The organism is Flavobacterium sp., from assembly GCF_043760115.1.
Lineage (GTDB): Bacteria > Bacteroidota > Bacteroidia > Flavobacteriales > Flavobacteriaceae > Flavobacterium.
The window spans coordinates 1-92,215 of the sequence record NZ_JAYUPK010000141.1 but is presented as its reverse complement, the minus strand read 5'-3'; the positions used below and the strand labels follow the sequence as shown (position 1 = coordinate 92,215).

The window sequence follows — 92,215 nt, the reverse complement described above, 5'->3', positions numbered from 1 at the left end:
TTTTTTCTAAAAATTAAAAAAATAAACCATTAAGTTGTTTAAGAAAATTAAGCTTTTATATCTTAATGAACCTTAATTTTTTAATGGTTTGAAATTGTAAAGAATACTTAATTCGAACCACCACTTTAATTAATTTTTTCTAAAAATTAAAAAAAATACCATTAAGTTATTAAAGATAATTAAGTTTTTTAAATCTTAATAAACCTTGCTGTCTTAATACTTTAAAAGTGGAGAAGATGAGATTCGAACCACCACTTTAATTAATTTTTTCTAAAAATTAAAAAAATACCATTAAGTTATTAAAGATAATTAAGTTTTTTAAATCTTAATTATCTTTAATAACTTAATGACTTTAAAAGTGGAGAAGATGGGATTCGAACCACCACTTTAATTAATTTTTTCTAAAAATTAAAAAAAATACCATTAAGTTATTAAAGATAATTAAGTTTTTTAAATCTTAATGAACCTTAAATAACTTAATGGCTTTAAAAGTGGAGAAGATGGGATTCGAACCCACGACTTCTTGCCTGCCAGGCAAACACTCTAACCAACTGAGCTACATCCCCAAAATTATTCATCAAATATAGTATTTTTTAATTTCAGAATTCATTTTGAAAAACTAAATCTCTAAGTTTTCTAAATTATATTAAATTTACATAAAATTTCAAATTTATGTCTTTAAACGATTTACAAGGTTTTGTTCACACAACTATAGATAATAATGTTGCAAAAATTACATTTTCACATCCTGCAAGTAATTCTTTTCCAAGTCATTTACTAGATAAATTGGTTTTAGAATTAAACAATGCAAGTGAAAATAATTCAATAAATGTAGTTTTACTTCAAAGCGAAGGAAACGGAGCTTTTTGCGCTGGAGCATCATTTGACGAACTACTTTTAATAGCCAATTTTGAAGAAGGAAAAAAATTCTTTTCTGGCTTTGCCAATGTTATAAATGCCATGCGAAAATGTTCTAAAATAATAGTTGGAAGAATTCACGGAAAAGCAGTTGGTGGTGGCGTTGGACTTGCTTCTGCTTGCGATTATGCAATGGCAACAACAGAAAGTGCTGTAAAATTATCAGAAATTGCTATCGGAATTGGTCCATTTGTAATAGAACCAGCAGTTGCCAGAAAAATAGGAAAAACTGCTTTTGCAGAAATGACATTAACACCTAACGATTGGCAAACTGCAAGTTGGGCAAAAGAAAAAGGATTGTACGCAAATGTTTATCAATCTCGTGAAGAATTAGACAAAGAAGTTAATGCATTTGCCAACAAACTTGCAACTTATAATCAAGAAGCATTATTGCAAATGAAAAAAGTATTTTGGAATGAAACTTCCAACTGGGACGAATTACTGATAGAAAGAGCCGCAATTTCTGGAAAATTAGTCCTTTCCGATTTTACCAAAAATGCTTTAAATCAATTTAAAAAGTAACTAACTTTGCAACCAAATAAAGCAAAATGAGCAATATCAGAATTACAAAACAATTTAGTTTCGAAACCGGACACGCACTTTATGGCTACGACGGAAAATGCAAAAATGTTCACGGACACAGTTACAAATTATCGGTAACCGTAATAGGAACGCCAATTTTGGACAATTCCAACGTAAAATTCGGAATGGTAATTGACTTTACCGATTTAAAAAAAATTGTAAAAGAAGAAATTGTAGATAACTTTGATCACGCTACAGTTTTTAATAAAAATACACCACATGTAGAGTTGGCAAACGAACTTTCAACTCGTGGACACCATGTAATTCTAGTTGATTATCAACCAACTAGCGAAAATATGGTGATTGATTTTGCGCAAAAAATAAAAAATAGATTGCCCAATAATGTACAACTTCATTCCTTAAAATTACAAGAAACCGAAAGTTCATTTGCCGAATGGTTTGCCTCTGATAATTAAAGTTTATTTAAAAGTAGTAGCGAATGGTTTGGGCATTTTCAATCCACCATTTTCCTGCTGTGCATTCCAATCTTTTTTCAATTGCCTTGGGTTTAAACCCAAGGCAATTGAAAAAAGGATTTCCATTACCATCAGGGCTAAAATATTTATGTCTTTTGTAAAATCTTTATTATAATTCAAAAAAACTCACAACTCAAAACGCATTACTAACAACAATTTTTTTTCATACATTTGAAAATCTAAAGTAAAAAATGTTACCCAACAATAAAAAAATTTATTTCGCTTCCGATCAACATTTTGGCGCACCAACTCCAGAAGCAAGTTTTCCGCGTGAGCAAAAATTTGTAGCTTGGTTAGATGAAGTAAAAAAAGATGCCGAAGCCATTTTTTTATTGGGTGATTTATTCGATTTTTGGTTTGAATATAAAACCGTTGTTCCAAAAGGATTTGTTAGAGTTTTAGGCAAACTTGCCGAAATTCGTGATAGTGGAATTCCGATATATTTTTTTGTTGGTAACCATGATTTATGGATGAATGATTATTTCCAAAAAGAATTAAACATTCCAGTTTATCTTGACAATGAAGAATTTACATTTGGAGGAAAAACATTTTTAATTGGTCATGGCGACGGAAAAGGTCCAGGAGACAAAGGTTACAAACGAATGAAAAAAGTATTTGTACATCCAATTTCTAAATGGATTTATAGATGGTTGCATCCAGATATTGGAATGAAATTAGCACAATATCTATCAGTAAAAAACAAGCTAATTTCTGGAAGCGAAGATGTAAAATTTCTTGGCGAAGAAAACGAATGGTTGGTGCAATATTCTAAACGAAAACTAGAAACTAAACATTATAATTACTTAATTTTTGGTCACCGTCATTTGCCAATGATAATTTCGGTTGGCGAAAATTCAGAATATGTAAATCTTGGCGATTGGATTGGATACTTTACTTATGGTGTTTTTGATGGTGAGAAGTTGGAGTTAAAGACTTTTGGAAATTAATTACCGAACATTAATTCATATTTACTTTGCGTGAGTGATTACTTCACATTAAGTTTATTTTCATATGAGTTCAGTGAATTTCATTTGCAGTGAAAATCCTTTTTTTAAATTGCGCTGGGTTTAACCCAGCGCAATTTAAAAAAAGACCTGCCTGCCGGCAGTCAGGTTGCAACGGATAGCACGAACTTTTTAGGTCACGCCCAAAAAATTCTAATTTTAGTCACCATTTTCTAATGCATCAACATCTTTTTGCAAATCAAGTTTTTTGAAATTGGGTAAAACAATTGCCGTTGTTGTTACTGTTATCAATGTCATAATTCCGCCAAAAACTACTGCATTTACAACTCCCATAAGTTTGGCGGTAACACCACTTTCAAATGCTCCAAGCTCATTAGATGAACCAACAAATATTGAATTTACTGACGAAACTCTACCACGCATAGTATCTGGCGTGTGAATTTGCAAAATGGTATTACGAATTACAACTGAAACGCCATCGACAATGCCACTTAAAAAAAGTGCAAAAACAGAAAGCCAAAAACTTGTTGATAAGCCAAAAACAATCATACAAATTCCAAACATAAAAATTGCTGACAATAATTTTATTCCAGCATTTTTATTTAAAGAAATATAAGCTGATAATACCATTGTAATTACTGCGCCAACTGCTGGTGCTGCTCGTAAAATTCCGAATCCTTCGCTTCCTACTTTTAAAATATCTTGTGCGTAAATAGGTAACAAAGCCATTGCGCCACCAAATAAAACGGCAAACATATCTAACGAAAGTGAACCCAAAATGGTTTTGTTTTTAAAGACAAATTTTACACCTTCTTTTAAACTTTGAAATATTGGTTCGCCAATTTTATCATTTAAAATAGGTTTTTTAGAAATTTGAGTTAGCAGCAATAATGCAAAAACAGAAAATGTAAAAACCAAACACATTGACCAATGAACACCAATAAAACCAATAGAAAAACCTGCTACTGCTGGACCAAACATTGAGCCCATTTGCCAAAAAGAACTGCTCCAAGTAGAAGCATTTGGATAAATCTTTTTAGGAACTATTAATGCCAAAAGCGAAAAAACGGTTGGTCCAATAAACGAACGAACCAAGCCACCAAAAAATACTAATGCATAAACTAAATATAAAATTGTATTGGTCGAAATTCCTGCTTGAACTGATGGTAATGTTACTACGAACAAACCAAAACTAACCAAAGAAAATCCCAAAATACATTTTATTAAAAGTGTTTTCTTTTCGTTTTGATCTACAATATGACCTGCAAAAAGTGCCATTGCTATAGCAGGAATTATTTCCATAAGTCCAATAATTCCTAACGAAAGCGGATTTTTAGTTAAACTATAAACTTCCCATTCAATAATTACAAATTGCATTGACCAAGCAAAAACCATTGCGAATCGCATTAGTAAAAAGAAATTAAATTCTTTAAATCGTAATGCTGCGTAAGGATCTTTTTCTTTCATTTTTTAATTTCTAATGTCTTTTAATCGCAATTGCAAGGTTACATTTCCGTTAAATTCGTTTTCGTCTATGCAATAAACGACGTCAAATGGTTTTTGGTTGGTAATTTGTTCTAATTTTTTTCCTAATCCAAAACCTATTGCTCCAATTCCTTGCGAACCATTTTGCTTTACAAAAAGTTTTAAATGTTCATCGTTTTGTCCAAGCGGTTTTGCATATCCAGTATCTTTTATATTTTTGGATATAAAAACTGGCGTCATATTTTGTGGTCCAAAAGGTTCAAACTGATTTAATAATCGAACAAATTTTTCGTTAATATCGGATAGCTCAATTTGAGCATCGACCGATATTTCGGGAATCAATAAGTCTGGATGAATGGTTTCTTGAACTACTTTTTCAAAAGCGTCTTTAAAATTTTTATAATTTTCTTCTTTCAATGTCATTCCGGCTGCGTACATGTGTCCGCCAAATTGTTCGAGATGTTCAGCGCAAACTTCTAAAGCATTATACACATCAAAATCTTTTACCGAACGTGCAGAAGCTGCTAGTTTGTCACCACTTTTTGTAAATACTAATGTTGGACGATAGTAAGTTTCTATCAACCGCGAAGCTACAATTCCGATTACGCCTTTGTGCCAATTTTCTTGATACACAACAGTTGTAAAACGGTCTTTTTCATTATTATTTTCTATTTGCGAAAGCGCTTCTACAGTTATTTGTTTATCTAAATCTCTTCTATCAGTATTGTATTGTTCAATTTCTGAGGCAAATTGTTCTGCTTGCTCTAGATTAAATTCTGTTAAAAGTGCAACTGCTTCGTTGCCGTGTTTTACTCTTCCTGCAGCATTAATTCTTGGAGTAATTATAAAAACTACATCGGTAATTGTGAGTACTTTTTTCTTTACATTCTGAATCAGTGCTTTTATTCCAGGTCGAGGATTAGTGTTGATTACCTCTAATCCAAACTTGGCTAAAACTCGATTTTCACCAGTCATAGGAACAATATCTGCGGCAATTGCTGTGGCAACTAAATCTAAATAAAGTACTAAATCTTCTATGGTTTGATTACGATTTTTGGCAAGTGCTTGTATGAGTTTGAAGCCAATTCCGCAACCGCAAAGTTCATCGTAAGGATAAAAACAATCCTCACGTTTTGGATCTAAAATAGCAACTGCACTTGGTAATTCTTTTCCTGGTCTGTGGTGATCACAAATTATAAAATCAATATTTTTTTCATTTGCATAAGCGATATGATCTATCGATTTTATGCCGCAATCGAGTGCAATTATTAAGGTAATTCCGTTGTCATCGGCAAAGTCAATTCCTTTAAAAGAAATTCCGTAACCTTCATCATAACGATCTGGAATATAAGTGGCAACATTTGGATAATAGCTTTTTAAATAGCTGGAAACTAGTGAAACTGCTGTTGTTCCGTCAACATCGTAATCGCCAAAAACTAAAATATTTTCTTGATTTGTAATTGCTTTTTCAATTCGTGAAACTGCTTTATCCATATCTTTCATCAGATACGGATTGTGCAAATCGTTTAAAGTTGGTCGAAAGAAAGTTTTGGCTTGTTCGTAGGTTTCAACACCACGCTGAATTAATAATGTGGCAATTATTTCATCTATATTAAGTTCATTTTGTAGTTTTTGAACTTTTTCTTTTTCTGGCTTTGATTGTAATGTCCAACGCATAAGGATATTAGATATTAGATTTTTGAAATTTGATTTTGGCGTATATTTTGCAAATGTAATAAACTTATTCGAAAGTTTATTACTTCAATTCCAAAGCGTTACCTTCAAACGAAATTCCATCCCAACCAAAATTAATAAAATTTCTAATATTTTGATGATCGTTTCCATCTGGCTTTTTTAAAACATCATTAAAATAATAACTTCCAAAAAGAGTTAAAGTTTCGTCTTTTTCTAAGGTATTTATTTTTGCAAAAGCGAAAATTTTACAAGAACCATTATTTTCATTTGAATTATTAAAATGATTTCCGTTTTTAAAAGCTGTTGGCGTAAAATTATAATTGGAATCTATAATTGTAATTGTTTCTTGAAACGCAATTGACTCTGGATTTTGTTTTACTTTATTTATAAAATCTGTAATAGTATTCATATTTATCTTTTCTTATATTATTTTTTCTCAAAAAACTCATCTAAAATCAATACATAAATCCAAACAACCAAACCGGAATGTAGTTTCCAAAACCAATTTCTATATTATCTTTGGCAATGTAGGCATTATCTAATTTTGCAATTTGTTTCTTTGTTTTGCTTTTACCTCCAATTTCAAAGGTGTATTTTTTATCAATTATAAAATCGGATTCAACCGATAAATTTATTTCTTTAAGTCCTTTAAACTGGTTTAAGAAAAATGTTTCTCTAACATTTCCTATATTGATATTTTCCTTTGCTAAGGCATACATTAAATTGGTATTGTTTAAAAATAATTTTTCTGGCTTAGTTAATACACCAATTCCTGATGCATCTTTATACAATTCATTTACCAATCCTGCTCGGTCTAAAATTTTTATTGCTTGTATTAATGTGTTTCTAGAAACTCCAACTTTTTCACTTAATTTAGTTATATTAGGCGTAAATGGTGCGCTTGAAGCTATTGCAATTAATAATTTTTTTAGCTTTACTAATGTTTCATAATTTAAATCTTCAACCGCATTTACATCTATTTCTATTATTAAATTTATTGTATTCAACAACTTTTGATTATATTCTACTTCATTTTCTTTAAAATACGGATAAGCACCAATTTTTAAATATTTACCAAATAATTGAAGCGGTTTAATTTGAGAAAGTAAATTAGTTGCAATTTGATTGTGATTTTTAAGAATGTCTTCAAATGAAAATTTAGGAAGTTCCAATCCTAAATCTAAAGATATGAATTCTCTAAATGATAATTCTTTTAGATTATAAGTTACTGCTCTTCTACTTAAATCAGATTCGCCTCTATAAATTTCGAGCATTGATGATGAAGTAAAAATAACATTTAATGAAGGAAAATTATCATAAATTAGTTTAATTTCTCTAGACCAATTTGGATATTTATGCACTTCATCAAGTAATAAATGAATTCCTCCAGTATCTGAAAACTCTTTTGCTAAATAATATAATTTTTTGTCTAAAAAGTAAATATGATCTAAACTAACATATAATGTTTTTTCTAAATCAAAATTTTTCTTTGCGATTTGTAATAATAAAGTAGTTTTTCCTGCACCTCTTGCTCCTTTTACTGCTATCAATTTATTATTTAAATCAATATCATTCACTAAATAACGTTGAAAATCTAAAGATAAAGTTGCTGTTTTTTGCTGTGATTCAAATTTTAATTCTTCCATAATTAACTATTTAGAAGCACAAATATAATAAATTGTTGTTTGTAAACAACATTTTTTATATTATATTGTTATTACAAAACAACAATAAATATATTTTATTGTTAAGTCAACACAACAATTACTTAGTTTTTCCACCAACAATAACCACAATTTCACCTTTTGCAGGTTTAACTTCATAGTGTTTTAAAACTTCTTCGGCAGTTCCACGAATAGTTTCTTCGTGCAGTTTAGACAATTCTCTAGAAACCGAAATTTGTCTTTCTGCTCCAAAATATTGAGCAAATTCTGCCAAAGTTTTATTTAATTTGTGTGGAGAAACATAAAAAATCATCGTTCTGGTTTCTTCAGCAAGTGCTAAAAATCTGGTTTGTCTTCCTTTTTTATCAGGTAAGAATCCTTCAAAAACAAATTTGTCGTTGGGCAAACCACTATTTACCAAAGCTGGCACAAAAGCGGTTGCGCCAGGCAAACATTCGACAGGAATTTTATTTTCTACACAAGCACGAGTTAATAAAAATCCAGGATCAGAAATTGCTGGCGTTCCTGCATCAGAAATTAATGCAATGGTTTCGCCAGATTTTAATCGTGCAATTATATTTTCAATAGTTTTGTGTTCATTATGCATGTGATGACTGTGCATGTGCGTGCCAATTTCGAAATGTTTAAGCAATTTCGAAGATGTGCGTGTGTCTTCGGCAAGAATTAAATCGGCTTCTTTTAAAACTTTTATAGCTCTAAAAGTCATGTCTTCAAGATTGCCAATTGGCGTTGGAACTATATAAAGTTTAGACATTTAGGCAAATTTTTTCTCTATTATTTCCATAAAACGCTCTTGATATTCTTCTTTTCCACTCCAATCATTATAATCTGGTTTTACCATATCATCTATAAATTCTTGAGCTTCTTGCATTGTATCAAATGTATTTAATTGAGAAATTACTCGATTATAATCTTCATTACTGTCTGCAAAAAGATTTTTTACAAAAGCAATTCTATCATTTAAACCCACATTTATTCCAGCAGATAATTTCTCGTTTAAAGTTTTAATCTGAACTTGATTCAGATTCTCATCAACTTGAACTTGATTCAGATTCCCAACAACCTGAACTTGATTCAGATTCTCATCAACTTGAACTTTTGCAATTTCAACTTTATTTACAACATCTTCTTTTACTTCTTCTACTATTTTAGAAATTGAAGTTGCAACATTACCTGGTTTATCAAATATTGGTTCGGTATAATTTTGACCTAATAAATCTTCAAACGAAATTTGTTTTGGTTCTTGTTTTACAGGTTCAAATGTAATTTCTTTCTCAATCTGAACTTGATTCAGATTCTCATCTTTATGAACTTGTTTCAGATTCTCCTCTACAGGAGTTTCTGCTGCTAGTTCAAAAATAGCTTCAAAATCTAAATCGTCTTTAATCTGAACTTGATTCAGATTCTCTTCTTCTACCTTTTCATCTTCTATTGTTTCAACAACTTCTTCTTCAATCTGAACTTGATTCAGATTCTCGTCTTCTAACTTTTCATCTTCTATTGTTTCAACAACTTCTTCAATCTGAACTTGTTTCAGATTCTCTTCTACAGGAATTTCTGCAACAATTTTAGGTTTAGAAACAATTTTTAGTGGTTTTTCATTTAATGAATTTTCAATTTTTTCTTGTAAATCTTCTTTAGAAACATCTGCTTTAAGTTGCTCATAATTGTCTCCATAAAATTTTAAAACTGTTAAAGTTTCATATAATTTTTGAGTTTCGCGATACAATTGATCTACTTCCGATTTGTTTTTTAATTTTAAAATTCGGTGCGCAATGCTTATCAATTCAGATTCTAATCTTTTCTTCATAACTTTTAAAATTATAGTGGGTTGCTTATGTAATTTTTATACTAAATTTGTTTCTTTACAAAGTAATAAAAACAATTCCTTTTACAAGGTCTAAAAATACAAAATGTTTCTCGAAAATACAGTAAATCATAAAGAACAATTTGGTTGGATAGAAGTAATATGCGGTTCAATGTTTTCTGGCAAGACAGAAGAATTAATTCGTAGATTAAAAAGAGCACAATTCGCCAAGCAAAAAGTAGAAATTTTTAAACCATCTATCGATACCAGATATGATGAAGAAATGGTGGTTTCTCATAATAAGAACGAAATTCGCTCAACACCAGTTCCTGCTGCTGCAAATATTGCAATTCTGGCTCAAGGTTGCGATGTTGTTGGTATTGACGAAGCACAATTTTTTGACGATGAAATTGTAAAAATTTGTAATGATCTTGCCAACTCTGGAATTAGAGTAATTGTAGCCGGATTGGATATGGATTTTAAAGGAAATCCGTTTGGACCAATGCCAGCATTAATGGCAACTGCCGAATATGTTACCAAAGTTCATGCCGTTTGCACAAGAACAGGAAATCTTGCCAATTACAGTTTTAGAAAAACAGATAACGATAAACTAGTAATGTTGGGTGAAACTGAAGAATATGAGCCATTAAGTCGCGCAGCTTATTTTAATGCAATGCGAAAAAATATTGTGGTTAAAGATGCCGAAAATGTTTCTGAAGAGAAATAATAATTAGATAAAAAAATGGAGATTAACACTTTGTGGAAAACAATAATTAAATTGTTTGGAATTTGGATTTTAATAGATTCATTTTCAATAATTCCACAATTTTCTCAAACATTTATTTATATGAATGCTGATAAAGATATTGAATACTTATTTTATGTAATTCTATTCTTTGGTTTATCAATATTATTTTATTTTTTAGTTATACGTCTTTTTCTATTTAAAACAGACTTAATAATTGATAAATTAAAATTAGATAAAAATTATATTGACAAGAAAATTGACTTAAATATAAAAAGTTCAACCGTAATTTCTATTGCTATAATAATTATTGGAGGTATAACTTTAGTAGATTCAATTCCTAGACTTTTATCAGAAATAGTTGAGTTTTTACAGCAAAAAATGTTAATAAAAGAGTATCCAAAATTTAGCTGGATAATTCTTCAAGCATTAAAATCAATTATTGGATATTTAATGATAACAAACAGTAAAAGAATAACAAATTTAATTGAAAAAGAAGTCGCATAAGTTTGAATTATCGATGTAAAAATCACTCCAAAATAAATAATGCTATGGATGCAAGAATTGTTATTACAGCCAACAAACAAACCATTATTGATGCTAAAAAAATAGCTAAAAATAATAAAGTTAGTTTATCTAAAATGTTTGAATCTTATTTGAGAGATTTATTAGATGGAAAAGTTGAACTAATTATTTCTAAAAAATAAACTGTGACACTTTCAATACGCAACATAATTCCAATAATAAAAGCCGAATTCATTGGTAAAAACGACGTTGCCATAATTGACACAATTTCAATTGACAGTAGATCATTGCAAAATACGGATGGAACTTTGTTTTTTGCGCTTGTTGGACCTAATCATGATGGACACAAATACATTTTAGAACTAATAAAAAAAGGTATTTCTCATTTTGTTGTTAATCATATTCCTAAAAATCTTGAAAATAAAGCCAATTTTCTATTAGTAGAAAATACATTATTCGCACTTCAAAAAATCGCATCTTATCATAGAAGTAATTTTGATTTTCCAATTATTGGAATTACTGGAAGTAATGGAAAAACTATTGTAAAAGAATGGTTAAATTTTTTATTAAGTCCAGATTATAATATTATTAGAAGTCCTAAAAGTTATAACTCTCAAGTTGGCGTTCCGCTTTCTGTGTTGGGAATTAATGAAAAGCACAATCTTGGAATTTTTGAAGCTGGAATTTCTACAATTGACGAAATGGAACATCTTCAAAAGATTATTCAACCTACAATTGGAATTTTATCTAATATTGGAACTGCTCACGACGAAGGATTTAACGATGTTGGTGAAAAAATAAAAGAAAAGCTCAAACTTTTTTCAAATGTTGAAGTCTTAATTCTGAATAAAAATAAAACGATTGAAGTTTTTTTAAACTCAAAAATTAAAACATTTACTTGGAGCTCAAACGATAAAAAAGCAGATGTTTTTATTATTGCAAACGAAAAAGCAGAGAAAACACAACTCAAAATTACATATAAAGAACTTTGTTTTTCAATTACAATTCCGTTTCAAGATCAAGCATCAGTAGAAAATGCTATTCAATGTTTAATGGTTTTACTTTATTTTAAATACAATCAAACTAGTATTCAAGAACGAATGCAATTGCTTTTTCCTGTAGAAATGCGTTTAAAAGTTAAAAACGGAAGCAACAACACAACACTTATTGACGATAGTTATAGTTCTGATTTTCAGTCGTTAAAAATTGCTTTAGACTTTCTTGAACATCAAAAACAATATAAAAAGAAAACAATAATACTGTCGGATATTTTTCAAAGCGGATTACTAAATGAAGAATTGTATTCTAAAGTTTCTCAATTAATAGTTTCAAATAAAATAAATAGAGTAATTGCTATTGGCGAAACAATTTCTAGTTTTAAAAATAAATTTCCAAATTGTATAGCATTTCTTTCTACCGAAAAATTTCTTGAAAATATAGAAAGTATTTCTTTTGAAAATGAAACCATACTTATAAAAGGAGCACGTCATTTTCATTTTGAAGAAATTGTTGCTTCACTAGAGGAGAAAACTCACGAAACCGTTTTAGAAATTAACCTCAACGCAATAAGTCATAATTTAAATTTTTATAAATCTAAATTAAATTCATCAACCAAAATGATGGTTATGGTAAAAGCATTTGGTTATGGAAATGGTGGATTTGAAATTGCAAAATTACTAGAACATCACAATGTAGATTATCTTGGTGTAGCTTTTGCAGATGAAGGAATTTCTCTAAAAAATGCTGGAATTTCATTGCCAATTATGGTTTTAAATCCAGAAACTACTAGTTTTTCTGCTATTATTCAGTATCAATTAGAACCAGAAATATATTCTATAAAAGGACTAAATGCTTTTTTAAAAATTGCCGAATCTAAAAATTTAAAACATTTTCCAATTCATATAAAATTAGATACAGGAATGCACCGATTGGGATTTCAAGAAAATGATTTACCAGAATTGATAACTAAATTAAAAGAAAATAAATCAGTTGAAGTAAAAAGTATTTTATCTCATTTAGCAACTAGCGACGATTTGAATCATCAAGAATTTACTCTTTCTCAAATTAATTTGTTTGAAAAATTATCTTTAAATTTAATTTCTGAATTAAAAATAAATCCAATTTGTCATATTTTAAATACTTCCGGAATTTCTAATTTTCCTCAAGCTGAATATGATATGGTTCGTTTGGGAATAGGACTTTACGGAATATCTAACGATGAGGAAGAACAAAAGTTTCTAGAAAATGTAGGCACTTTAAAATCTATAATTTCTCAAATTAGAACCATTAATAAAGGTGAAAGCGTAGGTTATGGCAGACGATTTATTGCTATTAAACAAACTAAAATTGCAACAATACCAATAGGTTACGCTGACGGAATTTCTAGACAATTAGGAAATGAAGTTGGATATATTTTTATAAAAAATAAAAAAGCACCAATTATTGGCAGTATTTGTATGGATATGTTGATGGTTGATGTTTCTGAAATTGATTGCAAAGAAGGAAATGAAGTAATTATTTTTGGGAAAAATCCTACCGTTAACGAAATTTCAAAATTGATAAATACTATTCCGTATGAAGTTTTAACTAGCATTTCTCAACGAGTGAAACGTGTTTTTTATAGAGAGTGATTTTTTTTAAAATTTTTATTTATCTTTGATTTTTAAACACTTACATATTATGAAAAAATTATTACTTTTTTTATTGTTTACTACTATTGTTAAGGCACAAATTATTAATTTTCCAGATGCGAATTTCAAGGCTGCTTTGTTACAACAAGGCCTAATTGACCAAAATTTTAATGGTGAAATAGAATATAATGAAGCAGCAGCTACTAGTTCTATTTACTTAAATAGTTTTTCTATTAATAATGTTGAAGGTATTCAATATTTTTATAACCTTCAATACTTGACTATAATAGGTTCAAATTTACAATTTTTAGATCTATCAAATTTACAAAATTTAACATCAATTTACCTAAATGGAAATTTTTATCTTGGAAGTATCAATGTAACTGGATTAAACAATCTTCAAACATTAACATTCTCAAGTTGTGGTATACAGTCTTTTCTTCACAGTAATCTAAACAATTTAACTTATTTAAATTGTAATAGTTGTAATTTAGTTTCATTAGATACATCTGGAATGAATAATTTAACATATTTAAACTGTGGCAATAATTATTTGAATTCCGTAGATGTGAGTAATTTGTTAAATCTTCAATTTTTAGATTGTAGTAATGAGCATAATACAAATTTTAATGTTCTAAATTTAACAGGATTAAATTATTTAACACACTTAAATTTATCGAATAACCCAATTACTGTTTTAGATTTATCTAATTTGTCTAATCTTACATTTTTAGATTATTCAAATACTTTAATTCCTCCTATAAATCTTTCAAGTTTAACTCAGTTAACATATTTTGGATGTGAGGGTAATCATCTTACAAATATGGATTTTTCTCCACTAGTAAATTTAACAACACTAAATTGTTCTCATAATCAGTTAGCTAGTTTAAATATAAATGCACTTACATTACTGGATCGTTTAGAATGTAATAATAATTATTTAATCTCATTAAATATTTCTAATCAATCACTTTTAAACTATTTAGATTGTACTGGAAATCAATTAACCACATTAGATTTATCAAATAACGTTACTCTAAGCATTGCTAGATTTAGCTATAATTTATTTACAAATCTTGATTTTTCTCATAATCCATTAATGCAGGTTTGTAATTTACAGTATAACCCAAATTTAACTTTTTTAAATATTAAAAATGGGAATAATTCAACTGTTTTTTTTAATATAGCTATTGATAATTGCCCCAATTTAATTTCTATTTGTACCGATGATGATCATATAGATTATGTACAACAAAAAATAGATCAAAGCGGTTATACCAACACTTGCCACGTAAATAGCTATTGTAACTTTACTCATGGAGGAACGTATTATACTATTAATGGCAATATTAAATTAGATAGTAATAACAACGGATGTGATATAAATGATTTAGTTTATCCTAATTTGAAATTTAATATTACTGATGGAACCATTTCTGGCAATATGATTTCAAATACTTCTGGAAATTATTCCATTCCAGTTTCTGCAGGAGCGCATACTATTACACCTCAATTTGAAAACCCAACTTATTTTAATTCTTCTCCAACAAATACAACGGTAACATTTCCTGCAAACGCAAGTCCAGCTATTCGAAATTTTTGTATAACTCCTAATGGTGTTCATCACGATATAGAAGTAGTTGTAATTCCTACAACATTTGCTCGTCCAGGTTTTGATGCTACTTATAAAATAAAATACAAAAACAAAGGCAATCAAACCGAAAATGCAACTATTAATTTCAATTATAACGATGCCATTTTAGATTATGTTTCTTCAAATGTAGTACCAACAACCCAAGCAACAGGAACTCTTTCTTGGAATGTTGGTACAAATGCGCCTTTTCAAAGTGGAGAAATTTTGGTTACATTAAATGTAAATTCTCCTATAGAAACTCCTGCAGTAAATGGCGGCGATATTTTAAGTTATACAGCAACAGCCAATGGTTTAAATACCGATGAAACTACAGAGGATAATACTTTTACATTACCTCAAGTAGTGGTAAACTCTTTCGATCCAAATGATAAAACGTGTTTAGAAGGCGCAACAATTAACCCAAGTAATATTGGCAAATATGTGCATTATAAAATTCGTTTTGAAAATACAGGAACATTTGCGGCGCAAAATATTGTGGTAAAAGATATGATTGATACCGCAAAATTTGATTTGACATCACTACAAATGACTGATGCATCGCATAGTTGTGTAACCAGAATTACCAATCCAAACAAAGTAGAATTTATTTTTGAAAACATTAATCTTCCTTTTGACGATAACAACAATGATGGTTATGTGGTTTTCAAAATTAAAACAAAACCCACTTTAGTTGTTGGAAATACAATTAGTAATTCAGCAAATATTTATTTTGATTACAATTTTCCTATCATCACAAATACTGCGACATCTACGTTTCAAACGTTGCAAAATGAAACTTTTGTATTTGATAACTATTTAACAATGTATCCTAATCCTGTTAAAGAGGAAATTAATCTAAAAACAAAACAAGATACAGAAATTTACAGTATAACGATTTTCAATATTTTAGGACAACAAGTCCAAACTTTTATTAAACCTTCAATAATAATTGATGTTTCTACATTAAAAACTGGAAATTACATTGTAAAAGTTGTTACGGATAAAGGTGTTTCAAGCAGTAAATTTGTAAAAGAATAATTATTGTATTAATGAAATGGATTGAAATAAATCTATTATTTTTAGGAAAAATCTTACTGTAATTGAAATTTCAAAATTGATAAATACTATTCCTTATGAAGTCTTAACTAGTATATCTCAAAGAGTTAAGCGAATTTTTTACAGAGAGTAGTAGTAATTCTACATATTATTTGCTAATTTGTTAAAATTTTAACTAATTTTGTTATCCTAACCAATTTTAAAAATAGATATTATGGGATTTTTTGCAGATTTTAAAGCGTCTTTAATGAAAGGCGATGTTTTAAGTTTAGCTACAGCGGTTGTTATCGGTGGAGCTTTTGGTAAAATAGTTGGATCAGCTGTTGATGATGTTATCATGCCAATAGTAGGTTTATTAACTGGTGGAATAGATTTCACTAAAAAATTCATCACTTTAGATGGAAATACTTATGCTGATTTAGCTGCGGCTAAAACTGCTGGTGCTGCTGTAATAACTTATGGTAATTTAGTTCAAGCAATTATCAATTTTGTTATTATTTCATTGTTTATTTTTGTAATTTTAAGAGCTGCTGAAAAAGCTAAGAAAAAAGAAGAAGTTGTTGCTGCTCCAGCTGGACCTTCTCAAGAAGAATTGCTTACTCAAATTAGAGATTTATTGAAAAAATAATACCGCTACATTTTATATTCTAATTTAAACCGCTTCTTAATTGAGGCGGTTTTTCTTTTTTGTCATTCTGACGAAGGAAGAGTGGCATCAAATTTATTGTCTTTTAATTTTAAAAAATAGTGCCCTTTAAAAATATATTTTATTTAAATAATTATCTAAAACCAATTTTCTAATTACTTTTGTACATCTTAAAATTAATCTAATAAAAATAAATATATGAAAGTTGCTGTTGTTGGTGCAACCGGAATGGTTGGCGAAGTAATGCTTCAAATTTTAGCAGAAAGAAATTTTCCTGTAACAGAATTAATTCCAGTAGCATCAGAGAAATCTGTTGGTAAAGAAATTGAATTTAAAGGAGCAAAATATAAAGTAGTTTCTATGCAAACTGCCGTAGATATGAAAGCTGACATTGCTTTGTTTTCTGCTGGTGGAGAAACGTCTTTAGAATGGGCACCAAAATTTGCAGCAGCAGGAACAACAGTTATAGATAATTCTTCTGCTTGGCGAATGGATCATTCAAAGAAATTAGTAGTTCCAGAAATTAATGGTTCTATTTTAACCAAAGAAGATAAAATTATTCCTAATGCTAATTGTTCAACAATTCAATTGGTTATGGTTTTAGCACCATTACATAAAAAATATAAAATAAAAAGAGTTATTGTTTCTACTTATCAATCTATAACTGGAACTGGCGTAAAAGGCGTACAACAACTTGAAAATGAGTATGCTGGAATTCAAGGAGAAATGGCTTACAACTATCCTATACATAGAAATGCTATTCCGCAATGCGATAGCTTTGAAGAAAATGGTTATACCAAAGAAGAAATGAAACTGGTTCGCGAAACGCAAAAAATTCTAGACGATAAAACCATTGCTGTAACTGCAACTGCTGTTCGAGTTCCAATTGTTGGTGGACACAGTGAAGCCGTAAATGTAGAATTTGAAAACGATTATAATATTAGTGAACTAAGAGAAATTTTAAGTAAAACTCCTGGCGTAGTTGTTCAAGATAATATTGATACTTTTACTTATCCTATGCCTTTGTATGCACAAGGAAAAGACGCAGTTTTTGTAGGCAGAATTCGAAGAGATGAAAGTCGTCCAAACGCATTAAATATGTGGATTGTTGCTGATAATTTAAGAAAAGGCGCAGCTACTAATACTATTCAAATTGCTGAATATTTAGTGGAGCATAATTTGGTTTAAATCTTAAAGTTTGTTAAAATTAAATGGAATTTTTTTTTGTTAGTTACTTTTGTATACGATGAATAAAAAATCTGTTAAAATAAGTCTGTCATTTGCTATACTTTTTTTGATTGCAATTTTAGTGCAATCAATACATTCGTATGCCCATTTTTCAGATTTAAAAACAGAAAAAAAATGTCATCATAATCATTATAAAAATGTAGCAGAAGTTAATGATTCTCATATAAAATCGCATCATTGTTTTACTTGTGAATTTACTTTTTCAAACGCTCTAAAATCTGAAGTTTTTACAATTCTTTCAGTTAAAAAAATAATTTCAGTTTTCTATAGTTTTACTCATTCTAAAGAAATTATTAGTCATTTTAAAGGCAGTCTTTTTGCCCTTAGAGCACCACCAAATTATCTAAAATAAAGCTGTATTCTTTCAATTTTTCACCTAAACAGAAAAGTTGTACTCATTTATTTTAAATAAAAAATGCAAAAAAATCTTTTTGGTATTTGTTTTTTACTTTGTATTGAAATTTGCTTTGCACAAAATTCAATTTCTGGCAAAATTTATAATACAAATAATAGTACCATTGTTGGTAGTCATGTTCATATTGGTTCTAAGTCAGTATCTAGCGATAGTGATGGAAATTATAGTATCAAAAATCTACCAATCGGATTATTGAAGGTAAATATTTCTTGTGTTGGTTATCAAACAATTGATTCTACAATTACTGTTTTAGGTAACTCAGAAATTAATTTTGTCTTAAAAGCTAAACAATATTTATTGAATGAGGTTATTGTAAAAACAAAGAAAAACACCTACAATCAATCGGTTTTAGAGCAAAAAATAAAAACTGAAACTATTGAAAAATACAGCAATCAATCACTTGGCGAAGCTTTGAAAGAGGTTACAGGAGTTTCTATTTTAAAAACAGGAAGCAATATTATGAAGCCTATAATTAATGGCTTACACAGTAGTAGAGTTCCAGTCATTACTAATAATGTAAGGTTAGAAGACCAACAATGGGGTTCTGAACATGCTCCAAATTTTGACGTAAATGCTGCTGCAAAAATTACTGTAATTAAAGGCGCATCTGGTTTACAATACAGTGGCGATGCCGTTGGTGGATTAATAATTATTGAACCAACAATGGTGAAAAAAGATACTTTGTTTGGCAAAACATTACTATCATTAGCATCAAATGGTCGTGGTGGAACAATTAGTTCAAGCTTGCATAAAGGAAATGATAAAAACTGGAGTTGGAATACTTTAGCAACATACAAATATCTTGGTGATAGAACAGCTCCAAATTATGTTTTATCTAACACTGGAAATCGTGAAATCAATTTTACAGGCGATGTAACATTTTCAGGAAAAAAATATGACGTAAGTGCTTTTTATAGTTTGTACAATGCTAATAACGGAATTTTAAGTGCTTCACATACCGGAAACGTGAACGATTTGTACAATTCAATAAACAATCAAATTCCTGCTATTGTTGAAGATTTTACATACACTATAAAAAATCCAAAACAACAAGTGCAACATCACATTGCTAAGTTCAATTACAATTATTTTTTTAACGAAACTGCCTCACTTGCTACACAATATTCTTTTCAGTTTAATAAAAGATTAGAATTTGATGTAAGAAGAGGCGATTTTAATAACAAAGCAGCTTTGGACTTGCAATTAAAAACGCATACTGTAAATGTTGATTACAAAAAAGTATACCACGATTGGAATTTAAAATCTGGAATTAGTGGATCGTATCAAAACAATTTTGCAAATCCATCCACTGGAATTCGGCCGTTGATTCCAAATTATGATAAAGTAGATGCCGGAATTTATGTAATTGCCAATCATAATTTTACAGAAAGTTTGACATTTGACACCGGAATTAGATATGATTTTTCAACTATTAATGCAACCAAATTCTATTTAAAATCAAGATGGGACGAAAGAAATTACAGTCCTGAATTTGATAATTTTATTGTTGGTGAAAACGGCAATCAATGGCTTACAAAACCCAATTTTACCTTTCATAATCTTTCTACAAGTGCTGGAATACATTATGAGTTTCAAAAAAAATGGGACTTGTATTTTAATGTAAGTTTGGCTTCTAGAAATCCAAATCCATCTGAATTTTTTAGCGATGGTTTGCATCATTCAACAGGAGTTATTGAACTTGGCGATTTAAAACTTGAAAAAGAAAAATCGTTTAAAGTTGCCACAACTCTTTTAAAGAAATGGACTGGTTTTTCTATAAGTTTTAATCCGTACATCAATAGTATCTATAATTATATGTTTTTGAAACCAGTTGGATTTGAAACCACAATAAGAGGTGCATTTCCTGTTTGGGAATACCAACAAACCAATGCTTTATTGACAGGATTTGATTTAGAGACTCAATTAAGCTTAAACAATAATTGGAATCATCAATTTTCATTGGCTTTAGTACATGGAAGAGATGTTTCTAATAAAGAATCACTAATTGATATGCCACCATTAAATAGTATCAATAAAATTCAATTTTCTAAAAAAGAATGGCATCAGTTGGTATTAGAATTAAAAAGTGAAATAGTGACAAGACAAACTCAATTTCCAAACAATAATTTTGAAACAAATATTATAGTAAATGAAACACTAACTCCAATTATTGTTGATGTAAGTTCACCACCAAAAGGATATCATTTATTGCATTTTTATTCTGAAATAAAATTTAAAACAATTAATAAAATAAATACAACAATTGCATTTTCAATTCAGAATTTATTAAACACAAATTATAGAGATTACCTAAACAGACAAAGGTTTTTTGCTGACGAGATGGGAAGAAACCTTCAATTACAATTAAAAATTAATTATTAATTATTAATAATTAATATAATCTGAAAATCAGATAACAAAAATTAAATAAAATGAAAAATTTAAAAATTTTAGCAATCGCAATTATTAGCTTAACAACATTTGTATCGTGTAACGATGATGATAATCCTGTACCAGTAAATGAGGAAGAAGTTATTACAACGGTTACAACTACATTGGTAACAGCAACAAATGCAACGATTCAAACCGTAATTTTAAAATCAAGAGATTTAGATGGCGATGGTCCAAACGCGCCAGTTGTTACCGTTTCTGGAACTTTGAAGCCAAATACTGTGTACACTGGAACAGTTTCTTTTTTAAATGAAATTGCTAATCCAGTTGAAAATATTACAGAAGAAGTTTTAGAAGAAGGTGTAAATCACCAAGTATTTTTTGAAGCGCCAAGTGCTTTAGGAACATTTGCTTACAGCGATACAGATGCTAACGGAAAACCAATTGGATTGCAATTTACATTCACAACAACTGTTGCTGCAACTGGAAATTTATTAGTAACTTTAAGACATGAATTGAATAAATCTGCTGCTGGAGTTTCTGGAGGAAGTATTACTAACGCTGGAGGAAATACTGATGCTGCGGTAACTTATGCTGTAGTAGTTCAATAAATTTGCAAGTAAATATAAAAGAGACTTTTCATTAATTTGGAAAGTCTCTTTTTATATATTTATTCCTATTTTTTAAAATCGATTATCGCCATCAAGTAATCTTCCTATTCCACCAAGAACACTACCTTCATCTTTACTTCCTCCATTTCTTGGAGCAGAGGCAATAATTCTATCTGCAAGTCTACTGAATGGCAACGACTGAATATAAACAATTCCTGGTCCACGAAGTGTAGCATAAAACATTCCTTCGCCACCAAAAATGGTATTTTTTATTCCGCCAATAAATTCAATATCGTAATCTACATCTTTTGTAAAACCAACTATACAACCAGTATCTACTTTTAATATTTCTCCTGTTTTTAATTCTCTTTTTGCTAAAGTTCCACCAGAATGTACAAATGCCATTCCGTCTCCTTCTAGTTTTTGCATTATAAAACCTTCTCCACCAAAAAGTCCGCGACCTAGTTTTTTAGAAAATTCAATTCCAACAGAAACACCTTTTGCAGCACATAAAAAAGCATCTTTTTGACAAATAAATTTTCCTCCAAATTGATTCAAATCTATTGGTAAAATTTTTCCTGGATATGGTGATGCAAAAGACACTTTACTTTTAGTAGTATTTTGATTCAAATAAGCAGTCATAAATAAACTTTCACCAGTTAAAACTCGTTTTCCTGCAGAAAGTAGTTTATCAAAAATTCCTGTTTGTTGTGTAGATGAACCGTCTCCAAATATAGTTTCCATTTTAATTCCGTTGTCCATCATCATAAAACTTCCTGCTTCTGCAACGACAATTTCTTGCGGATCAAGTTCTATTTCTACATATTGCATTTCTTCTCCAAAAATCTGATAATCTATTTCGTGAGCTTTCATAATTTTAATTTTTTAAGTTTAATAATTAGTAGAAAAATAGATTAAAATGTTACGATTTAATATTCCAATTTCCCAACATAACGCATCAATCTTGATATTTTAGATTTTCTCCTTTCAATATATGATGTAGAATTTATTGCTTTAAATTTTCTAGGATTTGGAAGTATTGCAGCAATTCCTGCTGCTTGAACTGGTGTTAAAGATTGTGCCGATTTCTTGTACCAATGTTGTGCCGCAGCTTCTGCACCATAAACTCCATTTCCCATTTCTATAGAATTTAGATACACTTCCATAATGCGTTCTTTTCCCCAAACTAATTCTATTAAAAATGTAAAATAAGCTTCCAAACCTTTTCTAAGATAACTTCTTCCTTGCCAAAGAAAAACATTTTTGGCAGTTTGTTGCGATATTGTGCTTCCACCTTTTAATTTTTTTCCGCGATTGTTGTTTTTAAATGCTTTTTGCATTGCTTTAAAATCGAAACCATTGTGAGTCAAAAACGTTCCATCCTCGCTTGCAATTACAGCTTTTTGAAGATTTATTGAAATGTTTTCTATTGGTTCCCAATCGTGAGAAAGCACCATTTCTTTTCCTTCTAATTTATTTTCAATTGCTCTTGTAACCATCAAAGGTGTAATTGGAACTGGAACCCATTTAAAAATAAAAACTAATACAATTGAAAATCCCAAAAACCATAAAAATGATTTCCATAAAAATCTAAAAACTCTTTTTAAAAAACTATCTGATTGTTTTTTGGTTGGTTGATTTGTTTTTCTTATTGCCATTTACACTAATTCTGCTAATTCTTTTCCTATTAAACTTCCTATTGCAACTCCATTCCACCAAGACGAACGCCACAATAAACATTGTCTGATAATTGAGAAACTATTGGGTTTTTACTATTTCCCATTCCCATAATTCCACTCCAACGATGCGCAATTTTAAAATCTTGATTTGGCAAAATTACTTCTTTTAAAAGTTCTTCCAATTTATTTTGAATAATTTCTGTTTCTCCAAATTGCGTTGTGTTTTCTGTTTCAAAATCTAAGTTTCTTCCTCCACCAAGTAGAATTCTGTTTTCAAAATTTCTAAAATAATAATATCCTTTGTCTAGATGAAACGTTCCTTTAATATCTAAATTTTCAATAGGTTTTGTAATTAAAACTTGAGCTCTTGCTGGTTTTACTTCGTTATTGGTAATTCCAGAAGCAAATCCATTGGTGGCAAAAAGTAGTCTATTTGTTTTAAACGAAAAATCATTAATTGCAACCTCAACTTGATTTGATTTATCTAGAAAGGATGTTACTTCTATTTGATTTAAAATTAAAATATCTTGGGAAATTGCTTTTTTTAATAAATTTTGCATCATCATTCCTGTATCTATTTGAGCTTCAAAAGGATTAAAAATGGTATATTCTTTTATGTTTTTAAATGCAAATCTGTCTATTTCTTTTGCAAATACATCGACTTTAAAAATTGGTTTTAAAATTTCATTTATTAAAGGTAATTTCTGCAAACATTCATTATAAGTTACATCATCCTGTTTTAAAAACAATTCATATCCACCATAAGGTTTAAAATCTATTGCTTCATCACCAAGATTTTTTCTTAACAATTGCAAACCATTCCAACGTTTTTGAATTAATTGAATTACTTCTTCTTCGCTGTGTGAATTTAAATCATCTATAATTTCTGATAAACTTCCAAAACAAGCAAAGCCAGCATTTTTTGTACTTGCACCTTGCGGTAGCATTCCTTTTTCTAAAATTAATATTTTACTTTTTGGAAAACGTTCACGAAGTTCTAATGCACAATGTAAGCCAACAATTCCGCTACCTACGATTGTGTAATCTACATTTGAAAACCAATTTTTAATTTCCCAATAACTCAGATTCATAGTATAATAAATTTTTATAAAATTAAGGTTTTTTCTAAATTAATTTATCAAATAAATCTAAGAATAATAATACTGTAAGAAATTTAATTAATATCTAAACTTCTTTCATTAGATAACAATGCATTTCATCGATTTGTTAATATCTTTTTGAATTTTATGAAATATTGCCAATAAACTTAATAATTTTGGAATTCTATTTTAACTATTTAAACCAAAATTATGAAGTACAAATTACTTTCTGTTGCGTTATTAGTAATAACGAGTTTTTCTTTTGCGCAACAAAAAGATTCTTTTTGGAAATCATCTACTAAAAGTAACGTAACTGTTCTTGAAAGCAGAATGCAACTTCCAACAAAAAATCTTTTAGAACTAGATTTAGAAGCTTTAAAATCTTCCTTGTCAAATTCTCCTAAACGAAATTCTTTAGAAAAAAATTCTTCTGTAAGAGTTTCATTACCAAATGAAAACGGACAAATAGAACGTTTTAGTGTTTATGAAAATTCTATTATGGATCCAGCTTTGGCGGCTCAATATCCAGAAATTAAATCGTATATTGGAATTGGAATTGACAATCCAACGGCAACTGTTTATTTCAGTATTTCTCCACTTGGATTTAAATCTATGACAATTAGTGCAGATAAATCGGCGGTTTTTATTGAGCCATTTTCTCAAAATTTAACTACTTATTCTGTATATAAAAAATCAGACAAAATTCAATCACTTTCACATTTTGAGTGTTCAGTTGTTGAAGATGCAACCGAAGCATTAAATCCAGTTTTATTAAGACCAAATGCCGACGATAGTACTTTAAGAACTTTTCGTTTAGCAATGTCGGTTACTGGAGAATACACTGCTTACTTTGGAGGAACAAAAGCATTAGCATTAGCTGCAATTAACAATTCAATGACACGTGTAAATGGAGTTTTTGAAAAAGATTTTGGAGTTAGAATGGTATTAATTGCTAATACTGATTTGGTAATTTATACTTCTGCTTCAACTGATCCATATTCTGCTGCAGCTGCTGGTTCTGGCGGAGCTTGGAATGCCGAATTACAAAATACTTTAACCGCTGTAATTGGAGAAGCTAATTATGATGTTGGACATTTATTTGGCGCTTCTGGTGGCGGTGGAAATGCTGGTTGTATTGGTTGTGTTTGTGTTAATGGACAAAAAGGTAGTGGTTATACTTCACCTGGAGATGGAATTCCATCTGGGGATAATTTTGATATTGATTATGTAGCACATGAATTAGGTCATCAATTTGGTGCAAACCACACTTTTACAACTGGAAATGAAGGAACTGGAGCACATATGGAACCAGGTTCTGGATCTACAATTATGGGTTATGCAGGAATTACAACTTTAGATGTTCAACCACATTCTGATGCTTATTTTCATTCTTTTAGTATTCAGCAAGTGACTAATAATATTAAAACAAAAACTTGTCAAACCAATACCGCAACAGGAAATTCTATTCCTGTTGTTAATGCTGGTTTAGATTATACAGTTCCAAAAAGCACACCTTATTTATTAACAGGTGTTGCAACTGATGCAAATGGTGATGCATTGACTTATAATTGGGAACAATTTAATTCTCAAACAACAACTGCTGCGCCAAGTGCTACAAAAACAACAGGTGTAAATTTTAGATCATACAATTCATCTAGTTCACCTTCTAGAAGTTTTCCTAGATTACAATCTGTTTTAACTGGAGCAACTACAACTGCAGGAACAGAAATTACTGTAGAAGCATTGTCATCTGTTGCAAGAATATTAAATTTTAGATTAACAGTTCGTGATAATAGAGCTGGCGGTTCTGCCAACAATTCAGATGATATGATTGTTACAGTAAATGCAACTGCTGGACCATTTTCTGTAAGTGTACCAAATACTGCTATTTCTTATGTTGGTGGAAGTTCACAAACCATAACTTGGGCTGTTGCAGGTACAACTGCAAATGGGGTAAATTGTGCTAATGTTGATATTTTAATTTCTACTAATGCAGGAACTTCTTGGACAACATTATTAGCTGCAACTCCGAATGATGGAACACAAGCAGTAACAATTCCAAATACACCTGGAACTACAAACAGAATAATGGTTAGAGGAACAAATCATATTTTTTATGATATTTCTAATACTAATTTTACAATTACTGCTGGATCAACTACTGACACAATTGCTCCAATTGCTCCAACTTTAGTTGCTTCTGGAACTACGCAAACAGCTACAAGTTTATCTTGGTCTGGAGCTACAGATAATGTTGCAGTAACAGGTTACGATGTTTTTAAAGATGGTGTTTTACTTGGTTCAACAGCTTCAACGATTTATTCAGTTTCTGGATTAACAGCTTCAACAACCTATTCATTTACGGTAAAAGCTAAAGATGCTGCAGGAAATGTTTCTGTTGTAAGTAACGCAGTAAGTGTTTCAACTCTTGCTCCAGTTGCAGATACAACTGCTCCAACTGCTGCTGCATTATCAGCTTCTGGAACAACTTCTACAACAACAAATTTATCTTGGACTGGCGCTACAGATAATGTTGCTGTAACAGGATATGATGTTTATAGAGGATCAACATTATTAGGTTCAACTACAACTGCTACCACTTATGCAGTAACTGGGTTAACAGCTTCAACAGCTTACACATTTTATGTTCAAGCTAAAGATGCTGCGGGAAACATTTCAGTAGCAAGTAATATAGTAAGTGTAACAACTGCTGCGGTTGTAACACTAACGTATTGTGCTTCTCAAGGAAATAGTGTTGTCGATGAAAAAATAGGAAGAGTACAATTTGGAACTATTAATAATCCTTCAACTGGCGGAACTGGTTATACAAATTTTACAACAATTTCTACTAATGTGGCTAGAGCAACAGCTTATACTATTACAATAACTCCAGCTTGGACAAGTACAGTATATAGCGAAGGTTATGCAGTATTTATAGATTACAACCAAAACGGTGTGTTTACAGATGCTGGAGAAACAGTTTTTACAAAAGCAACATCAACTGCAACAACTGCAACAGGAACAATTACTATTCCGAGCACAGCTTTACTAGGTTCAACAAGAATGAGAGTTTCTATGAAATATAACGGAACTCCAACATCTTGCGAAGCTTTTTCTTATGGACAAGTAGAAGATTACACAGTAAATATTACTTCTGTTGCTAAAATGAACGAAAGTTCTAATAATGCAATTTCTTTCAATTTATATCCAAATCCAGTAAATGGAGACGTATTAAATATTTCTAACCTTGAAGTAGATTCAAACTATAGAATATACAATTTAATGGGACAAGAATTAGGAAAAGGTAAAATTGAAAATAAATCTGTAAACGTTGGAAGTTTATCATCTGGAACTTATTTAATTGAAGTTTCTAACCAAAATGGTGCTACTTCTAAACGATTTGTAAAACAATAAATTTTAAGCATTTTTTTAAAAGCCATACTGAAAAGTGTGGCTTTTTTTGTTAGAATTTGTCCTTATTATTTGTAGCAATTGGCTTGGGCATTTTCTATCTACCTTTTTCCTGCTGTCCATTCCAATCTGCTGTTGCGATTTTCGCTTCGCGAAAACCGCAACAGCAGGATTTCCATTCCCATCTGGGCTAAGCGATTTTTCGTTTTTTCTAAAATCTTTTTTCAAAATAAATTCTATAATTAAAATTTCAAAAATCAGTTCAAATAATTTCGCTACTTTTATCCAATCAAAAAAATATTCAGAATGTAAAGATTCTGAACTAAATTCAAGATAAATGAAAAAATTACTTTTTATAATCGTTACTACAATGAGCATAACAACACAGGCACAAAATGTTTTAACACCAGAAACACTTTGGAAATTAGGAAGAATAACTGTTTTAGGAATTTCTAAAGACAAGAAAAATATAGTTTACAAAGTTGCAACTCCAGTAATGGAAGAAAATAAATCTACATCTAAATATTATACCATTCCAATACTTGGTGGTAACGCAACCGAAGTAAAAGAAACCAGCGAATTACTTTTAGACAAAAACATTTCGCCAGATGGACAATACGTTTTATCTACACAAGAAGTAAAAGTTAATAAAGTTTTAGGTAAAGATTTTTATCCAGAATTAACAAAATCTGATGTTCAAATCTACACAGCTTTAGATTATCGTCATTGGGACACTTGGAACGATGGAACTGTAAACCACGTTTTTTATGGAGGAATTCCTGCGCCAAACGTTCGTCTTGCTGCGCCAATTGACATTATGAAAGAAGAACCTTATGATGCACCACAAAAACCATTTGGAGGAGACGAAGATTACATTTGGTCGCCCAACAGTAAAAGTATTATTTATGTTTGCAAAAAGAAATTTGGAACTGAATATGCTATTTCAACCAATACCGATTTATACGAATACAATCTAGAAACCAAAACCACCAAAAATTTAACCGAAAACAATTTGGGTTACGATATGAATCCTGTTTTTTCTCCAACAGGAAATTTATCTTGGTTACAAATGAAACGTGATGGTTATGAAGCAGATAAAAATGATATAATTGTTCGTTTTAAAGGAATGGATATTAATTTAACTGCAAGTTGGGATGGTTCTGTAAATAGTTTTCAATGGAGTAAAGATGGTAAAAAAGTATATTTTATTGCGCCAGTTGATGGTACAACACAATTATTTGAAGTAAATTTTCCTGGTTTAACTAAAATAGCAATAAGTGTAAAACAACTTACTAGTGGAGATTTTGATATGCACGACATTATAGATATTTCTGGCGATATTGCGATTTTAAACAGAACCGATATGAACCATGCATTAGAAGTATATTCTTATAGCTTAAAGAAAAAAACTTGCTTGCAACTTACAAAAGTAAATAACGAAGCTTACAGTAAATTAGCATTACCAAAATACGAAAGAAGATATGTAACCACAACCGATGGAAAAAAAATGTTGGTTTGGGTAATTCTTCCACCAAATTTTGATAAAACTAAAAAATATCCAACACTTTTATATTGTCAAGGTGGACCACAATCGCCATTAACTCAAAGTTATTCTTTTCGTTGGAATTTTTCATTAATGGCATCACAAGGTTATGTTGTTGTAGCACCAAATCGTCGTGGAATGTATGGTCATGGACAAGAATGGAACGAACAAATTTCTAAAGATTGGGGTGGACAAGTTATGGATGATTACCTTTCTGCAATTGATGATGTTGCCAAAGAAAGTTATGTAGACAAAACTCGTCTTGGTGCTGTTGGAGCAAGTTATGGTGGTTATTCTGTGTTTTATTTAGCAGGAATTCACAACAATCGTTTCAAGAGTTTTATTGCACACGATGGTGTTTTTAATACACAAAGTATGTTTGGCACAACCGAAGAAGTTTTCTTTAACAACTGGGATTTTGGTGGAGCATATTGGGAAAAAGAAAATAAAATTGCTCAAAAATCGTACACCACTTTCAACCCAATAAATTTTGTAGATAAATGGAATACACCAATATTAATTATACAAGGTGGAAAAGATTTTAGAGTTCCAATTGGACAAGGACAAGAAGCATTTCAAGCTGCACAATTACGCGGAATAAAAAGTAAATTTCTATACTTTCCAGAAGAAAACCATTGGGTTTTAAAACCACAAAATGCTATGGTTTGGCAAACAGAGTTTTATAAATGGTTGAAAGAAACGTTGTAATTTATCGTATCACTATTTGATAGTATCATATCGTATCATTTTTTTTAAATTATATAGTTTTCAAATTTTTAAAAAATTAATACTCGTTTAAAATGAAAATTCTAAAATATAAAGACTTTACTTTTAACAAATATTAAACCCTAAACCAATACACAATTTTTACCTTTGAAATATGAAAGGTAAACAAAGTTATATTCCATTTAAAGTAATTATTGGCTATTTATTGCTAATTGCTTTGGTGGTTGCAGCTGGTTTTATAATTTATTCAGAAAACGATGTCTTTACTTCTACCGAAGACAAAATTGAACTAGAAAAGAACAAAGTCTTAAAAATAAGCACTTTTTTTTCTAAAATGTACGAAACAGAAAGTCAGGCAAGACTGACTATTTTATCTAATTCTGAACAAGAATATCAAGAATATTTACAAAAAACCAACGCTTTAAAACTAGAAATTGATACATTAAAAAATTTATTAACTACTGATTATCAAAAGGTTTTATTGGATAGTATAAATTATTTATTCAATAAAAAAAATGAAAACATTAAGCAATTAAAAAGCATAAAAAATAAAGTTTTAGACCAAGTTAGCGTTAAAACAGCCATTAAAGACATTACTAAAATGGAAGTTTCTTTGCAAAAATTGGTTTTAAAAGATTTTGTAAAAGATCCATCATTGTTAACTTCTTATCAACGTGGTGTTTTGGTAAAATATGTAGATTATTTAAATCAAAATATTCCCAATGACAAAACAAATTCATTAGACGAAAAAGCACTAGATTCAATACTTTCCAAGTCTAAAGAAGTTTTAAAAGAGGTTAAAAATGAAACGACAAAACGAAACGAAATTTTAAATAGTGAAGAGAAAAAATTGCTCGAAAACGAAATATTAATATCCGAACAACTTCGAAAAATTATTCGTATTGTAGAAAATGAAATCAGTATTAAAACATCACAAAACAATTCTGAAAAAGAAAATTCGCTTAAAAAAACTAACAAAGTTGTAACAATTACAGCAATTATTGGATTGCTTGTCACTGTTTTTTTCTCCATATTAATTCTAAGTGATTTTTCTAAATCGCAATCGTATAGAAAACAACTTGAAATTGCAAATTTAAAAACTAAAAATTTACTTCAAAATCGTGAGCAACTAATTGCCACAGTAAGCCACGACATTAAAACTCCACTAAGCACAATTCTTGGTTACAGCGAATTATTATCCAATTCTGAACTCAATACCAAACAAATTTACTTCAACAAAAACATAAAAAACTCCTCTGATTATATCTCGCAATTAGTTCAAGATTTATTAGACTTAACTCAAATAGAAGCAGGCAAAATTACTTTAGAAAAAACAGCATTTAATTTGCCAAATTTAATTGATGAAATTGCTAAAAATGGACAATCAGTATATCAAAAAAAAGAAATTAATTTACTAATAGAAATTGACGAAACTTTAAATAAAAACATAATTTCTGATGCTTTTCGCTTAAAGCAAATTCTAACCAATATCATTGGAAATGCATATAAATTTACAGAAAATGGAACTATAAAAATTAGTGCAAATACCAACTTACAATCTAAAATTATTGCAATAAAAATTGAAGATACAGGAATAGGAATTGAAGAATCTAAACGAGAATTAATATTTGAAGAATTCACCCAAGCCAATGAAAATATTGAAAAAAGCTATGGCGGAAGTGGTTTAGGTCTTACAATTTCAAAGAAATTAACCGAAATTCTTAGCGGAAAAATAAGTGTAAAAAGCGAAGTTAATAAAGGAAGTGTTTTTGAAATTTCTATTCCGTTAGAATTTGATAATTCCAATAAAAATGAAGCAAAAACCTCAACTAAAAATCATAAAAATTACATAGCAATTGTTGTAGATGACGATTCTAATTTATTACAATTAACATCCGAAATTTTAAAGCAAAACAACTTTACAACTCATAGTTTTACATCTGGAAAAGATGCGTTTGAATTTGCAAAAAATAATACTTTTGATATACTAATTACTGATATTCAAATGCCATTATTAGATGGATTTGAACTTTTAAAATCACTTCAAGAAAACAAACTTCTATCACAAAATCAGCCAATAATTGCACTTACAGGAAGAACTGATTTGTCTGAAAAAGAATATTTGAATTATGGATTTACGGCAATTTTAAAAAAACCTTATTCGCCCAATTACTTGATACAAATTGTAAATTCAAATTTAAATAATGAAACTTTTAAAGCTGATTTTGAAGAGAATAATTTAGAAGGAAATAATTCAAATACATCTTATTCTTTAAGTTTACTAAACTCTTTTTTTCCAAAAGACAGCTTTGCAATAAATGAAGTTTTGCTTTCTTTTATAAAAACCACTAATCAAAATTTAGAAAATTTAGAAACTGCAATTCTTGAAAATAATACACTAGAGATAAAAGAAATTGCACATAAAATGTATCCAATGTTTAAGCAAATACAAAGTAACGAAATAGCAAATTTACTAGAAGATCTAGAAAGAAATGTTAGTGTTGATAATGATTTAAAATCTAAATTTGAAACTATAAAGAAGAAAATAAAAATAGTTTTTAATAATCTGAAAAGAGAAATTCTATAAAAATGATAATTTTAATCAATATTTACATTCAATTCTATCTTTACTGTCTCACTGAGCTTGTCGAAGTGTTTGTTTCAGACTTCGACAAACTCAATACATTTTAATTTTTTTAAATTATAAATAAGAAAATAAAAGCAGCTTTTAATGAATTGAGTAAAGAGATTTCTTAATCAATATTATACAATTTCAGTTTGTTATAAAGTGTTTTTCTATTGATATTTAGTAACTTTGCCGTTTCCGATTTGTTGTTTCCAGTTTTAGACAAAGCATTAATAATCAAATTCTTTTCGTTATCAGAAACAGAAAAATTATCTTCATTTTTTGCACTTTTAATTTCAAATAAATCGTTTGGCAAAACTGCTTTTTCTATAAAATCTCCTTTGGTTAAAAGTGTTGCTCGTTTAATGCAATTTTGCATTTCACGTAAATTTCCAGGCCAAGAATAACTTTGAAATAATTGAATAACTTCAGACGAAAATCCAATTACATTTCGGTTTAATTGCTTGTTGGCTTTCTCTAAAAAGAAATCGGCAAACAATAAAATGTCTTCGCCTCTATTTCTTAAAGCTGGCGATTCTATAGAAAATTCGTTAATTCTGTGGTATAGATCTTCTCTAAAATTACCATTTTTTACTGCATCTTTTAAGTCTTCATTGGTTGCAGATAAAACTCTAACATCAACATTTATTTCTTTGGTACTTCCAACAGGTTTAATTTTTCGTTCTTGCAAAGCGCGCAACAACTGAATTTGATTGTCATAGGATAAATTCCCAATTTCATCTAGAAAAATAGTTCCTCCATTTGCCGCTTCAAAATAACCAATTTTATCTGAAATTGCTCCAGTAAACGAACCTTTTACGTGTCCAAAAAATTCACTTGCAGCCAAATCTTTCGGAATTGTACCACAATCTACAGCTATAAAAACTTCGTTTTTTCTATCGCTATTACTATGAATATTTTTAGCAATAACTTCTTTTCCTGTGCCACTTTCTCCAATTATTAAAACCGAAATGTCTGTTGGACTTACAAGTTGAATGTACTCCGATAATTTTTTAGAAACAGAAGAAATTCCAATTAAAAATTCTGATTTTTCCACTTTTTCATTATTAGATTTTTGTGAAACAACAGAATTAATATTTTTAGAATTATGCAAAGCGTTTTCTATAACAAGAAGTACTTCTTCTGGATTAAATGGTTTAGAAATATAATCTGAAGCACCATTTTTCATGGCTTTTACAGCAGTATTTACATCCGAATATCCAGTCATTAAAATAACTGGAACTGCTGGAAATTTCTTTTTAAATTGTTGCATTAATTCAATTCCGTCATACTTTGGAAGTCGTAAATCGGTAATAATTAAATCAAAAGTAGCTGTTTCAATTTTAGACAAACTTTCTTCAGCAGAATAGGCAGTTGTTATTTCGTATGATTTTCTAGCAAGAAACTTTGCAAGCATATCACAAAAAGAAACATCATCTTCAACTATAAGAATTCTTGTCATTAAATTTTAACTTTATCAGCTAAAATAAAACTTATAAATTTAGATTGTCTTAATATTATGCAAAAAAAAGAGATTGCAATTGCAAACTCTTTTTGAAGACTAAAAAATTTTAACCCTAATTATTTTTTAATCCAATTTCCTTTTTCATCTGCAAACAGGTTACCTTTTTTCTCATTTAAAGTAACATCAAGTTTGTATTCTTTTGCTTCATTAACATAAGCTTTGTCCAACGTTGCTGTAGGATAAACTTTTGTTAAAGCAGCTTTTACTGCTTCTGGAACTTCGTCTAAAGTAACTTCAGTATAACTTTGTTTTTTAGTTTCTGTTACTGGTTTAGCAGTTTCTGTTACTGCTTTTGTAGCTTCTGTTGTTGGTTTAGCAGTTTTAGATGGCGTTTCTTGTGCAAATGCTGTTAAACTTCCTAAAACTAATGCTGCTGATAAAATTAACTTTTTCATAATATTGTAATTAATGTGTTTATAAATTTGTTTTACACATTAACCTTTGTAATAATTGTACCAAAAAAAATAAATGTTACAATTTTAAACAATCGCTTGATAATTAGCGTTTTAAATATTAATAAATTTTATTTTATTTTTTAAATATGTATAAAATAATTCTCATTGTGTATATATTTTACTCAAACCTATTTTTTTTAAATAAAAAAAGCTTGCAAATAAATACAAGCTTTAAAAATGATTTGAAATTTTTTAATTAAAATGATTTGAAATAAAAGTTATCAAATTCTCATCACTCATTTTATTAGAAGTGTCATCTGTTGAAATTGCATTTTTGTATTGTGCAGTTTCTGCCAAAAAGTTTCTAAATTGTTCTTGTATTTGACCTGTACCTGTTATATGAATTTCATCAACGTTTGGCATTATGCTCGCAATTTCTTTAAAAAATTTATGAGTTAAAGAAATCTCTTGATTATTCTGAGCATTCTCACTTGAGTTTTTTTCGGCACCATTATTTTTAACATGACCTAAAACTATAAATGTTTCTCCTTCCTCATCTCTTCCAACTATAGTTGCATTTTGAGAATCCATCCAAACACCGAATTGTTTTTTGTTTTTATTTGACATTTTATTAATTTTTAAATTTGAAATAAATAGAACAGTAAATATCAACCATTTCTATCAATTTAAATTACACAATTCACACAAATAATTATATAATAATTGGTTTAAAATCATAAATTAATTTTTATCAATCTAAAAGAAATTTAAAAATAAAAAACCTCAATTTCCAAAAAGAAATTGAGGTTTAAATCTAAAATCATAAATCGCTAATCAGCAATCTACAATCATTTAGTATCTGTAATATTCTGGTTTAAATGGACCTTCAACTTTCACACCAATATAATCAGCTTGATCTGTTCTTAAAGTTTCTAGCTCAACACCTAATTTTTCTAAGTGTAACATTGCTACTTTTTCATCTAAATGTTTTGGTAACATATAAACGTCGTTTCCGTAAGCAGCACTATTTTTCCATAACTCAATTTGAGCTAAAGTTTGGTTTGTAAATGAATTACTCATTACAAAACTTGGATGTCCAGTTGCACAACCTAAGTTTACCAATCTTCCTTCTGCTAAAACAAGAATATCAACACCATCAATTGTATATTTATCAACCTGTGGTTTAATTTCAACTTTAGTATTACCATAGTTTTTATTTAACCAACCCATGTCAATTTCATTGTCAAAATGTCCAATATTACAAACAATAGTTTTGTCTTTCATAGCACGAAAATCTCTTTCCAATACAATATCTTTATTTCCTGTAGTAGTAATTACAATGTCTGCTGTAGCAATTACAGTCGATAATTTTTTAACTTCAAATCCGTCCATTGCAGCTTGCAAAGCACAAATTGGATCAATTTCTGTAACAGTTACAATAGATCCAGCACCTTTAAACGAAGCAGCAGTACCTTTTCCAACATCACCATAACCACATACAACTACTCTTTTTCCAGCTAACATAATATCTGTTGCTCTTCTTACTGCGTCAACAGCACTTTCTTTACAACCATATTTATTATCAAATTTCGATTTTGTAACACTGTCATTAACATTTATTGCAGGCATTGGTAACGTTCCAGCTTTCACTCTTTCATATAATCTGTGAACTCCAGTTGTAGTTTCTTCACTCAAACCTTTAATTCCAGCAACAAGTTCTGGAAATCTGTCAATAACCATATTAGTTAAATCTCCACCATCATCAAGAATCATATTCAATGGTTTTTTATCTTCGCCAAAAAATAAAGTCTGCTCAATACACCAATCAAAATCTTCTTCGTTCAATCCTTTCCAAGCATAAACCTGAATTCCAGCAGCAGCAATTGCAGCAGCAGCTTGATCTTGAGTAGAAAAAATGTTACAAGAACTCCAAGTAACTTCTGCACCAAGAGCAATTAACGTTTCAATTAAAACCGCTGTTTGAATTGTCATGTGTAAACATCCAGCAATTCTTGCTCCAGCAAGAGGTTGTTCGTTTTTATACTCAGCTCTAAGCGCCATTAATCCTGGCATTTCAGCTTCTGCCAATTCAATTTCTTTTCTTCCCCAAGCTGCAAGCGAAATATCTTTCACTTTAAAACCTATAAACGGTAAAGTTTGTGTACTCATGTATGTAAAAATTTGTGTTTATTAAATAATTTTTGCAAATTTACAACATAGGATTTGTTTTTAATAATTTATTTTCAAAATTATGAAATGTTTACATCCTTAAGCACTTGAAAAACAATAAAATGAAGATGTCATTGCGAGTTTGCGTGGCAATCTGAAGCTATTTCCAGCCATACGTTCCAAGTTTTTTTGTAAATTACTTTTTTTCTAAGCCCAAAAAAGAGCTTCTTTGGTCGCTTTTTTTCGCCAAGAAAAAATAGTAATTTCCTTCAAAAAGCTTTCCACTACTGTCTGGGCTAGTTAAAACCGCACTACCAAATGCCATTATATAAAACAATACAACATTCTAAAAATACCAAAATATTAATCTGGAAAATCACCGAAAGTTTTCAAGAGTTAAACTCGCAAGTAGTTTTAGAACCAAGTAATATAATAAGGTTAAACGAAATGAAATCCGAAATGCATCAACGTGCTTTTCTTTCAGTTCGTAAATTATTGCAAGAAATAAACCACACCGATGCCGATTTATTTTACGATGAATTCGGAAAACCACATTTAAAATCCATTAAAAAACCAACAGAGTTTTCAGAAATTTCTATAACTCACTCACACCAATTCTCAGCAATAATAATAAGTAATAAAAAAGTAGGAATAGATATAGAATTACAAAGAGAAAAAATCATCAAAATTGCCAATAAATTTTCCATTGAACATATTGATAAAAAAGTAAAACAAAATTACATTAAAAAATTAACCGTAATTTGGGGTGCAAAAGAAGCTATTTTCAAAATCAAAAATGAAAAAGGAATAAGTTTTAAAGACCACATTCAAGTACAACCATTTGAAATTGAAGACAATAAAACAACTGCAATCTTAAACTTAAATTCCAAACTAGAAAATTTTAAAATACATTTTCAAGAATTCGAAAATTATACGTTAGTTTACGCTTATTAAAATTTTAGAGAAATTAAATTCTAACAATCTAAATGCTTACAAAATAATACAATCAGTGAAAATCTGTTTAATCCGTAAAATCAGTGGCAAAAAAAATAAAAAACTTTAAAATTATGATTTCTTTATTTTCTTAAATCTGAGTTCTATAATCAATAAAAACTTTCCGCCATAGCATCTTCGTGGCAAAAAAAATGAAAAACATCTACCAAGAAATACTAAACTCAAAAAAAGCAAACAAAAAACTGTTAGCCATACTTTTAGATCCAGATAAATTACATCTAGAAAGCATTTCGATATTAACTGAAAAAATTAATCAATCGCCAGCAACACATATTTTTATTGGCGGAAGTTCCTTCAACGGAAATCATTTAGACGAATTAATTACCAATTTAAAATCTAAAATAAATTTACCTTTTGTATTATTTCCAGGAAATCCATCACAAATTTCCAACAAAGCCGACGGAATTTTATTCTTAACCTTACTTTCAGGCAGAAATCCAGATTATTTAATAGAACATCAGGTAAATGCTGTTCCAATACTTAATAAAACCAATCTTGAAATAATTTCTACAGGATATATTTTAATAGAAAGTGGTAACGAAACTGCGGTAGAAAGAGTTAGCAAAACCAAACCATTAGACAGAAATAATCACGAATATGCGTTACAAACCGCACAAGCAGGAGAATTTATAGGCAACAAATTAATTTATCTAGAAGCTGGAAGCGGAGCTAAATTATCAGTTCCAAATGAAATGATTACATTAGTTTCGCAAAATATTAATGTTCCATTACTAGTTGGCGGTGGAATTACTTCGCAACAACAAATTCAAGATTGCTATAATTCTGGAGCAGATTTAGTAGTAATTGGAACCGCATTTGAAAATGATATTAATTTTTTCAAATCTTAAATAAATATCATAACAGGTTTTTTTAATCTGTTAGGTATAAAAATAATGAATCAAAATTTTAAAATCTTAATTCAATTTCCTAACAGATATTTTTTAACCTGTTAGGTATAAAATAATAATACTATTTTTTTTTTAAAATGTAATTTTGTCACACTGAGCGCAGTCGAAGTGCTTAGTTTAATCTTAAATAAATATCCTAACAGGTTTTTTTTAACCTGTTAGGTATAAAAATAAAAAGAATCAATGTTAGAATTTTTAATTTCACAATATAAAAACGCCTCAACAACACAAATTCTTCTAGAATTTACAGCTTTCGTATTCGGAATAGTAAGCGTTTTTTGTGCCAAAAAAGAAAATATTTGGGTTTATCCAACAGGATTAATTTCTACAGTAATCACGGTTTATTTATTATATCAAGCTCAGTATTTTGGAGATATGACCATGAATTTTTATTATTCAGTAATGAGTATTTATGGTTGGTTCAAATGGACAAATTACAAAAATGAACCCAATTTAAAAATTTCAAAAACAACCTCTAAAGAAAAATTAATTGGAGTTGGTTTGTTTTTTTTAACAATGGTAGTAACTTATTTAGTTTATGTTTTTTTTAATTATAAACTTGAAATTCCCAATTATATTGATATTTTTACCTCAGGCATATTTTTTACAGCAATGTGGTATATGGCATTGAAAAAAATAGAAAATTGGACTTTGTGGATAATTGGAGACATAATTGCTGTTCCATTATTTGCATATAGAGGTTTAGGAATGTTATCTTTGCAGTATCTAATATTTACAATTTTAGCTGTTTTAGCTTATTTAGAATGGAAGAAAATCTTAAACAGTTACAATCAGAAGTAATCAAGATTGCCTTGTATGGTCCAGAATCTACTGGAAAAACTACATTGGCACATCAACTCGCAGACGAATTCAATACAATTTGGATTCCAGAATTTGCACGCGAATATTTACAAGATTTGTGGGATAACGAAAAGCAAATTTGTCGTTATGAAGATTTACTTCCAATAGCAATTGGTCAAACAAAATTAGAAAACGAAGCACTTGATTCTGCCAACAACTATCTTTTTTGTGATACCAATTTAATGGTAACTAAAGTATTTTCTGAAATTTATTACAATAAATGTGATCCAACTTTAGACAAAGCAGCTCGCAAACATAAATACGATTTATTTTTCTTAACAGACATTGATGTTCCTTGGGAAAAAGACGATTTACGTGACAAGCCAGAAGATAGGGAAAAGACAATTGCAACATTTGAAAATGCTTTAATTGAAAATAAAAAACCTTACATAAAACTTACTGGAAGTATAAAAGAACGTTTTGAAACCGCAAAAAAAATTGTTCACGATTTAACTAAAGCCAAAGAATTAGGATTAAATTCTATAGATTTTGTTGAAATTTATAATCGAAATATAAATCTTGAAACACTAGAAAATCAATTTCTAATTTTAAAAAACGGAATTCCAAAGATAAATCTAGAAAGACCAGCTATAATTAACGATGGAATAGTTGCTATATCTGAAGATGAAGCAAAATATTATTCTAATTATTTTGAACAGAAAAGCAAAAACTTAAAACTCAAAAAATTTGTTCCTGCATCTGGTGCCGCAAGTAGAATGTTTAAATTTTTATCAGAATTTTTAAATGATTATAAACTTGGTGAAGAATCTATAAACGCTTATATCAACAGAAAAAAAGATAAAAATTTACCAGTTTTTTTAGTTGCTAAAGAAAAGTTTCCTTTTTATAAAGAAGTTTTAAAAATCACTAAAAATTCGCTTCCAGATTATGATAATTGGAATATTGACACCAAAGATTACGGATTTATAAAAACACTTTTGTCAAGCAAATATTTCGATTTTGCAAATAAACCAAAAGGAGTTTTGCCATTTCATAAATATAAAAATCACATTGCAACTGCCATTGAGGAGCATTTAAACGAATGTGTTTTTTACGCTACTTCCAATAATAAATCGCATTTACATTTTACGGTTTCTCAAGAACATCAACACAATTTTGAAGCAATTATTGAAACCATAAAACCTAAATTTGAACAAGAAAACAATAGTTCAATTCACGTAAAATATTCCTATCAAGATAAAGCTTCAGATGTTGTTGCGGTAGATTTAGTAAACAATCCGTTTCGCGATCAAAATAATAATTTAGTATTTCGTCCTGGTGGTCATGGCGCATTAATTGAAAATTTAAATCAGTTAAATGCCGATATTATTTTTATTAAAAATATTGATAATGTAATTCAAAATCATATCGAAACCATTGCATTGTATAAAAAAGCATTGGGCGGAATTTTAGTAAAAACACAAGAAATAATTTTTAATTATTTAAGAATTCTAGAAAGCAAGTCTGTTTCCAATGAATTAATTTCAGAAATAGTAGCTTTTTTATCATCTAATTTATGCGTTTCTGTAATTGAAGATTTTTCTAAATATACCAAAGATAGTAAGATTGATTATTTATTTACCATTTTAAACAGACCAATTCGCGTTTGTGGAATGGTAAAAAACGAAGGCGAACCTGGTGGTGGACCATTTTGGGTTTTAACTAAAAAAGGAACTATTTTTCTTCAAATAGTTGAAACTTCTCAAATTGATACTTCAGATTCTAATCAAATAAAAATTCTAGAATCGGCGACACATTTTAATCCTGTAGATTTAGTTTGCGGAATTAAAAATTATCAAGGTCAAAAATTTGATTTAACTAAATTTGTAAATAAAAATACAGGATTTATAGTTGACAAAAATAAAAACGGAAAACCATTAAAAGCTTATGAATTACCAGGTTTGTGGAATGGTGCAATGGCAAAATGGCTAACAATTTTTGTAGAAGTTCCACTAATAACATTCAATCCTGTAAAAACAGTAAACGATTTATTAAAACCAGCACATCAATCGCCAGATTAAAAATGCAATGACAGTTACAATATCAAAAAAAAAGTGTAAAAGTTATTTTTTTTAAAAAAGTTTTTTCTAATAAAATCATAAAAGTTAAATTAGCGGATACTGAAATAAATTCAGCATAAATGGATAAAGAAAAAATCATAACAGAGTTAAACTATAAAGCAGTAAGAAGTTCTGGTGCTGGTGGACAAAACGTAAATAAAGTTTCGTCTAAAGTAGTTTTGACTTTTGATTTATTAAATTCATTTTCACTTTCTGATGAAGAAAAAGAACGCTCACAAAAAAAGCTAAAATCAAAATTAACATTAGAAGGAATTTTAATTTTAAATTGTGATGAAGACAGAAGCCAACTTAAAAATAAATCTATTGTAACCAAACGTTTTCTAGAAATTATAGAAAAATCTTTACTAATTCCAAAACCTAGAAAAGCCACAAAAATTCCAAAATCTGTAATCGAAAAACGATTAAAAGAAAAAGCTACAACAGCAGAAATTAAACAAAATAGAAAAAAACCTGAGTTGTAGTTTGCATATTCAGATAAGTTTAATTTTAATTTGTCATCCCGAGCGCAGTCGAGGGAATTTTACAAATAATTTTATTGATTTTTGAAATTGCCATTGAAATTGAAATTGATTTACCTATCTTTGCCTCGTCTCAAAAAGGGGTGCAATTATCTAAAAAAGATAAAAGCTGAGATTATACCCAATGAACCTGAGCAGGTAATGCTGCTAAGGGAAAAATGACACAATTATTTATAGATTTTATGCTATAATAATGTCATAGGAAACAACTAATTAATTTTTTAATCCAAAAGAATAATTACCTCTTTTTATTCGTAACTTTTATTTACGAATGGAATTTTTATTTAAAAACAGTTGCCACAAAGGCGCAAAGGCGCAAAGTCATTTTTTTATTCTATTTTTTCTTTTTTCTTTTTTATCTTTTTCTCAAGAAACTACCAACGACACTTTAAAACAGAATCAACTCGATGAAGTTTTAATTTCGGCAATTCGAGTTACTTCTAAAACACCTGTAAGTTTTAGTAACTTGTCTAAAGAAAATATTAAACCTAGAAATCTTGGACAAGATATTCCAATTTTAATGAATTTTTTACCATCGGTTGTTACAACTTCCGATGCTGGAAATGGCGTTGGATATACTGGAATTCGTGTTCGTGGAAGCGATGCAACTCGTGTAAACGTTACTATCAACGGAATTCCATACAATGATTCTGAAAGTCATGGTACGTTTTGGGTAAACATGCCAGATTTTGCATCTTCATTGGAAAGTATTCAATTACAACGTGGTGTTGGAACATCTACAAATGGTTCTGGAGCTTTTGGCGCAAGCTTAAATATGCTAACCGATTCGTATTCTAAACAAAGTTCTGGAGAAATTTCAAATTCTGGTGGAAGTTTTAATACTAGAAAAAGCACCGTAAAATTTGGTACAGGATTAATGAATTCTGAAAAAAATTCAGAACAAGGTTTTGAAATTGCCGGAAGATTATCTCAAATAAAATCTGATGGATATATTGAAAGAGGATTTTCTGATTTAAAATCTTATTTTTTACAAGGAACTTATGTTGCAAAAACCACTTTAATCAAAGCTTTAGCATTTGGTGGAACCGAAAAAACGTATCAATCTTGGAACGGAATTGATGGCGAAACGTTACAAAATGATAGAACTTTTAATTCGGCAGGAATTTTTACAGACGAATTTGGGAATACCAGATTTTACGATAATGAAACCGATAATTACCAACAAAATCATTATCAATTGCATTGGAATGAAAAAATTAATTCTAACTGGAATTCCAATTTAGCTTTTCATTACACTAAAGGAAAAGGAAATTATGAAAATTATAAAGAAGATGCAAATGCAGCAGATTATGGTTTAAAAACCGATTTGACTCAAGTTGTTTTAACAACAGATTTAATTCGTCAAAAGTGGTTGGATAATAATTTTTATGGACTTACTTACTCTGGAAATTATAAATCAAAAAAAGTAGATTTTATTTTTGGTGGAAGTTATAATGAGTACAAAGGAAAGCATTTTGGTAAAGTAATTTGGGCACGAAATTTTGGAAATGGTGAACTTGGCGACAACTATTATGATGATTATGGAAATAAATCTGATGGAACAATTTATGCAAAAGCAATTTATAATTTAACAGAAAAATTGAGTTTTTATGCCGATTTACAATACCGAACTGTAAATTACAAAGCCAATGGAGTTCAAGCGAATTTGGTGAATAATACCTTTAATTTTTTCAACCCAAAAGCTGGTTTGAATTATGATTTTAATAAAAAAAACACCTTTTATTTTTCTTATGCCAAAGCCAATCGTGAACCAAACAGAACCGATTATGAAAGTGGAAATACAAAATCAGAAAAATTAAACGATTATGAATTGGGTTGGAGATTTGCATCTGAAAAAGTAAAATTAAATTCTAACATTTACTATATGAAGTACAAAAATCAATTAATTCTTACCGGAAATCTTGATGATGTTGGAAATCCTATTAGATCAAATAGTGAAAAAAGTTATCGATTAGGACTTGAAGTTGATGCAACAATTGCAATTTCTAAAAAATTTATAATTCGACCAAACATCACAATTAGCGAAAATAAAAATGAAGATTTAAATGTTGCTGGAACTAATTTTGGCAACAAACAAATTGCTTATTCGCCAAGTGTTGTTGCAGGAAATAGTTTAGTTTTTAAACCTTTAGAAAATTTTCAAGTTTCTTTATTATCAAAATTTGTTAGCAAACAGTATCTTAATAACATTGAACTTAAAGAAGCAAAATTGAATGATTATTTTGTAAATGACTTGAATATTTCTTACGAAATCAAACCTAAATCTGTTTTTAAATCTATAGTAATAACTGGATTAGTAAATAATATTTTAGATAAAAAATATGTTTCTAATGGATATATGTATGCTATTTATCCGTATTATTATCCGCAAGCTGGAACAAATTTTTTGGTTGGAATTTCATTAAATTTTTAAAGAAATATAAAATATAAATAGCCAAATTATTGATTTAATTTGGCTTTAATAATTAATTATAAACTCGTATAACAGTTCCAATAACTTCTGTTCGATACTGTTTTAAAGGATATTGTTTTCCTGCAGCAAGTCCGGTAAATAAATTATAACTAGCACTATCACAAGTACATACTGCGTTAATTCCGCTAACTTCTAAAGTAGAACAACTTGTTAAATCTTGATTTGGGCAACCACCATCAAATGCCAAAAAACTACTTCCTGTATTAAAAACAATTACACCTCTTGATGGACCATTTGGCGGATAAATTTTAATTGAATTACTGGCAAATGTAACTTGATTGTAGGTTGGCAAATTGGTATTTACTTCCATAGAAAAATTATAATTTGGCAAAAACGGATTTTCGTTAGAAACTCTATCTTTATTACAATTGATAAATAAAGCTGAAATTATAAAAAGCAAAAGATATTTTTTCATTTTAAAAATAGTTGATAAAGTTTAGATATTAAAAATTTAATTTGTTAACTTTGTGTATAATTAATAAGCAAAAATAAGTATTTAAAAAACAATATTATATCTTTGAAAAAAGAAATCCCATGCTGTTGGGATTTTTTCTATTTTATGATAACGACTAATTGATTAAAAAAATATAAAAAAACAAAACAATAACTTCAATTTAACATTGAAGTCGTTTAAACTTTTTTGATTGAAGTGAAAAATTAAGGTTTTTGTTTCAGATTTTGTACTTTTTTTATTGCAAAGCATCGCTACGGAATTAAAAAAAATATGAAATATTAGGCAAAAAGATAATTTTGCAACCAATTGAAAAAAGTTTAAACCACTTCATTATTTAAAATGTAAATTGTAGCAAATAAACGAAATGAAATTATGAGTAATGTATCTTATTACACGGCAGAAGGACTAAAAAAATTAAAAGAAGAACTTGATCATTTAAAAAGTGTGATGCGACCAAAAGCATCGGCAGATATTGCAGAAGCAAGAGATAAAGGAGATTTATCTGAAAATGCAGAATATGACGCAGCCAAAGAAGCACAAGGAATGCTAGAAATGCGAATTGCAAAGCTAGAAGAAGTGCATTCTAACGCTAGATTAATTGACGAAAGTCATTTAGACGTTACTAAAGTACTGGTTTTATCTAATGTAAAAATAAAAAATCAAGCCAACGGAATGGAACTAAAATATACTTTGGTTGCAGAAAGTGAAGCCGATTTAAAAACAGGAAAAATATCAGTAACTTCTCCTATAGGAAAAGGATTGTTAGGGAAATCTGTTGGAGAATTTGCAGAAATTACAGTTCCAAATGGTGCGTTGAAATTTGAAATTCTAGAAATTTCACGCGATTAAATAAAAAAATATGTCAACACTATTCACAAAAATTATTAACGGCGAAATTCCATGTTATAAAATTGCCGAAACTGATAAATTTTTAGCATTTTTAGATGTAAATCCGAATGCAAAAGGACATACTTTGTGTATACCAAAAGTAGCAGTTGATAAAATTTTTGATTTGGATGATGCTACTTTTTCAGAACTGATGTTGTTTTCTAAAAAAGTAGCTTCAATTCTAGAAAAAGCGGTTTCTTGCAAGCGAATTGGAATGGCAGTTATTGGTCTTGAAGTTCCGCATGCGCATGTTCATTTAATTCCTTTAAATACTATGGACGAAATGCGTTTTGTAAATAAAGTAAGCATGTCGCCAAATGATCTTGAAGATTTAGCATTGGCAATTCGATTGAATTTTTAAATTACTTTACGGAATAATTATTGCTTATGTTTCTATGCAACTTTAAAAAACGCAAATGAAATCGGTTTTTGTATTCTTTTTATTTTCAAATTTATTTTTTGGTCAAATTTCCAATCCATATACTACAATTGATAGCGTAATGGATAAAATTCCAGTAGAATCTTCTAAATCTACTACTCAAATTGCAAAATATATAAGCGATAATTTTAAAACCGATAACGACAAAGTACGAGCCGCTTTTTATTGGACAGCAGCAACAATTACTTACGATATAGAAAATATGTTTGCCATAAATTTTAATGAAACCAAAGAAGAAAAAATCAATAAAACCTTAAAATCTAAAAAAGGAATTTGTATTAATTATGCCGAGATTTTTAATGAAATTACCAATAAAGTTGGAGTAAAATCAGTGGTGATTGAAGGTTACACTAAGCAAAATGGCAAAGCAGATTATGTTGCTCATGCTTGGTGTGGCGTTAAACTTGACGATGATTGGTTTGTATTTGATCCTACTTGGGCTTCTGGATATGTTAATCAGAATAAGCAATTTATAAAAAAAATTAATACTATTTATTACAAAGCTGATCCGGTTAAAATAATTGTTTCGCACATGCCTTTTGACTATTTATGGCAGTTTTTGGGTTTTCCTATAAATAATGAGCAATTTTTATCTGGCAAAATTAAAACAGATAAATCCAAACCAGCATTTGATTATTACAATGAAATTGAACGCTATGAAAATCTTTCTTATGCAGAAAAATTAAAAACAAGTGCAGAAAGAATAGAATTAGGTGGAGTTAAAAACGCATTAGTTTTTGATAGATTGGCAAATAAAAAAGCTGAAATTGAAAATTTAAACAACAATAAAAATGCAGAAAATTTTAATAAAATTGCTGCCGATTTTAATGAAGCCATCAACTTGTACAATAATTTTATAAATTATAGAAATGTACAATTTAAACCTACATTTCAAGACGCTACAATTAAAGAAATGATTGAAACGCCAAGAGATAAACTAGTTAAATGTAAAGAGGCAATTTATGCTTTAAAAAATATTGATAATGCTAATTTACAATTGGTTAACGGATTAAAAAAATCTATAAATCAATCGTTGCAAGATGCAGAAGAACAATTAAAATTTGTAAATCTATACATTTCTAAAAATAAAAGCGACAGAAAAATACTATTTAGAAAATAAATTATTTCAATTTTAGGTCTTTTTTAAAACTCATTTGAATTGTAGTTCCTTTACCAATTTCAGAGTTTAAAACTTTCACTTTTCCTTTATGGTATTCTTCTACAATACGCTTTGTTAAGGACAAACCTAAACCCCAACCACGTTTTTTAGTTGTAAAACCAGGTTCAAAAACTTGGCGAAATTGATTTTTTGGAATTCCTTTTCCAGAATCAATAACATTTATTTTTACAAAATTTCCTTCGGCATCAATTACAATTTTCAAATTTCCTTTTCCTTTCATAGCATCAATAGAATTTTTCATTAAATTTTCTATTGTCCAACTGTGAAGTGCTGGATTTATGTCAATAAAAACCGATTTTTTTGGTGCTTTAAAAGTAAAAATAACTTGTTTAGAAAATCTCGATTTTAAATAATCAAACGATGCTCTTGTTTCTTCAATAATATCTTTAGATTCTAGAACTGGTTCCGATCCTATTTTAGAAAATCTATCGGTAATGGTTTGTAATCTATTAATGTCTTTTTCTATTTCTGTAATGGTGGTTTCGTCTACATTATCGGCTTTCATAATTTCTAACCAACCAATTAATGACGAAAGTGGCGTACCTATTTGATGCGCAGTTTCCTTGGCCATTCCTGCCCAAAGCTTGTTTTGGGTTGCCATTTTTGTACTTCTGTAAAAGTTGTAAACAACAATTGCAAAAAGCACAATTATAAGTAAAAGCGCAATTGGATAGTATTTTAATTTGTTTATTAAAGACGAATTTCCGTAATAGATGTATTGAAATTTACCTTTGTCGTATTCTATTTTTATGGGTTCATTTTCTTTTTTTAATTGTTGCCAAAAAGCATTAAGTTTTACAGAATCTTTTGCAATGTTATCATCAATATTTCTATCGTTAATTATAGCATTATTCTCAGTTATAATTAACGGAATTGTAGTATTGCTTTGTAAAATTTCTAGGTTTAAATCAACATTATCATTTTCTAAATCGGCTTTTAAAAATGATTTTTGTGCCGATGCTAATACTTGCATTTTTAGGCGTTCTTCGCTTTTAAAAATTTGAAAAAAAGTATAAGTATTCCACAATATAAGTGAAACTATAAAGAATGATGCTATAATTATTATCCAACGTGTTTGGGTTCTTTTATCGGAAAATTGCATTTACAAATTTTTTTTAAAAGTAATGAAAAAATTAGAGAGCTAATTATTTATTATATTTTTCTATTTCAACTTTTATCTTTTGTACTTTTTCTGCGTTTATTGTTTTAGAAATTAACGAAGTGTAATGATTTCCATTAATTGTATCGTTAATAATAATGTCTTGTAAATAAAAATCATCTGATTTTTGCTTATTGAACATCATCAAAAATAAGTAAAACCTATATTCTTGATTAGTATATTTTTTGGTTCGAGTTGTTCTTATTTTTATTGGTGCAGTGTCACAATAATAGTAAATTATTACATTGTTTTGTTCTAAATAAAGTAAAACAATTTTAATAAAATTATTTAAAGTTTTTAATGAATTAATTTCAGGAGCAGATGACATTAATGTAATTGACACATCAACTAGTGGAATACCATAATTTAATTGATTGATTGGAAATTCTCTAAAACTCACAAGGTATTGATATCCTTCTTCAGTTTCAAAAGGAATTTCTAATTCTAAACTCAAAATAATTATTTAGTTTTAGGAAAATAAAAGTCTTTATTAGTAATTAGCTTTGCTTTATGTTCTTCTTTTTCTGCACGAAGTTTCATAAAGAATTGAAGTAATTCTTTAGTAGCGTTTTCTATATGTAGTGTTTGTGCTTTCATATTCTAGTTTTGCAAAGATAATAATTAATTTAACAAGTGTTGCAAATTCTATTCAATATCGTAATTTCGCTTATTTTGTTATTGTATTATAATCTTTGAATTTGCGTTTACAGATTTTTACCTGAAATTATATTTCCGTTTTTAAAATCATCAAAAGATTTGTCGATGTCATTTTTAAACTCTTCAATGCTAATTGGTTTTAACTCTTTACTAATTAATTCAGCTTTTTGTTTGTGAAGTAATTTTTCAAGATCAATAACAATATCTTCATTTTGCAGTCTAACAAATTCTTGTATAAAAGTTAATTTGCGAGTTTCTAGATTCATCTTTTTTATTTTAAACAAATATAATAATTTTTATTTTGCTGTTGAATTAATTTTGAAATTGTAAACTTCTTTATTATTTTAATTGCTGTGAGGTCAGAAATTATCGCAGCGCAATACCGAGTTCGACAAACCTCTCAGAGCCAGTTTTTTTTTATAAAGCAGTTTTAAACTAAATAAAACTGCTTTAGTAAAATAATTTACATCTTATTGATTAAGGTAAAATGAACGCATTATTATAATCATCATGAGTTATTTTAAATTCAAAACTATTGTTACCTATGCCAATATAACCAATTTGTCCTAAAAAGTTTCTACCATTACTTAGACATAAAGTAGTATCACTATTTTCTATATTGTTACATCGATATCCTTTGTTATTTGGAAATCGTAACTCTGCAATAGCCAAACCACAAGAATAACTATTTACAGGACTATCAAATGCTTTTGAGCAAATTATTGTAGCGTTATTTGGTAAAATATTTTGATTAAATATTTCATTTGAACCACTAGTTATTTTTAAAATAAAAGATTGATTAGTTTCATTTTTTACTATCATCTTATATTCTATTAAATCTCTTTCATTTCTATCGGTACAAGAGAACATACCGAATAATAAAAATATGGTTACTAACTTTTTCATTGCTTTAAATTGTTTTTTTACAGTTGCATAATCGAAAATATTATACTAAAAAATGTCCAGTTATTTATATAAAAAACTGGACAAAAAATAATTTATTTGGAATGTATAGCAATAAATATTTTACTTTTCATTTTATGTTTAGGTAAACTTTCGCAGAAAAATACCGAGATCGACAAACCTCGCAGAGTTGATAAAATATTTATTCTTCTGTTCCGTCACCATCGACATCGCCTTGATAATATTGGTCAATATATTCCAATTGATTATTTACTAATTGTTCAAGTCCATTTTCATAACTTTCATATTCTGTAAATTCTGTTTCATTATCTTCTTCTCCATCATTATTATGGTCTTCACTTCCAGATGAAAACTCATAATTGCCATCTTGATCTGTATCTTGACCGTTTATTGTAATTACTTCTACATCATCTCTTTCTCCTTCGCTTTCGTCAAGAACTTTTATATCCTTTTCTGTGAATAAATCTTTAACAAAGTTTATTGCTCTTTCCTTAATTTCACCAATTATTATCGGCGCAATCCATTTTAGTACAATTCCAACTAGTGGAAATAAAACCCCATTTTTTTGTTTATAAAGTTTGCCATTAATTATTATTATTGAACTTTCCTTTGGATGTTCAACTTTTACTGGGTTTGAGTAAACATTTGAAATTGTAAAACTGCAAATTAAAAGTAATGTGATAATTTTTTTCATTTTTATTTAGATTTAGTATTGGTTTTTATTTGTAAAAGTAAGGATCAGCTTCATTTCCACTATTGCTTGGATAATAGAAATGCAGCTTTTTTGAATATACTTCAGAAAATTGGTAGTCAACATTTAAACCTCTTTCACTATCTGGAGCTCGGAGAGTTTCTTGAGTATTTGGTTGAATATTTGCAAATTGTAATTCTTCAGTTTTAAAATATTCACCATTTTCTTGTATGTAACCAACTTGCACATTTGCATTATTAATAACATAATCCGTATTATTTGTAAATGTTATTTCAAGATTGTAAATACCACCAAGCTCACTATATTCAAACTGATTTCTTGAAAGTGTTAAGTATTTTTGAAAATTATTTCTGTAATTCATATTTTTTTGAGTTAATGCAGAATTTGCATTTTCTTTTTCATATGCTGCTGAAATAACTTCATAATTTGCATCTGCTGATTCAGCGGCAGAAGCTTCAGGATTTTCAGATGTTGAATAATCATCATTAGAGTTACTACTAGCCATAAATAATAGTAATGCTCCAAATAAAAGAACTCCAATTATAATCAAATTCCTTTTGATATTACTTTTCGGAACCGATTTAATTTCATTTGTATTTGATTGTTGACTATCTACAATTTTTTTAATTGGTTCTTCTTGGTTTTTAAAAATTGGTGGCTGGTTAGAAATATTTGTTTGACTTGGGATTTCATATTTAGGCGGAACAGTATTACTTGGAAGTATAGATTTTAAATCTTCTACTTTTTCAGCAGTTGTCCAATTTTCTATTCCTTCATACCAAATTGGAGTATCTTTTTTTATATTAATTTGTTTTAATTGTTCAATGTCTAATGGACCTTGTTGATTTTGTCCATTCATAATGTAGAATTTTTTCATTTATTATTATTTTTAAATTATGTTTCTTTTTACTCGGATATTTCTCGCGACGATTGCTTGCCACTAATCTCTCGTGACTTGGCGTCAGTTGGGGATTAGGTTAGTCAAATGTATCGATTAAATACCGAAATCAAAAATACAAAACTAACTTTAAATTAAGCCCTAAAACCCCAATTTCTTAAAATCGAGTTATGTGACACTTTTTTTATTTATTCCCATTTAAAACCCGCAACATCGAATTCGATTTGACGATTTCCTTCATTAAAAAATTCAGTTTCTATGATTATTTTTTTAGTGTTTTTAAGCTTTGAAATTATTGCTTTTTCAGAATTAATAAATATCATATCTGCACTTCCGTCAGAAGGTGCAACGAATGAGAATTTTTTTGGTTGTTCATCATCAAATTTTATTCTTATTTGTCCGCCATCAAAAGTTCCGTTGAATTGACCTTTACTAACTTGCAAATAAATATCATTTCCACCATCTTTTTTTCTAATATTTAAAGTTGCTACTGAACCGCCATTATATGGAAAATTAAATTCTAATTCTTCATTTGCATCAATTGACGCGTATTTAACAGTTTTAGAAGTCATTTTATCAACATCTTCTTGAAATTGCCATTTTGTAACTTCTTCTTTTGGTAATTCTGTTTCTACCAAATTTTGCTTTTCATCTTGAGCAACTTTTGTTGTTGAAGTTGTATCGTTTGTAGTTTTATCTTTATCGCCTAAGTTAGCAATTACAATTAATGCAATAATTGCTGTAACTCCAATTTTCCAACCTTTTGAAATTGATGAATTTTTCCAAAGTGCGTAAAGTCCAACTGGGAAAAAGATTATACATAAAATTACGACCAACCAAGTTTTTTCGTACCAAGCATTTGAATTTGAGTTATTGTTTTCCATATAATTTGAATTTTGAGTTGTTTGAAAATTATTTGTCGGTTGAAAATTATTTGTTTGTTTTATTTCGGAAGAATTCGTTTCACTTTCAGACGTTAAAATTCTTGAAGTGCTTGAAAGAATATTTTCAATATTTTTTCTGTTTTTTCCCATATCAAATGCTCCGCCAAACATAATACCTGTTTTGGGTGAAGAAGTAATTTGAACTTTAGTTCTGAATTCTGAAATTTCAGTTAATTGTATTGGAATGGTTTCGCCCCAACTATACAAACTAACTCCTGCTTTTACTACAAATCTTCCTTGTAATTTGTCTGCGTTTTCAATACTCAATCCCTTAATTGATGGAATTGTTTTTTTCATTGCCTCGAAAACTTTGTCTTTCGTCATTGGAAATTCACTTTCTCCGTTGTGGTCTAATAATGCCATAATTTAATTTTAATGTTAATATTTAATTTTGTTTCAAAAATACTTGGTCTTAATTAATCTATTTTACGGTTTTCCGTAATTGTGGCAGTTATTTTAAAATTATTTATTTAAACTCAAATTATTTATTTTAAAATACTAAATATGAGATAGATATGTTTTGATGAAATTATTAGAAATTATAAATATTTATAATTTTCAAAATGATTTTAAATTTACAAAACCTAGTTTGTGTGTTTTCGACAAGCTCAAACTGACATTTTAGTTGTAATTGTGAATAAATTTAGGTTGTAAATTTTTTTTAAATTGATATGATTTAACCTAATTTGTGTGTTTTCGATAAGCTCAAATTGATATTTTAGTTTTAATTGTGAATAAATTTAGGTTGTAAAATGTTTTTTAAATTGATATGATTTTAACCTAGTTTGTGTGTTTTCGACAAGCTCAAACTGACATTTTAGTTTTAATTGAACTTATACTTAACTGAAAAAGTTAGTTCTAACTCATTTTGATTACTTACACACAACTATTGCGTTTATATATTTTTAAAGACATTCTTTGTGTTTTATAATTTGTAAAAATTGGTTAGTGTTTTTTAATTAAAATTTTAATTTTACCTAAAATATTTTAATAAACAATTAGTAAAATGTTTTACTAATTGTTTTATATTTGTTGTAATTCAAGTTTTAAAATATGGAAAATCAAAGTCAAAAAATTATTTTTAGAGGTGATAAAGAAACTTTGAGTTTAATTGCTGCAGGTAAAAAAGCCGCACAAAAAGCAATTCGTGAAAATAGAGTTTTGGGTTTGACTTTTACTTACACCAAAGGCAATAAAGTTTTTAAAGAACAAAGTAATGGAGAAGTAGTTTTTGTAAAATCTATTTTAAGTAGAAAACAACTGCATATTAAAAAAGGAACAATTCTTTATGTCAAGTCAAAATAGAGTTAGAATTTACGCAGGTCCAAATGGTTCTGGTAAAAGTTCTTTGTATGATGTAATTGGTAAAGAATATGTTTCTAGTCTTTTTGTAAATGCTGATGTAATAGAAAAAAAATTAAAAAATGTTGGATTTGTAGATTTAACAGAGTTTAATTTAAAATTAGAGCAGACACATTTAGATGTTTTTAAAAAATTAACGTCTAGTATTTCTTTACTAACTAAATCTAAAAGCGAAGGTTTTAAAATAGATTTAATTATTAAAGATAATTTTATTCTTAATCCTTCCAAATCAACAAATAGTTATGAAGCTGCATTTGTTGCTTCTTTTATTAGACATTCGTTACTTATAGAAAAAAGAAATTTTACCTATGAAACTGTTATGAGTGACAGATTTAAGTTAAGTGAAATTGATAATGCAAATAAGCTTGGGTACAAAACCTATTTGTATTTTATTTGTACAGATGATTTTGAAAAAAATATTGAGCGAGTTAAAAATAGAGTTTTAAAAGATGGTCACGATGTTGATGAAGATAAAATTAAAAAAAGATATTTTAAAACTTTAGAAAATTTGTCTGACGCAATTAAAATTGTTCATAGAGCATATATTTTTGATAATTCTGGTGATAAATATGAATTGATAGCTGAAATTTATAAAGGAAAAGCTTTTAAATTTTACTCAGATTCTATTCCGTTATGGTTTGAAAATTATGTTTACAATAAATTTGAATTCTAAATCTAATTTCACAAAAGACATAAATAATTTAGCCCTGACAGCAATGGAAATCCTTTTTTTAATTGCCTTGGGTTAAACCCAAGGTAATTAAAAAAAGATTGGAATGTATGGCAGGAATAGGATAAATAGCAACTCGCAAACCATTCGCTTCAAAGCAAATTAAAAAAGTTCACAGAGATTCTTCCTTCGTCAGAATGACAAAAAGTGCGATGGCTTTTGTTTTAGACTATTACGATTGTAGTATTTGAAAAATAATTATGATTAATTAGTACAATTTTATCGCTAACGCTTTCCATTCTGACGAAGGAAGAATCTCCGCGAACAATTCACGCAAAGCAAATAAAATAAAGTTCACAGTGATTCTTCCTTTGTCAGAAAGACAAAAAGTGCGATAGATTTTGTTTTAAACTAGTACAATTATAGTATTTGAAAAAAATTATGATTAATTATTATAATTTTGTCTTAAACTATTATAATTAGAGTGTTTGAAATTTACATTACAATTGATTTGCTACCTTTGTAGAAATGTATTTTTATGATTACAATTGATCCAAAAGAGTTAACTCCAGCCAAATTACAAGCATATTTACAAAGTGCCATTGCGCCAAGACCAATTGCTTTTGCTAGTACTATGGACAAGAATGGCAAACCCAATTTGTCGCCGTTTAGTTTTTTTAATATTTTTAGTTCTAATCCTCCAATTTTGGTTTTTTCGCCTGCGCGTCGTGTGCGAGATAATTCTATAAAACATACTTTAATTAACTGCGAAGCTACTCGTGAAGTGGTTATTAATGTGGTAAATTATGATATTGTACAACAAATGTCGTTATCGAGTACAGAATATGGCGATGGTGTTAGCGAATTTTTAAAAGCTGGATTAACACCAATTCCGTCACATTTTGTAAAACCATTTCGTGTGGCAGAAAGTCCGGTGCAACTGGAATGCAAGGTAAATGACATAATTGCGCTTGGAACTGAAGGTGGCGCTGGAAATATGATAATTTGTGAAGTTGTAAAAATACATATTCACGAAGCTGTTCTTGACGAAAACGGAACAATTGATCCTGTAAAAATAGATTTGGTTTCTAGACTTGGTGGCAATTGGTATTCTCGTTCTAATGCAGGATTGTTTGAGGTTGAAAAACCGCTTTCTACTCTTGGAATTGGCGTTGATGCGATTCCAGAATTTGTAAAAAAGAGCATCGTTTTTAACGGAAATGATTTAGGAAAATTAGGTAACGTTGAAGCATTGCCTACAGAAGAAGAAATTACTATATTTGTAAAACAAAATTTTGAAGTAAAAGGTGTTCTTAGTGCTGACGATGAAGTAAAAAAACACCAACTTGCCAAAGAATATATAGACAAAAATGAAGTACTAACTGCTTGGAAAGTACTTTTAGCAAAACAATAAAACAGAATAATTATGGAAGTTTCAGGAAAAATTAAAGTTATAAATGCAGAGCAACAAGTGAGTGCTTCATTTAAAAAAAGAGAATTGGTTGTGGCTACAGAAGAGCAATATCCACAATTTATAAGTATTAATTTTGTACAAGATAAATGCGATATTTTAAATAATTTTAAGGTTGGTGAAGCTGTTAAAGTGGCTATCAATTTAAGAGGAAGAGAATGGGTTAGTCCACAAAATGAGACTAAATATTTTAACGATATTCAAGGTTGGAAAGTTGAAAGAATGGCAACAGAAGCTCCGGCAGGACAAGCAGTTCCGCCAATGCCTGCAGCAGAAGCATTTGCTCCAGCAACTGATTTTAAAGAAGAAGAACACGACGATTTGCCTTTTTAAAAAAAAGTATGAAGTGTGAAGCTGGAAGTTAGAAGTTTGAGTTTTACTTGAGTTTCTAACTTTTTTATTGAATTTTATATTATTATTATACTTCTATATTTCCTACTTTAGCACAGAAAATGAAAAGTAAGACATTTAAGTTTTATATTAATTTTTAGTAAAAATTGAAATTGAGATTGACTTTTGAAATTGAAATTGATTTTTGAAATTGAAATTGATTGTGTTCCTTCTTCCGATAGCTATCGGAAGCGCTCAGGATGACAAAGTGTTTAGATTTTTGAGATTTTAATTTTTATTGAAATTGATTTTTGAAATTGAAATTGACTTTTGAAATTGAGATTGAAATTGAGATTGATTTTTGAAATTGAAATTGAAATTGAAATTGATTTTTGAAATTGAAATTGTAATTAACATGTATATATTATCCAAAGATTTATTTTTTCCGCCAGTAGAATTGGCATCACCAGAAGGAATTTTGGCTGTTGGTGGCGATTTATCGTCTGCAAGATTATTGTTGGCTTACAGAAACGGAATTTTTCCATGGTTTGATAGTGAAGAACCAATACTTTGGTGGTCACCGCCAAAACGAATGGTGGTTTTTCCTAAAAGTTATAAAGTTTCTAAAAGTATGCGTAACATTTTAAACAGAAATACTTTTTCTGTAACTATGAATACTAATTTTAAAGCTGTGATTTTGCATTGTCAAAATATAAAACGTAAAGGTCAAGATGGCACTTGGATTACAGACGATATTGTAAATTCTTATACCAAACTTCACGAATCTGGAATAGCAAAATCAATAGAAGTTTGGCAAAATAACGAACTTGTTGGCGGATTGTACGGAATAGATTTGGGAACTGTTTTCTGCGGAGAAAGTATGTTTTCTATAGTTCCAAACGCTAGTAAAGTGGCATTTGTAAGTTTGATAAATCATTTAAAAGAGAATGATTACAAACTATTAGATTGTCAAATTCATAACGACCATTTAGAAAAATTGGGTGCATTTGAAATTTCTAGAAATGAATTTATGGAGATTTTGAAATAAATTATTTTTGCGTCCAACAATCTTGAACGTGATCATTAACCATTCCTGTAGCTTGCATGTGAGCATATACAACTGTTGAACCTACAAATTTAAAACCACGTTTTTTTAAATCTTTACTAATTTCGTCTGAAAGTGGCGATGTTGCTGGCACATCTTTTAATGATTTTCTATTGTTTTCAATTGGCTTTCCGTTGGTGAATTTCCAAATGTAAGTAGAGAAACTTCCAAATTCTTCTTGCACTTTTATAAAAGCAATTGCATTAGAAATTGTAGCTCTTATTTTTAATTGATTTCTAATAATTCCGGCATCTAACAGTAATTCTTGAACTTTATCTTCTTTATAATTTGCAATATTATTGTAATCAAAATTGTGGAATGCTTTTCTAAAATTTTCTCTTTTGCTTAAAATTGTATACCAACTTAATCCAGCTTGAAAGGTTTCTAGTATTAAAAATTCGAATAAACTCGCATCATCATAAATTGGTTTTCCCCATTCTTCATCATGATATTTTCTATATAAATCATCTTTTTCGCACCAGGCACAACGAGTTTTATTTTCCATAAATTATTCGAAATCTTTTTTAATAAAATAAATATCTTTTTTAAAATTTGGAATGGTTTCAAAGCTAGTTTCCCAAACAAAATTTAAATCAACAGAAAAATATTCATGCACAATAAAATTTCTCATTGATTTAGCTCCTCTCCAATTGATATTTAAATATTTCTGCTTTATTTCTTCATCAATATTTGAAACTGCTTCTCCAATTACAATAAAATTTTTTAATATTGCGTCTTGTATAATCCAGCTACCAAGAAATTGATCTTTAGATGTAGTTAAAGTTATTTCTTCTAACTTTTCTATAGATTCTAAGATATGTAAAAGATATATTTTAGTATTATCTGGATTCATAAATATATTTTACTTCTTTTAAAATTTTTTCTTTTAAAAATTTATTCAAGCCATTTTCAGAAATTAAATCTACTTTTTTTTCTAATTTTTCTTCTAATTCAAATTGAATATCCGACAAAGTAAATAAACCTATTGGTTTTTTAATTAAAAATAGAATATCTATATCACTAGAAATTGTTTCTTCATTTCTAACCACAGAGCCGAACAAACCAATACGTGAAGGATTGTAAGGTTTTAAAATGTTGATAATTATTTCTTTTTGTGCATTTGATATCATAATGTAAATTTACTTAACTTTTTTTAATTATTCGTTTTTTATATACCTGTCAATAATACTGTGAGCCAAATAAATAATTGGCGTCATTAAAATTGCAATTATAAGTTTTACAAAATATCCAGTAAATGCTGAGGCAATATAAACTTCTGTAGACATTTTTCCTGTTAACCAAAAGGCAATTCCAAGTACTATAAAACTATCAAATAATTGAGATATTACTGTAGAACCTGTGCTTCGCAACCATAACATTTTATTTCCAGTTTTACTTTTTAAGAAATGAAATAGGGTTACATCAATAAGTTGCGAAACTAAAAATGCAGTTATGCTTCCAACAATTATCCACATACTTTGACCAAAAACACCATTAAATTGCTCATCAGAAACCAAACCTGTACCAACAACTGCTGGAATTTTTAAAGCAATGTATAACAGAATAAAACAATAAGCAATGAGGCAAGCTGTGATTAAGGAAAGTTTTTTTACTCCTTTTTCTCCAAAATATTCGTTTATTAAATCGGTAGTTATAAAAACAATTGGCCAAGGTAAAATTCCAATACTCATAACATATGGTCCAACAAAAATTAGTTTTCCACCTATTAGTTCTGCTACAATTGCATTGGTGATAAAAATTCCTGCCAGAATTATATAAATTGTATTTTTTTTAGAATCTAACATGGGTTAAATCATATTAATAATCGTCATAAAGATAATTTTCTTCTAGTTCTTTTACTTTCTCAAAAGTTGCTCTAAAATGTTTTTCGTTTAACGATTCGGTAATTATGCTTTGATAAATTTTAGTCAAATTAACATCGTCATCATTAATGTCTTTGGTAGTTAAAGCTTTATATGCTATAGGATTTATTTTTCCGTTTTCTACAACAAACGCAATAGGATAAAGCTCTTTTTTCTCTACTTCGTCTTTGTCAACTTTTCTAATAATTTCAAAGAAATAATAAATAGTTTCTTTATCATTAATTTTCACATTTTGCTTATACAACAATGAAATTTTGTCTTTCTCTTTTAACGATTCAAAATTAAAAACGGCAGATTCTGCAATTTGTTCGTCGGAAATTGAACTGTAAAGTGCCGTTTTATTTTTGTTTAAAAGTAATTGAATTGTAATGTATCTTGTTTTTGGATTGTTTAAAGCCGTTTCAATTTCTGATGAAGAAAGTCTGTTGTTTAATAAATCCAATCGAAGTAATTCGATATCCAATTGTGAAATTTTAAGTTTTTTTATTTTTTCTGTTAACGTTAAAAATGCGTCATCTTTTTGAAAAGAATACATCAAATTAATGTAATTTATTAAATCTTTAACTGGTGCTTCTGAACTTTCAAAATCATCTGTACTTGATTTTATTACATCTGCAACTTCTTCTACAGCTACTTCATCACTCATTTCTTCTGAATCTTCTTCTGCTGCAGCTTCAACTGCTTTTGTAGCTTCTTCTACAGCATTTTCTATAGCATCTACAGCTTTTTTTACTAAATCGTCATTATTTAGATCTTCCTCATTAGGATTTTTTTCTTTCCAACTCAATATCCTTTTATATTCAAGTTTAGCATTAGTAGTAATAATTTTTTTGAAAGAATTTAATTTTTTTGGACTAACCAAATTACTCTCTAACAATTTGTTGCAAAATTTTATAATAGGATCATTATATTCTTTTATACTGTAATATTGGTAAATTTTAGGAAATAATTCTTTGCTGTTTTCTAAATCTTTTTCAAACAATTGAAACATACTAGAAATATCGAATTCATTAGTAGAAATGGGTAAATCATATTCTAACAATTCCATTATTTTCTTGTAAGCCAATTTAGATTTTTGATTGGTTAAAGCATTTAAAACTCCAAATTGAATTCCGGTTTTTACGCCTTCTTTTTTAAACGTTTTTTCTAAATATGGAATTACTCTACTGTCTTCAATCTTGCCAATTTTTATTAGTAACGATTCTGCTGAATCAATTTCAGAATCTTTAAATTTAAAAGTATCAATAAAATTAGTAATTGTTTCAAAATCTTTTTTGCCAATTTTTAATTGATATATAGAACTCATTGCTGAGTATCTAATTGTATCTTTCTCACTATTAGCATCTTCAATAAATAATTTTATTTTATCGTCAAATACCGATGTTGTACTTTTTTGTAATGTATTATAAGAATTAAAAGTTTTTTCTATAAACTCATCATCATTTTTATACTCTCTTTCAACTAGAGTAGATAACTGAGCATAAGAATCTTCGGTAAATATAATTTTACTTTTTATGGCTTGAGTTGCATTTGGTTTAGAAACTAAAGCATTGAAAAAGTGCGTATTAGTATCTTTGTCAAATGTTGTAGATTCGCTTATTATTTCATATTTTTCTTCTTTATCTTTGACTAAATCATTCCATATAGATTTAGAAAATCCTTTTTTAGAATTAAAATTAAAATTTAATAATGAAGTATAAATGGTTTTGTCATAATCATCATCATAATCATCATACTCATTAGAATAATCAATTTCGTCTTCATTATTTTCATATACATTTTCATTTAAAAACAACTTTTTAAAATAAACTTTTACCGAATCTAAGTTGTCAATATGATCGTATTTGTGGTATTTATAAAATTCTAAATCTACGCTTTTACCAGATGCAGAATTGAAAGATTTAGATTCTGCTTTAGATATAAATGCATTTTTAGATTTGTAGTTAAAATCTGGAATGTCTAAAAATAACGCTTCATTTTGTTTTTTAGGAACGTCAATTTTAAATTTAGAAACCGTGTCTGTGTATGTAGTATATGAAGTTTTATAATTAAATTTTTCTTCTTTAAACGATTCAAAAAACTTAGTTGAATTTTCCTCAGTAGCATTAATTGTTCCTAATAAATAATATTTTGTTCCTTTAATTACCGATTTTAATTTTACATTTTTATTCCCAATTTTAGATTGCGATGTATATATTTGCTTAATTTTATCAAACTTTGTGTTGGTAGAATCAGCATCGTGTTGAAGATAAAATTCATAATGAATTTGTTTTTGTTCAAACTCGCTATCTTCTAAAAAATTTGTAGAATTTAAAGTGTTTTCTGTAACAAAATAATATCCTTTTTCTGATGAATTATACGCTTGAATTTCTACATTTTTTACCGTTTCATCTGTGTTTCCATAAACCATATTAAACTCAGGAACATCTACAGAAAATCCACCTTTTAACGGTGTAATTCGTTCCCAATTGGTAGAAAACGATTTAATTTTTATATTGTCAAATACTTCTTTTTCAAATTGTCTTGTGTAATTTCCAGATCCAATCATAGAAACCGTGATTAGTTCTAAAGGAGTAATGTAAAATCGCCAATGCTGATTATTTCCGTTTTTAGTTGCATTTTTAATATCGTAACCAACATAATTATCTTGTTCGAAATAATTTTTTTCTAAAATTGTTCCAGGTATATTTTCAAAAAATAAACTGTCAATAGTTTTAGGATTAAAAAGTTCGTCTTTTTTATTCATAAATGAATTTAACGGAATCCTTTTAATTGAAATTGCGCCACCATTTGTAAAATCTGGAGAACCAATATCTTCGCCATTTTTTATAATTTTATTAGTTAATGGCATTTTAATCATATTGTCTTTAGATGATGTAGCTATAAATCCAGGATTAGGATAAAAATCTTCAATTGCCTTTTTTTGCGCCTCACCATTTTTAGACATTACATCAATAATTGGAGAAACCGTGTAACCTTTGTCTCTTAAAAGCTGAATAATTCCTTGTTTTCCAGCAAGATGCGCTGCGCCAACAGCCGAAAATAAACTTCCAGTTTTAGCAAGAGAATCGATACTTTTAGTCATAATAATGTTTCTATTTACAATTAAAGCATCGTGCGCTTTTTTAGAAAACATTAATTTATAAATAGAATCTAGCATTAACACATCTTTCTCTCTATAATACTCTTTAGTTGCTTCATTAAAGTTACCCGATTTTACAATTTTTAATAATAACTCTCTGTTTTTATCATCTGGTCTTGCATCATCTTGTTTAATTTTCATTACAGAAAGCATTGATTCTGTAGCGCTTTCTAAACCAATAATTCGTTTTTTATATTTTCTACCTGTTTGATAAATAAACATATCTAAAACTGTATTTTCTTGATAATCAGATTTTTCTCCTTCTACGCCAGAAAGCATATTTGCAAAATAATTACTGTTTATAAACACTGTTTTTATAGCATTTTTTTTTATTGGATTTAAATAAAAAGTTGAGTAAAAATTATAAGGAGAATACAAACTGCTTTGTTGCATTAAAGCTATAACTTCATCCCAAGTTTCAGGATCGCTTTCGTTACTAACAATATCTGAAGCTAATAAATTTTTAAAAAAGGCATCACTTAAATGATAGGAAATTTTATCATTTACGTGCATTGTTCCGTACAAATAGGATTTTTTAGTTAATCCGTTACCGGATATTTCCCAAAATAAAGTTTTTTCTTTTTGAGCAAATGATAATGATGATACAAGTAATAACGCGAGTAATAATGTCTTTTTCAATGGAATAATTTTATAAAACAAATATAATTGAAAACTGCATTATAAAAACAAAAAAATACTACTATTATGGAAGTTTTTAATCACAAAAAAACCGCCAATCTATTGAAAGGCGGTTTGAAATTTTCTAAATTTTTAGAAATTATTCTTTGATTTCGTTTCCTTGAGAGTCAAAAAAGCGATAATCTAGATACGTGTAAGCGTCACGAGGTATAATTTTCACCCATTTTTTATGTTCAAAAAACCATTTTGAACGTATTGATGGAATACCAGTTTTTAAATATGCTGCCACAAAAGGATGCACATTTAACACAACTTTTTTATGGTCTTTTAATAACTTTTCTAGAGAAAAAGTAATTTTATCTATAATTTGAATTGGTGCATCTATATCACCAGGCAAATTATTAGGATTTTCTTCTCTTGTTTCAATATTTACTTCTGGTCTTACTCGCTGACGTGTTATTTGAACTAGTCCAAATTTACTTGGCGGTAAAATTTTATGCTTGGCTTTATCATCACTCATTTCTTCTCGAAGATGATTAAACAACACTTGGCGATTATCTGGATTTTGCATATCGATAAAATCGACTACAATAATTCCACCCATATCTCGAAGTCTTAATTGGCGCGCAATTTCTGTTGCAGCAATCATATTAACTTCTAGAGCAGTATCTTCCTGATTATTAGCTTTGTTAGAACGGTTTCCACTATTTACGTCTATAACGTGAAGAGCTTCAGTGTGTTCTATTATCAAATAAGCACCTTTGCTCATTGATACCGTTTTTCCAAACGATGTTTTTATTTGTCTTTCGATGTTGTATTTTTCAAAAATTGGTGTGTCTTTTGACTGATAAAACTTAACTATTTTTTGTTTTTCAGGAGCTATTTCGGCTAAATAGTCCTTGGTTTCATTGTATAACTCTTCTTCATCTACTTGAATACCAGTAAAGGTATCATTAAATACATCTCTTAATATTGACGAAACTTTACTAAGTTCGCCCAATACTTTAGACGGATGATGAGCAGTTACTAATTTTTTGCACATTGCTAGCCATCTATCATTGAGGTTTTGCAAGTCTTTTTCTAGTTCGGCTGTGTTTTTGCCTTCGGCTACTGTTCTCACAATAACACCAAAACCTTTTGGTTTGATTGCTTGTACCAATTTTTTTAATCGGTCTTTTTCTGATTTTTCTTCTATTTTTTGAGAAACAGAAACCCTATCAGAAAACGGTACAAGAACTAAAAATCTACCAGCAAAAGATAGCTCACCGCTTATTCTTGGTCCTTTGGTAGAAATTGGTTCCTTAACCACTTGCACTAAAACAGATTGGTTGGCACTTAGCACATCGGCAATGGCACCATCTTTATCTATTTCTTTTTCAAACTGAAAGTTTTTTAGGGAGAAATCTTTTATTTTACCTGCGCTTACAAGTTTAATGAATTTTAAATAGGAAGATAAATTGGGACCTAAATCGTGATAATGTAAAAAGGCGTCTTTATCTGAGCCAACATTTACAAAAGCAGCATTTAAGCCAGAAACAGGTTTTCTTATTTTGGCAATAAAAATATCACCAACAAGAAAACTGCTAATTTTTTCTTCTTCTTTATGTAATTCAATTAGTTTTCCATCTTTTAATAAGGCAAAATCTACAGCATTGTCGCTAGATCTGATAATCAGTTCTTTATTCACGTTGTAAATTTTTATCCCAACTTTAAGGTTTGTAGTTTTTAGTTTGTTGTTTATAGATTTTAACCATAAATAATAAACCATAAACCATAAACTTTTTTAAGCAAGGATGGATTAAACAATAATTTTTTACAGGTTTTACCCAAAGAAAAATAGTGTTCAGTTTACAGTTTTTAGTATACAGATACCTAATACTTTACTGACAACAGATTACTAATTTTCAATTTCAATGAACGTTTAAAAAAGAAAAAAGTAGTTTAAAACTACTTTTTCTTTTTATGACGGTTAGCTCTTGCACGTTTTTTACGTTTGTGCGTAGCTACCTTATGTCTTTTTCTTTTTTTACCACTTGGCATAACTTGGTGTGTTTAGTGTGATTAATAAATAAATTTTTAAACTGCTATTTCAGTTTTAGTTTTTACTCCTTCAACAAATACTTTTGCAGGTTTAAATGCTGGAATGTTGTGTGCTGGAATTTTTATTGTAGTATTTTTAGAAATATTTCTACCTGTTTTTTCAGCTCTAGTTTTAACTATAAAACTTCCAAAACCTCTTAAGTAAACGTTATCTCCAGTTTCTAGAGAGTTTTTTACTTCTTCCATAAATGTTTCAACTGTAGATTGAACATCTCCTTTTTCTAGTCCTAATCTTTCTGAAATTTTAGCTACGATATCTGCTTTCGTCATTTTCTTTCGTATTTATTAAATTATGTGTATTTTTTTGAGAGTGCAAATATAGGAATTAAAAAAACAATATTTCAAGGATAATTGATTAAAATTTAATCAGATAAACAATTACTTTTGTCATCCAATATTTTTTATGGAATTTTCTAACTCATTATTGCATTGGTATTTACAAAATAAACGCGATTTGCCTTGGCGAAATACCACCAATCCGTATCCTATTTGGTTGTCTGAAATTATGCTTCAACAAACAAGAGTTGCGCAAGGAATGCCTTATTTTTTATCATTTATGGAAAACTTTCCTACTGTTTTTGATTTGGCGAAAGCCGATGAAGAACAGGTTTTAAAACTTTGGCAAGGTTTAGGATATTATTCTAGAGCAAGAAATATGCACAAAACGGCTCAATTTATTGCATTAGAATTAAACGGAAATTTCCCAAATAATTACAAAGATTTACTAAAATTAAAAGGAATTGGTCAATATACTGCAGCTGCAATTGCTTCATTTGCATTTAATGAAGTTGTACCTGTTGTTGATGGAAATGTTTTTAGAGTTTTATCAAGATATTTTAATGTTGAAACAGATATTGCATCATCTACAGCCAAAAAAGAATTTACTGCTTTGGCAAATGAGTTAATCCCGAAAGACAATCCTGCATTGTTTAACCAAGCAATTATGGAATTTGGAGCATTGCAATGTGTACCAAAAAACCCAAATTGTAGTAATTGTATTTTTAATTCGAGTTGCGCTGCTTTGCAATTAAAAAAGGTTAGCGAACTTCCTGTTAAATTAAAAAAGACAAAGGTTACTAATCGTTATTTTAATTATTTAATTTTTATAGATGTTGATAATCATACTGTTATAAATAAAAGAGTAGAAAAAGGTATATGGCAAAATTTATATGAATTTCCAGTAATTGAAACTGAAGACAAAGTAGATTTTGAAACCATTACTGATGAAATAAATGAAAAATTTTCGGATAAAAAAATAATGGAAATTACTCAATATAATGACAATCAAATAATTCATAAATTATCACATCAAAAATTGCATATTAATTTTTATAAGGTTGAAATTAAAAATAAATTAGAAAAAGGAATTGATTTAGAAACCTTAAAAACGTTCCCATTTCCTATAGTAATTCATAATTTTATAGAAAAGTATTCGATATAATTACCTTTAAATAAAAGTATTAAAAAAAATAATTACCTTTGAAATAGTTAACAATTTATAATTATGGATTTACAACTTACAAAACTAGAATTAATAGAAATGCTTTTGAGTACAAAAAAAGAATCTATTTTAAAAAAAATCAAGAGTATTCTTGAAGAAGATTGTAGTGATTTAACCGAAGATGATTATAAGATTATTGATGAAAGAAGAGAAAAACATTTTAATGGCGAAAGCAAATCTTATTCTTGGGAAGAAACTAAAAAAGGTATTTTAAATTAATTATTTGAATTTATTTGTAATTTTGAATTAAACAAACCGCTACAATTATGGCAGGAACATTAAATAAAGTTATGCTTATAGGTCATCTTGGTGACGATGTAAAAATGCACTATTTTGAAGGTGGCAACTGCATTGGGCGTTTTCCGTTGGCTACAAATGAAGTTTATATTAACAAGCAAACCAACGAAAAAATTACTTCTACAGAATGGCATAATCTAGTTGTAAGAAATAAAGCTGCCGAAATTTGCGAAAAATATTTATCTAAAGGCGATAAAATTTATGTTGAAGGAAGAATAAAATCGCGTCAATGGCAAGCTGAAGACGGTTCTACAAAATATACAACAGAAATTCAAGTTACCGAATTTACTTTTTTAACAGTGAAAAAAGATACCGAAGGAAACAAATCTATGCCAATTTCTGAGCCAAAAAACAACAATTTTGATGCTCCAAACGAGCAGAATGCAGTAAATGATTTGCCTTTTTAATATTGTTTAACCAAATTTAGCAGCTTGGATCCAGAACCCAGTTTAACATTATTTTCTTCACTAGACACCAATTTACTTTTTGGGATAATTGGTATTGTTTTATTACTTTTTTGTTGTGCAATGGTTGCAGCATCAGAAGTGGCGCTTTTTTCTTTATCGCCTCAAAATCTTAATGAATTAGCAAGTTCATCATCTGCGAAAGCCAAAATTATAAATAAGTTATTGTCAAAACCAAAGAAATTATTGGCTACAATTTTAGTTGCAAATAATTTTTTACACATTGCAATTGTAATTTTATTTTCGTTTTCTCTTGACGAAGTTTTTTCTACCATTACGTCTTCAGTTTTAAAATTTGCTGTAGAAGTAATTTTAGTAACTTTTTTAATTTTGTTGTTTGGCGAAGTTTTACCCAAAATTTACGCTAGTAGAAATAATACAAAATTTGCAAGTTTTATTGCTTATCCTTTATCAATACTAGACAAATTACTTTCGCCAATAAGTTTACCAATGCGAAGTTTGACACTTTTTTTACAAAATAAATTGGGCAAACAAAAAACTAATTTTTCTGTAGATCAACTTTCGCAAGCACTAGAATTAACTTCTACAGATGATACTTCTAGCGAAGAACAAAAAATTCTAGAAGGAATTGTAAGCTTTGGAAATACTGATACAAAGCAAGTTATGAGTCCAAGAATAGATATTTTTGGATTGGATATTGACGAAACATTTGCCGAAATTTATCCAAAAATAGTTGAAAAAGGATATTCTAGAATTCCAGTTTATCAAGACAATATAGACAACATAAAAGGCGTTTTGTTTATTAAAGATTTAATTCCACACATTAACAAAAAAGAATTTGATTGGAAAGAATTGCTTAGAGAACCGTTTTTTGTTCCAGAAAATAAAAAACTTGATAATTTATTGAAAGATTTTCAAGGAATGAAAAGTCACTTAGCAATTGTTGTTGATGAATATGGTGGTACATCTGGATTGGTATCATTAGAAGATATTATTGAAGAAATTGTTGGTGATATTAGTGACGAATTTGACGATGAAAATATTAATTATTCTAAAATTGATGAAAATAATTTCTTGTTTGAAGGAAAAATAAATCTAAAAGATTTTTATAGAATTATTGATGTAGATGAATACTCATTTGAAATAAGAAAAGGCGAAGCAGAAACATTAGCCGGATTTATATTAGAAATACTTGGAAATTTTCCTAAAAAAGGACAAAAAATTCAGTTTGAAAATTGTCTTTTTAAAATAGAATTGGTAGATAAAAAACGAATTAAACAAATAAAAGTAACTATTGATGCAACGTAAAATTAAACACATTTTAGGAATAACAACTTTTGCAATTGCACTACTTTTTATAAGTTGTAAAGACGATGTTTTGCCAAAACCATCAAGTCAATTGCGATTGGATTATCCTGTGGCAGAATATGCGGCATTCGAAAACCATTGTCCAATAACATTTGAAATAAACTCTGATGGAATAATTAAAGAAGATAACAATTGTGGATTTTCTATAACCTATCCTAAAATGAAAGCAACTATTTATTTAACTTATAAAAATGTAAATGGTGATGTTGATAAACTGCTTCGTGATGCTCAAAAACTTACTTATGAACATGTTATAAAAGCAGACGATATCTTGGAGCAACCTTATTTAAATCCAGATAAAAAAGTGTACGGAATGTTTTATAATGTTAACGGAAACGCAGCAACCAATGCACAATTTTATGTTACTGATAGCATAAAACATTTTGTAACTGGTTCTGTTTATTTTTATGCAAAACCCAATTACGATTCAATAATGCCTGCTGCAGATTATATTAAAAATGATATGCAACACATTATGGAGACTTTAAAGTGGAAATAAAATATACTATAAATCTTATTGATTTAAATATTCTTACATTCATATACTTATACTATTGTTAAATTTTGTTTAATTAATTAACCATATCGTTAAACAAAATAATCTTTTTACTAATTTTACATTATACGTATAACTTAAAAAAACAGTATTATGAATTTAGTGAAAAAAATTAGTGCCTTTGCATTAGTAGTAATTACAATGGCTTCTTGCGGAGAGAAGAAAACAGACACACCAACAGATGTAACAGCAACAGATTCTACAGAAGTTGCAATGGACACAACAACAGTTGAAGTAAAAACAACTACAATTGTAGATGTTGCAGCAGGAAATCCAGATTTTTCAACATTAGTTGCGGCAGTTAAAGCAGCAGGTTTAGTTGAAACATTGAGTGGCGATGGACCATTTACAGTATTTGCACCAACAAATGCAGCTTTTGAAAAATTACCAGCAGGAACAGTTGATGGATTGTTGAAACCAGAAAATGTTGAAAAACTAAAAGGTTTATTAACGTATCACGTTGTTGCAGGAAAATTTGATGCTGCTACAGTTACAGATGCAATTACTAAAGGTAAAGGTAAATATACAGTTACTACAGTTCAAGGAGGAAAAATTGACTTGAGTTTAAATGAAGGAAAAGTTATTTTAACTGATGCAAACGGAAAAACTTCTACAGTTGCAATAGCTGATGTTGCTGCTTCAAATGGAATAATTCATGCAATTGATTCAGTTGTAATGCCAAAATAATTATTAATTCAAATTGAAAAACCGTTCTAATATATTATTGGAACGGTTTTTTTTATGTTTAAAAATTAGAAGTTTAAGCTTTATTTAAAGTTTTAATTTCAGAAACTTTATAAGTTTTTCCGTCTCCGGTTGTTTCAACAGCTTTTACAATATCTGTAGAAGTAAGTTTATCTAAATCGAAATTTACAGTTGCTTGCTTGGTTTCAAAGTTTACTTTAACTTCTTGAATGCCTTCCATTTTAACTAATTTTTCTTCTATGGTTTTGGCACAACCAATTTCGCAAACCATTCCGTCAATTTTAAAACTTGCCGTTTCTGGTTTTAAAGCCGCAACAATTTCTTTTTTAGAAGTTGTTTTTTCTACATCATTTGAAGCAACAGTTGTTTTATCTTTGCATCCAACTAAAAGTACAGACGCAAATGCAAAGGAAAGTATAGCTTTAGGAAAAATCATAATTATATTATTTTAATAAAATAGTCACCACTATCTTTGACAAAATTACTTTATTTTTTAGAAGACAATTATAAAATTATCACAAATTTACATTACACTATATGTTAACAAAACAACTAAAATGGATACTGTTAATCGTTCTAGCAACAATTTGGGGAAGTTCGTTTATATTGATTAAAAAAGGATTGTTAGGATTAAATCCGTTTCAATTGGGATCGTTAAGAATACTATTTGCAGCATTATTTTTATTACTGATTGGTTTTAAAACGTTACCAAAAATTCCGCAAGGTCAATGGAAGTTTGTTGCTTTAACCTCTTTATTTGGCACATTTATTCCAGTTTATTTGTTTTCTATTGCACAAACCCAAATTTCTAGTTCGGTAAGCGCTATTTTAAATTCGTTAACACCTTTAAACACGTTAATTTTAGGCACGTTAGCATTTGGATTAACGTTTAAAAGGCAACAAATTTTAGGCGTACTAATTGGGTTAATTGGAAGCGCGATGTTGATTTTAAATGGCGCAGCAAACCATCCAGAACAGAATTATTATTATGCTATTTTAGTTGTAATAGCTTCTATTTGTTATGCAACAAATGTAAATTTGATAAAAAAATATTTATCAAATTTATCACCTTTAACCATTTCTACAGGAAATTTTGCAGTGTTATTACTTCCTTCTTTGGCGGTTTTATATTTTTCAGATTTTTTTGAGATTGTTAAATTTCAGCAAACTCAAAATGCAGTTTTCTACATTGTAATTCTAGGAGTTGTTGGAACTGGAATAGCAAATATTATTTTCTTTAGATTAATTCAATTATCATCTCCAGTTTTTGCTACATCTGTAACTTATTTAATTCCAGTAGTTGCCTTTTTTTGGGGATTACTTGATAATGAAAACCTTACTACAATTCAATTTGTTGGTGCTTTTATTATTTTAGTTGGGGTTTATTTGGCGAATAGGAAGTAGTTTTCAGTGTTCAGTGTTTATTGTTCAGTTTTCAATTTCGAAACTTCGGAATTAGTGTTCTGTTTATATCTTCTAAAAATTAAAAAAGCCGTTTCAATTATTATGAAACGGCTTATTATTTGAAAATAAAAAACCATTAAGACATTAAGTTTCATTAAGTTTTTCTATTCTTAATTACCTCAACATTTTAATGGTTTAACTTTTTTATTGAAACTTAATTATTGAAAATCAGCATCAGTAACACCTTCGTTAGTTTTTACTTCAGAAAATTTTACATCTAATTCTATACCTACATTCATTACTAAATTAAAAGGAAATTTTACACCTTTTACATCTCTGTAATCATTATAGTAAGTCATCATTGTTGCTTTTTTTCCATCTTGATCTTGTACTTGAGCTTCGGCAGTTTTTAAACCCGATTTTACATCATAGTACGATGTTTTATCGCCATCTACAACAGCATAAGCATCGTTTCCGTTTATTGGTTCAATTGCTGCAACTGTTACTCCAGGTTTAGATGCCAAAGTTAATTCTACAAAAGGAACCGATTCTTGTTTCATTCTTGCTAATTCTTCTCCTTCAAGTGCTTTTTTCTGACCTTGACTTGTTTGGTAACCACCATTTTCGTTAACGACTTGTTTCATTAAGCTCATTCCTGGCATAGAAACTTCAACCATCATTTTACCTTTTACATCAACTTTAGACACAAAACTTAATGGAGAAGGAATTTGAGGAATTTTTGTAGATCCAATAGAGGCCACAGTTTTTACAGCTTTTGCAGCTTTTTCTCCACCAATTGCAGTTATGTAATTATCTAAAACAGATTTTACGGTAACTCCAGCTGGAACTGGTTTTTTCATTGCTGGTTTGTCTGTAGCATTTCCAAATTTATCAAAATAAAACATTGGAATTTTTAATTTTTCTAATCCTGCAATTACATCTGAACCTTTACCCACAACTACAATTCTTAAATTATCTTCTAAGAAATATTTATTTGAAACACGTAAAACATCTTCTGCAGAAACTGCATTTATATTTTTAATGTAGTTTTCATAAAAATCTGATGGCAATCCTTGAACTTCTGTGTTTAAAGCATAACGTGCAATTGTTGCTGGTTTTTCTACTTGCATTACAAATCGTCCAACATATCCTGCCTTTACATTATTCAACACATCATCGGCAACTTTTTCTGTACGAATTTTTTTAACTTCTTTCAAAAATTCTACTACAGCGCTATCGGTAACCATATTTCTAACTTGAGAATTGGCTTTAAAAGTACTTGCCATATTTTTATCATAACCTACGTTAGATCTTGCACCGTATGTCCAACCGTGAGCTTCTCTTAAATTCATATTTAAGTAACTATTAAAATCGCCACCAAGAACTTGATTGGCAATAATTACTGGAAAGAAATCGGCATCGGCCATTTTTAGTTGTACTGTATTTATCAACGAAATTTCAGATTGAACTGCATTAGGCATATCAACAAAATTTATTTGACTGTACTGAACATTAGATGGATTAGAATAGGTTAATCTTGGCGCAGTAGCTTTAGCCCAAGAGCCAAAAAGTTTTTCAACTGCTTTTTTAGTTTCCTTAAATTTTATATCTCCAATAATAACTAGATAAGCATGTTCTGGAACAAAATACGAAGTATAATTAGCTTTTACATCAGATAATGAAACATTACTAATTGTAGTTTCAGTTAAATATTCGCCAGATGGATGATTTTTTCCATAAGCCAATACGTTCTCAACTCTTCCTGCAACTGCTGTTACACTTTTTTCTTGAGTTTTTAAATTCTCAATTAGTTTTTCTTTTTCTTTATCTAATTCTGCTTGAGTAAAATTAGGATTTAAAGCTCCATCTGCCATTAATTCTAAAATTCTTTTTGAATATTTAGACAATCCAGATGCAGATGCACCAGAAGAATAAAAATTAATATTGGCTCCAAGAAAATCTATCTCTTCGTTAAAAGCATCTTTAGAAACTTTCATAGAACCGTTTCCAATTAATGAACTTGTTAAATCATCAACACCTTTTTTATCGCCTTCTGCATAAGGAGCATTATCTAATGTAAGATTAAATGAAACTCTTGGTAATTTATGATTTTCTACAATCATAACCTTTAATCCGTTGGGAAGTGTAAAAGTTTGTGGCTTGTTAATGTTAACTTTTGGTGCTGCGCCAGGTTTTGGCTGTGGTCTGTCTTGTGCTTGCATAATTACTGTAAGGAACAAACTTGTTACTAATAGTGCTATTTTTTTACTCATTTTATAAGTTTTATTTTTTTGAATAGTTGGAATCGCTGTTTTCATAGTTGTAAATTATTTAGTATCAGCTTTATCTTTAGCAGGAACATAATCTAAAATTAAACGTTGATTTGGGTTTAGATATTTTTTAGCAATATCTCTAATTTCCTCACGAGTAATAGATCGGTACATTTCAACTTCGGTATTAATTAAATTTACATCTTTATACAACATATAATAAGTAGCTAAATTATCTGCAATTCCTTCAACGCTAGAATTACTGTCTACAAAAGTATTATCGTATTTATTTTTTAATTTTTGAAGTTCATTTTCAGATATTAAATTCGTTTGAAGATTTACAATTTCTGCATCTACTTCTGCTAAAATATTTTCTGATGTAAATTCACCTTGAGGCAATCCGTAAAGAATATAAGTTCCATAATCTTCTTGATTGTAACTAAAAGCACCAATTTGTAATGCCATCTTTTTATCGTCAACTATTTTTTTATACAAACGAGAACTTTTTCCGTCAGATAAAATGGAAGAAATCATATCAAGAACTCTAGCATCACGAGTTTTCATTGAAGGAGTTCTGTAAGCAGCAACAACCATTTCTTTTTGAATGTTTGAATCCTCATAACGCGCTTTAATAGTCTGCGTAATTGGTTCTTCTACAAATGTTTGTCTTGTAACTGCTGCGCCTTTAGGTATTGAACCAAAATATTTTTGAATCCATTCTTTAGTTTGTGTAACATTACTAATATCTCCTGCAACTACTAAAACTGCATTATTAGGCACATAAAACTTTTTATTAAATGCTTGAAATTCTTCCAATGTTGCTGCATCTAAATGATCCATAGAACCAATAGTTGTCCAACGATAAGGATGATTTTTAAACATATTTTTCTTAACCTCAGGAATTAATTGACCATAAGGAGAATTATCATAACGTAATCTTTTTTCTTCTTTAACGACTTCGTTTTGTGTATCAACACCTATTTGATTAATTACTGGATGTAATAATCTTTCAGATTCCATCCACAAACCTAATTCTAAATTATTAGAAGGGAAAACTTCGTAATAATACGTTCTATCTTCTGTAGTATTGGCATTATTCGTACCACCATTAGAAGTTACAATTTTAAACCATTCGCCACGTTTAATATTTTGAGTTCCTTCAAATAAAAGGTGTTCAAAAAAGTGAGCGAATCCAGTTCTGGTAGGATTTTCGTCTTTAGCACCAACATGATACATTACAGATGTAATTACAACTGGAGCCGAATTGTCATTGTGCAAAATAACATGCATTCCGTTGTCTAAATCATATTCTTCAAAAGCTACCTTTTGGGCAGAAGCAGTTCCTCCTAGCATAAGCAATGTACTTAAAGCAATTAGTGAATTTTTCATAAAAAACTATAAATTTTAGTTGATAGTATAATTAGTAAACTAAATACTAATATTGTTACACAAAAATAAGTTTTTTTATTTAATAAATGTAAGAATAATTGATGTCAATCTATTATTATAATTACTTGATATTTAAGTAAAAAGTTTTTTTGAGTAAGCGTTGTGCGTGTAGAAAAAAGTTATATATTTGCAAACTTAAATTTAATAAACAATTTGTTATGTACGCAATCGTAGAGATAGCAGGGCAACAATTTAAAGTAAGCAAAGACTTAAAGGTTTATGTTCACCGTTTGACAAATGAAGAAGGTTCAAAAGTTTCTTTTGACAAAGTTCTTCTTTTAGATGACAATGGATCAATCACTTTAGGCGCCCCAGCTATAGAAGGTGCTTCAGTAGAAGCAAAAGTGTTACAACACTTAAAAGGTGATAAAGTAATTATTTTCAAAAAGAAAAGAAGAAAAGGTTACAAAAAGAGAAACGGTCACCGTCAGTATTTAACACAAATCCTTATTGAAGGAATTAGTGCTACAGGTGGAAAAAAATCAACTCCTAAAAAAGAAGAAGCTCCAAAAGCAGAAGCAACTGTAAAAGTTGAAAAAGCACCAAAAGCAGAAAAACTAGTAGAAGTAGTTGAAGAAAAAGCACCAAAAGCGGCTAAAGCTTCTAAAACAGGTGATGATTTAGTGATTATTGAAGGAATTGGTCCAAAAGCTGCTGAGGCATTAGTTGCTGGAGGAATTGATACTTTTGCAAAATTAGCTGCTACAAGCGCTGAAGCTGTTAAAGAAATTCTTGATGCATCTACTAATAAAGTACAACACTTAGATCCTACAACATGGGCACAACAAGCACAGCTTGCTGCCGATGGTAAAATGGACGAATTAAAAAAATTACAAGATGAATTAAACGGTGGTAAAGCTGTTTAATTAATTAATAACCTATAAAACCTATAACATCATGGCTCACAAGAAAGGTGTCGGTAGTTCGAAGAATGGTAGAGAATCACATTCTAAACGTTTAGGCGTTAAGATATATGGTGGTCAAGCTGCAATTGCTGGTAACATAATCATAAGACAAAGAGGTTCAAAACACAATCCAGGCGAAAACGTTTACATGGGTAAAGATCATACTTTACATGCAAGAGTTGATGGCGTTGTGAAATTTCAGAAAAAAGCGGAAAATAAATCGTACGTTTCTATTATTCCTTTTGAAGCATAATTTAAAATTTATTTTAGATTTAAAAAAAACCGTTCAGTGATGAACGGTTTTTTTGTGGAATAAAAATATGTAAATTATTTAGAATTTTAATGGAAATTATGAACTTATATTGAAATCATAGCACAGCTATACGTTTCAAATAAAATCCTTCGACAAGCTTAGGAAGAACAATATTTTAAAATTGGTATTAGTACTAAGTTGAGAATCTGAAACAAGTTGAGAATCTGAAACAAGTTCAGATTAAAAAAAAACCATCCGTATTAACGAATGGTTTACTGATATTTAATCTATTTCTTTCATTTTAAAAGTATCCATAAATGCAGTGGTATAATTTCCTGCAACATATTCTGGTTCGTCCATTAATTGTCTGTGAAACGGTATTGTAGTTTTTATTCCTTCAATGTAAAACTCATCTAAGGCACGTTTCATTTTGTTAATTGCTTCTCCTCTAGTTTGAGCCGTTGTTATTAACTTGGCAATCATAGAATCATAATTTGGCGGAATTGTATAACCGGCGTAAACGTGTGTGTCTAGACGAACTCCGTGTCCTCCAGGAGAATGCAATACAGTTATTTTTCCAGGTGATGGACGAAAATCGTTGTATGGATCTTCGGCATTTATTCTACATTCTATAGCATGAAGATTTGGAAAATAATTTTTTCCAGAAATTGGAATTCCTGCAGCAACCATAATTTGTTCACGGATTAAGTCGTAATCTATTACTTGTTCTGTAATTGGATGTTCTACTTGAATTCTAGTATTCATTTCCATAAAATAGAAATTTCTATGTTTGTCAACTAGAAATTCTACTGTTCCTGCACCTTCATATTTAATAAATTCGGCAGCTTTTACAGCAGCTTCACCCATTTTATTTCTTAATTCATCAGTCATAAAAGGTGATGGAGTTTCCTCTGTCAATTTTTGATGACGACGTTGTACTGAGCAATCTCTTTCTGATAAATGACATGCTTTTCCATAAGAATCTCCAACAACTTGAATTTCTATATGACGTGGTTCTTCAATTAATTTTTCTAGATACATTCCGTCATTTCCAAATGCAGCAGCCGATTCTTGACGCGCACTTTCCCAAGCTTTTAGCAACTCATCTTCTTTCCAAACGGCACGCATTCCTTTTCCACCGCCACCAGCTGTTGCTTTTAGCATTACTGGAAAACCCATTTCTTTAGACAATTCTAAAGCTTGTTCATAAGATTCTAATAATCCTTCTGAACCTGGAACGCATGGAACGCCTGCTGCTTTCATAGTGGCTTTGGCTGATGCTTTATCGCCCATTTTATCAATCATTTCTGGTGAAGCACCAATAAATTTTATTCCGTGTTCTTGACAAATTTTAGAAAACTTAGCATTTTCTGAAAGAAATCCGTAACCTGGATGAATTGCATCTGCATTTGTAATTTCTGCAGCAGCAATAATACTTGACATTTTTAAATAGGATAAATTACTTGGTGGTGGACCAATACAAACTGCTTCGTCTGCAAACTTTACATGCAAACTTTCAGCATCAGCTGTAGAGTAAACTGCAACTGTTTTTATTCCCATTTCTTTACAGGTTCTTATTACTCTTAAAGCAATTTCACCTCTGTTGGCAATTAATATTTTTTTAAACATCTTTTTAAAATTTTAAAATTACAAATCCCAAATCCCAAAATCCAATATTGGAATTTGTATTTTGATTATTGGAATTTCAAAAAAATTATGATGGATCTACTAAAAACAATGGTTGGTCAAATTCTACAGGCGACATGTCGTCTACAAGAATTTTTACAATTTTTCCAGTAATTTCGGCTTCTATTTCATTAAATAATTTCATTGCTTCAATTACGCATAGAACATCTCCTTTTTGTATTGTACTTCCAACCTCAGCAAAAACTGGTTTGTCTGGTGCTGGTTTTCTATAAAAAGTTCCAATCATTGGAGATTTTATAGTTACATATTTAGAATTTTCGTCAACAACTGCTGTTGCAACTGGTGTTATGGTAGCAGGAATTGCTGTTTGATTTTGTGCTGGTAATGCTTGTTGAATTGGTGCTTGCTGAACATAGGTTACTTCTGGTGCAGCATTTTCTAAAGTTGTTCTAATGGTAATTTTAACATCGTCCATTTCTAATTTTACTTCTGCAACGCCAGAGTTTGCTACAAATTTAATTAGGTTTTGAATTTCTTTTAAATCCATAATTATTGTTTTTTAGTTAGTTTATTTTTTAATAAGCCCATTTAAGATAAATTGAACCCCAAGTAAATCCGCCACCAAAGGCAGCAAATATTAAATTATCTCCTTTTTTAAATTTACTTTCAAAATCGCTCAACAACAAAGGTAATGTTGCTGATGTAGTATTTCCGTATTTTTGAATATTTATTAAAACTTTTTCATCTTCAAGTTCCATTCTTGATGCTGTTGCGTCAATAATTCGTTTGTTGGCTTGATGTGCAATTAACCAGTTAACATCATTATTAGTGAGATTATTGCGTTGCATAATTTTTTCGCTAACATCTGCCATTCCAGAAACTGCATATTTAAAAACTGTTTTTCCATCTTGAAAAACATAATGTTGTCCATTTGCAACTGTTTCTTTTGAAGCTGGAAGAATTGAACCGCCAGCATCTATTTTAAGATATTCTCTTCCTATTCCGTCAGATTTTAAAATTTCATCTTGAACTCCAAGTCCTTCTAAATTTGGTTCAAATAAAACTGCTCCTGCACCATCTCCAAAAATGATACAAGTTGCTCTGTCGGTGTAATCGATAATTGATGACATTTTATCGGCTCCAATTAATAAAACTTTTTTGTATTTTCCTGATTCAATATAGGCAGATGCAACTGACATTCCGTATAAAAATCCTGAACAAGCTGCTTGTAAATCAAATGCAAAAGCATTTATTGCGCCAATTTGTGTGGCTACAAAAACTCCTGTTGATGCTACAGGCATATCTGGCGTTGTAGTTGCCATTATTATTAAATCTATTTCTGAAGGATTTATGTTTTTTCTAGAAAGTAAATCTTTTGCTGCTTGGATAGCCAAGTAAGATGTTCCTTTTCCTGATTCTTTTAACAATCGTCTTTCAGAAATACCTGTTCTTGTTAAAATCCATTCATCATTGGTGTCTACCATTGTTTCTAATACTTTATTAGAAAGTACAAAATCTGGTACATAACCTCCAACTGCTGTAATTGCTGCTGTAACTTTATTCATATTACTGTTTTATATCTCTTAAAAATTACAAATTTAAAAGAGGTGGAAATTACAAAAAATAATTTAGTTATAATCTTAATTAAATAAATAATAAAACAAAAAACTCTCACCTATTTAGTGAGAGTTTCTATGATAATTGTTTTTTATATTAAATTTCAGCTACTGATTTATCAATAACTACTTGTCCTCTATAGTACATTTTACCTTCATGCCAGTAAGCTCTGTGGTATAAATGTGCTTCTCCTGTAATAGGACAAGTTGCAATTGTTGCTACAGTTGCTTTGTAGTGTGTTCTTCTTTTATCTCTTCTTGTTTTGGAGATTTTTCTCTTAGGATGTGCCATTTTACTATATTATTTATCCGTTAATAGTTGTTTTAATTTGTCCCAACGTGGGTCAATATTTTCTTCTTGTTGTACTTCTTTTTTAGCTTTTTTTACTGATAATTCTGTTAGTTTATCTAAAGTTTCTGTTTTTAAAGTTCCATCTTTTATGCCTGGATGAATTCTTTTTAAAGGAACAGAAAGCACTATCATTTCATAAATATACTGTGAAACGTCTATTTGAAATTCGCCATGAGGTAAAATCAATAGTTCTTCGTTGTCATTATTAAAATTTTCTCCAAACTGAACTACTAAATTTATTTTACCTTTAATTGGTAAATTAAACATCTCATTAGTTAAATCACAAGGCACATAAACAGTACCTTTATGTTTAAAAGAAAGCTCTAATATGGTGCTTTTTTTATCTAAAATTACAGTTACTTTTATATCACAATTTTCATATTCGTGATAGTCAAAGTTATCAAAGAACGCTTTATTTATTTGAAAATCAAATTGATGTTTTCCTAATTTTAATCCAATAAATGGAATTAAAAATTCATTTGTTACTTTCATCATTTTCATTTTATCCAAAATCGAAGGTTCAGGTTTGGGTGTGCAAAGATATAAAATTATTGTTATTTAAAAAGGGTTATAAACATTTTTTTGTTTACAACTGTTTTTCTTTAGTTTTTAGTGGGTTTTTTACCAATTCTGAATACTCATTTCTTGAGTGATAGATGTCTATGGCAAGGTAAACAGCTTCTACAAATGAAGTGTGTTCTGCTAATCCTTTTCCAGCAATTTCATAAGCAGTTCCATGATCTGGCGAAGTTCTAATTTTATTTAATCCAGCAGTATAGTTAACTCCTTTTCCAAATGACAAGGTTTTAAACGGAATTAATCCTTGATCGTGATAGCAAGCAATTACAGCATCAAATTTATCATATTGATTGCTTCCAAAAAAACCATCGGCAGAATAAGGTCCAAAAACTAATGTTCCTTTTTCAAATAATTTTTTTATTGTTGGTTTAATAATTTCTTCATCTTCTTTTCCAATAACTCCATTATCGCCAGAATGTGGATTTAATCCTAATAGTACAATTTTAGGTTTTGTAATTCCAAAATCTTGCTTTAAACATTTATTTATAGTTTCAATTTTTTGAATTATCAAATTTTCTGTTATGTGAGATGCTACTTCGTTAACTGGAATATGATCTGTTAAAAGTCCGACTCTCAAATTATCTTGAACCATTAACATTAACGCATTTCCTTCCAATTCTTTATCTAAATAATCAGTATGACCAGGAAATTTAAATTCCTCTGATTGAATGTTGTATTTATTAATTGGCGCAGTTACCAAAACATCAATTGTTCCTTCTTTTAAAGCATTTGTGGCAGCAATAAAAGATTTAATTGCATATTGACCAATAGTTTCGTCGTTTTGTCCAAAATTAATATCAACACCTTCACGCCACACATTTAAAACATTAATTTTTCCTTTTACTAATTGCTCTATTTTATCAATACCATGAAGTGCTATTTCTGAGTTTAGATTTTTCTTAATAAATGAAACAATCTTTACGTTTGCAAAAATTACTGGCGTACAAAGTTCTAACATTCTAGAATCTTCGAATGTTTTAAGGATTACTTCGCTTCCAATACCGTTTAAATCTCCTATTGAAATTCCTACGATTATATTTTCTGCTTTTTTCATTGGTAGTTATAGGTATTTATTGCTAATTTTGAAGTGCAAATTTAGTAAAATAAAACGAGAAATGTTTACAGGAATAATTGAAACAGTAGGAATAATTAAAGATATTCAAAAAGAAAATGATAATGTTCATATAACAGTAAATTCTAAAATTACAAATGAACTTAAAATAGATCAAAGTGTTGCACATAACGGTGTTTGTTTAACAGTTGTTAATATTAGTGACGATTCTTACACGGTTACAGCAATTAAAGAAACAATTGATAAAACCAATTTAGGCACTTGGCAATTAAATGATTTAATAAATCTAGAACGCGCAATGAAACTTGGCGATAGACTTGATGGTCATATAGTTCAAGGTCATGTTGATCAAATTGGAATTTGTAAAGAAATTACAGAAGCTAATGGAAGTTGGTATTATACTTTTCAGTATGATGAAAATTTAAATAATATTACTATTGAAAAAGGATCAATAACTGTAAATGGTGTTAGTTTAACTGTAGTTAATTCTAAAGATAATGAGTTTAGCGTTGCTATTATTCCATATACTTATGAGCATACTAACTTTAAAAATTTTAGAATCGATACAAAAATAAATTTAGAATTTGATGTTGTAGGAAAATATGTTTCCAAATTATTTTCCAAAAAATAATTCATAAAAAAAGCTTCAATTTAAATTGAAGCTTTTTTTATATTTCTAAGTTTGTAAAATGTGTAAACCAACAACACTACTACTAGCACTAATATATTCCCATCTATAGGATTACCTGGTGGTGGTGGTGGAACTGGTTCAGGTGGATTTGGCGCTGCAAATGTTAAATTGCTCGCTAATAATCCAAAGATAATTACTAGTATTTTATTTGGGACAACTTTCATACGGCGTAAAAGTAAAAAAAAAATCTATTTATCAAAATGTTTTATGTCATAAAATTTAAAACGTAGTAAATAATTGACAATTTGCTAACTTAAACTACATTATATTAATATAATAACATAAAAACATTATTTACAGTTTATTTTTAATAAAAAAAGACTTCTAATGAAGTCTTTTAAAGTGGTCCCACTTGGAATCGAACCAAGCACCTACTGATTATGAGTCAGTTGCTCTAACCGAATGAGCTATAGGACCTTTTTTGAGACTGCAATATTAATACAATATTTAGTTCTTTGCAAGTATTTCATTGTCGGATTTTTATTAAAATTATAAAAATCTAATAATGAATCTAATTTAAATTATTTCTTGACAAAGTTCAATTAAAACTCCATTAGTAGATTTGGGATGCAAAAAAACTACTAATTTATTGTCTGCTCCTTTTTTTGGAATTTCATTTAAAACTATAAACCCTTCATTCTTAAGACGTTCTACCTCTGTTAAAATGTCTTTTACATCAAATGCTATATGGTGAATTCCTTCGCCTTTTTTATCTAAAAACTTAGCAATTGGACTTTCTGGTGTTGTGGCTTCTAATAATTCTATTTTATTTGGTCCATTCATAAAAAAAGAGGTTTTTACTCCTTCACTTACAACCTCTTCTTGCTTGTATGGTGGATTTCCAAATAATTTTTCGAATAAAATATTTGATTCTTCTAAATTCTTTACTGCTATACCTATGTGTTCTATTTTTCTCATTCTTCTGCCACAAAGACTTTTAGTCTCTAAGGTTTCGTAAAATTACAAAATCTATAAGGATTTGAAATTAAATACTAAAAAAATATTTAAAATAGTAATCTTTATTAATTTGAGACTTTGTGGCTGTAAAAAAATTGTATTTTTGCAAAATGGAAACGAACAGACAGAAAAAAATAGGAAGTGTTTTACAGAACGATTTGGTAGATATTCTTCAAGGTGAGATTAGAAAAAACGGATTGACGAATTTAATAATTTCTGTTTCTAAAGTTATTGTTACTACAGATTTGGGTGTTGCAAGAGTTTATTTAAGTGTTTTTCCACAAAATAGAGCACAAGAAATATTGACTGCGGTAAAATCTAATATGCCTTTGATCAAGCACGATTTATCGCAACGTGTTAAATTGCAATTAAGAAAAGTTCCTAATCTTTCTTTTTACATTGACGATTCTCTAGATTACATTGAAAAAATTGATAATGCACTTTCGCTGAAAGAAAATCCAATTGAAAACAGAGAATTACTTGAAAAAAGAAAAAAATCGTAAGTGAATTTTCCGTTTTACATAGCCAAACGATATATTTTTAGTAAAAGTAAAAATAATGCTATAAATATAATAACCAAGATTGCTTCGGCCGGAATAATTGTTGGTGCAATGGCATTGTTTGTAGTACTTTCAGTTTTTGGAGGTTTGCGTGAATTTAGTTTATCTTTCTCTAATGATTTTGATCCAGATTTAAAAGTAACTCCAAGTAGTGGAAAATCATTTAACATATCTGCACAGCAAGAAAAAAAACTTAAAAATATTGATGGAATAATTGATTTTAGTAAAATTATTGAAGAACGCGTACTTTTTTCTTTTGATAATAAACAACTAGTTACTTATTTAAAAGGTGTAGATAAGAATTTCTCTAAAACCAACAAGGCAACTCAAAAATTATTTAATGGTCAATGGTTAAAGCCACAAACTTACCAAGTAGTTATTGGTTATGGAGTTTCTAATAAATTATCATTAGGACTTTTCGATTTTAGTTCACCGTTTGAAGTTTATGTGCCAAAACCTGGAAAAGGAAACATTTCTTTAAATCCAGAAGAAGCTTTTAATAGTGATGTTTTAATTCCTGTTGGAATTTATGCCATAAGCGAAGAATTGGATACGAAGTATGTATTTGCAGATTTACAACTTGTTCAAGAGTTATTAAACTATAAAACAACAGAAGTTTCTGGAATTGAAATTAAAATCAATCCTAACATAGATGAAAATAATATAATTTTAGCTGTTGAAAAGATTTTAAATACTAATAAAAAGGTTATTGTTAAAAACAGAGCACAATTAAATGAAACGTTACACAAAATGCTAAATACAGAAAATGTTGCTATCTATTTAATTTTTACACTAGTTATTATAATTGCACTTTTTAACTTAGTTGGTGCATTAATTATGATGATTTTAGATAAAAAAGCAAATCTTAAAACACTTTTAAATTTAGGTTCAGATGTTAAAGATTTAAGAAAAATATTTTTATTACAAGGCACTTTATTAAGTGTTCTTGGCGGAATTATTGGATTAATTTTAGGAGGAATTATTGTGGCAATTCAACAACAATTTCAATTTATAATGATAACTCCATCATTACCTTATCCTGTAGTTTTTGAAATTCAAAATGTGATAATTGTATTTTTAACAATAGTTACTTTAGGGTTTTTAGCAAGCTTAATTGCAAGTAGTAGAGTTACTAAAAAATTACTAATTTAAGCAAACTGATAATTGCCAAAAACTTCTTCAATTTCATTTAAAATATGGAATAATGTTTGAGCATCATCGGTTGTAACCAATTTTTGTTTGTATTCTTTAAAAGAAGGAATGTTTTTAAAATAATTGGTGTAATGCCGACGCATTTCTACAATTCCAACACGTTCTCCTTTCCAATCCATTGACCAAGTTAAATGATTTCTTGCAGCTTCAATTCTGTCAATCATGGTTGGCGCAGGTAAATGAATTCCTGTAGCAAAATAATGTTTAATTTCATTAAAAATCCAAGGATAACCTATTGCTGCTCTTCCAATCATCATTCCGTCAAGACCAAATTTATTTTTATATTCTAATGCTTTTTCTGGAGAATCGATGTCGCCGTTTCCAAAAATTGGCATTGTAATTCTAGGATTATTTTTTACGCGCTGCACATGACTCCAATCTGAATGACCTTTATACATTTGAGCTCGAGTTCTTGCATGAACGGTTAATGCTTGAACACCAATATCTTGCAATCGTTCGGCAACTTCATCAATATTTATAGAATTATCATCCCAACCCAACCTAGTTTTTACAGTTACAGGAAGATTTGTACCTTTAATTACAGCTTTAGTTAAGCGTATCATTAAATCTACATCTTTTAAAACGCCTGCGCCTGCGCCTTTACAAACCACTTTTTTAACAGGACAACCAAAATTTATATCTACCAAATCTGGTTGAACTGCATCAACTATTCTTGAAGATAATTCCATTGCTTCTTCATCGCCACCAAAAATTTGAATTCCAACTGGTCGTTCATAATCAAAAATATCAAGTTTCATTTTGCTTTTTACAGCATCACGAATTAATCCTTCAGAAGAAATAAATTCTGAGTACATTAAATCTGCACCGTGTAGTTTACATAATCTACGAAATGGTGGATCGCTTACATCTTCCATTGGCGCAAGTAGTAAAGGAAAATCTGGTAATATGATGTTGCCTATTTTGGGCATTGTTTTATTTTTTTTGCAAAGATAGAATTTTAAACTATTGAAATTAGTTTATATAAAGTATTTAAACTCTATAAAAAACATCATCTAGAGCAATGTTTAATTCAGGAAATAATGGGCTTTTTATAAAATTTCCTACCGCAAGTGGCGGAAGACCAATATATTCTTCGTTTATTAAAGTGTAAATTAATATTAATTTATCTGTAGGATCAACAATCCAATATTCTAAAACACCTGCTTCTTGATATAAATTAAATTTTGTGTGTATGTCGTGTTTAGAATTATTTGGTGAAATTATTTCTACTATTAAATCTGGCGAACCGTTGCAACCTTTGTCGTCTAATTTATTTTCGTCACAAATAATACATAAATCTGGCTGTACAACTGTTGTGTCTTTTTTTGTTGATTGAATTGGTAACCTAACATCAAAAGGTGCAACAAAAACTCTGCAAGATTTTCTTTTAAAATTTTCATAAAAACAACCACTCAAATTTTGAGATACTTCTTGATGAAATCTACTTGGCGCTGGACTCATTTTTAGTATAAATCCTTTTATAAGTTCTACACGTTCACTAAACTTAAACATCAAATAATCTGAGTAAGTATAGGTTTTAGACAAATCTAAATCGGAAAATTTAGTTACAAAAGGCATTTTAATTTTTTTTATTAAAACAAATATACTAAAGATTTTGAAATTGACTTTAAAAATCCACTTGAACAATAGTTAATGAACAAGGTACAATCAAAAGTTTTGGTTTATATTTGCAGATAAATTCTTATTTACTAGGATTTGCGTTAGGGATTACTTCACATAACTTTTATTTTTACAGGAGTTCAGTGAATTAAAATTTAAGCAATTGTTTGAGCTCTTTATTGTGAAACGATAGTGGAACAATAAAAGCGAGTGCGAAAGCCCAACCAACAATGGAACGATAGTGGAATTGTGGTAACGCCCAAACTTCGACAAGCTAAGTATAAAAGCCGTTTGAGAAAAAGATAAAGATATAAAATAGAATGAAAAATATTAGAAATTTTTGCATTATTGCCCACATTGACCACGGAAAAAGTACACTTGCAGATAGACTTCTTGGTGCAACTCAAACTGTTACTGCTCGTGAAGAAAAGGCGCAATTGCTTGACAATATGGATTTGGAACGTGAACGTGGCATTACCATAAAAAGTCACGCCATTCAAATGGAATATACTTATAAAGGAGAGGAATATGTTTTAAACTTAATTGATACGCCAGGTCACGTAGATTTTAGTTACGAAGTTTCACGTTCTATTGCGGCTTGCGAAGGTGCACTTTTGATTGTTGATGCGGCACAAAGTATTCAAGCGCAAACTATTTCTAATTTATATTTGGCTCTTGAAAACGACTTGGAAATAATTCCGGTTTTAAATAAAGTAGATTTACCAAGTGCTAATCCTGAAGAAGTTAGTGATGATATTATAGATTTATTAGGTTGCAAGTTAGAAGATATTATTCATGCAAGTGGTAAAACTGGATTTGGTGTAGAAAATATTTTAGCTGCAATTATAGAAAAAATTCCTGCTCCAAAAGGAAATAAAGACGAACCATTACAGGCATTAATTTTTGATTCACATTACAATCCGTTTCGTGGCATTGAAGTTATTTTTCGTGTAAAAAATGGAGAAATTAAAAAAGGTCAGAAAATTAAATTCATGGCAACTGGAAATGAGTATTTTGCTGACGAAGTGGGAACTTTAAAGTTAAATCAGGTTCCGAAAAGTGTTATTTCTACTGGTGATGTTGGTTATTTAATATCTGGAATAAAAGAAGCTAAAGAAGTAAAAGTTGGTGATACTTTAACAGATGCAAAAACGCCAACAACCAATATGATTATAGGTTTTGAAGATGTAAAACCAATGGTTTTTGCAGGAATTTATCCTGTTGATACTGATGATTACGAAGATTTACGTGCTTCGATGGAAAAATTGCAGTTAAACGATGCATCTTTGGTATTTACACCAGAAAGCTCAGCAGCTTTAGGTTTTGGTTTTCGTTGCGGATTTCTTGGAATGTTGCACTTGGAGATTATCCAAGAACGTTTGGAACGCGAATATGATATGACTGTAATTACCACAGTACCAAACGTTTCGTATTTGGCTTACACTAAAAAAGATCCAGATGATTCGTTTGTAATAAATAATCCATCAGATTTGCCTGATCCATCTAAATTAGACCGAGTTGAAGAACCATTTATAAAAGCAACTATCATTACAAAATCTGATTATGTTGGAAATGTAATGAGTTTGTGTATAGAAAAACGTGGTGTAATTACCAATCAAACGTATTTAACTACGGAACGAGTAGAATTAAATTTTGATATGCCATTGGCAGAAATTGTATTCGATTTTTATGATAGATTAAAAACAGTTTCTAAAGGTTATGCCTCTTTTGATTATACGCCAATTGGCATGAGACAATCTAAATTGGTTAAACTTGATGTGTTATTGAATGCACAATCTGTTGATGCGCTTTCTGCATTAATTCATGAAAGTAATGCCTATAATATTGGGAAAAAAATGTGTGAGAAATTGCGTGAATTAATTCCAAGACAGCAATTTGACATTCCAATACAAGCAGCAATTGGGGCAAAAATTATTGCTCGTGAAACTATAAAAGCTTTAAGAAAAGACGTAACGGCAAAATGTTATGGTGGTGATATTTCTAGAAAACGTAAACTTCTTGAAAAACAGAAAAAAGGTAAAAAAAGAATGCGATTAGTAGGAAATGTTGAAATTCCGCAAGAGGCATTTATGGCTGTATTGAAGTTGAATGATTAAGAGATTGTATATTGTAAAATTGTATACTGTATAATGTAAAACCCGATATAGAAACTTGTTGGGTTTTTTGTTAGATTTCTTTTAGTAATCGCATCACATCCTCAACTTTAAAAAGCTGTGTACCTTCATTCATAGTCGCAGCTGTTCCGCAACAAACTCCAATTTGAATTACTTCCTTTAAAGTTTTATTTTGAGATAATGCCCAAACCATTCCGCCAACCATGCTGTCGCCTGCGCCAACTGTACTTTTTCTTTCAACTTTTGGTGCTTTTACAAAATGTGTTTCCTCTTTACTAACTAAAATAGCGCCGTCAGCTCCAAGTGAAACTACTATAACTTCTGCACTTTTATTTTCGATTAGTTTTTTTGCAGCTTTTTCTACTTCTGGTAATTCCAATCGTTCTACTCCAATAAATTTTGCTAGTTCACCAACATTTGGTTTGATTAAATAAACACCAGTTTCTATAACTTTTTGAAGTGCTTCGCCAGATGTATCAACAACTACTTTTATTCCTTTTTGTTTTGCTATTTCTGCAATTTTACTGTAAAAATTAGATGGCAAACCTTGGTTTAAACTGCCGCTTATTACTAAATATTCTGATTTTAATTCTGTAATAATTTTTATAATTTTCTCTTTTTCATCATCAAATAATTCATTTCCTGGAAAGCCAAATCTAAATTGCGATTTTGTTTTATTTTCAAATGCTATAAAATTTTCTCTAGTCCAATTTTTAGTTTTTATAAAAATGCTTTCTAACTTTTCTTTTGCAATTAATTCTTCTAACATTTCGCCAGTTGATCCACCAGAAGTAAAAATGCAGGTAGAATTTCCTCCTAATTTAAAAATCGCTTTTGACACATTTATTCCGCCACCACCAGCATCGTATCTTGGTTTTTCGCATCGCATTTTCTGCTCGGCAATTAATTCAGAAAAATGAGTTGATTTATCTAACGATGGATTTATGGTTAAGGTTATTATATTTTGAGATTTCATTTTAATTTATATTTAAAAATAAAGATATAGCTTTCTTTTTTGTAAACATAGAAGATATTAAAATTCATTAAGGTTTCGTTAGTAAAAGTATATTCATGGCAAACAAAAAAACTTAGTGACTTTGCAACTTTGTGGCAAACAAAAAACCTTCGTACCTTTGCAAAATGATAGAAGATAAAAATCCACAAAGAACTTCACTTTCTCAATTGGGTGAATTTGGACTTATAGAACATTTAACCAAAAATTTTGACGTAAAAAATACCTCAACTATTAAAAGTATTGGCGATGATGCCGCAGTTTTAGATTTTGGAACTAAAAAAGTAATTGTTTCTACCGATTTATTAATTGAAGGTGTACATTTCGATTTGTCTTACATGCCTTTACGCCATTTGGGTTACAAAGCTGTTGTTGTAAATGTTTCCGACATTTGTGCTATGAATGCAAGAGCAACTCAAATTACAGTTTCGGTTGCGGTTTCTAATAGATTTCCGTTAGAAGCTTTGGAAGAATTGTTTGACGGAATTACGCTTGCTTCTAAATTTTATAATGTAGATGTTGTTGGTGGCGATACTACTTCGTCTCAAAAAGGATTAATTATTTCTATTACCGCAATTGGCGAAGCAAATGAAGACGAAATTGTGTATAGAAATGGAGCAAAAGAAACCGATTTACTAGTAGTTTCTGGCGATTTAGGTTCGGCTTATATGGGATTGCAAGTTTTAGAACGCGAAAAACAAGTGTTTCAAGTAAATCCAAATAATCAACCAGATTTAGATGCTTATACTTACTTAATAGAAAGACAATTGCGTCCAGAAGCGCGACATGATGTAAAAGATATGCTTCAAAAACTAGAAATAAAACCAACATCAATGATTGATATTTCTGATGGATTGTCGTCAGAAATTATTCATATTTGTAAACAAAGTAAAGTAGGTTGTAATTTATATGAAGATAAAATTCCGGTTGATCCACAGTTTATAAATGTGTGTGAAGAATTCAATATAGATTCTACAACTGTAGCCATAAATGGTGGCGAAGATTATGAATTATTATTTACCATTGCCATGGAAGATTTTGACAAAATAAAAGGAAATCCAAATTTTACAATTATTGGTCATGTTACTCAAGAAAGCGAAGGAATTCATTTAATTACTAGAGCAAACACTAAAATTCCGCTAAAAGCTCGTGGTTGGAATGCACTTGAAGAATAAAAACATAAAAAAAGCGATACTTTAAATTTAGTATCGCTTTCATTTTTTATAGTAACATTCCTTTGGCTTTGGCTGCAACAATAAATTCTGAATCTTTGCTGCCTTTCATACCAAGTTGATCTTTCATTTTTTCTTTTCTTAATCTTACATTACTAGAAGAAATTGTAATGTATAACGGAATATCTTCAGAGTCTATTCCTTTATTTATGTAATGTAAAATTTGTCTGTCTATAACATCTACATAAATTTTTTCTTGTTGTTGCTGGTTTAAATAGGTTATAACAGCTTGACTGTAATATTTTTCATCTTTAAGAACTGTACCAATTGCAAGAATCATTTCTTCAAAAGTTAAATCGTTTTTAATAATTAAACCTAACGGATTTATTTGCGCAATTACCGATTCTACTTTTAAACTTTCTGCATGCATTGTTAAAATAACAATTTTACAGTTGGGCATTTCTTTTTTCAATAAAAGTGCCAAATCTTCGCCAGACATAATATTCATAGCTTCATAAGTTGGCATACTAATGTCTAAAAATGCTACGTCAAACGCTATATCAGAATTCATTATAGCATTAAAACCTGTTTGACAATCAACAGCTTCTGTAAAACTAAAAGTTATTTTTTTATTAGGAAAAAGATTTATTACATTTTTATAACCTTGAATTATAAAAGGATGATCATCTACAATTAATACATTAATGTGTTGGGACATTTTCATTTAAGATTTTATTGTTTTACTTTCTAGTGGAATTACAATTAGTATAGAAGTACCTTTTTTTCTTTCAGAATTAATTTTAATTGTACCTTTACTTTCATCAATTCTTGAGAAAATATTGGTTAAACCAATACCTTTACTTTTTTCTTCTACATTAAAACCTATTCCGTCGTCAAATATATATAGAATTAAGTTTCCATTTATATCTTTTTTAAA

Annotated in this window: 89 protein-coding genes, 2 tRNA genes, 2 pseudogenes and 1 riboswitch; of the genes and pseudogenes, 45 read left to right on the top strand and 48 right to left on the bottom strand. The window is 29.1% G+C overall.

Translation table 11 applies throughout. The annotated features are described in order from the left end of the window. Positions 1–492: 492 nt before the first annotated feature. Positions 493–566: transfer RNA gene (locus ACH2BC_RS12350), tRNA-Ala, on the bottom strand. Between the two features lie 106 nt (positions 567–672). Between ACH2BC_RS12350 and ACH2BC_RS12345 the strand changes: the two genes are divergently transcribed. Together ACH2BC_RS12345 and ACH2BC_RS12340 are read left to right on the top strand one after the other, a co-directional pair. Beyond that, entirely contained in the window at positions 673–1,440 is a 768-nt protein-coding gene (locus tag ACH2BC_RS12345) for an enoyl-CoA hydratase/isomerase family protein (RefSeq protein ID WP_395054308.1), read from the top strand. Between the two features lie 26 nt (positions 1,441–1,466). Continuing rightward, positions 1,467–1,916, top strand: coding sequence for a 6-pyruvoyl trahydropterin synthase family protein (locus ACH2BC_RS12340; RefSeq protein WP_395054307.1), 450 nt, complete (start codon positions 1,467–1,469; stop codon positions 1,914–1,916). 3 nt (positions 1,917–1,919) lie between these two features. On the opposite strand, the gene ACH2BC_RS12335 is transcribed toward ACH2BC_RS12340, so the two are convergent. Then, complete coding sequence (locus tag ACH2BC_RS12335) at positions 1,920–2,042, bottom strand: hypothetical protein (RefSeq protein ID WP_395054306.1); 123 nt, start codon at positions 2,040–2,042, stop codon at positions 1,920–1,922. 125 nt (positions 2,043–2,167) lie between these two features. On the opposite strand from ACH2BC_RS12335, the gene ACH2BC_RS12330 reads away from it, so the two are divergent. Further along, positions 2,168–2,923 carry a UDP-2,3-diacylglucosamine diphosphatase gene (locus ACH2BC_RS12330; protein ID WP_395054305.1) on the top strand — a complete coding sequence of 252 codons (756 nt, stop codon included), beginning with the start codon at positions 2,168–2,170 and terminating at the stop codon, positions 2,921–2,923. Positions 2,924–3,139: 216 nt separating this feature from the next. Here ACH2BC_RS12330 and ACH2BC_RS12325 read toward each other — a convergent pair whose 3' ends face one another. The 6 genes from ACH2BC_RS12325 to ACH2BC_RS12300 form a co-directional block, all read right to left on the bottom strand. Next, positions 3,140–4,408, bottom strand: coding sequence for an MFS transporter (locus ACH2BC_RS12325; protein WP_395054304.1), 1,269 nt, complete (start codon positions 4,406–4,408; stop codon positions 3,140–3,142). A 3-nt stretch (positions 4,409–4,411) separates the two neighbouring features. Next, positions 4,412–6,103: a single-stranded-DNA-specific exonuclease RecJ gene (gene recJ, locus ACH2BC_RS12320; RefSeq protein WP_395054303.1), complete on the bottom strand. Its 1,692-nt coding sequence runs from the start codon at positions 6,101–6,103 to the stop codon at positions 4,412–4,414. A 79-nt stretch (positions 6,104–6,182) separates the two neighbouring features. Next, positions 6,183–6,530, bottom strand: a complete 348-nt coding sequence (locus ACH2BC_RS12315; protein ID WP_395054302.1) for a HopJ type III effector protein — start codon at positions 6,528–6,530, stop codon at positions 6,183–6,185. Positions 6,531–6,576: 46 nt separating this feature from the next. Continuing rightward, entirely contained in the window at positions 6,577–7,767 is a 1,191-nt protein-coding gene (locus tag ACH2BC_RS12310; protein WP_395054301.1) for an ATP-binding protein, read from the bottom strand. A gap of 118 nt (positions 7,768–7,885) precedes the next feature. After that, on the bottom strand, positions 7,886–8,560 hold the full coding sequence (gene rsmI, locus ACH2BC_RS12305) for a 16S rRNA (cytidine(1402)-2'-O)-methyltransferase (protein ID WP_395054300.1): 675 nt from the start codon (positions 8,558–8,560) through the stop codon (positions 7,886–7,888). Next, the gene (locus tag ACH2BC_RS12300; RefSeq protein WP_395054299.1) at positions 8,561–9,616 is read right to left on the bottom strand and encodes a hypothetical protein; all 1,056 of its coding nucleotides are present in this window, start codon (positions 9,614–9,616) and stop codon (positions 8,561–8,563) included. A gap of 103 nt (positions 9,617–9,719) precedes the next feature. Here ACH2BC_RS12300 and ACH2BC_RS12295 point away from each other — a divergent pair, with 103 nt between their 5' ends. From ACH2BC_RS12295 to ACH2BC_RS12245, 11 genes are all read left to right on the top strand, one after another. Next, positions 9,720–10,340, top strand: a complete 621-nt coding sequence (locus ACH2BC_RS12295; RefSeq protein WP_395054298.1) for a thymidine kinase — start codon at positions 9,720–9,722, stop codon at positions 10,338–10,340. Between the two features lie 15 nt (positions 10,341–10,355). Continuing rightward, a complete protein-coding gene (locus ACH2BC_RS12290; RefSeq protein ID WP_395054297.1) occupies positions 10,356–10,865 on the top strand; it encodes a hypothetical protein in 510 nt (169 codons plus the stop codon). 44 nt (positions 10,866–10,909) lie between these two features. Continuing rightward, positions 10,910–11,065, top strand: a complete 156-nt coding sequence (locus ACH2BC_RS12285; RefSeq protein ID WP_395054296.1) for a DUF6364 family protein — start codon at positions 10,910–10,912, stop codon at positions 11,063–11,065. Positions 11,066–11,068: 3 nt separating this feature from the next. Then, a complete protein-coding gene (locus ACH2BC_RS12280; protein ID WP_395054295.1) occupies positions 11,069–13,513 on the top strand; it encodes a bifunctional UDP-N-acetylmuramoyl-tripeptide:D-alanyl-D-alanine ligase/alanine racemase in 2,445 nt (814 codons plus the stop codon). 49 nt (positions 13,514–13,562) lie between these two features. Continuing rightward, the gene (locus ACH2BC_RS12275; protein WP_395054294.1) at positions 13,563–16,184 is read left to right on the top strand and encodes a T9SS type A sorting domain-containing protein; all 2,622 of its coding nucleotides are present in this window, start codon (positions 13,563–13,565) and stop codon (positions 16,182–16,184) included. A gap of 34 nt (positions 16,185–16,218) precedes the next feature. Further along, positions 16,219–16,335, top strand: coding sequence for an alanine racemase C-terminal domain-containing protein (locus tag ACH2BC_RS12270; RefSeq protein WP_395054309.1), 117 nt, complete (start codon positions 16,219–16,221; stop codon positions 16,333–16,335). A gap of 81 nt (positions 16,336–16,416) precedes the next feature. Beyond that, positions 16,417–16,830, top strand: coding sequence for a large conductance mechanosensitive channel protein MscL (gene mscL / locus ACH2BC_RS12265; protein WP_395054293.1), 414 nt, complete (start codon positions 16,417–16,419; stop codon positions 16,828–16,830). A gap of 216 nt (positions 16,831–17,046) precedes the next feature. After that, positions 17,047–18,036, top strand: coding sequence for an aspartate-semialdehyde dehydrogenase (locus ACH2BC_RS12260; protein ID WP_395054292.1), 990 nt, complete (start codon positions 17,047–17,049; stop codon positions 18,034–18,036). 58 nt (positions 18,037–18,094) lie between these two features. Continuing rightward, positions 18,095–18,448, top strand: coding sequence for a hypothetical protein (locus ACH2BC_RS12255; protein WP_395054291.1), 354 nt, complete (start codon positions 18,095–18,097; stop codon positions 18,446–18,448). Between the two features lie 63 nt (positions 18,449–18,511). Next, positions 18,512–20,893 (top strand): TonB-dependent receptor domain-containing protein, encoded by a 2,382-nt coding sequence (locus tag ACH2BC_RS12250; protein WP_395054290.1) that lies wholly within the window; start codon positions 18,512–18,514, stop codon positions 20,891–20,893. Positions 20,894–20,943: 50 nt separating this feature from the next. Further along, positions 20,944–21,513, top strand: coding sequence for a type 1 periplasmic binding fold superfamily protein (locus ACH2BC_RS12245; protein ID WP_395054289.1), 570 nt, complete (start codon positions 20,944–20,946; stop codon positions 21,511–21,513). Between the two features lie 72 nt (positions 21,514–21,585). Here the strand turns inward: ACH2BC_RS12245 and ACH2BC_RS12240 are convergent, their stop codons facing one another. The 3 genes and pseudogenes from ACH2BC_RS12240 to ACH2BC_RS12230 all read right to left on the bottom strand — a co-directional run bounded on the left by ACH2BC_RS12240 (position 21,586) and on the right by ACH2BC_RS12230 (position 24,283). Next, complete coding sequence (locus ACH2BC_RS12240; protein WP_395054288.1) at positions 21,586–22,386, bottom strand: TIGR00266 family protein; 801 nt, start codon at positions 22,384–22,386, stop codon at positions 21,586–21,588. Between the two features lie 56 nt (positions 22,387–22,442). Beyond that, positions 22,443–23,171 carry a monofunctional biosynthetic peptidoglycan transglycosylase gene (gene mtgA, locus ACH2BC_RS12235; protein ID WP_395054287.1) on the bottom strand — a complete coding sequence of 243 codons (729 nt, stop codon included), beginning with the start codon at positions 23,169–23,171 and terminating at the stop codon, positions 22,443–22,445. Further along, positions 23,172–24,283, bottom strand: a pseudogene (locus ACH2BC_RS12230) (NAD(P)/FAD-dependent oxidoreductase). It abuts the gene before it with no gap. A 219-nt stretch (positions 24,284–24,502) separates the two neighbouring features. Here ACH2BC_RS12230 and ACH2BC_RS12225 point away from each other — a divergent pair. The 3 genes from ACH2BC_RS12225 to ACH2BC_RS12215 all read left to right on the top strand — a co-directional run bounded on the left by ACH2BC_RS12225 (position 24,503) and on the right by ACH2BC_RS12215 (position 32,559). Then, positions 24,503–27,706 (top strand): reprolysin-like metallopeptidase, encoded by a 3,204-nt coding sequence (locus tag ACH2BC_RS12225; RefSeq protein ID WP_395054286.1) that lies wholly within the window; start codon positions 24,503–24,505, stop codon positions 27,704–27,706. A gap of 334 nt (positions 27,707–28,040) precedes the next feature. After that, positions 28,041–29,954: a S9 family peptidase gene (locus ACH2BC_RS12220; RefSeq protein WP_395054285.1), complete on the top strand. Its 1,914-nt coding sequence runs from the start codon at positions 28,041–28,043 to the stop codon at positions 29,952–29,954. 172 nt (positions 29,955–30,126) lie between these two features. Then, positions 30,127–32,559 (top strand): hybrid sensor histidine kinase/response regulator, encoded by a 2,433-nt coding sequence (locus ACH2BC_RS12215; RefSeq protein WP_395054284.1) that lies wholly within the window; start codon positions 30,127–30,129, stop codon positions 32,557–32,559. Positions 32,560–32,725: 166 nt separating this feature from the next. Here the strand turns inward: ACH2BC_RS12215 and ACH2BC_RS12210 are convergent, their stop codons facing one another. From ACH2BC_RS12210 to ahcY, 4 genes are all read right to left on the bottom strand, one after another. Continuing rightward, positions 32,726–34,060: a sigma-54-dependent transcriptional regulator gene (locus tag ACH2BC_RS12210; protein WP_395054283.1), complete on the bottom strand. Its 1,335-nt coding sequence runs from the start codon at positions 34,058–34,060 to the stop codon at positions 32,726–32,728. A 119-nt stretch (positions 34,061–34,179) separates the two neighbouring features. Next, entirely contained in the window at positions 34,180–34,518 is a 339-nt protein-coding gene (locus tag ACH2BC_RS12205) for a hypothetical protein (protein ID WP_395054282.1), read from the bottom strand. A gap of 252 nt (positions 34,519–34,770) precedes the next feature. Then, complete coding sequence (locus ACH2BC_RS12200) at positions 34,771–35,145, bottom strand: hypothetical protein (RefSeq protein WP_395054281.1); 375 nt, start codon at positions 35,143–35,145, stop codon at positions 34,771–34,773. A gap of 225 nt (positions 35,146–35,370) precedes the next feature. Further along, positions 35,371–36,687 (bottom strand): adenosylhomocysteinase, encoded by a 1,317-nt coding sequence (gene ahcY, locus ACH2BC_RS12195; protein WP_395054280.1) that lies wholly within the window; start codon positions 36,685–36,687, stop codon positions 35,371–35,373. Positions 36,688–37,005: 318 nt separating this feature from the next. Between ahcY and ACH2BC_RS12190 the strand changes: the two genes are divergently transcribed. The 6 genes from ACH2BC_RS12190 (at position 37,006) to ACH2BC_RS12165 (ending at position 44,503) form a co-directional block, all read left to right on the top strand. Further along, entirely contained in the window at positions 37,006–37,641 is a 636-nt protein-coding gene (locus ACH2BC_RS12190; RefSeq protein WP_395054279.1) for a 4'-phosphopantetheinyl transferase family protein, read from the top strand. Between the two features lie 191 nt (positions 37,642–37,832). Further along, positions 37,833–38,549, top strand: coding sequence for a geranylgeranylglyceryl/heptaprenylglyceryl phosphate synthase (locus ACH2BC_RS12185; protein WP_395054278.1), 717 nt, complete (start codon positions 37,833–37,835; stop codon positions 38,547–38,549). A gap of 243 nt (positions 38,550–38,792) precedes the next feature. Beyond that, positions 38,793–39,410: a nicotinamide riboside transporter PnuC gene (gene pnuC / locus ACH2BC_RS12180; protein WP_395054277.1), complete on the top strand. Its 618-nt coding sequence runs from the start codon at positions 38,793–38,795 to the stop codon at positions 39,408–39,410. Next, on the top strand, positions 39,374–41,491 hold the full coding sequence (locus ACH2BC_RS12175) for a DUF4301 family protein (protein ID WP_395054276.1): 2,118 nt from the start codon (positions 39,374–39,376) through the stop codon (positions 41,489–41,491). The genes pnuC and ACH2BC_RS12175 overlap by 37 nt, the downstream gene beginning before the upstream one ends. 119 nt (positions 41,492–41,610) lie before the next feature. Next, a complete protein-coding gene (arfB, locus tag ACH2BC_RS12170; protein ID WP_395054275.1) occupies positions 41,611–42,012 on the top strand; it encodes an alternative ribosome rescue aminoacyl-tRNA hydrolase ArfB in 402 nt (133 codons plus the stop codon). A 126-nt stretch (positions 42,013–42,138) separates the two neighbouring features. Next, a riboswitch (TPP riboswitch) is annotated at positions 42,139–42,242 on the top strand. A 98-nt stretch (positions 42,243–42,340) separates the two neighbouring features. Further along, positions 42,341–44,503 carry a TonB-dependent receptor gene (locus ACH2BC_RS12165; protein ID WP_395054274.1) on the top strand — a complete coding sequence of 721 codons (2,163 nt, stop codon included), beginning with the start codon at positions 42,341–42,343 and terminating at the stop codon, positions 44,501–44,503. A gap of 52 nt (positions 44,504–44,555) precedes the next feature. Here the strand turns inward: ACH2BC_RS12165 and ACH2BC_RS12160 are convergent, their stop codons facing one another. Next, the gene (locus ACH2BC_RS12160; protein WP_395054273.1) at positions 44,556–44,978 is read right to left on the bottom strand and encodes a Rieske (2Fe-2S) protein; all 423 of its coding nucleotides are present in this window, start codon (positions 44,976–44,978) and stop codon (positions 44,556–44,558) included. A 411-nt stretch (positions 44,979–45,389) separates the two neighbouring features. Here ACH2BC_RS12160 and greA point away from each other — a divergent pair, with 411 nt between their 5' ends. The 3 genes from greA to ACH2BC_RS12145 are packed head-to-tail and all read left to right on the top strand — an operon-like array spanning position 45,390 to position 47,464. Beyond that, positions 45,390–45,866: a transcription elongation factor GreA gene (greA, locus tag ACH2BC_RS12155; protein ID WP_395054272.1), complete on the top strand. Its 477-nt coding sequence runs from the start codon at positions 45,390–45,392 to the stop codon at positions 45,864–45,866. A gap of 10 nt (positions 45,867–45,876) precedes the next feature. Beyond that, entirely contained in the window at positions 45,877–46,266 is a 390-nt protein-coding gene (locus ACH2BC_RS12150; RefSeq protein WP_395054271.1) for an HIT family protein, read from the top strand. Positions 46,267–46,321: 55 nt separating this feature from the next. Further along, entirely contained in the window at positions 46,322–47,464 is a 1,143-nt protein-coding gene (locus ACH2BC_RS12145) for a transglutaminase domain-containing protein (RefSeq protein ID WP_395054270.1), read from the top strand. A 1-nt stretch (position 47,465) separates the two neighbouring features. Here ACH2BC_RS12145 and ACH2BC_RS12140 read toward each other — a convergent pair whose 3' ends face one another. From ACH2BC_RS12140 to ACH2BC_RS12105, 8 genes are all read right to left on the bottom strand, one after another. Further along, a complete protein-coding gene (locus ACH2BC_RS12140) occupies positions 47,466–48,626 on the bottom strand; it encodes a sensor histidine kinase (RefSeq protein WP_395054269.1) in 1,161 nt (386 codons plus the stop codon). Between the two features lie 43 nt (positions 48,627–48,669). After that, positions 48,670–49,137: a hypothetical protein gene (locus ACH2BC_RS12135; RefSeq protein ID WP_395054268.1), complete on the bottom strand. Its 468-nt coding sequence runs from the start codon at positions 49,135–49,137 to the stop codon at positions 48,670–48,672. Between the two features lie 5 nt (positions 49,138–49,142). After that, on the bottom strand, positions 49,143–49,280 hold the full coding sequence (locus tag ACH2BC_RS12130) for a hypothetical protein (protein ID WP_395054267.1): 138 nt from the start codon (positions 49,278–49,280) through the stop codon (positions 49,143–49,145). A 107-nt stretch (positions 49,281–49,387) separates the two neighbouring features. Then, entirely contained in the window at positions 49,388–49,606 is a 219-nt protein-coding gene (locus ACH2BC_RS12125) for a hypothetical protein (protein WP_395054266.1), read from the bottom strand. 211 nt (positions 49,607–49,817) lie between these two features. Continuing rightward, entirely contained in the window at positions 49,818–50,246 is a 429-nt protein-coding gene (locus ACH2BC_RS12120) for a hypothetical protein (protein ID WP_395054265.1), read from the bottom strand. Between the two features lie 199 nt (positions 50,247–50,445). Next, positions 50,446–50,958 carry a hypothetical protein gene (locus ACH2BC_RS12115; protein WP_395054264.1) on the bottom strand — a complete coding sequence of 171 codons (513 nt, stop codon included), beginning with the start codon at positions 50,956–50,958 and terminating at the stop codon, positions 50,446–50,448. 25 nt (positions 50,959–50,983) lie between these two features. Then, the gene (locus ACH2BC_RS12110) at positions 50,984–51,853 is read right to left on the bottom strand and encodes a DUF4339 domain-containing protein (RefSeq protein ID WP_395054263.1); all 870 of its coding nucleotides are present in this window, start codon (positions 51,851–51,853) and stop codon (positions 50,984–50,986) included. A 209-nt stretch (positions 51,854–52,062) separates the two neighbouring features. Continuing rightward, a complete protein-coding gene (locus ACH2BC_RS12105; protein WP_395054262.1) occupies positions 52,063–53,181 on the bottom strand; it encodes a hypothetical protein in 1,119 nt (372 codons plus the stop codon). 690 nt (positions 53,182–53,871) lie between these two features. On the opposite strand from ACH2BC_RS12105, the gene ACH2BC_RS12100 reads away from it, so the two are divergent. The 5 genes from ACH2BC_RS12100 to aat all read left to right on the top strand — a co-directional run bounded on the left by ACH2BC_RS12100 (position 53,872) and on the right by aat (position 57,699). Further along, complete coding sequence (locus tag ACH2BC_RS12100) at positions 53,872–54,123, top strand: hypothetical protein (protein ID WP_395054261.1); 252 nt, start codon at positions 53,872–53,874, stop codon at positions 54,121–54,123. Next, positions 54,107–54,853, top strand: coding sequence for a hypothetical protein (locus ACH2BC_RS12095; RefSeq protein ID WP_395054260.1), 747 nt, complete (start codon positions 54,107–54,109; stop codon positions 54,851–54,853). The genes ACH2BC_RS12100 and ACH2BC_RS12095 overlap by 17 nt, the downstream gene beginning before the upstream one ends. 535 nt (positions 54,854–55,388) lie before the next feature. Then, positions 55,389–56,264: a flavin reductase family protein gene (locus tag ACH2BC_RS12090; protein ID WP_395054259.1), complete on the top strand. Its 876-nt coding sequence runs from the start codon at positions 55,389–55,391 to the stop codon at positions 56,262–56,264. Positions 56,265–56,276: 12 nt separating this feature from the next. Next, positions 56,277–56,654 (top strand): DUF3127 domain-containing protein, encoded by a 378-nt coding sequence (locus ACH2BC_RS12085; RefSeq protein WP_395054258.1) that lies wholly within the window; start codon positions 56,277–56,279, stop codon positions 56,652–56,654. A gap of 412 nt (positions 56,655–57,066) precedes the next feature. After that, positions 57,067–57,699, top strand: coding sequence for a leucyl/phenylalanyl-tRNA--protein transferase (gene aat, locus ACH2BC_RS12080; RefSeq protein WP_395054257.1), 633 nt, complete (start codon positions 57,067–57,069; stop codon positions 57,697–57,699). Position 57,700: 1 nt separating this feature from the next. Here the strand turns inward: aat and ACH2BC_RS12075 are convergent, their stop codons facing one another. From ACH2BC_RS12075 to ACH2BC_RS12045, 7 genes are all read right to left on the bottom strand, one after another. After that, positions 57,701–58,261, bottom strand: coding sequence for a DNA-3-methyladenine glycosylase I (locus ACH2BC_RS12075; protein ID WP_395054256.1), 561 nt, complete (start codon positions 58,259–58,261; stop codon positions 57,701–57,703). A 3-nt stretch (positions 58,262–58,264) separates the two neighbouring features. Beyond that, positions 58,265–58,609, bottom strand: a complete 345-nt coding sequence (locus tag ACH2BC_RS12070; protein WP_395054255.1) for a DUF86 domain-containing protein — start codon at positions 58,607–58,609, stop codon at positions 58,265–58,267. Next, entirely contained in the window at positions 58,596–58,886 is a 291-nt protein-coding gene (locus tag ACH2BC_RS12065; protein WP_395054254.1) for a nucleotidyltransferase family protein, read from the bottom strand. Before ACH2BC_RS12065 ends, ACH2BC_RS12070 begins: the two co-directional genes overlap by 14 nt. A gap of 27 nt (positions 58,887–58,913) precedes the next feature. Continuing rightward, a complete protein-coding gene (locus tag ACH2BC_RS12060) occupies positions 58,914–59,561 on the bottom strand; it encodes a queuosine precursor transporter (RefSeq protein WP_395054253.1) in 648 nt (215 codons plus the stop codon). A 13-nt stretch (positions 59,562–59,574) separates the two neighbouring features. Continuing rightward, positions 59,575–63,420: a TraB/GumN family protein gene (locus tag ACH2BC_RS12055; protein ID WP_395054252.1), complete on the bottom strand. Its 3,846-nt coding sequence runs from the start codon at positions 63,418–63,420 to the stop codon at positions 59,575–59,577. A 139-nt stretch (positions 63,421–63,559) separates the two neighbouring features. Further along, positions 63,560–65,107 carry an Rne/Rng family ribonuclease gene (locus ACH2BC_RS12050; protein WP_395054251.1) on the bottom strand — a complete coding sequence of 516 codons (1,548 nt, stop codon included), beginning with the start codon at positions 65,105–65,107 and terminating at the stop codon, positions 63,560–63,562. 389 nt (positions 65,108–65,496) lie between these two features. Next, positions 65,497–65,790, bottom strand: coding sequence for an HU family DNA-binding protein (locus tag ACH2BC_RS12045; protein ID WP_395054250.1), 294 nt, complete (start codon positions 65,788–65,790; stop codon positions 65,497–65,499). Between the two features lie 133 nt (positions 65,791–65,923). Here ACH2BC_RS12045 and mutY point away from each other — a divergent pair, with 133 nt between their 5' ends. From mutY to ACH2BC_RS12015, 6 genes are all read left to right on the top strand, one after another. After that, positions 65,924–66,961, top strand: a complete 1,038-nt coding sequence (gene mutY / locus ACH2BC_RS12040; protein ID WP_395054249.1) for an A/G-specific adenine glycosylase — start codon at positions 65,924–65,926, stop codon at positions 66,959–66,961. A 63-nt stretch (positions 66,962–67,024) separates the two neighbouring features. Next, a complete protein-coding gene (locus tag ACH2BC_RS12035; protein ID WP_395054248.1) occupies positions 67,025–67,240 on the top strand; it encodes a hypothetical protein in 216 nt (71 codons plus the stop codon). Positions 67,241–67,287: 47 nt separating this feature from the next. Then, positions 67,288–67,725, top strand: a complete 438-nt coding sequence (locus ACH2BC_RS12030; RefSeq protein ID WP_395054247.1) for a single-stranded DNA-binding protein — start codon at positions 67,288–67,290, stop codon at positions 67,723–67,725. A 24-nt stretch (positions 67,726–67,749) separates the two neighbouring features. Beyond that, on the top strand, positions 67,750–69,051 hold the full coding sequence (locus ACH2BC_RS12025; RefSeq protein WP_395054246.1) for a gliding motility-associated protein GldE: 1,302 nt from the start codon (positions 67,750–67,752) through the stop codon (positions 69,049–69,051). Beyond that, positions 69,041–69,610, top strand: coding sequence for a gliding motility lipoprotein GldD (gldD, locus tag ACH2BC_RS12020; protein ID WP_395054245.1), 570 nt, complete (start codon positions 69,041–69,043; stop codon positions 69,608–69,610). The genes ACH2BC_RS12025 and gldD overlap by 11 nt, the downstream gene beginning before the upstream one ends. A gap of 150 nt (positions 69,611–69,760) precedes the next feature. After that, positions 69,761–70,354 carry a fasciclin domain-containing protein gene (locus tag ACH2BC_RS12015; protein ID WP_395054244.1) on the top strand — a complete coding sequence of 198 codons (594 nt, stop codon included), beginning with the start codon at positions 69,761–69,763 and terminating at the stop codon, positions 70,352–70,354. 73 nt (positions 70,355–70,427) lie between these two features. On the opposite strand, the gene ACH2BC_RS12010 is transcribed toward ACH2BC_RS12015, so the two are convergent. Beyond that, a complete protein-coding gene (locus ACH2BC_RS12010; protein WP_395054243.1) occupies positions 70,428–70,808 on the bottom strand; it encodes a heavy-metal-associated domain-containing protein in 381 nt (126 codons plus the stop codon). A gap of 101 nt (positions 70,809–70,909) precedes the next feature. On the opposite strand from ACH2BC_RS12010, the gene ACH2BC_RS12005 reads away from it, so the two are divergent. Further along, entirely contained in the window at positions 70,910–71,776 is an 867-nt protein-coding gene (locus ACH2BC_RS12005) for a DMT family transporter (RefSeq protein ID WP_395054242.1), read from the top strand. Between the two features lie 218 nt (positions 71,777–71,994). Here ACH2BC_RS12005 and ACH2BC_RS12000 read toward each other — a convergent pair whose 3' ends face one another. After that, positions 71,995–74,049: a M16 family metallopeptidase gene (locus tag ACH2BC_RS12000; RefSeq protein ID WP_395054241.1), complete on the bottom strand. Its 2,055-nt coding sequence runs from the start codon at positions 74,047–74,049 to the stop codon at positions 71,995–71,997. Between the two features lie 54 nt (positions 74,050–74,103). Next, complete coding sequence (locus tag ACH2BC_RS11995; protein WP_395054240.1) at positions 74,104–75,435, bottom strand: M16 family metallopeptidase; 1,332 nt, start codon at positions 75,433–75,435, stop codon at positions 74,104–74,106. Positions 75,436–75,653: 218 nt separating this feature from the next. Between ACH2BC_RS11995 and rplU the strand changes: the two genes are divergently transcribed. Then, on the top strand, positions 75,654–76,361 hold the full coding sequence (rplU, locus tag ACH2BC_RS11990; RefSeq protein ID WP_395054239.1) for a 50S ribosomal protein L21: 708 nt from the start codon (positions 75,654–75,656) through the stop codon (positions 76,359–76,361). Between the two features lie 31 nt (positions 76,362–76,392). Continuing rightward, a complete protein-coding gene (gene rpmA, locus ACH2BC_RS11985) occupies positions 76,393–76,653 on the top strand; it encodes a 50S ribosomal protein L27 (RefSeq protein ID WP_395054238.1) in 261 nt (86 codons plus the stop codon). 282 nt (positions 76,654–76,935) lie between these two features. Here the strand turns inward: rpmA and accC are convergent, their stop codons facing one another. The 6 genes from accC to pdxA all read right to left on the bottom strand — a co-directional run bounded on the left by accC (position 76,936) and on the right by pdxA (position 81,901). Further along, complete coding sequence (gene accC, locus ACH2BC_RS11980) at positions 76,936–78,282, bottom strand: acetyl-CoA carboxylase biotin carboxylase subunit (protein WP_395054237.1); 1,347 nt, start codon at positions 78,280–78,282, stop codon at positions 76,936–76,938. A gap of 85 nt (positions 78,283–78,367) precedes the next feature. Further along, positions 78,368–78,847 carry an acetyl-CoA carboxylase biotin carboxyl carrier protein gene (accB, locus tag ACH2BC_RS11975; RefSeq protein WP_395054236.1) on the bottom strand — a complete coding sequence of 160 codons (480 nt, stop codon included), beginning with the start codon at positions 78,845–78,847 and terminating at the stop codon, positions 78,368–78,370. A 28-nt stretch (positions 78,848–78,875) separates the two neighbouring features. Next, complete coding sequence (locus tag ACH2BC_RS11970) at positions 78,876–79,865, bottom strand: beta-ketoacyl-ACP synthase III (RefSeq protein ID WP_395054235.1); 990 nt, start codon at positions 79,863–79,865, stop codon at positions 78,876–78,878. Between the two features lie 148 nt (positions 79,866–80,013). Continuing rightward, entirely contained in the window at positions 80,014–80,208 is a 195-nt protein-coding gene (rpmF, locus tag ACH2BC_RS11965) for a 50S ribosomal protein L32 (RefSeq protein ID WP_395054234.1), read from the bottom strand. 9 nt (positions 80,209–80,217) lie between these two features. Beyond that, on the bottom strand, positions 80,218–80,760 hold the full coding sequence (locus tag ACH2BC_RS11960) for a YceD family protein (RefSeq protein WP_395054233.1): 543 nt from the start codon (positions 80,758–80,760) through the stop codon (positions 80,218–80,220). A gap of 94 nt (positions 80,761–80,854) precedes the next feature. Beyond that, positions 80,855–81,901, bottom strand: coding sequence for a 4-hydroxythreonine-4-phosphate dehydrogenase PdxA (pdxA, locus tag ACH2BC_RS11955; RefSeq protein WP_395054232.1), 1,047 nt, complete (start codon positions 81,899–81,901; stop codon positions 80,855–80,857). A 61-nt stretch (positions 81,902–81,962) separates the two neighbouring features. Here pdxA and ACH2BC_RS11950 point away from each other — a divergent pair, with 61 nt between their 5' ends. Beyond that, positions 81,963–82,550 (top strand): riboflavin synthase, encoded by a 588-nt coding sequence (locus tag ACH2BC_RS11950; protein ID WP_395054231.1) that lies wholly within the window; start codon positions 81,963–81,965, stop codon positions 82,548–82,550. A gap of 20 nt (positions 82,551–82,570) precedes the next feature. On the opposite strand, the gene ACH2BC_RS11945 is transcribed toward ACH2BC_RS11950, so the two are convergent. The 3 genes from ACH2BC_RS11945 to mce all read right to left on the bottom strand — a co-directional run bounded on the left by ACH2BC_RS11945 (position 82,571) and on the right by mce (position 83,528). Further along, positions 82,571–82,774 (bottom strand): hypothetical protein, encoded by a 204-nt coding sequence (locus ACH2BC_RS11945; RefSeq protein WP_395054230.1) that lies wholly within the window; start codon positions 82,772–82,774, stop codon positions 82,571–82,573. Between the two features lie 179 nt (positions 82,775–82,953). Continuing rightward, positions 82,954–83,027 (bottom strand) — tRNA-Ile (locus ACH2BC_RS11940). A 99-nt stretch (positions 83,028–83,126) separates the two neighbouring features. Continuing rightward, positions 83,127–83,528 carry a methylmalonyl-CoA epimerase gene (gene mce / locus ACH2BC_RS11935; RefSeq protein ID WP_395054229.1) on the bottom strand — a complete coding sequence of 134 codons (402 nt, stop codon included), beginning with the start codon at positions 83,526–83,528 and terminating at the stop codon, positions 83,127–83,129. A 149-nt stretch (positions 83,529–83,677) separates the two neighbouring features. Between mce and rbfA the strand changes: the two genes are divergently transcribed. Next, positions 83,678–84,070: a 30S ribosome-binding factor RbfA gene (gene rbfA, locus ACH2BC_RS11930; RefSeq protein WP_395054228.1), complete on the top strand. Its 393-nt coding sequence runs from the start codon at positions 83,678–83,680 to the stop codon at positions 84,068–84,070. Continuing rightward, complete coding sequence (locus tag ACH2BC_RS11925; protein WP_395054227.1) at positions 84,071–85,279, top strand: ABC transporter permease; 1,209 nt, start codon at positions 84,071–84,073, stop codon at positions 85,277–85,279. Here ACH2BC_RS11925 and dusB read toward each other — a convergent pair. Next, a complete protein-coding gene (dusB, locus tag ACH2BC_RS11920) occupies positions 85,276–86,268 on the bottom strand; it encodes a tRNA dihydrouridine synthase DusB (protein ID WP_395054226.1) in 993 nt (330 codons plus the stop codon). The two genes, ACH2BC_RS11925 and dusB, sit on opposite strands and share 4 nt — an antisense overlap. Before the next feature lie 61 nt (positions 86,269–86,329). Then, a complete protein-coding gene (locus tag ACH2BC_RS11915) occupies positions 86,330–86,917 on the bottom strand; it encodes a Uma2 family endonuclease (protein ID WP_395054225.1) in 588 nt (195 codons plus the stop codon). A gap of 362 nt (positions 86,918–87,279) precedes the next feature. On the opposite strand from ACH2BC_RS11915, the gene lepA reads away from it, so the two are divergent. Continuing rightward, positions 87,280–89,076 carry a translation elongation factor 4 gene (gene lepA, locus ACH2BC_RS11910; RefSeq protein WP_395054224.1) on the top strand — a complete coding sequence of 599 codons (1,797 nt, stop codon included), beginning with the start codon at positions 87,280–87,282 and terminating at the stop codon, positions 89,074–89,076. 70 nt (positions 89,077–89,146) lie between these two features. Here lepA and ACH2BC_RS11905 read toward each other — a convergent pair whose 3' ends face one another. Further along, complete coding sequence (locus ACH2BC_RS11905; RefSeq protein WP_395054223.1) at positions 89,147–90,070, bottom strand: 1-phosphofructokinase family hexose kinase; 924 nt, start codon at positions 90,068–90,070, stop codon at positions 89,147–89,149. 164 nt (positions 90,071–90,234) lie between these two features. Between ACH2BC_RS11905 and thiL the strand changes: the two genes are divergently transcribed. Beyond that, entirely contained in the window at positions 90,235–91,281 is a 1,047-nt protein-coding gene (thiL, locus tag ACH2BC_RS11900) for a thiamine-phosphate kinase (RefSeq protein WP_395054222.1), read from the top strand. A 46-nt stretch (positions 91,282–91,327) separates the two neighbouring features. On the opposite strand, the gene ACH2BC_RS11895 is transcribed toward thiL, so the two are convergent. Together ACH2BC_RS11895 and ACH2BC_RS11890 are read right to left on the bottom strand one after the other, a co-directional pair. Next, on the bottom strand, positions 91,328–92,002 hold the full coding sequence (locus tag ACH2BC_RS11895) for a response regulator transcription factor (RefSeq protein ID WP_395054221.1): 675 nt from the start codon (positions 92,000–92,002) through the stop codon (positions 91,328–91,330). Next, a pseudogene (locus ACH2BC_RS11890) lies at positions 92,003–92,215 on the bottom strand (hypothetical protein); the annotation flags it as partial.

Bases quoted from the DNA above. Each gene is read 5' to 3' on its own strand.
- ACH2BC_RS12345 (WP_395054308.1), top strand. From the start codon at position 673: ATGTCTTTAAACGATTTACAAGGTTTTGTTCACACAACTATAGATAAT.
- ACH2BC_RS12340 (WP_395054307.1), top strand. From the start codon at position 1,467: ATGAGCAATATCAGAATTACAAAACAATTTAGTTTCGAAACCGGACAC.
- ACH2BC_RS12335 (WP_395054306.1), bottom strand. From the start codon at position 2,042: ATGGAAATCCTTTTTTCAATTGCCTTGGGTTTAAACCCAAGGCAATTG.
- ACH2BC_RS12330 (WP_395054305.1), top strand. From the start codon at position 2,168: ATGTTACCCAACAATAAAAAAATTTATTTCGCTTCCGATCAACATTTT.
- ACH2BC_RS12325 (WP_395054304.1), bottom strand. From the start codon at position 4,408: ATGAAAGAAAAAGATCCTTACGCAGCATTACGATTTAAAGAATTTAAT.
- recJ (WP_395054303.1), bottom strand. From the start codon at position 6,103: ATGCGTTGGACATTACAATCAAAGCCAGAAAAAGAAAAAGTTCAAAAA.
- ACH2BC_RS12315 (WP_395054302.1), bottom strand. From the start codon at position 6,530: ATGAATACTATTACAGATTTTATAAATAAAGTAAAACAAAATCCAGAG.
- ACH2BC_RS12310 (WP_395054301.1), bottom strand. From the start codon at position 7,767: ATGGAAGAATTAAAATTTGAATCACAGCAAAAAACAGCAACTTTATCT.
- rsmI (WP_395054300.1), bottom strand. From the start codon at position 8,560: ATGTCTAAACTTTATATAGTTCCAACGCCAATTGGCAATCTTGAAGAC.
- ACH2BC_RS12300 (WP_395054299.1), bottom strand. From the start codon at position 9,616: ATGAAGAAAAGATTAGAATCTGAATTGATAAGCATTGCGCACCGAATT.
- ACH2BC_RS12295 (WP_395054298.1), top strand. From the start codon at position 9,720: ATGTTTCTCGAAAATACAGTAAATCATAAAGAACAATTTGGTTGGATA.
- ACH2BC_RS12290 (WP_395054297.1), top strand. From the start codon at position 10,356: ATGGAGATTAACACTTTGTGGAAAACAATAATTAAATTGTTTGGAATT.
- ACH2BC_RS12285 (WP_395054296.1), top strand. From the start codon at position 10,910: ATGGATGCAAGAATTGTTATTACAGCCAACAAACAAACCATTATTGAT.
- ACH2BC_RS12275 (WP_395054294.1), top strand. From the start codon at position 13,563: ATGAAAAAATTATTACTTTTTTTATTGTTTACTACTATTGTTAAGGCA.
- mscL (WP_395054293.1), top strand. From the start codon at position 16,417: ATGGGATTTTTTGCAGATTTTAAAGCGTCTTTAATGAAAGGCGATGTT.
- ACH2BC_RS12260 (WP_395054292.1), top strand. From the start codon at position 17,047: ATGAAAGTTGCTGTTGTTGGTGCAACCGGAATGGTTGGCGAAGTAATG.
- ACH2BC_RS12255 (WP_395054291.1), top strand. From the start codon at position 18,095: ATGAATAAAAAATCTGTTAAAATAAGTCTGTCATTTGCTATACTTTTT.
- ACH2BC_RS12250 (WP_395054290.1), top strand. From the start codon at position 18,512: ATGCAAAAAAATCTTTTTGGTATTTGTTTTTTACTTTGTATTGAAATT.
- ACH2BC_RS12245 (WP_395054289.1), top strand. From the start codon at position 20,944: ATGAAAAATTTAAAAATTTTAGCAATCGCAATTATTAGCTTAACAACA.
- ACH2BC_RS12240 (WP_395054288.1), bottom strand. From the start codon at position 22,386: ATGAAAGCTCACGAAATAGATTATCAGATTTTTGGAGAAGAAATGCAA.
- mtgA (WP_395054287.1), bottom strand. From the start codon at position 23,171: ATGGCAATAAGAAAAACAAATCAACCAACCAAAAAACAATCAGATAGT.
- ACH2BC_RS12225 (WP_395054286.1), top strand. From the start codon at position 24,503: ATGAAGTACAAATTACTTTCTGTTGCGTTATTAGTAATAACGAGTTTT.
- ACH2BC_RS12220 (WP_395054285.1), top strand. From the start codon at position 28,041: ATGAAAAAATTACTTTTTATAATCGTTACTACAATGAGCATAACAACA.
- ACH2BC_RS12215 (WP_395054284.1), top strand. From the start codon at position 30,127: ATGAAAGGTAAACAAAGTTATATTCCATTTAAAGTAATTATTGGCTAT.
- ACH2BC_RS12210 (WP_395054283.1), bottom strand. From the start codon at position 34,060: ATGACAAGAATTCTTATAGTTGAAGATGATGTTTCTTTTTGTGATATG.
- ACH2BC_RS12205 (WP_395054282.1), bottom strand. From the start codon at position 34,518: ATGAAAAAGTTAATTTTATCAGCAGCATTAGTTTTAGGAAGTTTAACA.
- ACH2BC_RS12200 (WP_395054281.1), bottom strand. From the start codon at position 35,145: ATGTCAAATAAAAACAAAAAACAATTCGGTGTTTGGATGGATTCTCAA.
- ahcY (WP_395054280.1), bottom strand. From the start codon at position 36,687: ATGAGTACACAAACTTTACCGTTTATAGGTTTTAAAGTGAAAGATATT.
- ACH2BC_RS12190 (WP_395054279.1), top strand. From the start codon at position 37,006: ATGCCATTATATAAAACAATACAACATTCTAAAAATACCAAAATATTA.
- ACH2BC_RS12185 (WP_395054278.1), top strand. From the start codon at position 37,833: ATGAAAAACATCTACCAAGAAATACTAAACTCAAAAAAAGCAAACAAA.
- pnuC (WP_395054277.1), top strand. From the start codon at position 38,793: ATGTTAGAATTTTTAATTTCACAATATAAAAACGCCTCAACAACACAA.
- ACH2BC_RS12175 (WP_395054276.1), top strand. From the start codon at position 39,374: ATGGAAGAAAATCTTAAACAGTTACAATCAGAAGTAATCAAGATTGCC.
- arfB (WP_395054275.1), top strand. From the start codon at position 41,611: ATGGATAAAGAAAAAATCATAACAGAGTTAAACTATAAAGCAGTAAGA.
- ACH2BC_RS12165 (WP_395054274.1), top strand. From the start codon at position 42,341: ATGGAATTTTTATTTAAAAACAGTTGCCACAAAGGCGCAAAGGCGCAA.
- ACH2BC_RS12160 (WP_395054273.1), bottom strand. From the start codon at position 44,978: ATGAAAAAATATCTTTTGCTTTTTATAATTTCAGCTTTATTTATCAAT.
- greA (WP_395054272.1), top strand. From the start codon at position 45,390: ATGAGTAATGTATCTTATTACACGGCAGAAGGACTAAAAAAATTAAAA.
- ACH2BC_RS12150 (WP_395054271.1), top strand. From the start codon at position 45,877: ATGTCAACACTATTCACAAAAATTATTAACGGCGAAATTCCATGTTAT.
- ACH2BC_RS12145 (WP_395054270.1), top strand. From the start codon at position 46,322: ATGAAATCGGTTTTTGTATTCTTTTTATTTTCAAATTTATTTTTTGGT.
- ACH2BC_RS12140 (WP_395054269.1), bottom strand. From the start codon at position 48,626: ATGCAATTTTCCGATAAAAGAACCCAAACACGTTGGATAATAATTATA.
- ACH2BC_RS12130 (WP_395054267.1), bottom strand. From the start codon at position 49,280: ATGAAAGCACAAACACTACATATAGAAAACGCTACTAAAGAATTACTT.
- ACH2BC_RS12125 (WP_395054266.1), bottom strand. From the start codon at position 49,606: ATGAATCTAGAAACTCGCAAATTAACTTTTATACAAGAATTTGTTAGA.
- ACH2BC_RS12120 (WP_395054265.1), bottom strand. From the start codon at position 50,246: ATGAAAAAGTTAGTAACCATATTTTTATTATTCGGTATGTTCTCTTGT.
- ACH2BC_RS12115 (WP_395054264.1), bottom strand. From the start codon at position 50,958: ATGAAAAAAATTATCACATTACTTTTAATTTGCAGTTTTACAATTTCA.
- ACH2BC_RS12110 (WP_395054263.1), bottom strand. From the start codon at position 51,853: ATGAAAAAATTCTACATTATGAATGGACAAAATCAACAAGGTCCATTA.
- ACH2BC_RS12105 (WP_395054262.1), bottom strand. From the start codon at position 53,181: ATGGCATTATTAGACCACAACGGAGAAAGTGAATTTCCAATGACGAAA.
- ACH2BC_RS12100 (WP_395054261.1), top strand. From the start codon at position 53,872: ATGGAAAATCAAAGTCAAAAAATTATTTTTAGAGGTGATAAAGAAACT.
- ACH2BC_RS12095 (WP_395054260.1), top strand. From the start codon at position 54,107: ATGTCAAGTCAAAATAGAGTTAGAATTTACGCAGGTCCAAATGGTTCT.
- ACH2BC_RS12090 (WP_395054259.1), top strand. From the start codon at position 55,389: ATGATTACAATTGATCCAAAAGAGTTAACTCCAGCCAAATTACAAGCA.
- ACH2BC_RS12085 (WP_395054258.1), top strand. From the start codon at position 56,277: ATGGAAGTTTCAGGAAAAATTAAAGTTATAAATGCAGAGCAACAAGTG.
- aat (WP_395054257.1), top strand. From the start codon at position 57,067: ATGTATATATTATCCAAAGATTTATTTTTTCCGCCAGTAGAATTGGCA.
- ACH2BC_RS12075 (WP_395054256.1), bottom strand. From the start codon at position 58,261: ATGGAAAATAAAACTCGTTGTGCCTGGTGCGAAAAAGATGATTTATAT.
- ACH2BC_RS12070 (WP_395054255.1), bottom strand. From the start codon at position 58,609: ATGAATCCAGATAATACTAAAATATATCTTTTACATATCTTAGAATCT.
- ACH2BC_RS12065 (WP_395054254.1), bottom strand. From the start codon at position 58,886: ATGATATCAAATGCACAAAAAGAAATAATTATCAACATTTTAAAACCT.
- ACH2BC_RS12060 (WP_395054253.1), bottom strand. From the start codon at position 59,561: ATGTTAGATTCTAAAAAAAATACAATTTATATAATTCTGGCAGGAATT.
- ACH2BC_RS12045 (WP_395054250.1), bottom strand. From the start codon at position 65,790: ATGACGAAAGCAGATATCGTAGCTAAAATTTCAGAAAGATTAGGACTA.
- mutY (WP_395054249.1), top strand. From the start codon at position 65,924: ATGGAATTTTCTAACTCATTATTGCATTGGTATTTACAAAATAAACGC.
- ACH2BC_RS12035 (WP_395054248.1), top strand. From the start codon at position 67,025: ATGGATTTACAACTTACAAAACTAGAATTAATAGAAATGCTTTTGAGT.
- ACH2BC_RS12030 (WP_395054247.1), top strand. From the start codon at position 67,288: ATGGCAGGAACATTAAATAAAGTTATGCTTATAGGTCATCTTGGTGAC.
- gldD (WP_395054245.1), top strand. From the start codon at position 69,041: ATGCAACGTAAAATTAAACACATTTTAGGAATAACAACTTTTGCAATT.
- ACH2BC_RS12015 (WP_395054244.1), top strand. From the start codon at position 69,761: ATGAATTTAGTGAAAAAAATTAGTGCCTTTGCATTAGTAGTAATTACA.
- ACH2BC_RS12010 (WP_395054243.1), bottom strand. From the start codon at position 70,808: ATGATTTTTCCTAAAGCTATACTTTCCTTTGCATTTGCGTCTGTACTT.
- ACH2BC_RS12005 (WP_395054242.1), top strand. From the start codon at position 70,910: ATGTTAACAAAACAACTAAAATGGATACTGTTAATCGTTCTAGCAACA.
- ACH2BC_RS12000 (WP_395054241.1), bottom strand. From the start codon at position 74,049: ATGAGTAAAAAAATAGCACTATTAGTAACAAGTTTGTTCCTTACAGTA.
- ACH2BC_RS11995 (WP_395054240.1), bottom strand. From the start codon at position 75,435: ATGAAAAATTCACTAATTGCTTTAAGTACATTGCTTATGCTAGGAGGA.
- rplU (WP_395054239.1), top strand. From the start codon at position 75,654: ATGTACGCAATCGTAGAGATAGCAGGGCAACAATTTAAAGTAAGCAAA.
- rpmA (WP_395054238.1), top strand. From the start codon at position 76,393: ATGGCTCACAAGAAAGGTGTCGGTAGTTCGAAGAATGGTAGAGAATCA.
- accC (WP_395054237.1), bottom strand. From the start codon at position 78,282: ATGTTTAAAAAAATATTAATTGCCAACAGAGGTGAAATTGCTTTAAGA.
- accB (WP_395054236.1), bottom strand. From the start codon at position 78,847: ATGGATTTAAAAGAAATTCAAAACCTAATTAAATTTGTAGCAAACTCT.
- ACH2BC_RS11970 (WP_395054235.1), bottom strand. From the start codon at position 79,865: ATGAATAAAGTTACAGCAGCAATTACAGCAGTTGGAGGTTATGTACCA.
- rpmF (WP_395054234.1), bottom strand. From the start codon at position 80,208: ATGGCACATCCTAAGAGAAAAATCTCCAAAACAAGAAGAGATAAAAGA.
- ACH2BC_RS11960 (WP_395054233.1), bottom strand. From the start codon at position 80,760: ATGAAAGTAACAAATGAATTTTTAATTCCATTTATTGGATTAAAATTA.
- pdxA (WP_395054232.1), bottom strand. From the start codon at position 81,901: ATGAAAAAAGCAGAAAATATAATCGTAGGAATTTCAATAGGAGATTTA.
- ACH2BC_RS11950 (WP_395054231.1), top strand. From the start codon at position 81,963: ATGTTTACAGGAATAATTGAAACAGTAGGAATAATTAAAGATATTCAA.
- ACH2BC_RS11945 (WP_395054230.1), bottom strand. From the start codon at position 82,774: ATGAAAGTTGTCCCAAATAAAATACTAGTAATTATCTTTGGATTATTA.
- mce (WP_395054229.1), bottom strand. From the start codon at position 83,528: ATGAGAAAAATAGAACACATAGGTATAGCAGTAAAGAATTTAGAAGAA.
- rbfA (WP_395054228.1), top strand. From the start codon at position 83,678: ATGGAAACGAACAGACAGAAAAAAATAGGAAGTGTTTTACAGAACGAT.
- dusB (WP_395054226.1), bottom strand. From the start codon at position 86,268: ATGCCCAAAATAGGCAACATCATATTACCAGATTTTCCTTTACTACTT.
- ACH2BC_RS11915 (WP_395054225.1), bottom strand. From the start codon at position 86,917: ATGCCTTTTGTAACTAAATTTTCCGATTTAGATTTGTCTAAAACCTAT.
- lepA (WP_395054224.1), top strand. From the start codon at position 87,280: ATGAAAAATATTAGAAATTTTTGCATTATTGCCCACATTGACCACGGA.
- ACH2BC_RS11905 (WP_395054223.1), bottom strand. From the start codon at position 90,070: ATGAAATCTCAAAATATAATAACCTTAACCATAAATCCATCGTTAGAT.
- thiL (WP_395054222.1), top strand. From the start codon at position 90,235: ATGATAGAAGATAAAAATCCACAAAGAACTTCACTTTCTCAATTGGGT.
- ACH2BC_RS11895 (WP_395054221.1), bottom strand. From the start codon at position 92,002: ATGAAAATGTCCCAACACATTAATGTATTAATTGTAGATGATCATCCT.